Source organism: Streptomyces violens, from assembly GCF_000717745.1.
GTDB classification, from domain to species: domain Bacteria; phylum Actinomycetota; class Actinomycetes; order Streptomycetales; family Streptomycetaceae; genus Streptomyces; species Streptomyces violens.
On sequence record NZ_JOBH01000007.1, the window covers coordinates 172,060 to 287,402 of the forward strand.

The 115,343-nt window shown below is 72.0% G+C and carries 102 protein-coding genes, 1 pseudogene and 1 riboswitch (2 of these 104 only partly in view); of the genes and pseudogenes, 45 read left to right on the forward strand and 58 right to left on the reverse strand.

What is annotated here, in order from left to right; translation table 11 throughout:
• Together pknB and IF04_RS0115410 are read left to right on the forward strand one after the other, a co-directional pair.
• Positions 1–712: the end of a Stk1 family PASTA domain-containing Ser/Thr kinase gene (gene pknB / locus IF04_RS0115405; protein WP_030256607.1), read on the forward strand. The gene continues 1,280 nt to the left of window position 1, outside the view; only the last 712 of its 1,992 coding nucleotides appear in the window; the start codon falls outside the window, past its left edge; the stop codon is at positions 710–712.
• 66 nt (positions 713–778) lie between these two features.
• Positions 779–1,663, forward strand: a complete 885-nt coding sequence (locus tag IF04_RS0115410) for a deoxyribonuclease IV (protein ID WP_030256609.1) — start codon at positions 779–781, stop codon at positions 1,661–1,663.
• A gap of 27 nt (positions 1,664–1,690) precedes the next feature.
• Here IF04_RS0115410 and IF04_RS0115415 read toward each other — a convergent pair whose 3' ends face one another.
• Entirely contained in the window at positions 1,691–2,314 is a 624-nt protein-coding gene (locus tag IF04_RS0115415) for a sulfite oxidase-like oxidoreductase (protein WP_030256613.1), read from the reverse strand.
• Positions 2,315–2,469: 155 nt separating this feature from the next.
• Between IF04_RS0115415 and bfr the strand changes: the two genes are divergently transcribed.
• Positions 2,470–2,946: a bacterioferritin gene (gene bfr, locus IF04_RS0115420; protein ID WP_030256616.1), complete on the forward strand. Its 477-nt coding sequence runs from the start codon at positions 2,470–2,472 to the stop codon at positions 2,944–2,946.
• A gap of 16 nt (positions 2,947–2,962) precedes the next feature.
• On the opposite strand, the gene IF04_RS39775 is transcribed toward bfr, so the two are convergent.
• From IF04_RS39775 to IF04_RS0115435, 3 genes are all read right to left on the reverse strand, one after another.
• Positions 2,963–3,277: a (2Fe-2S)-binding protein gene (locus IF04_RS39775; RefSeq protein ID WP_425428421.1), complete on the reverse strand. Its 315-nt coding sequence runs from the start codon at positions 3,275–3,277 to the stop codon at positions 2,963–2,965.
• Between the two features lie 134 nt (positions 3,278–3,411).
• Entirely contained in the window at positions 3,412–4,761 is a 1,350-nt protein-coding gene (locus tag IF04_RS0115430; protein ID WP_030256621.1) for a class II 3-deoxy-7-phosphoheptulonate synthase, read from the reverse strand.
• A gap of 98 nt (positions 4,762–4,859) precedes the next feature.
• Positions 4,860–6,242 carry an aminotransferase-like domain-containing protein gene (locus IF04_RS0115435; RefSeq protein WP_030256623.1) on the reverse strand — a complete coding sequence of 461 codons (1,383 nt, stop codon included), beginning with the start codon at positions 6,240–6,242 and terminating at the stop codon, positions 4,860–4,862.
• Positions 6,243–6,363: 121 nt separating this feature from the next.
• On the opposite strand from IF04_RS0115435, the gene IF04_RS0115440 reads away from it, so the two are divergent.
• The 3 genes from IF04_RS0115440 (at position 6,364) to IF04_RS0115445 (ending at position 9,199) form a co-directional block, all read left to right on the forward strand.
• Positions 6,364–7,170 carry an alpha/beta fold hydrolase gene (locus tag IF04_RS0115440; protein ID WP_030256625.1) on the forward strand — a complete coding sequence of 269 codons (807 nt, stop codon included), beginning with the start codon at positions 6,364–6,366 and terminating at the stop codon, positions 7,168–7,170.
• A gap of 10 nt (positions 7,171–7,180) precedes the next feature.
• The gene (locus IF04_RS40390; RefSeq protein ID WP_223733736.1) at positions 7,181–7,237 is read left to right on the forward strand and encodes a trp operon leader peptide; all 57 of its coding nucleotides are present in this window, start codon (positions 7,181–7,183) and stop codon (positions 7,235–7,237) included.
• A gap of 105 nt (positions 7,238–7,342) precedes the next feature.
• Entirely contained in the window at positions 7,343–9,199 is a 1,857-nt protein-coding gene (locus IF04_RS0115445) for an anthranilate synthase family protein (RefSeq protein ID WP_030256627.1), read from the forward strand.
• Here IF04_RS0115445 and IF04_RS0115450 read toward each other — a convergent pair.
• The 5 genes from IF04_RS0115450 to IF04_RS0115470 form a co-directional block, all read right to left on the reverse strand.
• Positions 9,165–10,199: a 2-hydroxyacid dehydrogenase gene (locus IF04_RS0115450; protein WP_037959571.1), complete on the reverse strand. Its 1,035-nt coding sequence runs from the start codon at positions 10,197–10,199 to the stop codon at positions 9,165–9,167. The genes IF04_RS0115445 and IF04_RS0115450 overlap by 35 nt on opposite strands.
• Positions 10,200–10,282: 83 nt before the next feature.
• A complete protein-coding gene (locus IF04_RS0115455) occupies positions 10,283–11,311 on the reverse strand; it encodes a 6-phosphofructokinase (RefSeq protein ID WP_030256633.1) in 1,029 nt (342 codons plus the stop codon).
• Positions 11,312–11,481: 170 nt separating this feature from the next.
• Positions 11,482–12,153, reverse strand: a complete 672-nt coding sequence (locus IF04_RS0115460; RefSeq protein ID WP_030256637.1) for a response regulator — start codon at positions 12,151–12,153, stop codon at positions 11,482–11,484.
• Positions 12,150–13,418 carry a MacS family sensor histidine kinase gene (gene macS, locus IF04_RS0115465; RefSeq protein ID WP_037959640.1) on the reverse strand — a complete coding sequence of 423 codons (1,269 nt, stop codon included), beginning with the start codon at positions 13,416–13,418 and terminating at the stop codon, positions 12,150–12,152. The genes IF04_RS0115460 and macS overlap by 4 nt, the downstream gene beginning before the upstream one ends.
• A gap of 138 nt (positions 13,419–13,556) precedes the next feature.
• Positions 13,557–14,282 carry a lysophospholipid acyltransferase family protein gene (locus tag IF04_RS0115470; RefSeq protein ID WP_030256644.1) on the reverse strand — a complete coding sequence of 242 codons (726 nt, stop codon included), beginning with the start codon at positions 14,280–14,282 and terminating at the stop codon, positions 13,557–13,559.
• 239 nt (positions 14,283–14,521) lie between these two features.
• Here IF04_RS0115470 and IF04_RS0115475 point away from each other — a divergent pair, with 239 nt between their 5' ends.
• Together IF04_RS0115475 and IF04_RS0115480 are read left to right on the forward strand one after the other, a co-directional pair.
• Positions 14,522–15,307: an alpha/beta hydrolase gene (locus IF04_RS0115475; protein WP_030256647.1), complete on the forward strand. Its 786-nt coding sequence runs from the start codon at positions 14,522–14,524 to the stop codon at positions 15,305–15,307.
• On the forward strand, positions 15,294–16,016 hold the full coding sequence (locus IF04_RS0115480; RefSeq protein WP_030256649.1) for a hypothetical protein: 723 nt from the start codon (positions 15,294–15,296) through the stop codon (positions 16,014–16,016). Before IF04_RS0115475 ends, IF04_RS0115480 begins: the two co-directional genes overlap by 14 nt.
• A gap of 45 nt (positions 16,017–16,061) precedes the next feature.
• Here IF04_RS0115480 and IF04_RS0115485 read toward each other — a convergent pair whose 3' ends face one another.
• From IF04_RS0115485 to IF04_RS0115510, 6 genes are all read right to left on the reverse strand, one after another.
• Entirely contained in the window at positions 16,062–16,835 is a 774-nt protein-coding gene (locus tag IF04_RS0115485) for an endonuclease/exonuclease/phosphatase family protein (protein WP_030256652.1), read from the reverse strand.
• A gap of 6 nt (positions 16,836–16,841) precedes the next feature.
• Entirely contained in the window at positions 16,842–17,783 is a 942-nt protein-coding gene (locus IF04_RS0115490) for an ROK family glucokinase (protein WP_030256655.1), read from the reverse strand.
• A 111-nt stretch (positions 17,784–17,894) separates the two neighbouring features.
• Positions 17,895–18,407 (reverse strand): DUF5304 domain-containing protein, encoded by a 513-nt coding sequence (locus IF04_RS0115495; protein ID WP_030256657.1) that lies wholly within the window; start codon positions 18,405–18,407, stop codon positions 17,895–17,897.
• A 101-nt stretch (positions 18,408–18,508) separates the two neighbouring features.
• Positions 18,509–19,738, reverse strand: a complete 1,230-nt coding sequence (locus IF04_RS0115500) for an ArsA family ATPase (RefSeq protein WP_030256660.1) — start codon at positions 19,736–19,738, stop codon at positions 18,509–18,511.
• Between the two features lie 2 nt (positions 19,739–19,740).
• The gene (locus IF04_RS0115505; protein ID WP_030256663.1) at positions 19,741–20,214 is read right to left on the reverse strand and encodes an SRPBCC family protein; all 474 of its coding nucleotides are present in this window, start codon (positions 20,212–20,214) and stop codon (positions 19,741–19,743) included.
• A gap of 187 nt (positions 20,215–20,401) precedes the next feature.
• Positions 20,402–21,163, reverse strand: a complete 762-nt coding sequence (locus tag IF04_RS0115510; RefSeq protein ID WP_030256666.1) for a metallophosphoesterase family protein — start codon at positions 21,161–21,163, stop codon at positions 20,402–20,404.
• 263 nt (positions 21,164–21,426) lie between these two features.
• Here IF04_RS0115510 and IF04_RS0115515 point away from each other — a divergent pair, with 263 nt between their 5' ends.
• Entirely contained in the window at positions 21,427–23,220 is a 1,794-nt protein-coding gene (locus tag IF04_RS0115515) for an AMP-dependent synthetase/ligase (RefSeq protein WP_030256670.1), read from the forward strand.
• A 63-nt stretch (positions 23,221–23,283) separates the two neighbouring features.
• On the opposite strand, the gene IF04_RS0115520 is transcribed toward IF04_RS0115515, so the two are convergent.
• The 6 genes from IF04_RS0115520 to IF04_RS0115545 form a co-directional block, all read right to left on the reverse strand.
• Positions 23,284–24,426 (reverse strand): glycosyltransferase family 4 protein, encoded by a 1,143-nt coding sequence (locus tag IF04_RS0115520; protein WP_030256673.1) that lies wholly within the window; start codon positions 24,424–24,426, stop codon positions 23,284–23,286.
• Positions 24,427–24,470: 44 nt separating this feature from the next.
• On the reverse strand, positions 24,471–25,745 hold the full coding sequence (locus IF04_RS0115525) for a hypothetical protein (RefSeq protein WP_245654411.1): 1,275 nt from the start codon (positions 25,743–25,745) through the stop codon (positions 24,471–24,473).
• Positions 25,746–25,822: 77 nt separating this feature from the next.
• Positions 25,823–26,872 carry a C40 family peptidase gene (locus tag IF04_RS0115530; RefSeq protein ID WP_030256678.1) on the reverse strand — a complete coding sequence of 350 codons (1,050 nt, stop codon included), beginning with the start codon at positions 26,870–26,872 and terminating at the stop codon, positions 25,823–25,825.
• A 272-nt stretch (positions 26,873–27,144) separates the two neighbouring features.
• Positions 27,145–28,167 (reverse strand): C40 family peptidase, encoded by a 1,023-nt coding sequence (locus IF04_RS0115535; protein WP_030256681.1) that lies wholly within the window; start codon positions 28,165–28,167, stop codon positions 27,145–27,147.
• Between the two features lie 317 nt (positions 28,168–28,484).
• The gene (locus IF04_RS0115540) at positions 28,485–29,855 is read right to left on the reverse strand and encodes an NYN domain-containing protein (protein WP_030256683.1); all 1,371 of its coding nucleotides are present in this window, start codon (positions 29,853–29,855) and stop codon (positions 28,485–28,487) included.
• Between the two features lie 18 nt (positions 29,856–29,873).
• Complete coding sequence (locus IF04_RS0115545; protein WP_030256686.1) at positions 29,874–30,113, reverse strand: hypothetical protein; 240 nt, start codon at positions 30,111–30,113, stop codon at positions 29,874–29,876.
• A gap of 191 nt (positions 30,114–30,304) precedes the next feature.
• Here IF04_RS0115545 and IF04_RS0115550 point away from each other — a divergent pair, with 191 nt between their 5' ends.
• Both IF04_RS0115550 and IF04_RS0115555 read left to right on the forward strand, forming a co-directional pair.
• Complete coding sequence (locus tag IF04_RS0115550; RefSeq protein WP_063829483.1) at positions 30,305–31,054, forward strand: rhomboid family intramembrane serine protease; 750 nt, start codon at positions 30,305–30,307, stop codon at positions 31,052–31,054.
• Positions 31,051–31,332: an Lrp/AsnC family transcriptional regulator gene (locus tag IF04_RS0115555; protein WP_030256693.1), complete on the forward strand. Its 282-nt coding sequence runs from the start codon at positions 31,051–31,053 to the stop codon at positions 31,330–31,332. The genes IF04_RS0115550 and IF04_RS0115555 overlap by 4 nt, the downstream gene beginning before the upstream one ends.
• Positions 31,333–31,472: 140 nt before the next feature.
• Here IF04_RS0115555 and IF04_RS0115560 read toward each other — a convergent pair whose 3' ends face one another.
• The 6 genes from IF04_RS0115560 to ctaE all read right to left on the reverse strand — a co-directional run bounded on the left by IF04_RS0115560 (position 31,473) and on the right by ctaE (position 38,716).
• Positions 31,473–32,879 carry an aminotransferase class V-fold PLP-dependent enzyme gene (locus IF04_RS0115560; RefSeq protein WP_030256695.1) on the reverse strand — a complete coding sequence of 469 codons (1,407 nt, stop codon included), beginning with the start codon at positions 32,877–32,879 and terminating at the stop codon, positions 31,473–31,475.
• A gap of 206 nt (positions 32,880–33,085) precedes the next feature.
• Positions 33,086–33,202: riboswitch (SAM riboswitch) on the reverse strand.
• Between the two features lie 81 nt (positions 33,203–33,283).
• Entirely contained in the window at positions 33,284–34,348 is a 1,065-nt protein-coding gene (trpD, locus tag IF04_RS0115565; RefSeq protein ID WP_030256698.1) for an anthranilate phosphoribosyltransferase, read from the reverse strand.
• Between the two features lie 157 nt (positions 34,349–34,505).
• On the reverse strand, positions 34,506–36,146 hold the full coding sequence (gene qcrB / locus IF04_RS0115570) for a cytochrome bc1 complex cytochrome b subunit (protein WP_030256702.1): 1,641 nt from the start codon (positions 36,144–36,146) through the stop codon (positions 34,506–34,508).
• Positions 36,143–37,204, reverse strand: a complete 1,062-nt coding sequence (gene qcrA / locus IF04_RS0115575) for a cytochrome bc1 complex Rieske iron-sulfur subunit (protein WP_030256705.1) — start codon at positions 37,202–37,204, stop codon at positions 36,143–36,145. Before qcrA ends, qcrB begins: the two co-directional genes overlap by 4 nt.
• Entirely contained in the window at positions 37,201–38,010 is an 810-nt protein-coding gene (gene qcrC, locus IF04_RS0115580; protein WP_030256708.1) for a cytochrome bc1 complex diheme cytochrome c subunit, read from the reverse strand. Before qcrC ends, qcrA begins: the two co-directional genes overlap by 4 nt.
• Positions 38,011–38,095: 85 nt before the next feature.
• The gene (gene ctaE / locus IF04_RS0115585) at positions 38,096–38,716 is read right to left on the reverse strand and encodes an aa3-type cytochrome oxidase subunit III (protein WP_030256711.1); all 621 of its coding nucleotides are present in this window, start codon (positions 38,714–38,716) and stop codon (positions 38,096–38,098) included.
• Positions 38,717–39,002: 286 nt separating this feature from the next.
• Between ctaE and IF04_RS0115590 the strand changes: the two genes are divergently transcribed.
• A complete protein-coding gene (locus tag IF04_RS0115590) occupies positions 39,003–39,404 on the forward strand; it encodes a DNA-binding transcriptional response regulator (RefSeq protein WP_030256714.1) in 402 nt (133 codons plus the stop codon).
• A 91-nt stretch (positions 39,405–39,495) separates the two neighbouring features.
• Here the strand turns inward: IF04_RS0115590 and IF04_RS0115595 are convergent, their stop codons facing one another.
• The 4 genes from IF04_RS0115595 to ctaC all read right to left on the reverse strand — a co-directional run bounded on the left by IF04_RS0115595 (position 39,496) and on the right by ctaC (position 43,969).
• The gene (locus IF04_RS0115595) at positions 39,496–40,740 is read right to left on the reverse strand and encodes a L,D-transpeptidase (RefSeq protein ID WP_037959576.1); all 1,245 of its coding nucleotides are present in this window, start codon (positions 40,738–40,740) and stop codon (positions 39,496–39,498) included.
• Positions 40,741–40,881: 141 nt separating this feature from the next.
• A complete protein-coding gene (locus IF04_RS0115600) occupies positions 40,882–41,280 on the reverse strand; it encodes a cytochrome c oxidase subunit 4 (protein ID WP_030256722.1) in 399 nt (132 codons plus the stop codon).
• Entirely contained in the window at positions 41,277–43,010 is a 1,734-nt protein-coding gene (gene ctaD / locus IF04_RS0115605; protein WP_030256724.1) for an aa3-type cytochrome oxidase subunit I, read from the reverse strand. The genes IF04_RS0115600 and ctaD overlap by 4 nt, the downstream gene beginning before the upstream one ends.
• The gene (ctaC, locus tag IF04_RS0115610) at positions 43,007–43,969 is read right to left on the reverse strand and encodes an aa3-type cytochrome oxidase subunit II (protein WP_030256726.1); all 963 of its coding nucleotides are present in this window, start codon (positions 43,967–43,969) and stop codon (positions 43,007–43,009) included. Before ctaC ends, ctaD begins: the two co-directional genes overlap by 4 nt.
• Before the next feature lie 336 nt (positions 43,970–44,305).
• Here ctaC and IF04_RS0115615 point away from each other — a divergent pair, with 336 nt between their 5' ends.
• On the forward strand, positions 44,306–45,700 hold the full coding sequence (locus IF04_RS0115615; protein WP_030256728.1) for a cysteine desulfurase/sulfurtransferase TusA family protein: 1,395 nt from the start codon (positions 44,306–44,308) through the stop codon (positions 45,698–45,700).
• A gap of 10 nt (positions 45,701–45,710) precedes the next feature.
• On the opposite strand, the gene IF04_RS0115620 is transcribed toward IF04_RS0115615, so the two are convergent.
• A complete protein-coding gene (locus IF04_RS0115620) occupies positions 45,711–46,685 on the reverse strand; it encodes a carbohydrate kinase family protein (protein ID WP_030256730.1) in 975 nt (324 codons plus the stop codon).
• Between the two features lie 140 nt (positions 46,686–46,825).
• On the opposite strand from IF04_RS0115620, the gene IF04_RS0115625 reads away from it, so the two are divergent.
• Both IF04_RS0115625 and IF04_RS0115630 read left to right on the forward strand, forming a co-directional pair.
• Entirely contained in the window at positions 46,826–47,059 is a 234-nt protein-coding gene (locus tag IF04_RS0115625; RefSeq protein ID WP_030256733.1) for a hypothetical protein, read from the forward strand.
• Between the two features lie 159 nt (positions 47,060–47,218).
• On the forward strand, positions 47,219–48,835 hold the full coding sequence (locus IF04_RS0115630) for a flagellar basal body-associated FliL family protein (protein ID WP_030256735.1): 1,617 nt from the start codon (positions 47,219–47,221) through the stop codon (positions 48,833–48,835).
• Between the two features lie 102 nt (positions 48,836–48,937).
• On the opposite strand, the gene erpA is transcribed toward IF04_RS0115630, so the two are convergent.
• Entirely contained in the window at positions 48,938–49,291 is a 354-nt protein-coding gene (gene erpA / locus IF04_RS0115635) for an iron-sulfur cluster insertion protein ErpA (RefSeq protein ID WP_030256738.1), read from the reverse strand.
• 277 nt (positions 49,292–49,568) lie between these two features.
• On the opposite strand from erpA, the gene nadA reads away from it, so the two are divergent.
• The gene (nadA, locus tag IF04_RS0115640) at positions 49,569–50,777 is read left to right on the forward strand and encodes a quinolinate synthase NadA (RefSeq protein ID WP_030256740.1); all 1,209 of its coding nucleotides are present in this window, start codon (positions 49,569–49,571) and stop codon (positions 50,775–50,777) included.
• 59 nt (positions 50,778–50,836) lie between these two features.
• Here nadA and IF04_RS0115645 read toward each other — a convergent pair whose 3' ends face one another.
• The 5 genes from IF04_RS0115645 to IF04_RS0115665 all read right to left on the reverse strand — a co-directional run bounded on the left by IF04_RS0115645 (position 50,837) and on the right by IF04_RS0115665 (position 57,379).
• Positions 50,837–53,995 carry an efflux RND transporter permease subunit gene (locus tag IF04_RS0115645; protein ID WP_030256744.1) on the reverse strand — a complete coding sequence of 1,053 codons (3,159 nt, stop codon included), beginning with the start codon at positions 53,993–53,995 and terminating at the stop codon, positions 50,837–50,839.
• Positions 53,996–54,155: 160 nt separating this feature from the next.
• Positions 54,156–54,833, reverse strand: coding sequence for a response regulator (locus IF04_RS0115650; RefSeq protein WP_030256747.1), 678 nt, complete (start codon positions 54,831–54,833; stop codon positions 54,156–54,158).
• Positions 54,830–56,101, reverse strand: a complete 1,272-nt coding sequence (locus tag IF04_RS0115655; RefSeq protein WP_051831268.1) for a sensor histidine kinase — start codon at positions 56,099–56,101, stop codon at positions 54,830–54,832. Before IF04_RS0115655 ends, IF04_RS0115650 begins: the two co-directional genes overlap by 4 nt.
• 142 nt (positions 56,102–56,243) lie before the next feature.
• Entirely contained in the window at positions 56,244–56,522 is a 279-nt protein-coding gene (gene pspAA / locus IF04_RS0115660; protein WP_030256753.1) for a PspA-associated protein PspAA, read from the reverse strand.
• Between the two features lie 56 nt (positions 56,523–56,578).
• Positions 56,579–57,379 carry a PspA/IM30 family protein gene (locus IF04_RS0115665; protein WP_078600349.1) on the reverse strand — a complete coding sequence of 267 codons (801 nt, stop codon included), beginning with the start codon at positions 57,377–57,379 and terminating at the stop codon, positions 56,579–56,581.
• Positions 57,380–57,631: 252 nt separating this feature from the next.
• On the opposite strand from IF04_RS0115665, the gene IF04_RS0115670 reads away from it, so the two are divergent.
• Together IF04_RS0115670 and IF04_RS0115675 are read left to right on the forward strand one after the other, a co-directional pair.
• Positions 57,632–58,231 (forward strand): DUF3043 domain-containing protein, encoded by a 600-nt coding sequence (locus IF04_RS0115670; protein ID WP_030256761.1) that lies wholly within the window; start codon positions 57,632–57,634, stop codon positions 58,229–58,231.
• Positions 58,232–58,314: 83 nt separating this feature from the next.
• Positions 58,315–59,025, forward strand: coding sequence for a class I SAM-dependent methyltransferase (locus IF04_RS0115675; protein ID WP_245654416.1), 711 nt, complete (start codon positions 58,315–58,317; stop codon positions 59,023–59,025).
• A gap of 73 nt (positions 59,026–59,098) precedes the next feature.
• Here IF04_RS0115675 and IF04_RS0115680 read toward each other — a convergent pair whose 3' ends face one another.
• Positions 59,099–59,326, reverse strand: a complete 228-nt coding sequence (locus IF04_RS0115680) for a hypothetical protein (RefSeq protein WP_030256768.1) — start codon at positions 59,324–59,326, stop codon at positions 59,099–59,101.
• 231 nt (positions 59,327–59,557) lie between these two features.
• Here IF04_RS0115680 and IF04_RS0115685 point away from each other — a divergent pair, with 231 nt between their 5' ends.
• The 4 genes from IF04_RS0115685 to IF04_RS0115700 all read left to right on the forward strand — a co-directional run bounded on the left by IF04_RS0115685 (position 59,558) and on the right by IF04_RS0115700 (position 63,181).
• The gene (locus tag IF04_RS0115685) at positions 59,558–60,805 is read left to right on the forward strand and encodes a bifunctional adenosylcobinamide kinase/adenosylcobinamide-phosphate guanylyltransferase (protein WP_030256772.1); all 1,248 of its coding nucleotides are present in this window, start codon (positions 59,558–59,560) and stop codon (positions 60,803–60,805) included.
• A 63-nt stretch (positions 60,806–60,868) separates the two neighbouring features.
• Complete coding sequence (locus IF04_RS0115690; protein WP_051831269.1) at positions 60,869–61,282, forward strand: hypothetical protein; 414 nt, start codon at positions 60,869–60,871, stop codon at positions 61,280–61,282.
• Between the two features lie 10 nt (positions 61,283–61,292).
• Positions 61,293–62,357, forward strand: a complete 1,065-nt coding sequence (locus tag IF04_RS0115695) for a nicotinate-nucleotide--dimethylbenzimidazole phosphoribosyltransferase (protein ID WP_030256779.1) — start codon at positions 61,293–61,295, stop codon at positions 62,355–62,357.
• 2 nt (positions 62,358–62,359) lie between these two features.
• Positions 62,360–63,181 carry an adenosylcobinamide-GDP ribazoletransferase gene (locus IF04_RS0115700; RefSeq protein ID WP_030256783.1) on the forward strand — a complete coding sequence of 274 codons (822 nt, stop codon included), beginning with the start codon at positions 62,360–62,362 and terminating at the stop codon, positions 63,179–63,181.
• A gap of 31 nt (positions 63,182–63,212) precedes the next feature.
• Here the strand turns inward: IF04_RS0115700 and IF04_RS0115705 are convergent, their stop codons facing one another.
• Positions 63,213–64,040 (reverse strand): endo alpha-1,4 polygalactosaminidase, encoded by an 828-nt coding sequence (locus IF04_RS0115705; RefSeq protein ID WP_030256787.1) that lies wholly within the window; start codon positions 64,038–64,040, stop codon positions 63,213–63,215.
• Between the two features lie 316 nt (positions 64,041–64,356).
• Between IF04_RS0115705 and IF04_RS0115710 the strand changes: the two genes are divergently transcribed.
• The 6 genes from IF04_RS0115710 (at position 64,357) to IF04_RS0115735 (ending at position 74,336) form a co-directional block, all read left to right on the forward strand.
• The gene (locus IF04_RS0115710; RefSeq protein WP_030256790.1) at positions 64,357–65,886 is read left to right on the forward strand and encodes a leucyl aminopeptidase; all 1,530 of its coding nucleotides are present in this window, start codon (positions 64,357–64,359) and stop codon (positions 65,884–65,886) included.
• Between the two features lie 338 nt (positions 65,887–66,224).
• Positions 66,225–67,613, forward strand: coding sequence for a dihydrolipoyl dehydrogenase (gene lpdA, locus IF04_RS0115715; RefSeq protein ID WP_030256793.1), 1,389 nt, complete (start codon positions 66,225–66,227; stop codon positions 67,611–67,613).
• Positions 67,614–67,666: 53 nt separating this feature from the next.
• Positions 67,667–69,394, forward strand: a complete 1,728-nt coding sequence (sucB, locus tag IF04_RS0115720; protein ID WP_030256796.1) for a 2-oxoglutarate dehydrogenase, E2 component, dihydrolipoamide succinyltransferase — start codon at positions 67,667–67,669, stop codon at positions 69,392–69,394.
• A gap of 145 nt (positions 69,395–69,539) precedes the next feature.
• Positions 69,540–70,163, forward strand: a complete 624-nt coding sequence (locus IF04_RS0115725; protein WP_030256798.1) for a GntR family transcriptional regulator — start codon at positions 69,540–69,542, stop codon at positions 70,161–70,163.
• A gap of 285 nt (positions 70,164–70,448) precedes the next feature.
• Entirely contained in the window at positions 70,449–73,124 is a 2,676-nt protein-coding gene (aceE, locus tag IF04_RS0115730) for a pyruvate dehydrogenase (acetyl-transferring), homodimeric type (RefSeq protein ID WP_030256802.1), read from the forward strand.
• Positions 73,125–73,352: 228 nt separating this feature from the next.
• Positions 73,353–74,336, forward strand: coding sequence for a helix-turn-helix transcriptional regulator (locus tag IF04_RS0115735; protein ID WP_030256804.1), 984 nt, complete (start codon positions 73,353–73,355; stop codon positions 74,334–74,336).
• 7 nt (positions 74,337–74,343) lie between these two features.
• On the opposite strand, the gene IF04_RS0115740 is transcribed toward IF04_RS0115735, so the two are convergent.
• On the reverse strand, positions 74,344–75,300 hold the full coding sequence (locus IF04_RS0115740) for an SDR family oxidoreductase (protein ID WP_051831283.1): 957 nt from the start codon (positions 75,298–75,300) through the stop codon (positions 74,344–74,346).
• Positions 75,301–75,444: 144 nt separating this feature from the next.
• Between IF04_RS0115740 and IF04_RS0115745 the strand changes: the two genes are divergently transcribed.
• Positions 75,445–75,969, forward strand: a complete 525-nt coding sequence (locus IF04_RS0115745; protein ID WP_030256809.1) for a DUF4240 domain-containing protein — start codon at positions 75,445–75,447, stop codon at positions 75,967–75,969.
• Between the two features lie 74 nt (positions 75,970–76,043).
• On the opposite strand, the gene IF04_RS0115750 is transcribed toward IF04_RS0115745, so the two are convergent.
• Positions 76,044–76,556 (reverse strand): GNAT family N-acetyltransferase, encoded by a 513-nt coding sequence (locus IF04_RS0115750; protein ID WP_030256810.1) that lies wholly within the window; start codon positions 76,554–76,556, stop codon positions 76,044–76,046.
• A 38-nt stretch (positions 76,557–76,594) separates the two neighbouring features.
• Between IF04_RS0115750 and IF04_RS0115755 the strand changes: the two genes are divergently transcribed.
• Together IF04_RS0115755 and IF04_RS0115765 are read left to right on the forward strand one after the other, a co-directional pair.
• Positions 76,595–77,488: a TIGR01777 family oxidoreductase gene (locus IF04_RS0115755; protein ID WP_030256812.1), complete on the forward strand. Its 894-nt coding sequence runs from the start codon at positions 76,595–76,597 to the stop codon at positions 77,486–77,488.
• Between the two features lie 568 nt (positions 77,489–78,056).
• Positions 78,057–79,559, forward strand: coding sequence for an NAD(P)/FAD-dependent oxidoreductase (locus IF04_RS0115765; RefSeq protein WP_245654413.1), 1,503 nt, complete (start codon positions 78,057–78,059; stop codon positions 79,557–79,559).
• 88 nt (positions 79,560–79,647) lie between these two features.
• On the opposite strand, the gene IF04_RS0115770 is transcribed toward IF04_RS0115765, so the two are convergent.
• A complete protein-coding gene (locus IF04_RS0115770; protein ID WP_030256816.1) occupies positions 79,648–81,132 on the reverse strand; it encodes an NsdA family TPR-like regulatory protein in 1,485 nt (494 codons plus the stop codon).
• Between the two features lie 361 nt (positions 81,133–81,493).
• On the opposite strand from IF04_RS0115770, the gene lipB reads away from it, so the two are divergent.
• The 4 genes from lipB to IF04_RS0115790 all read left to right on the forward strand — a co-directional run bounded on the left by lipB (position 81,494) and on the right by IF04_RS0115790 (position 84,643).
• Entirely contained in the window at positions 81,494–82,276 is a 783-nt protein-coding gene (gene lipB, locus IF04_RS0115775; protein ID WP_030256819.1) for a lipoyl(octanoyl) transferase LipB, read from the forward strand.
• 137 nt (positions 82,277–82,413) lie between these two features.
• Positions 82,414–83,364, forward strand: coding sequence for a lipoyl synthase (lipA, locus tag IF04_RS0115780; RefSeq protein WP_030256822.1), 951 nt, complete (start codon positions 82,414–82,416; stop codon positions 83,362–83,364).
• 354 nt (positions 83,365–83,718) lie between these two features.
• The gene (locus tag IF04_RS0115785) at positions 83,719–83,937 is read left to right on the forward strand and encodes an SCO2195 family GlnR-regulated protein (protein WP_030256824.1); all 219 of its coding nucleotides are present in this window, start codon (positions 83,719–83,721) and stop codon (positions 83,935–83,937) included.
• A gap of 10 nt (positions 83,938–83,947) precedes the next feature.
• Complete coding sequence (locus tag IF04_RS0115790; RefSeq protein ID WP_030256826.1) at positions 83,948–84,643, forward strand: DUF4191 domain-containing protein; 696 nt, start codon at positions 83,948–83,950, stop codon at positions 84,641–84,643.
• Positions 84,644–84,766: 123 nt separating this feature from the next.
• On the opposite strand, the gene IF04_RS0115795 is transcribed toward IF04_RS0115790, so the two are convergent.
• The gene (locus tag IF04_RS0115795) at positions 84,767–85,234 is read right to left on the reverse strand and encodes an RDD family protein (RefSeq protein ID WP_030256828.1); all 468 of its coding nucleotides are present in this window, start codon (positions 85,232–85,234) and stop codon (positions 84,767–84,769) included.
• Between the two features lie 283 nt (positions 85,235–85,517).
• Here IF04_RS0115795 and glnA point away from each other — a divergent pair, with 283 nt between their 5' ends.
• The gene (glnA, locus tag IF04_RS0115800; protein WP_030256830.1) at positions 85,518–86,927 is read left to right on the forward strand and encodes a type I glutamate--ammonia ligase; all 1,410 of its coding nucleotides are present in this window, start codon (positions 85,518–85,520) and stop codon (positions 86,925–86,927) included.
• Positions 86,928–87,003: 76 nt separating this feature from the next.
• On the opposite strand, the gene IF04_RS0115805 is transcribed toward glnA, so the two are convergent.
• The 5 genes from IF04_RS0115805 to IF04_RS0115825 all read right to left on the reverse strand — a co-directional run bounded on the left by IF04_RS0115805 (position 87,004) and on the right by IF04_RS0115825 (position 92,331).
• Complete coding sequence (locus IF04_RS0115805) at positions 87,004–87,213, reverse strand: hypothetical protein (protein WP_030256833.1); 210 nt, start codon at positions 87,211–87,213, stop codon at positions 87,004–87,006.
• Between the two features lie 152 nt (positions 87,214–87,365).
• Positions 87,366–88,127, reverse strand: coding sequence for a GNAT family N-acetyltransferase (locus tag IF04_RS0115810; RefSeq protein WP_030256836.1), 762 nt, complete (start codon positions 88,125–88,127; stop codon positions 87,366–87,368).
• A gap of 539 nt (positions 88,128–88,666) precedes the next feature.
• On the reverse strand, positions 88,667–90,511 hold the full coding sequence (locus IF04_RS0115815) for a choline/carnitine O-acyltransferase (RefSeq protein WP_030256839.1): 1,845 nt from the start codon (positions 90,509–90,511) through the stop codon (positions 88,667–88,669).
• Positions 90,508–91,371: a class I SAM-dependent methyltransferase gene (locus IF04_RS0115820; RefSeq protein WP_051831270.1), complete on the reverse strand. Its 864-nt coding sequence runs from the start codon at positions 91,369–91,371 to the stop codon at positions 90,508–90,510. The genes IF04_RS0115815 and IF04_RS0115820 overlap by 4 nt, the downstream gene beginning before the upstream one ends.
• 90 nt (positions 91,372–91,461) lie before the next feature.
• A complete protein-coding gene (locus IF04_RS0115825; RefSeq protein ID WP_030256844.1) occupies positions 91,462–92,331 on the reverse strand; it encodes a HalD/BesD family halogenase in 870 nt (289 codons plus the stop codon).
• 286 nt (positions 92,332–92,617) lie between these two features.
• Between IF04_RS0115825 and glnII the strand changes: the two genes are divergently transcribed.
• Together glnII and IF04_RS0115840 are read left to right on the forward strand one after the other, a co-directional pair.
• Positions 92,618–93,649, forward strand: a complete 1,032-nt coding sequence (glnII, locus tag IF04_RS0115830) for a glutamine synthetase (protein WP_030256848.1) — start codon at positions 92,618–92,620, stop codon at positions 93,647–93,649.
• Positions 93,650–93,982: 333 nt separating this feature from the next.
• Positions 93,983–94,546 carry a winged helix-turn-helix domain-containing protein gene (locus IF04_RS0115840; protein WP_030256852.1) on the forward strand — a complete coding sequence of 188 codons (564 nt, stop codon included), beginning with the start codon at positions 93,983–93,985 and terminating at the stop codon, positions 94,544–94,546.
• A gap of 51 nt (positions 94,547–94,597) precedes the next feature.
• Here the strand turns inward: IF04_RS0115840 and IF04_RS0115845 are convergent, their stop codons facing one another.
• The 4 genes from IF04_RS0115845 to IF04_RS0115860 form a co-directional block, all read right to left on the reverse strand.
• Positions 94,598–96,031 (reverse strand): PepSY-associated TM helix domain-containing protein, encoded by a 1,434-nt coding sequence (locus IF04_RS0115845; RefSeq protein WP_030256855.1) that lies wholly within the window; start codon positions 96,029–96,031, stop codon positions 94,598–94,600.
• A gap of 82 nt (positions 96,032–96,113) precedes the next feature.
• The gene (locus tag IF04_RS0115850) at positions 96,114–96,773 is read right to left on the reverse strand and encodes a hypothetical protein (protein WP_037959586.1); all 660 of its coding nucleotides are present in this window, start codon (positions 96,771–96,773) and stop codon (positions 96,114–96,116) included.
• Positions 96,774–96,807: 34 nt separating this feature from the next.
• Complete coding sequence (locus tag IF04_RS0115855; RefSeq protein WP_245654414.1) at positions 96,808–97,656, reverse strand: lysophospholipid acyltransferase family protein; 849 nt, start codon at positions 97,654–97,656, stop codon at positions 96,808–96,810.
• On the reverse strand, positions 97,653–98,468 hold the full coding sequence (locus IF04_RS0115860) for a GNAT family N-acetyltransferase (protein WP_030256864.1): 816 nt from the start codon (positions 98,466–98,468) through the stop codon (positions 97,653–97,655). The genes IF04_RS0115855 and IF04_RS0115860 overlap by 4 nt, the downstream gene beginning before the upstream one ends.
• A 398-nt stretch (positions 98,469–98,866) precedes the next feature.
• On the opposite strand from IF04_RS0115860, the gene IF04_RS0115865 reads away from it, so the two are divergent.
• From IF04_RS0115865 to IF04_RS0115895, 7 genes are all read left to right on the forward strand, one after another.
• Positions 98,867–102,019, forward strand: a complete 3,153-nt coding sequence (locus tag IF04_RS0115865; RefSeq protein WP_030256866.1) for an alpha-N-acetylglucosaminidase — start codon at positions 98,867–98,869, stop codon at positions 102,017–102,019.
• A 135-nt stretch (positions 102,020–102,154) separates the two neighbouring features.
• Positions 102,155–102,391, forward strand: coding sequence for a DUF397 domain-containing protein (locus IF04_RS0115870; RefSeq protein ID WP_030256868.1), 237 nt, complete (start codon positions 102,155–102,157; stop codon positions 102,389–102,391).
• A gap of 54 nt (positions 102,392–102,445) precedes the next feature.
• On the forward strand, positions 102,446–104,398 hold the full coding sequence (locus IF04_RS0115875; protein ID WP_030256871.1) for a hypothetical protein: 1,953 nt from the start codon (positions 102,446–102,448) through the stop codon (positions 104,396–104,398).
• A 116-nt stretch (positions 104,399–104,514) separates the two neighbouring features.
• Positions 104,515–105,432: a metal-dependent hydrolase gene (locus IF04_RS0115880; protein WP_030256874.1), complete on the forward strand. Its 918-nt coding sequence runs from the start codon at positions 104,515–104,517 to the stop codon at positions 105,430–105,432.
• A gap of 1 nt (position 105,433) precedes the next feature.
• Positions 105,434–106,513 carry a PDR/VanB family oxidoreductase gene (locus IF04_RS0115885; RefSeq protein ID WP_030256878.1) on the forward strand — a complete coding sequence of 360 codons (1,080 nt, stop codon included), beginning with the start codon at positions 105,434–105,436 and terminating at the stop codon, positions 106,511–106,513.
• Between the two features lie 84 nt (positions 106,514–106,597).
• Entirely contained in the window at positions 106,598–107,296 is a 699-nt protein-coding gene (locus IF04_RS0115890) for a TetR/AcrR family transcriptional regulator (protein WP_030256882.1), read from the forward strand.
• 165 nt (positions 107,297–107,461) lie between these two features.
• Positions 107,462–108,376 (forward strand): PP2C family protein-serine/threonine phosphatase, encoded by a 915-nt coding sequence (locus IF04_RS0115895; protein WP_245654417.1) that lies wholly within the window; start codon positions 107,462–107,464, stop codon positions 108,374–108,376.
• 27 nt (positions 108,377–108,403) lie between these two features.
• On the opposite strand, the gene pulA is transcribed toward IF04_RS0115895, so the two are convergent.
• From pulA to IF04_RS0115920, 5 genes and pseudogenes are all read right to left on the reverse strand, one after another.
• The gene (gene pulA, locus IF04_RS0115900; RefSeq protein WP_078600369.1) at positions 108,404–111,046 is read right to left on the reverse strand and encodes a pullulanase-type alpha-1,6-glucosidase; all 2,643 of its coding nucleotides are present in this window, start codon (positions 111,044–111,046) and stop codon (positions 108,404–108,406) included.
• A gap of 29 nt (positions 111,047–111,075) precedes the next feature.
• Positions 111,076–112,455 (reverse strand): annotated as a pseudogene (locus tag IF04_RS0115905) (alpha-amylase); the annotation flags it as partial.
• Positions 112,456–112,624: 169 nt separating this feature from the next.
• Positions 112,625–113,698, reverse strand: a complete 1,074-nt coding sequence (locus IF04_RS0115910; protein ID WP_030256894.1) for a LacI family DNA-binding transcriptional regulator — start codon at positions 113,696–113,698, stop codon at positions 112,625–112,627.
• Positions 113,683–115,278 (reverse strand): glycoside hydrolase family 13 protein, encoded by a 1,596-nt coding sequence (locus IF04_RS0115915; protein WP_030256897.1) that lies wholly within the window; start codon positions 115,276–115,278, stop codon positions 113,683–113,685. Before IF04_RS0115915 ends, IF04_RS0115910 begins: the two co-directional genes overlap by 16 nt.
• Before the next feature lies 1 nt (position 115,279).
• Positions 115,280–115,343, reverse strand: the end of a protein-coding gene (locus IF04_RS0115920) for a sugar ABC transporter permease (RefSeq protein ID WP_030256901.1). 767 nt of this gene lie beyond the right edge of the window; only the last 64 of its 831 coding nucleotides appear in the window; its start codon lies off the right edge, out of view; it ends in the stop codon at positions 115,280–115,282.

Sequence of the window (115,343 nt, forward strand, 5' to 3'; positions counted from 1 at the left end):
GGCGTACAGCTCCACCGTGGAGCGCGGGCACGTGATCTCCACCGACCCGGAGAACGGGCAGCGCATCCGGGGCACCGGCACGGTCACCGTCACGCTCTCCAAGGGCCCGGACATCGTCTCGGTACCGGACCTGTCCGGCACCCCGGTCGCCGACGCCCGGCGCAAGCTGCGGGACCAGGGGCTGACCCCGGGGACCGAGCGCAGGGCGTTCAGCGACGAGGTGGCCAAGGGGTCGGTGATCCGTACGGACCCGGATGCGGGGGCCAAGCGGCGCCCCGGTACGGCCGTGGCGCTGACCGTCAGCCGGGGCAGCGCGATCGACGTGCCGGACGTGGTCGGCGACGACCGCTCGGACGCGGCGGCGGAGCTGCGGGAGGAGGGCTTCCGCGTGAAGTTCGCCGCGGAGCCGGTGTACTCGGAAGAGGACAAGGGCGCGGTCGCGCGGCAGTCCCCCGGGGCGGGCGGAACGCTGGGCAAGGGGGACACGGTGACGCTCACGCTGTCCAAGGGGCCGCAGATGGTCGAGGTGCCGGACGTCGAGGGCCAGAAGGTGGACGACGCGAAGCAGGCGCTGACCGCCGCGGGCTTCGAGGTCGAGGTGAAGAAGCCGTTCTTCTTCCCGACGGACACGGTCGGCAGCCAGTCCGTCGACGCCGGTGACACGGCCCCGAAGGGCAGCACGATCACCATCACCCTGGAGAGCAAGCTCTGAGGAGCACTGACAGCTGAGGCGTACCTGACAGCCGGGGACGCCCGGCCGCCTGGCACCCTTGAAGGTGTGAGCACTTCCCCGCAGCGCGCCCGTGAGCGCAATCCGATCGGCGGCCACGTCCCCGTGGCCGGCGGTCTCGCCAAGGTCGGCATCCCCTACGCACAGGAGATCGGCGGCGAGTCCGTCCAGGTCTTCGTCGCCAACCCGCGCGGCTGGGCCACCCCGCCCGGCAATCCGATGCAGGACGAGGCGTTCCGCACGGCCTGCGCGGAGCGTGACATCCCCGCGTACGTGCACGCGCCGTACCTGATCAACTTCGGGTCGCACAACCCGGTGACCGTCGAGAAGTCGGTGGAGTCGCTGCGGCACTCGCTGCGGCGCGGCCGGGAGATCGGGGCGCTCGGCGTGGTCGTGCACACCGGCTCGGCGACCGGCGGACGGGAGCGCGCCACGGCGCTGGCGCAGGTACGGGAGTACATGCTGCCGCTGCTGGACGAGCTGACCCACGACGACGACCCGTGGCTGCTGCTGGAGTCGACGGCCGGGCAGGGCGCCTCGCTGTGCTCGCTGGCGGAGGATCTCGGGCCGTACCTGGACGCGCTGGACCGGCACCCGCGTGCGGGGCTCTGCCTGGACACCTGCCACGCGTTCGCGGCCGGGCACGACATGGCGGCCCCCGGCGGCATGAAGGCGCTCCTGGACGAGTTGGTGGACGTCGCGGGCGAGGGCCGCCTGAAGCTGATCCACGCCAACGACTCCAAGGACGTGGCCGGAGCGCACAAGGACCGCCACGAGAACATCGGTTCCGGCCACATCGGCGCCGAGCCGTTCCGCGAGCTGTTCCGGCACCCGGCGACCGCGGGCGTACCGCTGGTGATCGAGACGCCGGGCGGCAAGGAGGGCCACGCGACGGACGTGGCGCGCCTGAAGGAGCTGCGGGACGGCGACTAGAAGGCGGGCACGGCGCGGGCCCGGGGCTCAGAGCTCCGGGCCGTCGCCCGGCTCCTCCTGGTAGGAGTAACGCTGCTCCCGCCACGGGTCACCGAGGTTGTGGTAGCCGCGCTCCTCCCAGAAGCCGCGGCGGTCCGCCGTCATGTACTCGATGCCGCGCACCCACTTGGGGCCCTTCCAGGCATAGAGGTGCGGCACGATGAGCCGTACGGGGAAGCCGTGTTCCGCGGTGAGCAGTTCGCCGTCCCGGTAGCAGGCGAACAGGCAGCGCTCGTCCGCGAAGTCCGCCAGGGGAATGTTCGAGCTGAATCCGTATTCGGCCCAGACCATCACATGGGTGACGTCCGGGGCCGGCGGTGCCAGGTCGAGCACCGTACGCGTCAACACCCCGCCCCATTCGGCACCCAGCATGCTGAACTTCGTCACGCAGTGCATATCGGCGACGACGGTGGCATACGGCAGCGAGGTGAATTCCTCGTGCGTCCAGCAGTGCTTGTCACCGTCGGCCGTGGCGCCGAACACCCGGAATTCCCAGCGCTCGGGGCGGAACTTGGGAACGGGTCCGTAGTGCGTGACCGGCCATCCGCGCTGCAGACGCTGCCCCGGAGGGAGCTGCGGAGGCTCCTCTTCGCGGCTATCCGGCTGACCCATGCCCCCATGGTGTCAGACCGGAAGGGGTGGTGATGACCAGGGCGGGACCGATTCGGGCAACTCCCACTAAGCGTGCACTTACTGGACGCTCGGCGCGCCCCGGTGCAAGGATGCCCGGCACCTGTTAGTCGACGTGTGGAAGGAGCCCCGCAGTCATGCAGGGAGACCCCGAGGTCATCGAGTTCCTCAACGAGCAGCTGACCGCCGAGCTGACCGCGATCAACCAGTACTTCCTGCACGCCAAGATGCAGGAGAACAACGGGTGGCCGAAGCTCGCCAAGTACACCCGGTCCGAGTCGTTCGACGAGATGAAGCACGCCGAGGTCCTCACCGACCGGATTCTCTTCCTGGAGGGCCTGCCCAACTATCAGCGGCTCTTCCACGTCCGCATCGGCCAGACGGTCACCGAGATGTTCCAGGCGGACCGGCAGATCGAGGCCGAGGCCATCGACCGCCTCAAGCGCGGCATCGAGGTCATGCGCAACAAGGGCGACATCACGTCGGCCAATATTTTCGAGAGCATCCTCGCCGACGAGGAGCACCACATCGACTATCTGGACACCCAGCTGGAGCTGGTGGAGAAGCTCGGGGAGCCGCTGTACATCGCGCAGCTCGTCGAGCAGCCGAGCTGACGGGCCGCGGAAGCGCTCAGGCGGCTTCGGGGTACCGGGCGGGCGGCTCGACGATCTCGGGCTCGGCCGGCTCGACGACGGACGTCCCGGACACGGCCGGTTCCGCCGGATCGGCGGCCAGCGGTGCCGCGTCCCCCTGGTCGATCAGCGTGCGGCGGGGGCAGCTGCCCCGCCCGAGGAGGGCCTGTATGCGGCGCACGCAGCCGCCGCAGTCGGTGCCGGCCTTGCAGGCGGAGGCGATCTGGCGCGGCGTGCAGGCGCCCGTCCCCGCGTGCTCACGCACCTGCTCCTCGGTGATGCCGAAGCACGAGCAGACGTACACGCGGTTCACCCCCGTACCTTTCCCGTAGCTTCGGATGATCTTGAGTGAGGTTACCCTTACCTTACCCGCCATGGCGGGCGCTTAACAACGCAGTGGGGCGCGGATCACAGGATCCGCGCCCCACTTTGCGTCTACGCGCCCGTCTACTGGTCCCGGTACATCTCCGCGACCAGGAATGCCAGGTCCAGCGACTGGCTGCGGTTCAGCCGGGGGTCGCAGGCAGTCTCGTACCGCTGGTGGAGGTCGTCGACGAAGATCTCGTCGCCGCCGCCCACACACTCCGTGACGTCGTCACCGGTGAGCTCGACGTGGATGCCGCCCGGGTGCGTGCCGAGCGCCTTGTGGACCTCGAAGAAGCCCTTGACCTCGTCCAGCACGTCGTCGAAGCGCCGGGTCTTGTGACCGGAGGCGGCCTCGTACGTGTTGCCGTGCATCGGGTCGGTGATCCACGCGACCTGCGCACCGGAAGCGGTGACCTTCTCCACCAGCGTGGGCAGCTTGTCGCGGATCTTGTCCGCGCCCATCCGGGTGATGAAGGTCAGCCGGCCCGGCTCGCGGTCCGGGTCCAGCCGGTCGATGAGCGCGAGGGCGTCCTCGGGCGTCGTCGTCGGGCCGAGCTTCACGCCGATCGGGTTGCGCACCTGCGCGGCGAACTCGATGTGCGCGTGGTCCAGCTGCCGGGTGCGCTCGCCGATCCACAGCATGTGGCCGGAAACGTCGTACAGCTTGCCGGTGCGCGAGTCCGTACGGGTCAGCGCCGTCTCGTAGTCCAGCACCAGCGCCTCGTGCGAGGCGAAGAACTCGACGGTCTTGAACTCCTCCGGGTCCACGCCGCAGGCGTTCATGAAGTTCAGCGCCCGGTCGATCTCGCGCGCCAGCGCCTCGTAGCGCTGGCCCGAGGGCGAGGACTTCACGAAGTCCTGGTTCCAGGCGTGCACCTGGCGCAGGTCGGCGTAGCCACCGGTGGTGAAGGCACGCACGAGGTTCAGCGTCGCGGCGGAGGCGTGGTACATCCGCTTCAGGCGCTGCGGGTCCGGGATCCGGGCCGCCTCGGTGAACTCGAAGCCGTTGACGGAGTCGCCGCGGTACGTCGGCAGGGTCACGCCGTCGCGGGTCTCGGTCGGCTTGGAGCGCGGCTTGCTGTACTGGCCGGCGATCCGGCCGACCTTGACGACGGGCACGGACCCGGCGTACGTGAGGACGGCGCCCATCTGGAGCAGCGTCTTGAGCTTGTTGCGGATGTGCTCGGCCGATACCGCGTCGAACGCCTCGGCGCAGTCGCCGCCCTGCAGCAGGAACGCCTCGCCACGGGCGACGGCTCCCAGGCGCTCACGCAGCTGGTCGCACTCGCCCGCGAAGACGAGCGGCGGATAGGACTCGAGCTCCGCGATCACATCGCGCAGAGCCTCTTGGTCCGGCCAGTCAGGCTGCTGCGCCGCGGGCAGGTCTCGCCAGGTGTGGCCACCGGCGTGGATTTCAGCGTTCACGGTCACCTCGTCAACATTACGGGGTTCTCGTCGGCGTCCAGTACGCCGACCGCAGTATGAGACGCGCCCCACAAAGGACACACCGCCCCCGGAGACCGCGCAGCTCACTCCGGGAATGCGTCCTCCGGGGTGCCGCGGGCCACGGCCGCCAGGGTGCTGAGCGCGTACGGCAGCAGGTCCGGCGGCGCGCCCGCCAGGGCCAGGCGTACGGCGTGCGGCGCGGGCGCCGCGCCCTGCGCGCCTTCGGGGGCGACCGCGAAGGCGGTGCCCGGGGTGACCGCGATGCCGCGCCGCGCGGCGGCCGCGAGGAAGCTCTCGGCCCGCCATCCCTCCGGCAGCTCCCACCAGGCGAAATAGGACCGCGGGTCGGCGCTGACGGCGAATCCGTCGAGGTGTCTGCGGATCAGGGCCTGGCGGTCCGCCGCGTCCCGGCGCTTGGCCCTCACGATGCGGTCCACCGTGCCGTCGGCCAGCCAGCGGGTCACGGCCTCCAGCGCGAAGCCGGTGGCGGTCCAGCCACCGGACCGCAGGGCGGACGCGACGGCGTCCCGCCGGGCGGCGGGCGGGAGCACGAGGCCCACGGTCAGCCCCGGGGCCAGCCGCTTGGAGAGGCTGTCGACGAGGACGGTCCGCTCGGGGGCCAGGGCGGCGAGCGGGGGCAGGTCCGTCTCCTGGTGCAGAAACAACCAGATCGCGTCCTCCACGGCCCACAGGTCCAGCTCGCGGAGGGTGTCGGACAGCTCGACACGGCGCGGGGCGGGCATGGTCACCCCGAGCGGGTTGTGCAGCGTGGGCTGGAGGTAGACCGCGTGCAGCGGCGCCGAGCGGTGGGCGGCCCGTACGGCCTCGGGGCGCAGCCCCTGCGCGTCCATGGCGAGCGGCACGAGCGTCACCCCGATCCGCGCCGCGATGGCCTTGACCAGCGGATAGGTGTACGCCTCGACGCCGAGGCGGCCGCCCGGCGGGACCAGCGCGGCCATCGCCCCGGCCACCGCGTGCCGCCCGTTGCCCGCGAAGAGGACCCGTTCGGGGTCGGGGGCGAAGCCCGTACAGGTGAGGAGCGCCGCGGCCGCCGTACGGGCGGGCGAGTGCCCGGCCGGGCCGATGGGCCGCAGGGCCGCGTCGAGCGCGTCCGGGCGGAGCAGCGGGGCCATCCCCTCGGCGAGCAGCGCGGCCTGCTCGGGCACGACCGGGTAGTTCAGCTCCAGGTTGACGCGGGTCCCGGCGTCCGGGGCCGCGGGCTCGGCGAGCGCGGGGCCGGGGGTGTGCTGGGCGGCCCGGACGAACGTGCCGCGGCCGACCTCGCCGACGGTCAGGCCGCGGCGGGCCAGCTCGCGGTAGACGCGGTGCGCGGTGGAGTTGGCGATGCCGTGCGTACGGGCGAAGGCGCGCTGGGTCGCCAGCCGGTCGCCGGGCCGCAGGCGCCCCGCGGCAATATCGGCGGCGACGGCGTCAGCGATACGCAGATAGTCGTCCGTGCCGGCCATAGGAATCCCCCAGATTGCACCGAGAGCAATGTTTTTATTGCACCGAGATTGTGCGGCCCATAGCATCGAGCCGTCAAGAGGCATCGATGCCTCAACGGCCATACGGGAGGGGCGAGTTGCCATGGGCATCGCGGAGCTGGAAGGCGGCGTACGGATCGCCTACGAGGACCGGGGCGAAGGTCCGCCGGTCCTCCTCGTGCACGGCCACCCCTTCGACCGGACCATGTGGGCGCCGCAGACCGCGTTCTTGGCCGGCAGCGGATTCCGCGTCATCGTTCCCGACCTGCGCGGGTACGGCGGCTCCCCGGCGACGGGCCCGCTCGACGGGCTCGCGGACTTCTCCCGCGACCTCGCCGCGCTCCTGGACCGGCTCGGCGTCGACGAGCCCGTCGTACTCGGCGGACTGTCCATGGGCGGCCAGATCGCGCTCGACTTCTGCCGCCTCTTCCCCGAGCGCGTACGGGGTCTCCTGCTCGCCGACACCTCGGCCCCGGCCGAGACCGCGGCCGGCAGGGAGTGGCGGAACGCCATGGCGGACCGGCTGCTGCGCGAGGGCCTGGCCCCGTACGCCGACGAGGTGCTCGACAAGATGATCGCGCCACAAACGATCACGAACCGCCCCGAGGTGGCCGCGCACGTCCGCCGGATGATGCGCTCCACGCCCCCCGAAGGAGCGGCCGCCGCACTACGGGGCCGGGCCGAGCGCCCCGACTACACCGCGCTGCTCCCCCGGATCACCGTCCCCGCCCTCGTCGTGGTCGGCAGCGAGGACACCTACACGCCGCTCGCCGATGCCCGGTACCTGCACGACCGCCTCCCGGACAGCGATCTCGCGGTCATCGAGGGTGCAGCGCACCTGCCGAACCTGGAGCGGCCCGGGGCCTTCGACGCCGCGCTGGAAAAGCTGCTCCGCCGCACCATCAGGTAGGGTGCGAGGCATGTTCGCGCAGACAACCATGAACTGGTGGTGGACCGCTCATCCGGCGGCCCACTGATTCGCGCGCACACCACAGACTTCGCGAAGGCCGCCCGAGGGGCGGCCTTCCGGCGTTTTCCGGGCCGTTCCTCTCCCCAGACCCTGTGTGAGAAGGACGAGGATCATGCACCTGCCCGAGCTGCTCTCCGATGACCGGCCCTTTGCCCTGCTGCGCCGCCGGACCCCCGGCCACGACCAGGACACCGTCGAGGTACTGATCGGCCCGGTCGCCGCGTACGACCGGCTCGCCGACCTCCCCGAGGGCCTGGCCCTGGTGCCGTTCCGGCAGATCCGCGAGCGCGGCTTCGACGTGCGCGACGACGGCACGCCGCTGGTCGCGCTGGTCCCCGAGGAGCGGTACGAGCTGCCGCTCGCCGACGCGCTGGCGCAGCTCCCGGACCACGCGGTGCAGGTCTCCGGCGGCGGCTTCGACGTGAGCGACGAGGAGTACGCCGGGATCGTCGGTCGGGTGCTGGACCAGGAGATCGGCCAGGGTGAAGGCGCGAACTTCGTGATCCGGCGGACGTACGAGGGCGAGATCCCGGGCTTCGGCCGGGCCGACGCGCTGGCCCTGTTCCGCCGGCTGCTGGCCACCGAGCGCGGCGCGTACTGGACGTTCGTCGTGCACACCGAGGAGCGCACGCTGGTCGGCGCGAGCCCCGAGGTGCACGTCCGGATGAGCGGCGGCACCGCCGTGATGAACCCGATCAGCGGGACCTACCGCTACCCGGCCGGCGGCCCGACCCCCGAGGACCTGCTGGAGTTCCTCGCCGACGGCAAGGAGATCGAGGAGCTCTCGATGGTCGTCGACGAGGAGCTCAAGATGATGTGCACCGTCGGCGACAAGGGCGGCGTCGTGATCGGGCCGCGCCTGAAGGAGATGGCGCACCTCGCGCACACCGAGTACGAGCTGCGTGGCCGCTCGTCGCTGGACGTGCGGGAGGTACTGAAGGAGACGATGTTCGCGGCGACCGTGACCGGGTCGCCGGTGCAGAACGCGTGCCGGGTCATCGAACGGTACGAGCCGGGCGGGCGCGGGTACTACGCGGGCGCGCTGGCGCTCATCGGGCGGGACGCAGGCGGGGCGCAGACCCTGGACTCGCCGATCCTGATCCGTACCGCCGACATCGACGCGGACGGGAAGCTGCGGGTGCCGGTCGGGGCGACGCTGGTACGCGGCTCGGACCCGGCGAGCGAGGTCGCCGAGACGCACGCCAAGGCCGCGGGTGTGCTCACCGCGCTGGGCGTACGGGAGGCACCGGCCCGCCGGGCGGATGCCACGCCGCCGCGGCTGGCCGACGACCCGCGGGTGCGGGCCGCGCTGGACGCGCGCCGGGCCGGCCTCGCGCCGTTCTGGCTACGGATGCAGACCACCGCGCCGACCGCCGCGCTGAGCGGCCACGCGCTGGTGATCGACGCCGAGGACACCTTCACCGCGATGCTGGCGCACCTGCTGCGCACCTCGGGGCTGACGGTGGAGGTACGGCGGTACGACGAGCCGGGGCTGCGGGAGGCGGCGCTCGCGCACGAGGGACCGATCGTGCTGGGCCCGGGGCCCGGCAATCCGTCCGACGCGGCCGATCCGAAGATGCGGATGCTGCGCGCGCTGGCCGCCGAGCTGGTCCGCGAACACCGGCACGGCCTGCTCGGCGTCTGCCTGGGCCACGAGCTGATCGCCGCGGTGCTCGGGCTGGAGATCGTCCGCAAGGACGTGCCGTTCCAGGGCGCGCAGGAGCGGATCGACTTCTTCGGGCGCGAGGAGACCGTCGGCTTCTACAACACCTTCACCGCGCGCTGCGACGAGGCGGCCGTCGCCGAACTGGCCATGCACCGCGTGGAGCTGAGCCGGGACCCGGAGAGCGGGGACGTGCACGCGCTGCGCGGGCCGGGCTTCGCGGGGGTGCAGTTCCACCCCGAGTCGGTACTGACCCTGGACGGCGCGGCCCTCACCTCCCAGCTGCTGGCTGCCGTTCTGGTGTGAGCTGCCCCTCCGGGGTGACGAGGAGGTTCTCCCCGGCGCGGCCGGCCAGATAGTCCTCGACATTGGCGAGTGTGGTGTCGACGATCTGGCCGACCGCGTCCTCGGTGAAGTACGCCTGATGCGAGGTGACCAGCACGTTCCCGAAGGTCATCAGGCGGGCGAGGGTGTCGTCGTGGATCACTTCGAGGGACTTGTCGAAGAAGAAGAGACCCGCCTCCTCCTCGTACACGTCCAGGCCGACGCCGCGCAGCCGCCCGGCCTTGAGGGTCCCGACCAGGGCCGCGGTGTCCACCAGGCCGCCGCGGCTGGAGTTGATCAGGATCGCGTCGTCCTTCATCGCGGCCAGCGCGGGCCCGTCGATGAGGTGCCGGGTGCTCTCCAGCAGCGGTACGTGCAGCGAGACCAGGTCGGACTCGGCGAGCAGCCGGTCGAGGCCGACGTACTCCATGCCCAGTGCGGCGCAGGCCGGGTTCTCCGCGGCGTCCCAGCCGAGCAGCCGCATCCCGAAGCCGTGCGCGATCCGGGTGAACGCCTCGCCGATCCGGCCGGTGCCGACGACGCCCGCCGTACGGCCGCGGAAGTCCCGGCCCATCAGGCCGTCCAGCCGGAAGTCGAAGTCGCGGGTGCGGTGGGCGGCCCGGACGATGCGCCGGTTGACGGCCATCGCCAGGCCCCAGGCGAACTCGGCGACGGAGTACGGCGAATAGGACGAGACCCGGCCGACGGTCAGGCCCAGGTCGGCGGCGGCCCGCAGGTCGATGTTGCTGTGCCCTGTGGAGCGCTGGGCGATCATCTTCGTGCCGCCGGCCGCCAGCTCCTGGAGCACCTCGGCGGTCAGCTCGGCGTTGACGCCGACCGTGACGATCTCGTAGCCGGCCGCGATGGGGGCGGTGTCGCGGCTGAGGAGGACGTCGAGGCAGCGGATCTGGTGGTGGCCGTCGAAGGCCCGCTCCAGCAGCGGCCGCTCGTCGGCCTGCACGCCGAACGCCAGGATTTCCACGCTTCCTCCCACTGATCCCCGTATCGGGCAGCTTGCGGCGATGGGCCGAATATACGGCCCACCGCCCGGCGGCGCGCGTCGCGTCAGCCGAAGAAGACCCCGGCCTCGGAGTACAGCTTCGGGTCGACCGTCTTCAGCTTCGCGGTGGCCTCGGCGATCGGCACCCGCACGATGTCCGTACCGCGCAGCGCGACCATCGCCCCGAAGTCGCCGTCGCGCACGGCGTCGATGGCGTGCAGCCCGAAACGGGTGGCCAGCCAGCGGTCGAAGGCGCTGGGCGTGCCGCCGCGCTGGGTGTGGCCCAGTACGGTCGTGCGCGCCTCCTTGCCCGTGCGCCGCTCGATCTCCTTGGCCAGCCACTCCCCCACGCCGGAGAGCCGGACGTGCCCGAAGGAGTCGGTGGAGTCGTCCTTCAGGACCATCTGGCCGTCCTTGGGCATGGCGCCCTCGGCGACGACCACGATCGGCGCGTACCGCACCTTGAAGCGGGACTCGACCCAGGCGCAGACCTGGTCGATGTCGAAGCGCTGCTCGGGGATGAGGATGGCGTTGGCGCCGCCGGCCAGGCCCGAGTGGAGTGCGATCCAGCCCGCGTGCCGGCCCATGACCTCCACGACCAGGACCCGCATGTGCGACTCGGCCGTGGTGTGCAGCCGGTCGATGGCCTCGGTGGCCACGCCCACGGCGGTGTCGAAGCCGAAGGTGTAGTCGGTGGCCGAGAGGTCGTTGTCGATGGTCTTGGGGACGCCGACGCAGGGCACGCCGTGCTCGGCCGAGAGCCGCGCGGCGACGCCGAGGGTGTCCTCGCCGCCGATCGTGACCAGCGCGTCGACCTCGTGCTTGGCGAGGTTCTCCTTGATCCGCCGGACGCCCTCCTCCTGCTTGAAGGGGTTGGTGCGCGAGGACCCCAGGATCGTGCCGCCGCGGGGCAGGATGCCGCGGACCGCGGGGATGTCCAGGGGGACCGTGTCACCCTCCAGCGGCCCGCGCCAGCCGTCCCGGAAGCCCACGAAGTCGTACTCGTACTCCTGGGTGCCCTTGCGTACCACCGCCCGGATGACGGCATTCAGACCGGGGCAGTCGCCGCCACCGGTAAGCACTCCTACCCGCATCGCTTCTTCCCTTCGTCCCGTGATGGACCGACGCGGGTCACGCTAATGGTGATCCAGGTCACTCAGGAGAGGGGCAAGGGGCTGATTCCGGTGATTTTCCGGGGAGTCGGTGCCGTGCCGTTCACTCGTACGAGCGGTCCGTGCCGGGGGCTCAGGGCGTACCGGGCCGCTCAGGGCGTGTCGAGGCCGCGCTCTATCGCGTACCGGACGAGCTCGACCCGATTGTGCAGCTGGAGCTTGCCGAGGGTGTTCTGGACGTGGTTCTGCACCGTGCGGTGCGAGATGACCAGGCGCTCGGCGATCTGCTTGTACGAGAGGCCCTTGGCGACGAGCCGCAGCACCTCGGTCTCGCGGTCGGTGAGCCGGGGCGCGCCCGGCTCGTCCGCGGTGGCCGGGGCCGGGTCGCTCGCCAGCCGGCGGTACTCCCCCAGCACCAGCCCGGCCAGGCCCGGGGTGAACACCGGGTCGCCGACGGCGGTGGAGCGGACCGCCTCGATCAGCTCCGCCGTGCTGGCGGACTTGACCAGATAGCCCGTCGCGCCGGACTTCACGGCCTCCAGCACGTCCGCGTGCTCGCCGCTCGCGGAGAGCACCAGGACCCGCAGCCGGGGGTTGGCGCCGACCAGCTCGCGGCAGACCTCGACGCCCGGCATCCCCGGGAGGTTGAGGTCCAGGACCAGCACGTCGGGCCCGGCCGCCTGAGCTCTGCGGACCGCCTGCGGACCGTCGCCCGCGGTCGCGACCACGTCGAACCCGGCCTCGGCCAGGTCCCTGGCCACCGCGTCCCGCCACATCGGGTGGTCGTCGACCACCATGACCTTCACGCCCTGCGGCTCGCTCATGCGCCTGCCTTCGCCCGTCGTCCGCCCTCGGGCGCCCCGCCCTTGGGAACCATCAGCTCCACCTCCGTGCCCTGGCCGGGGACCGAGATCCACTCGGCGCGGCCGCCGAGGTCCCGCAGCCGCCCCCGGATGGAGAGCGCCACCCCGAGCCGGCCCTCGCGCTCGGCGTCGGCGAGCCGGCCCTCGGGGATGCCCGGGCCGTCGTCCCGCACCGTCACCAGCACCTCCTCCGGCTCGTCCTCGACCAGGATCCACGCGTGGGCATCGGGCCCCGCGTGCACCCGTACATTGTCCAACGCGGCACTGACAGCGGCGGACAGCTCCGCCGCACGGGCAGCGGGGAGCAGCACCGGAGCACCCGGCTCGGAGAAGGTCACCCCGGCGCCCGCGTGCGGCGCGAGCAGCGCCCGCACGTCGCACGGCTCGTCGGCGAGCGCCTCCTGTCCCTCGGGCACGCAGTTGTCCCCGTACGAGGGCCCGTCCACCTCGCCGGCCCCGTACGCCGTACCTTCCGTACCTGCCGTGCCCGCCGCGTCCGGAGCCGTCGCCTGCCGCTTCGCGGGCACCAGCCCGCTGGAGACCAGCGTGCGCAGCGCGACCTCCTGTTCGCCCGCCATCCGGCCCAGCTCCGCCGCCTCGCCGCCGAGCGCGGCGCCGCGCCGCTGCACCATCGCCAGCACCTGGAGCACGCTGTCGTGGATGTCGCGGGCCAGCCGCTCGCGCTCGCGGGTGGCCGCCTCGATCTGCAGGGCGCGCGCGAGAGTGCGCTCACTGGCCCTGGCCACCTCGACGACGTAACCGATCGCCACGCTCGCGACCCACACCAGCAGCACGTTGTGAACGGTGTCGCGGGCGAACTCCTGGCGCTCCACCAGGTTGGCGACCGCCACCACCGAGGAGGCACCCGCCGCCCAGCGCCAGCCGCCCTTGATCGCGAAGCCCAGCGCCGCGCCGGCCGTCCATATCGACGGCAGCGTGGGCGCGCCGCCCACGATGCGCGCGTGCGTGTCGACGAGCGGGGTGAGCAGGATGCCGGCGACCGCGAACGCGAGGTCACCGAAGAGGAAGCGGCGGCTGCACCGCTCCGCGGAGGTCGTGCAGCGCCAGGTCAGCACCATCCATACCGTGAGCGCCGCCATGTACGCGGCGCCGCCCAACGGGTGCGCGTACTCGGTGTAGTTGAGGGAGAAGATCACCACGGCGTAGACCAGGGTGAGCACGCGGTACCCCGTCAGCGCCCGCCACAGCGGGAGTTCGACGGACATCCGCAGCACCCGCGGCTGGCGGGCACGCGCCTTGGCCCCCTCGGCCGTTTCCTCCGCCGCCGTCGTGCTCGCCGTCCCCGCCGCCACGGCCGGTATCCGGTCCTCCGCTGTCATCTGGCCCACCCCCTCGCCGGCCGGCTAAGCGCCGGACCCGGACTTCTTCGCCGCCTTCTCCGCCTCGGCCTGCTTCTTGGCGGCCTCGGCGATCTGCCGCTTGGCCGCGGTCGCGTAGATGTCGACGTACTCCTGGCCCGACAGCTTCATGATCTCGTACATGACCTCGTCGGTGACCGACCGCAGGATGAAGCGGTCGCCCTCCATGCCGTGGTACCGGCTGAAGTCCAGCGGCTTGCCGATGCGGATGCCGGGCCGGATCATCTTCGGCACGACCTTGCCGGGCGGCTGCACCTTCTCCGTGTCGATCATCGCGACCGGGATGACCGGGGCGCCCGTGGCCAGCGCGACGCGCGCGAGGCCGCCCGGCTTACCGCGGTAGAGCCGGCCGTCGGGCGAGCGGGTGCCCTCGGGGTAGATGCCGAAGAGCTCACCGCGCTCGATGACCTCGATACCGCTCTTGATCGCCGCCTCGCCGGCGCCGCGCCCGCCGGAGCGGTCCACCGGAAGCTGGCCCACGCCCTTGAAGAACGCGGCGGTCAGCTTGCCCTTCACGCCGGGCGAGGTGAAGTACTCGGCCTTGGCGATGAAGGTGACCTTCCGGTCGAGCACCGCGGGCAGGAAGAAGGAGTCCGAGAAGGACAGGTGGTTGCTCGCCAGGATCGCGGGCCCCTCGGCGGGGATGTTCTCCAGGCCCTCGACCCAGGGGCGGAACGCCAGCTTCAGCGAGTTGCCGATGGAAAACTTCATTGCGCCGTAGATCAACGCCACTCCTTCTTGGTCCGACGCAAAGACCTTAACCCGCGCGGCGGCCCGCCTCCTCACCGTGCGTGGTGCCGCGGCCGCACCCCGCACGGCACACCCTTCCCTGCGGACCTATCCGGGCGGCTGGGCTTTGCGTACCCTGCAGTTACCAGCTCTCGCCGCAGGCCGGCGCTCTTCCTTGCTTCTATTACGCACGCTTTCCCTTTACCGAACGGAGTCCTCCGGTGCCGCTCCTCCCCGGGGCCGAGCCGTTCCGCCATGAAGGCGGTCGGGTCGGCGTCCTCGTCTGTCACGGCTTCACCGGCTCCCCGCAGTCCGTCCGCCCCTGGGCCGAGTACCTCGCGGCCCGCGGCCTCACCGTCTCGCTGCCGCTGCTGCCCGGCCACGGCACCCGCTGGCAGGACCTCCAGGTCACCACCTGGCAGGACTGGTACGCGGAGGTGGACCGCGAGCTGCGCGCGCTGACCGACAAGTGCGACCAGGTCTTCGTCTGCGGCCTGTCCATGGGCGGCGCGCTGTCGCTGCGGCTGGCCGCCCGGCACGGCGACGCGATCAGCGGCGTGGCCGTCGTGAACCCGGCGAACAAGGTGCACGACGCGGCGGCCCCGCTGCTGCCGGTGCTGCGCCATCTCGTCCGTACGACCAGGGGCCTGACCAGCGACATCTGCCAGGCGAACGCGATGGAGACCGGCTACGACCGGGTACCGCTGCACGCCGCGCACTCCGTACGGCAGTTCTTCCGCCTCGTGGACGCCGAGCTGCCGCAGGTCACCCAGCCGCTGCTGGTGATGACCAGCCCGCAGGACCATGTGGTGCCGCCCGCCGACTCCGAACGCATCATGAGCCGGGTCTCGTCCAAGGACCTGCGGCAGAAGCTGCTGGAGCGCAGCTATCACGTCGCCACTCTGGACCACGACGCCGAGCAGATCTTCGAGGACACCTACGACTTCATCGCCCGCCTCGCACCGGCCGTGAAGGGGGAGGGGACGACCACCAGTGGGGGAGCGTGACCCGCGCGATCCTCTGGACGAGGACGCCGCCTGGGCAGAGATCGTGGCCTCCTACGGGGAGGAGCCGGCCTTTCCCGCGCCCGAGGACCGGCCGTCCGCGCCCGTCTCGGTGCGGCCGGAGGCCGGGGAACCGGAGCGCCCGGTGACGGACCTGGACCTGGAGAAGGGCCTGGAGAACTGGGAGAAGGGGCTGGGCCTGGAGAAGAAGCCGGAGGAAGGTCCGGACGCGGCGCGGGAGAAGACGGCCGAGGCGCCGCAGCCGGGTGCCGGTGACGAGGCGGCCGGTGACGCGCCGCCCGCCGAGCGGCCGGAGAGCGGTTCCGCCGGCCGGCCCGGGGACGCCTCCGGTGACCGGCCCGGCAGCTTCATCGTGTACGCGCCGGGCGTCGGGCCGAGCGCCGGGCCTCGCGACTGGTCGGCCGACGAGCCCTCCGACGAAGACTTCGACGAGGACGACGAGGGCCACTTCACCCCGCCCGAGCCGCCGCCGCTGCCACAGGCCGACGTGACGACCAAGTTCGCCTGGATCGCGGTGCTGGGCGGGCCGCTGCTGCTGATCCTGATGATGATCCTGCAGCAGCCGGTGACGTGGTGGATCACCACGCTGGGGATCGGCGGGTTCCTGGGCGGTTTCGCGACGCTTTTCGCCCGTATGAAGGGCGATGATGACGACGAACCCCGGCCGCCCGGGAGCGGTGCGGTCGTCTGACGGCTGTTCCGCCATCGTGGCCGGTCGCGCAGTTCCCCGCGCCCCTTACGGGGCGCTGGTCGGCACCCGAAGCGCTGCCAGTACCGGCAGGTGATCGGAGGCCGCCAAGAGGTCCGCCTCCCGTACGCCCGGCAGGTCGATCGGTACGCCGCACGCCAGGACCTCCACGCCGGAGGTCGTGAAGACGCCGTCGATGCGCTGGTGCGGATCGTGCGGCGTGGAGGTGTACTCGCCGCCCCACGGCGCGGCCTGCCAGGCGTCCGTCAGGGAGCCGGCCAGCCGCCGGAAGCTGCGGCCCTTGGGCCGGTCGTTGACGTCGCCGCCGGCCACCGCGTGCGGCGCGTCCAGCAGCGCGAGCCGCTCCAGGAGCAGCCCCGCCTGCTCGTACCGCTCCGCCGCGCTCAGGCTCAGATGCGCGCTGAGCACGCCGAGCCGCGCTCCCCCGATGCGCAGCACCGCGGTCGCGAAGCCGCGCCGGTGCAGGCCGGGGGTCTTCGGCAGCAGGACGTCCTCGGCGCGCTCCACGTGGGCGCGGAGCGAGGTGAGGATCATCGGGCCGCAGGCGGTCGCGCCGCCCGTGGCGTACACCAGCTCCGATCCCCGGGCCAGGGCCGCCGCGGCCTTCCGCCAGCGGAAGAAGCGCGGCGCCTCCTGGATGAGCGCGACGTCGGGGGCGCAGGCCCGGATGACCCTGGCGAGCGCCGCCCGGTCGTCACGCATCGAGCGGATGTTGTAGCTGAGCACCCGGACGACGGCGGAGCCGTCGGACTCGGTCACGGACTGCGGGAACCCGGCCGCGGTCTCCGGGCGCTCGGCCACCACCGCTCAGCCCTGGCGTGCCAGGTCGGCGGCGCCGACGAGCCCTGCCTTGCCGCCGAGCTGGGCGGCGAGGACCTGGGCGTGCGGGCGCCACTGGTTGCCGACCAGCCAGCGGCGGAAGGACTTGCGGATCGGGTCCAGGACCAGTTCGCCCTCGTCGGAGACGCCGCCGCCGACGATGAAGGCGGACGGGTCGAAGAGCGAGGCGAGGTCGGCCAGGCCCGCGCCGGCCCAGCGGGCCAGCTCGCGGAAGGAGTCGATGGCGACCGCGTCGCCCTGGCGCGCGGCCTCGCTGATGTGCCGGCCCTCGATGCCCTCGGAGGTGCCGTCGCCCAGGCTCAGCAGGACCTTGGCGTTCTCCGGGGTCGCGAAGGCGCGCTGCTTGGCGTACCGCAGGAGCGCGCGCCCGGAGGCGTACTGCTCCCAGCAGCCCTGGCTGCCGCAGCCGCAGAGCAGGCCGTCGGGCACGACCCGGATGTGGCCGAACTCGGCCGCGACGCCGAAGCGGCCGCGGCGCAGCTTGTTGCCGATGATGATGCCGCCGCCGAGGCCCGTGCCGAGCGTGATGCAGATGACGTCACTGTGGCCCTGGCCGGCGCCGAACTTGTACTCGCCCCAGGCCGCGGCGTTCGCGTCGTTCTCCACCACGACGGGGAGGCCGACGCGCTGCTCGACGTTGTCCTTGAGCGGCTCGTGGCGCCAGTTGATGTTCGGGGCGAAGAGCACCGTGGCGCGCTTCTCGTCGACGTACCCCGCGGCGCCGATGCCCACGGCCTCGACCTGGTGGTCGGCCCCGACGGTACGGACCGCGTCGGCGATGGCCTCGGTCAGCTCCGCGGCGGTCGGCGGGGTCGGCACCTTGCACGTCTCGAGGATCGTGCCCTCTTCGTCGACCACGCCGGCCGCGATCTTCGTGCCGCCGATGTCGACGCCGATGGTGAGTCCCATGTGTCCCTCAGTTTTCCGGTCGAACCCCGCCAACGGACAACCGTACCGGAGCCGGGGGCCCACCGGAGGCCAATGGATCACCAGGCGGACACCTGTCGGGCCGGAGGCGGCCTAGTCGAGGTCGATGCGCTCGCTGCCGCCCGCGCCGGCCGGGCCCTCGTCGTCGCGTCCGCTGCCGGGCCGCTCCGGGTCCTCCGCCTGTGGACCGCGCGCCGTGGCGTCCCGGCCGTCGGCCGCGCCCTGGGTCCAGCGCCGCTCGCCCGCCTCGACGGCGGAGCGGTAGGCGGCGAGCAGCTCGGAGCCGGCCGCCGCGAGGTGGTCGAAGACGTCGGGGTTGCGCTCGATGACCGGCTCGACGGCGGCCCTGGCCTGCCGGAGGAGGTGGTCGACCGCGCCCTTCGCGGCGACGCCGCCGACCGCGCCGGGCAGCTGGATGCCGGCGAGCTTGTCGGTGACGGCCTCGGCGAGCTTGCGCAGCTCCTCGGCGGCGCTGCCCGGCTGCCGGCCGTACTCGGCGCGGCGGCGGGCCCGCTCCGCTGCCAGGTCCTCGGCGCAGGCCTGTTCCCAGGCGTTGTGGTCCGTCCCGTGCGGGTTGTCGGCGGGGCGCTCGGTGTCATCGGTCATGACGGGCTCCTGGCGGCGGTACGTCGGAGTGCGGGTGCTTCCGACGTTACCGGAATGGCGGTACCTGTCGGCCCCGGAAGCCCGGGACCAGCACCTTCCGTTCACGGGCCGGCCGGCCCACCGCGCTCTCGGGGCCACAGCTCCGGATCGGGGGTGAAGCGGACGTGCAGCACCCCGTCGCGCAGCCCGGCGCCGGAGACGGTGCAGCGGCGCAGTGCGGAGGGGAGCGTACGGATGCGCCGGAACGGGCCGACCGTGATGATCAGTTCGTCGCCGCGGCGGACCAGGCCGAGGCTGTCCCGGGCCGCGCCGGGCAGCGGCAGCCGCCAGATCAGCAGCCCGTCCTCGGCGAGACGGTCCACCACGGACCCGGCGAGGTCGGCCCGGCTCGTACCGCCGTCCCCCGCACCGTCCCCCGCGCCGTCCGGCTCGCTGATCGGCCCGGTCAGCTCTGCCAGCTCCGCCGTCCCGCGGGGATCGCGGCCCAGGTGCGGCACCTCGTGCACCGGCACCCCGGCGAACTCCTCCCGCAGCTCCTTCAGGGCCGCCTGCTGCTGGCCGGAGAGCCCGGCCAGGAACGGGTCGGCGGAGGCTGCGGGCAGCAGCCGGTTGGCGATCACGGCGTCCAGCCGGTGGCCGAAGAGGGCGAGGCCCGCGCGGGCGGTGCGCAGGTCGGCGGCGCCGGCCGGGCCCGGCTCGACGACCAGCCGCACGCTGGTGCCCGGGTCCTCGATGACCGCCTGCACGGCGGCGAGTTCGTGCTCCCAGCGCGCGGCGGTCTCGTACACCTTCTGCGCGGGCATCGGCACCCCGGCGAGCTGGGCGAGTACCGGGCGCAGCGCGCGGGCCGCCTGCCGCTCGGCGGGCAGCAGCCGGCGCAGGCCCCGGCGGGCCTGTTCGGGCAGGGCGAGCAGCCGGACGGCCCGGTCGGCGGGCGGCAGGTCGACGACGACCAGGTCCCAGGCGCCGGCTTCGTGCGCGGCGCGCAGCGCGTGCAGCAGCGCGAAGATCTCCGCGCCGGGGAGTTCGGTGAGCTCGTCCTCGTCCAGCGGGGTGGCGCCGAGCAGGTCGAGCGCGGCCCCCGCACGCTCCTGGAAGGCCAGGAACTCGCGGCGGAAGTGGTCGGCGGTGTCGGCCCGGACCGCCCACAGGCCGGGCGCGGCCTCGGTGGGCTCGCCGGTCAACGGCGTGCCGAGGACGGCCTCGGGGACGCCGCTCTCCAGGGTGAGGAAGAGGACGCGCTGCTGCCGCCGGGCCGCCGCGAGGGCGGTGGCGGCGGCGACGGTGGTGCGGCCCGCGCCGCCGGGACCGGTGACGAGGACCGTGCGCACGCTCAGCGGCTCGCGGCCTCGTCGGAGGCGCCCGGGGCGCCGCTCTCGACGCGCTTCTTCAGGCCGGCCAGCGCGCGGTCGATGATGACCTTCTCGGCCTTGCGCTTGATCATCCCGAGCATCGGGATCTTGACGTCGACGGTGAGCTGGTACGTGACCTCGGTGTGCTTGCCGCCCTCGGCGGGCTTCAGCGTGTACGAGCCGTCCAGGGCGCGCAGCATCTGGGACTTGACGAGCGACCAGGCGACCTCGTGCTCGCCGGTCCAGGTGTAGGCGAGGGTGTGGTCGTCCTTGATGGCGCCGGCGTCCAGCACGAGCCGGACCTGCTTGGCGCGGCCCTGGTCGTCCTTCTCCAGTACCTCGGCCTCCTTGACCTCACCGGTCCATTCCGGATAGCGGTCGAAGTCGGCGATCACTCCCATCACATCGGCGGGTGCCGCCTCGATCGTGATGCTAGAGCTGGTGTGTTCGGCCATCGCCGTGACTCCTCCATGCCGATTCGTGCCGGTGCGCCGACTCGTGGGCCCGTGTCCGGACGGTGCGGACGACCGTGTCCGACCCTGCTGCTGAAGGCTACCGCGCGGCGGGGGCCGCCCCGACCCGCGGTAGGCGTGCGTGGCCCGGTACGGCACGGGTGCACGGAGCCCGACGAGGGCCCGCGGGTCACCACTCCAGCGCGAACGGCGTCCCGGTGGCATTGAAATGCCCGACATTGATGCATTCCGTCCGGCCGATCCGCATCCGCCGGGACAGTGGCTGGTGGACGTGGCCGAAGAGGGAGTAGCGCGGGCGGGTGCGGCGGATGGCGTCGAGGAGGGCGCGGCTGCCGCGTTCGAAGCGGCGGGCGACGGTGTCGTAGCAGAGGTCGGGGACGTCGGGCGGGATGTGGGTGCACAGCACGTCCACCTCGCCGACCGCCTCGACCTTCGCGGCGTACTCCTCGTCGCTGATCTCGAAGGGCGTGTTCATAGCGGTCCGCAGGCCGCCGCCGACGAAGCCGAAGACCCGGCCGCCGATCTCCACCCGCTGGCCGTCCAGGACGGTGGTGCCGGGACCGGCGAACTCCGGCCAAAGACCGGGCAGATCGACATTGCCGTAGGTGGCGTACGTCGGAGTGGGGAACGCGGCGAACATTTCGGCGTACTGCTTGCGTACCGCGCTCTCGATGGCGGCGTTCTTGTCCCGCCCGGCCCACAGCCGTCTGCCCAGCTCGCGCGCCTCTTCGAAGCGGCGGGCCGTGCGCAGTTCGACGAGCCGGTCGGCGTTCTCGGTACCGAAGAGGTCGGGGAAGATGCCGCGTGAGTGGTCCGCGTAGTCGAGGAAGAGGACCAGGTCGCCGAGGCAGACCAGGGCGTCGGCCCCGTCCCCCGCGGTGGCGAGGTCCCGGCTGTTGCCGTGTACGTCACTGACCACATGTACGCGCATACGGCTCAGATTAAGCCCCGGGGCCTGGCGCCGGGAGACCCCGCCGACCTGCGGTTACTTCCGAGTCACCAAATGCCTGGACTACGCTTCGCGAGAGCCGTCCGGATGTGTGTGACGCATAAAACATCTGGGCGGGACCCCCTATCCCCGAAGGCATACCGATGGGTAACGTCCGGGCAGTCCAATCCCCTTTGCCTGATCATGGACCGCAGCCGGCCTGACGCACCGCGTGGTGACGCCGGCGCCACCGAGGAGCAGCAGTCTTGCGCGAGTTCAGCCTTCCGGCCCTGTACGAGGTCCCCGCGGACGGCAACCTGACGGATCTCATCCGCCGGAATGCCGCGCAGCACCCCGATGTCGCGGTCATCGGCCGCAAGGTCGCCGGCCAGTGGCAGGACGTCACCGCCGCCGCGTTCCTCGCCGAGGTGCGCGCCGTGGCCAAGGGCCTGATCGCCTCCGGTATCGGTCCCGGCGACCGCATCGGCCTGATGTCCCGCACCCGCTACGAGTGGACGCTGCTGGACTTCGCCATCTGGAGCGCGGGCGCGGTCACCGTCCCCGTCTACGAGACCAGCTCCCCCGAGCAGATCCAGTGGATTCTGGGCGACTCCGGCGCGGTGGCCTGCCTGGTGGAGACCCCCGCGCACGAGGCCGCGGTGGAGTCCGTGCGCGACCGGCTCCCGGCGCTCGCCAACATCTGGCAGATCGAGCGGGACGCGATAGCCCGGCTGCACGCCGCGGGCGACGGGATGCCGGACGAGGAGGTGGATGCGCGCAGCGCCCTCGCCGACGCCGACTCCCCCGCCACGATCGTCTACACCTCCGGCACGACGGGCCGCCCCAAGGGCTGCGTCCTCAGCCACCGCGCGTTCTTCGCCGAGTGCGGCAACGTCGTCGAGCGGCTGCGCCCCCTCTTCCGTACCGGCGACTCCTCCGTCCTCCTCTTCCTCCCGGTCGCGCACGTCTTCGGGCGACTGGTCGAGGTCGCCTCGGTCATGGCCCCCATCAAGCTCGGCCATGTCGCGGACATCAAGCACCTCACCGACGAACTGGCCGCGTTCAAGCCGACGATGGTGCTCGGCGTCCCGCGCGTCTTCGAGAAGGTCTACAACACCGCGCGGGCGAAGGCGCAGGCCGACGGCAAGGGCAAGATCTTCGACAAGGCCGCGGACACCGCGATCGCCTACAGCCGCGCGCTGGACACCCCGGCCGGCCCGTCGATGAGCCTGAAGCTGAAGTACAAGGTCTTCGACCGGTTGGTCTACGGCAAGCTGCGCGCCGTGCTCGGCGGCCGCGCCACGCACGCGATCTCCGGCGGCGCGCCGCTGGGCGAGCGGCTCGGCCACTTCTACCGCGGCATCGGCTTCACGGTCCTGGAGGGTTACGGCCTGACCGAGTCCTGCGCCGCCACCGCCTTCAACCCCTGGGACCGGCAGAAGATCGGCACGGTCGGCCAGCCGCTCCCCGGCTCCGTCGTCCGCATCGCCGACGACGGTGAGGTCCTGCTGCACGGCGAGCACCTCTTCACCACGTACTGGAACAACGAACAGGCCACCGCGGACGCGCTGTCCGACGGCTGGTTCCACACCGGCGACATCGGCACCCTGGACGAGGACGGCTACCTCGCCATCACCGGGCGCAAGAAGGAGATCCTGGTGACGGCCGGCGGCAAGAACGTCGCCCCCGCCGTCATCGAGGACCGCATCCGGGCGCACTCGCTGGTCGCCGAGTGCATGGTCGTCGGCGACGGCCGGCCCTTCGTCGGCGCGCTGGTCACCCTGGACGAGGAGTTCCTGCCGCGCTGGGCCACCGAGCACGGCAAGGTGGGCAAGAGCGCCGCCGAACTGGCCGAGGACCCGGAGCTGCTGGCCGCGGTCCAGCGCGCGGTGGACGACGGCAACGCGGCGGTCTCGCGCGCCGAGTCGGTACGCAAGTTCCGCGTCCTGCCGACCCAGTTCACCGAGGAGTCGGGGCATGTCACCCCGTCCCTGAAGCTCAAGCGCAATGTGGTCGCGAAGGACTTCGCCGAGGACATCGAGGCGTTGTACCGGGGCTGATGCCGTAGAGGTACGACAGGTGGCCGGTCCGGGACTCCGGGCCGGCCACCTTGTCGTCAGGTGCTACAGCAGCTCCTTCAGGCGCTCCGCCAGCAGGTCCCAGCGCCACTTCTCCTCGACCCAGGCGCGGCCGCGCTCGCCCATGCGGCGGCGCAGGTCCGGGTCCTGGAGGAGGGGAATGATGCGGTCGGCGGCAGCGGCCGGGGAGCCGCCCGGCACCACCCAGCCGGTCTCGCCGTCCAGCACCGCGTCCGGGGCTCCGCCGGAGTCGCCCGCCACGACCGGCAGTCCGGTGGCGGACGCCTCCAGGTAGACGATGCCCAGGCCCTCCACGTCCAGGCCGCCGCGCCGGGTGCGGCAGGGCATCGCGAAGACGTCGCCCGCGCCGTAGTGCGCGGGCAGCTCCTCCCAGGGGACGGCGCCGGTGAAGTACACGTCGTCGGCGACGCCGCGGGTCTCCGCGAGGGCGCGCAGGTCCTTCTCGTACGGGCCGCCGCCGACGATCAGCAGGGCCGCGTCCGGCACCGCCTCGCGGATCCGGGGCAGAGCCTCGATCAGGGTGTCCTGGCCCTTGCGCGGCACGAGCCGGGACACGCACACCACGACCGGGCGGCCGGCGAGCCCCAGGCGGGCCCGTACCTGATAGCCGCCGGAGCCGGGGTGGAAGGTCTCCTCGTCCACGCCGGGCGGCAGTTGGACCATCCGCCCGGCGGCCGCGGGGGTCAGCGCCCGCGCGATCCGGGAGCGGGTGTACTCGCCCAGGTACGTGATCGTGTCCGTGCCCTCGCCGATCCGCCGCAGCAGCTCCCGCGAGCCCGGGAGCTGTGCCCAGCCCGCCTCGTGGCCGTGCGTGGTGGCCACGATCCGGCGCGCGCCCGCCTTGCGCAGCGCGGGCGCCATCAGGCCGAGCGGGGCCGCGGCGCCGAACCACACCGACGTACAGCCGTGTTCGCGCAGCAGGGCCGCTGCGCGGCGGGTGACGCGGGGGGTGGGCAGCAGCATCGTGGTGCGGTCCCGGACGACGGGGTACGGCTGCTCGGCGTCGAACGCCGCCGTCGCCGCGAGGCCGTCCGCGCTGCGCTTCCAGGTCGACGCGTAGACGACGACCTGCTCCGGGTCGAGGCGGAGGGCCATGCTGTGCAGGAATGCCTGGATTCCGCCGGGGCGGGGCGGGAAGTCGTTGGTGACGATCAGGGTCTTGTCCATCGAGATGGACAGTACCGGGTGCGGTCGGTGACCCAGCGACGCGATTACCCGAGTTCTTGGTTCACGTACGTGCGCCACTTCGCCGTGAACTCCGCCGTGGAGAGGTCCAGCTCCTTGCGCAGTGTGCGGTCCAGGCCGCTCGCGCCCTCCGGGGCCGTCGCCATCGCCCGGTAGAACGATGTCAGGCGGGATTCGCCCCACGTGTCGGCGATCAGGCGGCAGGCCAGCCAGGCGCCCTCGTACGCGCGGTTCAGGCGGTCGGCGCCCGCGTCGAAGGTGAAGTCCGCGGCGGTCGGCAGCCGCTCCGGCAGGCGGCCCGCGGCCACCGCGCGGGTCAGTTCGGGCGCGGCGGCGCGCGGCGTGCGCTGCGCCGTGCGGTACGCGGTCCAGTCGGCGAAGCCCTCGGAGAGCCACAGCGGGGTGGCCGCCGTCGTCACGGCGCGGGTGGCGACATGGGCCGTCTCGTGGGTGAGGACGATCATCCGGCCCAGGGAGCTCAGCTGCCCGTACGCCTGCGGGTTCACGATCACCCGGTCCGCCGGCGCCCGGTTCGACGCGCCCGCCTCCCCCGTGGTGACGGCCGCGATCCCGGTGTACGCGGAGTCGTCCGAGGAGCCCAGCAGCTCGGCCATCCGGCGTACCGAGTCCGGCGCCTCGACCACCACCTTGCGCGACCAGCGGCCCGGCCAGGCGTCCGCGACGGCCGGCACCGCGGCGTCCGTGCGCCGGGCCAGCTCGCGCAGCCGCGCGGCCGGCTGCCCGGTGCCCAGCACCAGGCTGCGCTCGCCGCGTACGAGACGGACCCGGCCCTGGTCCCAGAGCTGACGCGCCGTCCGCTTCCCGTTCAGCGCGCCGTCGGTGTCCGAGGTGATCCGCCAGTGGCCGTCGCGGCGGGTGAGGGTGAGGTACTGGACGGCCGTGACGGGCGCGGTGTCGTACCCGGCGAGGCGGTAGCGCAGCCGGACCTCGGCGGCGACGCGGGGGCCGCTGTCCGCCGCGGCGGGCAGCGGGAAGGCGCCGGTGCGCACGAGGCGGTAGCGCCAGTCGGCGAGCGGCACGCCGCGCAGGTTCCCGAACATCTCCCGCTGCCGGTCCCGGAAGCCGTCCGCCGCCGGGTCCACCGAAGCCAGGAAGGCGCCTTCGTCGTGGTCGCGGACGGCGGCGGCGCGGGCGTCCAGCACCCGCTGCACGGCTGTACGGTCGGTCACTTCGCGGGCGGGGCCCCCGCAGCCCGTGAGCACCGCGAGCAGCAGGGCCAGACAGGCCGCCGCCCAGGTCACCGCCGTGTGCCGCCGGTACGGCCGCCGCTTTTCCGCCACCCGCCGAATCGTACGCGTGAGCGGATACCGGTGGGCAACATTCGGACGCCCGGCAGCCGCTTCCGGCGGGACCGGTCTCAGACGCGGGTCACCCCGGACACCGGCATCATGCCGACCGGGTCGTAGCGCACCTGCGCGCCCGGGTGCGGCGCGTGCACGACCTGCCCGTTGCCCACGTACATCCCGACATGGCTGGCGTCGGAGCGGTAGATCACGAGGTCGCCGGGGCGGGCCTGGGACAGCGGGACCTGACGGCCGGCGTTCCGCTGCGCCTGCGAGGTACGCGGCAGGGAGACCCCGGCCCGGGCGTACGCCCACTGCATCAGCCCGGAGCAGTCGAAGGACCGCGGGCCCGACGCGCCCCATACGTACGGAGCGCCGACCGCCGACCGGGCGGCGGACACCGCGAGCCCGGACCGGCCGGCGAGCCCCGAGAGTTCGGTGAGCTCCGGGAGCGCGCCGTCGCGGGCGCCGCGCGAGGCGCGGGTGTACGCCGCCCGGTCGCGCGCGGGCAGCGAGGCGAGCAACCGCCGGGCCGCGCCGAGCTTGCGTTCGACGGCCTCCTTGTGGCGGGCGACGGCGCGCCGGGCCTCCTCCAGCCGGGCCAGCCGGCCGGCGGCCTCCCGGCGCTGCCGCTGCAGTACCCGCTCGGCGTCCACCAGCCGGTTCAGCCGCCCGGCCTGGGCGGTGCCGAGCCGGTTCAGGGTCTGCGCCTTGTCGAGGTAGTCGGCGGGGCGCGCGGAGAGCATCAGGGCGAGCGAGGGATCCACGCCGCCGGACCGGTACTGGGCGGCGGCCATCGCGCCGAGCCGGTCGTGCAGCCGGTTGACCCGTTCCTGGGCGCGGGCCGCGCGGTCCTGAAGGACGGTCACCTGGTCGCGCAGCTCGGTGGTGCGTTCCTTGGCGCCGTTGTACCGCTCGGTGGCCCGTTCCGCCCGGGCGTAGAGCGCGTCGACGCGCTCTGTGAGCTTCGCGTGGCTCGCGGTCCGGCCGGTGCCGGTACCGGGGTCGGCGGTCGCGGGGACCGCGGTCAGCGCGGCGGCGGTGGCCGCGGCGGCGGCCGACATCAGGGTGATCCGTGCCGGGCCCTGCGGGCCGGCCGGTGAGGAACGGCGGTGGGACGCCACGTGAGGCCGCACTCCCTTCCCGTGCAGCCCCTGCCGCCCGGGGCGGGCGGTCGTATCCGGCGACTGCGAGGGCAGACAGTAATCGGGCCGGTACACCCCGGCCAAAGACCTCCGAACCCGCACAAAAATCCGCCTCGCCGGTGACTGCGCAGGTCACCGGCGAGGCGGTAAGTCAGGGGTGGCTGTCGCAATTCCCCCGATCGGGCGGTACGTTCGGACGTTTTCCGGCGTGTCGGGCCGGTCGTCGTCACGCAGCGTCAGCCGCGTACACGTCAGACGCGGACGCCGTACATGAAGGGCATGTTGTCCATCGGCTCGAAGCGCACCGCGGCACCGGGCTTGGGTGCGTGCAGCACCTGGTCGTTGCCCGCGTACAGGCCGATGTGGTGCAGGTCGTCGTAGAACATGACCAGGTCGCCGGGCTTGAGCTGGTCGCGGCCGATCTGGGTGCCGGCGGTCGCCTGCTCCTGCGAGGTGCGCGGCAGCGACTGCCCCGCCTGCTGGTACGCCCACTGGGTCAGGCCCGAGCAGTCGAACGAGGACGGGCCGGTGGCGCCCCAGACGTAGGGCGAGCCTATCTTCGTCTTCGCGGCGTTGAGGGCCGCGGCGGCCCGCTGCGAGCTCGGCACCGCGGTGCCGAGGTCGACCCGGCTGTTGGCGCGGTTCGCGCGCTCCTCCTTGGCCTCGAGCGCCTCGCGCTCCTTGGCGGTGAGGCTGTTGAGCAGCTCCTGCGCCTTGGCGAGCTTGCCCTGGATCTCGTCCTTCTTGTCACCCAGCGCCTTGCGGGTGTCGGAGAGGTCCTTGATCTTGCCGGCGGCCTCTTCGCGCTGCTGCGACAGGGTGCGCTGCTTGTCCGCGATGACCTTGAGCTGCGACGCCTGCTTGCCGCTCAACTGGTCGAGGGTGGACGCCTTCTCGAGGTAGGTGTCCGGGTCACCGGAGAGGAAGAGCTGTACCGAGGGGTCGATGCTGCCGCTGCGGTACTGGCCCGACGCGACGGAACCGATGCCCTTGCGGAGCTTGTTCAGCTCCTCCTGGCCACGGGCGACCTTGTCCTGGAGGCGGTCGACCTCCTTCTGCAGCTTCTGCTGGTCCTCCTTGGCACCGTTGTACTTCTCGGTGGCCTGCTCCGCCTGCTCGTAGAGCTTGTCGACCTCGGACTTGACTTCTTCCTTGGTCGGCTTCGGCGCGGCCTGGGCGGCCTGGGAGGACAGGGCAACCGCAGCGGCGGCGGTCGCGGTGAACACGGTGACGCGCGTGCGGCTCGGCTGCTTGGGTCGACGGTGGGACGCCACGGGGGCGAGCTCCTTCTTCCTTCAGCCGCCTACCGGGTGGTGGGGGGAACTGGGGTCCCCGGCTCCGCGTGAACGCCGCGGACTCGGCGGTTCCTTCACTGTTCATCCCGGTTGGATGATCAACTGCATGAAGGCTCGGGGCCTGACCTTAGTAACCGAGTTGTGATCGCTTCAAATCTTCACGGGAAAAAACTTGGCCACATCCGCATCCTTTACCAATATGGCACCGCCCGTAGCAGGTAATTGACGCTCCGAGACCGCCGGAAGGGCCGCGGAGTGTTCTATCCCACACCTTCCGCACCGCGGCCGACGCCCGTTCAGGTACGGGCAAGTCGCTTGAGAAGAAGGGCCGATGCCACCGGGCGGGCTCCCGCCTTCGCCACGCCGTCGGCCACTTCGCGGTCGGTGGAGACCACGACCACGGGGCGGCCGGGCGGTTCGGCACGTACGAGCTGACGAATCAACTCATCGGCCGTTACGCCCGGTTTGCTGAAAAGAACCCTTACGCCCCGCGGTGGGGCGAGCAGTACCGGCGCGGCCAGTTCGGCGCCGTCGAAGACACACGTCATCTCGGCGCCGGTCTGCGCGGCCAGTACGGCCAGCCCGCCCAGCAGCCGGAGCCGCTGCTTGTCCAACGGCATCGTCGGATAGCCGGTCTTGGTGACGTTGTAGCCGTCCACCACGAGGTGCGCCTGCGGCAGCGCCAGGAGCTGGTCCAGCAGCGCCGGGTCCGTTTCGGACAGGGCGCGCGCCGCGACGTCCTTCGGGGTCATCCGGCCCGGCTCGACCGCGTCGACCGTGTCGGCGGGATGGACGTTGGCGGGCGGCAGCGCCAGTTCGCGGCGGAGCCCCTGGGCCGCGTCCAGGACGGTGTCCAGAAGCAGCCGCAGGCGCATGTCCTCGACACTGCGCCCCTCCCGCGCGGCGCGGCGCCCCGCTTCGAGCGCCGATTCCGCCTCCGCGACCCGGGCTTTGAGCCGGCGCATTTCGCTGTCGGTGGTCGCCTTGTCCGTGGCCGCCGCGGAGCGCAGCGACTCGGTCTCGGTCTCCGCCTTGCGCGCCGCGGCCTGCGCGCGCTTCACGTCGCTGAGCGCGCTGCGCAGCTTGCGCTGCAGCACGTCGTTCTCCTTGCGCGCCGCTTCGAGGTCGCCTCTCGCCCGGTCGGCCTCGGCTCGGGACGCCGCCCGCGCCTCGGCCAGCTCCTCCCGCAGCCGGGCGAGCTCCCGCTCGGCCTCCTCGCCGGCCCGCTGTTCGTCCGCGCGCCGGACCTCCTCGCCCGCGGCGGCGACCAGCTTGGCCCAGCCCGGCGGGCGCAGAACGTACGCCGCCGCCGCGACGTCCTGCGGGTCGGCGGCGGCGGGTGGAGTGCCCTGCTGCAGGGCCTCGGCCAGTTCGGCCTGCGTCTCGCGCAGCCGGGCCGCGATCCGCTGCCGGAAGACCGGATCGCTCTCCAGCGCCGCGGCCATCGCGTTACCCGCGAACTTCACCCGCCGGGATGGCGTAAAACGGGCGTACTGCCGCAGCGGTGGCGGGAGTTCGGCGACCGTCAGGCCGCCGAAGGACTCCGCGGTGAGCGCCACGACACGGCGCCGCACGCCCTCGGGCAGGGGACGGTCGAGCACTTCGTCGGCCGCACCGGCCTCCGGGTCGCGCTCTTCCCCCTCGTGCCCTTCTGGACGCTCCACCACTGCTGCACCGCTCCGATCTCAGGCGTCCGCGCCGGGGCGGTCCACCAGCTCGATCTGGTCGACCGCGTTGCACCAGCGGCAGCGGACGGACTCGATGCTCTCACTGAGCACCTCCCGCTCCTCCACCTTGGGCTCGCCGGCCAGGTCGAGGTGGACGTACTCCACCACCTTGGACTGGCGGGTCACGTCGAAACGCGTGAGGTTGCCGCACAGGGTGCAGCGCCACCGGGTTTCGGCCGTCGGCAGGGGAACAGCCATTGTGTCGTCCTCTTTCGTCAAGCGTGGTGCGGTTGTGCGGGCTCTCGCGGTGCGCCGTCGAACTGCGGAGGTACGGAAAGTACTGCCCGTAACCCTACGGCCTGGTGGACGCCGGGTCCCGTCCGCGCCCGGGTGCCGGAACACGGCGAGGCACTCTGTCCCCTTTGTGGCTATTACGGCATGATCACTTCATGTCGGCCTCGTTCCCGTCCCCGCGGACCGTGTTCTCCCGGATGACCAACATCCTGATCGGCATCTGCTGCGTGGTGTTCGTCATCGGCCCGGCCTCGGGGCTGAACGGGATACACGGCACGGGCGAATCGCTCCTGCAGGCGCAGAGCGCGTACTTCGCCCGTTGGGGCGTCATCCCGCGCGACCTGTGGAGCGGCGACCCGCAGGCCCTGGTCACCCCGCTCACCGCGCTCTTCGTGCACGGCAGCTGGCTGCACCTGCTGGGCAACATGCTCTTCCTCTATGTCTTCGGGGGCATGGCCGAGGCCAGGATGGGCCGGCTGCACTTCTTGGTCTTCTACGTCCTGACCGGTTACGTGGCCCTGATGGGCTACGCGGCGGCGCACGCCGAGTCGGGCCAGACCCTGGTCGGCGCGTCCGGATCGATCTCCGGCGTGCTCGGCGCCTTCCTCTACCTCTTTCCCCGCGCGCGGGTGACCAGCCTCTTCCCGTTCCTCTTCTTCCTGCCGCTGCGCTTCCCCGCCTGGGCGGTGCTGCTCTTCTGGTTCGTCCTGCAGTGGCTGGCGGCCCAGCGCGCGGTCAACGGCCCCGGCGTCGCCTACCTGGCCCATGTCGTCGGCTTTGTACTGGGCTTCCTGTACGCCTGGGTCCGCTACCACGTACCGGACGCTCCACCGCAGGCCGCGCCGGGGCTCCCCGGTAGGGTGGAGCCCACAGAACGGCCGACCGAGGGAGAGAGCCAACCGTGATCACTTCGATCGTGCTCATCAAGACCAGCGTGGACCGGATCCCGGAGATCGCGGAGAAGATCGCGACGATCGAGGGCGTCAGCGAGGTCTACTCGGTCACCGGCGCGCACGACCTGATCGCGATGGTCCGCGTCCGCGAACACGACGACCTCGCGGACGTCATCCCCGGCCGCATCAGCAAGGTCCCCGGCGTCGCCTCCACGGAGACCCACATCGCGTTCCGCACGTACTCCCAGCACGACTTGGAGGCGGCGTTCGCGATTGGCCTGGAGTCGTAATTTCGCCGCAGCCGCGATCCCGGGCAGCAAAATCACGCACACCGGCAAAATCAAGCCCGTCCGGCGATTGAGGACAAACGACCACCGGCCGGCGCCGGTCCCACTACGGGAACCCACACCGGCCGGTGAAACCCGCGGCGTCAGCCGCGATCCGGCACGCAGCGCCCTTCCTCGGTCCGGTAGGACCACTTCGCACCGGACCGCACAAGCTCCGTCACAGCGGTGACGAACCGCTCCACATGCTCATCCGGCGTGCCAGCGCCAAAGCTCACCCGGATCGCGTTCAGCGACCGCTCCCCCGGCCGGGCGTCCGGCGCGCCGCACTCCCCCGGGTCCTGCGGGTCGCTGCCCAGCAGGGTGCGCACCAGCGGGTGGGCGCAGAACAGCCCGTCCCGTACGCCGATGCCGTACTCCGCCGAGAGCGCGGCCGCGAAGTGCGAGCTGTTCCAGCCCTCCACGACGAACGACAGCACGCCCACCCGCGGCGCGTCGTCGCCGAAGAGCGACAGCACCTTCACCTCGGGCACCTCGACGAGCCCGGCCCGCACCTTCGCGATCAGCTCCTGCTCCCGCGCGACCAGGTTGTCGAACCCGGCCTCGGTCAGCGCCTTGCACGCGGAGGCGATCGAGTACACCCCGATCACGTTCGGCGAACCGGCCTCGTGGCGGGCCGCCGTGGTGTGCCACTCCACCTGCACGCCACCGTCCTCGCGCCGCGCGACCTTGCGGCTCGCGCCGCCGCCGGCCAGGTACGGCTCGGCGTCCTGCAGCCAATCGGCGCGCCCGGCCAGCACGCCGGACCCGAAGGGCGCGTACAGCTTGTGGCCGGAGAAGGCCACCCAGTCCACGTCCAGGTCGGCGATGTCCACGGGGTGGTGCGGGGCGAGCTGCGCTGCGTCCAGCACGATGCGCGCGCCGTGCGCGTGCGCCGCGGCGGCCAGCTCGCGCACCGGCCAGAGCTCACCGGTCACGTTGGACGCGCCGGTCACGCACACCAGCGCCGGGCCGTAGGGCTCGCGCTCGGCGAGCGCCTTCTCCAGCGTGTCGACGGCCTGCTGCGGGGTCCGCGGGGCGTTCAGGTACGTCACCTCGACGTCCGCCCGCTGCTCCCAGGGCAGCAGCGACGCGTGGTGCTCGGTCTCGAAGACGAACACCCGGGTGTGCGCGGGGAGGACGCCGGCCAGCAGGTTGAGCGAGTCGGTCGTGGACCGGGTGAAGACCACCTGGTCCGTCTCGCGGCAGCCGAGGAACTCCGCGACCGTCTGCCGGCTGTTCTCGAAGAGGTCGGTGGAGAGCTGGGAGAGGTACCCGGCGCCGCGGTGCACGCTCCCGTAGTACGGCGCGTACGCGGCCACGTCGTCCCACACCCGCTGCAGGGCCGGGGCGCTGGCGGCGTAGTCCAGTGCGGCGTAGCCGACCTCGCCACCCGTGACGAGCGGGACGCACACGTCACGGCCGAGGACGGGGAGCGGCGCGACGGCGGTGCAGGCGGGGTCGGCGTCGGCGGAGTCGGCAGTGGCGAGGGTGGTTTCAGGGCGCACGGACATGGCGGAGTCTCCCGGAGGCATACGAGGCGTTCGAGACGCACGGAGTAGGCGAATGACACGCACGGGGCGTGGAAGGACCCGCGGGCGCACGGAACCTCGTACAGAGGGGCGCCACAGGCGGGGTGTTCGGAAAAGGGGCCGACCGGCCCTATCGCATTCGCTGCATCACGGAAGAGCTCCCTCGATAACCAGGATCCCTGGCGAGGGATCCGCGCTTGCCGCTGGCCTTGCTGCCTGCGGCCTGGTCATCACCCGGGGCACCCCGCCACGGACGGAGGGTTGCCGGACAGCAAGCCGGGGCCTAATCGCTGTCACTCGTGACCTGCCGAGAATCATGCCACATGATCACTGCACCGCAAGGGGTGTCCGGGATGCGGACACCCCTCGCGCCGCGGACCGTGGTGCTACGCGTTCGACGCGGCCACCCACCGGTCCAGTACACGCTGCGCCGCGCCCGAGTCGATCGACTCGGCCGCCTTCGCCATCCCCGCCGCGATCTGCTCGTTCAGTGGCGCGTCCGTCGGGTCCAGCGCGACCAGCGCCGCGGCGGAGTTGAGCAGGACCGCGTCGCGTACCGGACCGGTCTCGCCGGCCAGCAGGCGGCGGGCGACGTCCGCGTTGTACGAGGCGTCCGCGCCGCGCAGCGCCTCCACCGGCACCAGCTCGATGCCGACGTCGCGCGGGTCGAAGGGCACCTCGCGCACGGTGCCGTCCTTGACCACCCACACCGTGGAGGTGGCCGTGGTCGTCAGCTCGTCGAGGCCGTCGTCGCCGCGGAAGACCAGCGCGGAGGAGCCGCGCTCGGCGAGCACGCCGGCCAGGATGGGCGCCATCCGGGCGTCGGCGACACCGGTGGCCTGGGCCGCGACCTTGGCCGGGTTGGTGAGCGGGCCGAGTACGTTGAAGGTCGTGCGGATGCCCAGCTGGCTGCGGGCGGGCGCGACGTGCCGCAGCGAGGGGTGGAACTTCACCGCGAAGCAGAACGTGATGCCCGCCTCCTCGGCGACCTCCACCACCCGGCGCGGCGTCAGGTCCAGGTTCACGCCGAGCTTCTCCAGGACGTCGGAGGCGCCGCTGGCGGAGGACGCGGCGCGGTTGCCGTGCTTGACGACCTTCGTGCCCGTGCCGGCCACCACGATCGAGGACATGGTGGAGATGTTCACGGTCTTGGCGCCGTCGCCGCCGGTGCCGACGATGTCCACGCTGCGGCCCGGCACCTCGATGAGGTTGGCGTGCTCGTACATCGCGCGGACCAGCCCGGAGATCTCCGCGACCGTCTCGCCCTTGGCGCGCAGCGCCACCGCGAAGCCGGCGATCTGCGCGTCGCTGGCCTCGCCGCGCATGATCCGGTCCATCGCCCACTCGGTGGAGTCGGCGGAGAGGTCACGGCCTTCGAGGAGGGCGTTCAGTACGCCCGGCCAGGTGCGGGCCGCCACGCTGCCGCCGCCATCCGGGGTCACAACGTTCATGGTCCACGCTCCTGGGTGAGTAAAAATCTTCACAGCGAGCCTATCGGGCCCGCGGGTACGCCGGAGGGCCCCGTCCGGTGCTCGGACAGGGCCCTCTGGGTGGCGTTCTTTGCTACGTGCTCGGGTTCACGGTGTCGGTACCGCTCCCCCGCGGAGATCAGTGGTGGCCATGGCCGCTGGTGATCTCCTCGTACTCCTCCACCGTCGGCTTCGGAATGTAGTTGTCCTCGCCGTAGAAGCCCTTGGAGAGCTTGGCGCGCAGCTTCTGCGAGCGCTTGATCTTGCGCTTGACGCCGTTCTCGTCGACCTCGGGGCCGATCTCCAGCGGCTTCGGCTGCTCGTGCTGGGTGAGCGCGTGCATCTGCTCCTGCGTGAGGGGCTCGTGCACCTCGATGAACTCACCGTGCGGCAGCCGCTTGATGATGCCGGACTCGCGTCCGTGCAGCACCTTGTCGCGGTCGCGCCGCTGCAGACCCATGCAGATCCGCTTGGTGACGATGAAGCCCAGCACCGGGCCCACGAAGAACGCGATCCGGATGAACCAGGTGATCGAGTTGATCGACAGGTGGAAGTGGGTGGCCCACAGGTCGTTGCCACCACCGACCAGCATCACCAGGTACGCGATCAACCAGGCCACACCGAAGCCGGTACGGGTCGGCGCGTTGCGCGGGCGGTCCAGCAGGTGGTGCTCACGCTTGTCGCCGGTGACCCAGGACTCGACGAACGGGTAGACCGCGATGGCCGCCAGGACCAGCGGGAAGATGATGATCGGGATCAGCACACCGAAGTTGATGGTGTAGTGACCGGCGATCGTCCACTCCCAGCCGGGCATGACACGGACCAGACCCTCGGCGAAGCCCATGTACCAGTCGGGCTGGGCGCCGGTGGACACCTGGTCCGGACGGTACGGGCCGATGGCCCACACCGGGTTGATGCTCGCGATCGCGGCGATCACCGAGATCACACCGAAGACCAGGAAGAAGAAGCCTCCGGCCTTGGCCATGTAGACCGGCAGCAGCGGCATGCCGACCACGTTCTTCTCGGTCTTGCCGGCACCCGGGAACTGCGTGTGCTTGTGGTAGAAGACCAGGATCAGGTGCGCCACCAGCAGGCCGAGCATGATGCCCGGCAGCAGCAGGACGTGCACCGTGAAGAACCGCGGAATGATGTCGTGGCCGGGGAACTCCCCGCCGAAGATGAACATCTGCAGGTACGAGCCGACCAGCGGCATCGCCAGGATGACACCCTCGATGAAGCGGACACCGGTGCCGGAGAGCAGGTCGTCCGGCAGCGAGTAGCCGGTGAAGCCGGTGAACATACCGAGCACCAGCAGCAGGAAGCCGAACAGCCAGTTGACCTCGCGCGGCTTGCGGAAGGCGCCGGTGAAGAACACCCGCATCATGTGGACCATCATGCCGGCGAGGAACACCAGCGCGGCCCAGTGGTGGATCTGCCGGATCAGCAGGCCGCCGCGGACGTCGAAGCTGATGTCCAGCGTCGACTCGAAGGCCTGCGTCATCCGGATGCCGTGCATGGGCACGTAGGAGCCGTGGTAGACGACCTCGGCCATGCTCGGGTGGAAGAACAGCGTCAGGTAGACGCCGGTCAGGATGATGATGATGAAGCTGTAGAGGCAGATCTCACCGAGCATGAAGGACCAGTGGTCCGGGAAGATCTTGCGCATGTTGGACTTGGCGAGGCTGTAGATGCCCAGCCGGCCGTCCGCCCAGTCGGCGATCCGCTCGCCCCGCGGCGCCTGGCCGCGGCGCGCGTTGGTCGCGCTCGTCTCGTTACTCATCCGCGCTCCCAGAAGCTCGGGCCGACGGGCTCCGCGAAGTCGCTGACGGCTTCGAGGTAGCCGTCCTTCACCGTGATGTTCAGCTGCGGCAGGGCGTGGCCGGCCGGACCGAAGATCACGCGGCCACCGTCGGAAAGGTCGAAGGTGGACTGGTGGCAGGGGCAGAGCACGTGGTGCGTCTGCTGCTCGTACAGGGAGATCGGGCAACCGACGTGGGTGCAGATCTTCGAGTACGCCACGATGCCCTCGTGCGACCACTCAAGTTCCTGCTTGTCCTTGATGTTCTGCGGCTGGATCCGCACGAGCATCAGGGCGTCCTTGGCGATCTTCGAGTTGAACTCGTGATCGTCCTCCTCCAGGCCCTCGGGCTTGGCGAAGGTCAGCGAGCCGACCGCGATGTCCTCGGGACGCAGCGGGAGGTTGGTGGCCTGGTTGACCAGGCGGATGCCCTTCTTCCAGCCCGTGGTCCGGAGCTTCTTCTCCGGCAGCGGACCGAGGTCGCGCAGCAGCACCACACCGGAGAGCGGCACCAGGGCCAGCGCGCCGAACATGGTGTTGCGGATCAGCTTGCGGCGGCCCATGCCGGACTCCGCGGCGCCTTCCCGGAAGTCGGCCATGACCTTGGCCTTGACCTCGGGCTCGGCCTCGATCGGGTGCCGCTCCTGCGCCACCTCGACGTCCGACATCAGCGTGCGGGCCCAGTGGACCGCGCCGGCGCCGATGCAGAACAGCGCCACGCCCAGCGTCAGGCCCAGCGCGAAGTTCAGCGCGCTGATGTGGCCGAGCGGCCAGACGTAGATGATCTTGTCGACCGGGAAGATCACGTACGAGGCGATGAAGCCGATCGTCGCGAGCATGGACAGCGTGAAGAGCAGGGCCACGGTGCGCTCGGAGCGCTTGGCCGCCTTCTCGTCGATGTCCTGGATGCGGTGCTCGTGGGGGGGCAGGCCCGGGTCGGCGAAGGGGTTCTCCTTCGTCGCCACGTCACCGTGAGCGCCGTCGCGCCCACTGGGAAGGTTTTCTTCTGGCACGTCTGCGTGTCGTCCAGTCTCACTCATGACTTCTTGGCCTTCGCTGTCCGGGCTGCGACCCAGATGGCGACCGCGACCAGTGCGCCCAGGCCGAAGATGTAACCGAAGAGGCCCTCACTGACCGGGCCGAGACCACCGAGGTCCATGCCACCGGGGCTCGCGGTCTTGTCGCCGTTGACCTCACCGAGGTAAGCGACGATGTCCTTCTTGTTGGACTGCGAGAGGGTGCCGTCACCGAACGAAGGCATGTTCTGCGGGCCGGTCTCCATGGCCTCGTAGATGTGCTTCGGGTCCACACCGTCAAGCGCCGGTGCGAACTTTCCGTTGGTCAGGGCACCGCCCTTACCGGTGAAGTTGTGGCACTGCGCGCAGTTCGTACGGAACAGCTCACCGCCCTTGGCGATGTCCGCTCCGTCCTTGCTGTACTGCTCCTTGCCGGGCACGGCGGGACCGGCACCGAGCGACGCGACGTACGCCGCGAGCTGGTCGATCTCGGCCTGGCTGTAGATGTTCTTCTTCCGCGGCACCTGGGCGCCGGGCTGCTGCGCCGGCATCCGGCCGGTGCCGACCTGGAAGTCGACGGCGGCAGCGCCCACGCCGACCAGGCTCGGGCCGTCGGAGGTGCCCTGACCGCCGGTGCCGTGGCAGCTTGCGCAGCCCACGGCGAAGAGCTTCTTGCCCTCCTTGATGGCAAGAGACTGGGCGGTGTCATCGGCCTGAGCCTTGTCCGCCGGCGCGAACGCGGCGTACAGCCCCCCAGTGACCGCCAGCGCGAAGAGTAGGACGACGAGCGCCGCCAGCGGATGGCGCCGTCGTGCGGAGAGCTTTTTCACGGATTACCCCGGTGTCAGGATCTTCTGCGTCGATGCTTCTGGTCTGTGTCTGTCTGAACTGCGGGTCCGGTCGGGACCGGACTACCTACTTGATCAGGTAGATCGTGGCGAAGAGGCCGATCCAGACGACATCGACGAAGTGCCAGTAGTAGGACACGACGATGGCCGCGGTGGCCTGTTCGTGGGTGAACCTCTTGGCCGCGTACGTCCTGCCCAGGACCAGCAGGAAGGCGATCAGACCGCCTGTCACGTGCAGTCCGTGGAAGCCGGTGGTCAGGTAGAACACCGAGCCGTACGGTCCGGACGAGAGCGAGAGGCCCTCGTGCTTGACCAGCTCCGTGTACTCGAAGACCTGACCGCCGATGAAGATCGCACCCATGATGAAGGTGACCACGAACCAGGCCCGGAGCTTCTTGACGTCGCCGCGCTCGGCCGCAAAAACACCGAGCTGGCACGTCAGAGAGCTGAGCACCAGGATCGTGGTGTTCGTCGCGGAGAACGGAAGATTCAGCGCATCGGCGGATTCCTTCCAATACTCGGCTCCGGTCACCGATCGGAGGGTGAAGTACATCGCGAAGAGGGCCGCGAAGAACATCAGCTCGGAACTCAGCCAGATGATGGTTCCGACGCTGGTGAGGTTCGGCCGATTGACCGACGGGTGCGCGTGCCCGGTTTCTACTGCTGTTGCTGTCGCCACGACCGACATTATGTCGGTCGCTTATCTTGCGCTCACTCCGGGGGGTGCCGTTCGGTGTGTCAAGGGGGTGTGCGCTGCTCATACGGTCCAGTGGAGGCATCCCCCGAAGGGGGGAAGCACGCCTTCCGCACACCCGTGGCACCCCCGCTCCGACCAGTCCTGACGGGCCGTCGGGCGCAGCATTGATCCGTACGAACCCTCCTGCGCGGACCCTTCCGGGCAGTAGCATCCGCTGAACGGGACCGGCCCCAGTGGTGCTCCCGTCGACGGTGCTCCCCAAAAGCGTGGAGGAACGATGCAGGCGACTGCCACGGTGCTGGTCTACAGCGACGACGCGGGCACCCGCGAGCAGGTGCGCCTCGCGGCCGGCCGGCGACCCGCCGCCGATGTGCCGCAGGTGGAGATTGTGGAGTGCGCGACACTCCCGGCCGTCCTCACGGCCCTGGAGCAGGGCGGCATCGACGTCTGTGTGCTGGACGGCGAGACCGCCCCGGCGGGCGGCATGGGCGTGTGCCGGCAGATCAAGGACGAGATCTTCAACTGCCCGCCGGTGCTGCTGCTGATGGGCCGCCCGCAGGACTCCTGGCTCGCGACCTGGAGCCGGGCCGACGCCGCGGTGACCCACCCGGTCGACCCGGTGGCGTTCGCCGACGCGCTGGCGGGGCTGCTGCGCCGCCGCCTGCTCGCGCAGACCTGAGCACGGCCGCTCGCGGCCACTGAGGACGTACAGCGCCCCGTCCGGGGAGGAATGGCCCGGACGGGGCGCTGTGTGCCGTTCTGCGGGCCGCTCAGACCCGCGGGCGCAGTCGGGCAGCGTCGGCGGGCGCCGCGGCGTCCTCGTCGCTCCCGGCGCCGCTCACGCCGTCGCCCAGGGCGCTGCCGGCGAGCCACTTCTCCCAGGACAGGTTCCAGTCGCCGAACCCGTTGTCGAACGGGACCATCTTGTCGCCCTTGCTGTTGACCACCTGGACGATGTCGCCGACCCGCACGCGGCCGAAGAACCAGCGCGCGTCCCCGGTCGACATGCCGGTACAGCCGTGGCTGACGTTGGCCGCGCCCTGTGAACCCACGGACCAGGGCGCCGCGTGCACGTACTCGCCGCTCCACGTGACCCTGGTGGCCCAGCGGACCGGCAGGTCGTACGCCTCCGAACTGCCGCGGGCGATGCCCACGGTGGTGCTGCGCATCCGGACGAACGACTCCTTGCCCAGCACGGTCTTGATGCCGTTGCGGGTCTCGAAGCCGGCCTTGCCGGTGGTGACGGGCAGCGTCTTGATCACCCTGCCGTTGCGCCGGACCGTCATCCGGTGCGCGGCGGCGTCGGTGACCGCCTCGACCCGGTCGCCGGTACGGATGCGCACGGGCTTGCCGGGCCCGCCGTACAGGCCCTTGGCGACCTTCAGGCCCTGCAGGTTGCTGTACGCCTCGACGGAGGCGTGCGCGGGCCAGTAGGAGCGCGGGCGGTAGTGCAGCGTCCGGTCGTCGACCCAGTGCCAGGAACCCACCACGCGCGGGCTGCTGTCGACCTTCAGGGCGCCCTCCACGAGGGCCTTGGCGCGCGCGCCGTGCACCGGGCGGCTGAGCTCCGCGGTGAGCGGCTGGCCGACGCCGTACGTGCCGCTGTCGGGCCCGAAGGTGACCCGCAGCCGCCGGTCGCCGCCGCCCTCCGTCGCCATCCGCAGGACCTTGCGGCCCGGCTTGCCGTCGCTGTCCTCGGTACTGACGCGCACGGTGTAGCGGGTGCCGGCGGCGAGCGGCACGGTGCTGCGCCAGCGGGTGCCGTCGGCGGTCAGCCGGCCGCGGATGTGGCGCCCCGCGGTGTCCGTGGCGGTGACGTCCGTGATCCGCGCCTCATCGCCCGTGGTGGTGACTTCCAGTGGCCGGTCGGGGTCGGCCTTCCGCTCGCCCGCCGGGGCGTTGGCCGCGATCTGGCCGGCCGCGTCGTAGGGCTGGGCGGCGAGCGGATCCGAGGTGGCCCCGCCGCACCCGGTGACCCCCGCCACCAGGGGCAGCAGGAGGGCTGAGCTGAGCACCGTCCGGGATCGTGGCATATGGCTCATAGGCCCAAAATAGGAAGAGACACGCCGGTACGGCGCGTTCAAGGACTGCAAATGGGTCGGGCCCGGCCACTCCTTGGAGTGACCGGGCCCGACCCGTCGGTACGAGAACGGCGCTTACTGCGTGCGGTTCTCGCCCCGGTAGTACTCGAACACCCAGCCGAACAGACCGACGAGGATGATCGGTGCGGAGAAGTACAGCAGCCACCAGCCGAAGACGACGCCCAGGAAGGCGAACGCGCCGCCGATGCCCAGGGAGAGCGGCTGCCAGCTGTGCGGGCTGAAGAAGCCCACCTCACCGGCGTCGTCCGCCACGTCGGCGTCCTTGCGGTCCTGCGCTCCGGTGTCGACACGCCGGGCCGTGAAGGCCAGGTAGTAGCCGATCATGATGCACAGGCCGAACGACAGGAACAGCGCGGTGGTGCCTACCGGCTCCTTCGACCAGACGCCATAGACGATCGCCATGGCGAGGACGAAGACGGAGAGCCAGATGAACATCTTGCCCTGGATCTTCACTTGCCGGCCTCCTTCGTGCCGCCCATGAGCGCCGTGTCCTTCTGACCGTCGTTCTCGAGCACGTCGATCGCGGCGATCTCAGGGTGGTGCAGGTCGAACGCCGGGGATTCGGAACGAATGCGCGGCAGCGTGAGGAAGTTGTGCCGCGGCGGCGGGCAGGAGGTCGCCCACTCCAGCGAGCGGCCGAAGCCCCACGGGTCGTCGACCTCGACCTTCTTGCCGTACTTCGCCGTCTTCCAGACGTTGTAGAAGAACGGCAGGATCGACAGGCCCAGCAGGAAGGAGCTGATCGTCGAGATCGTGTTCAGGGCCGTGAAGCCGTCGGCCTCCAGGTAGTCGGCGTAACGGCGGGGCATACCCTCGGCGCCCAGCCAGTGCTGGACCAGGAAGGTGCCGTGGAAGCCGATGAACAGCGTCCAGAACGTGATCTTGCCGAGCCGCTCGTCCAGCATCTTGCCGGTGAACTTCGGCCACCAGAAGTGGAAGCCGGCGAACATCGCGAAGACGACCGTACCGAAGACGACGTAGTGGAAGTGCGCCACGACGAAGTACGAGTCGGAGATGTGGAAGTCCAGCGGCGGCGAGGCCAGGATGACGCCGGTCAGACCACCGAAGGTGAAGGTGATCAGGAAGCCGACCGCCCACAGCATCGGAGTCTCGAAGGACAGCGAGCCCTTCCACATCGTGCCGATCCAGTTGAAGAACTTCACACCGGTCGGAACCGCGATGAGGAACGTCATGAAGGAGAAGAACGGCAGCAATACACCGCCCGTGACGTACATGTGGTGCGCCCACACCGTCACGGAAAGACCCGCGATCGAAATCGTCGCCGCGATCAGACCGATGTAACCGAACATCGGCTTCCGGGAGAAGACCGGAATGACCTCGGAAATGATGCCGAAGAACGGCAGCGCGATGATGTACACCTCTGGATGGCCGAAGAACCAGAAGAGGTGCTGCCAGAGCAGTGCGCCACCATTTGCCGCATCGAACACATGCGCACCGAACTTACGGTCCGCCTCCAGGGCGAACAGCGCGGCGGCCAGCACCGGGAAGGCCAGCAGGACCAGCACACCGGTCAGCAGGACGTTCCAGGTGAAGATCGGCATGCGGAACATCGTCATGCCAGGAGCGCGCATGCAGATGATCGTGGTGATGAAGTTGACCGAGCCGAGGATCGTGCCGAAGCCGGAGAAGGCCAGACCCATGATCCACATGTCGGCGCCGACGCCCGGCGAACGGACCGCGTCCGACAGCGGGGAGTAGGCGAACCAGCCGAAGTCGGCCGCACCCTGCGGGGTGAGGAAGCCGGCCACCGCGATCAGCGAGCCGAAGAGGTAGAGCCAGTAGGCGAACATGTTCAGCCGCGGGAACGCCACGTCGGGCGCGCCGATCTGCAGCGGCATGATCCAGTTGGCGAACCCGGCGAACAGGGGCGTCGCGAACATCAGCAGCATGATCGTGCCGTGCATCGTGAACGCCTGGTTGAACTGCTCGTTCGACATGATCTGCGTGCCGGGACGGGCCAGCTCGGCGCGCATGAAGAGCGCCATCAGGCCGCCGATGCAGAAGAAGGCGAACGACGTCACCAGATAGAGCGTGCCGATCGTCTTGTGGTCGGTGGTCGTCAGCCACTTCACCACGACGTTGCCGGGTTGCTTCCTGCGTACGGGTGGTGCTGCCGGAGCCGATGCGGCGGCGGCACCCTGAGGTTCGTTGAGGATGCTCACTTGTTCTTGGTCTCCGCGTTCCTGGCGTGATCGGTCTGCTCGATACCGGCCGGCAGGTAACCGTTCTGGCCCTTCTTCGCCAGGTCCTTCAGGTGCTCCTGATACCGCTCGGGAGACACGACCTTGACGTTGAAGAGCATCCGGGAGTGGTCAACGCCGCAGAGCTCGGCGCACTTGCCCATGAAGGTGCCCTCCTTGTTCGGAGTCACCTCGAAGACATTGGTGTGACCCGGGATGACGTCCTGCTTCATCAGGAACGGCACCACCCAGAAGGAGTGGATGACATCACGCGAGGTCAGGATGAACTGGACGGTCTCACCCTTCGGCAGCCACAGCGTGGGGCCGGGGTTGCCGTTCTGCGGGTTGCGGTCGCCCGGCGTGCCCTGGTCGTAGACGCCCTCGGCACCCGCGGGAGCCGACTTCTTCCACTTGTCCGGGATCGCGGAGAGTTCCTTGGAGTTGACCGCCGAGTTGGACTTGTTGCCGTCGACGTCCTCCATGTAGTTGAACGCCCAGCTCCACTGGAAGCCCACCACGTTCACGACGTGGTCCGGCTTCTTGGAAGTCTTGAGGAGTTCGTTCTCATCGCGCGCGGTGAAGTAGAACAGCACCGCGATGATGATGAACGGGACGATGGTGTACAACGCCTCGATCGGCATGTTGTACCGGGTCTGTGCGGGGACCTCCACCTTGGTCCGGCTGCGGCGGTGGAAGATCCAGCTCCAGATGATCAGGCCCCACACCAGCACGCCCGTTGCGAGGGCGGCGGCCCAGGAGCCCTGCCAAAGGGAGAGGATCCGCGGCGCCTCGTCCGTGACGGGCGTTGGCATGCCGAGGCGGGGGAAGTCCTTGTATGTGCAACCGGTCGCGGTCGCCAGGACCAGGCCCGCAGCCAGCACCTGCGGCAGCTTCCGCCGCATCGGGCGCCGCGACGAGCGGTCGGAGCCGTTGGGACTCACGTAGCGCCTTCCCGAGAGTCTCGCCCGCAGAACCGGCTGCGGCCGTCTCAGCTGGTCGGTCGCCGGCCCGTCACGGGCAGGGGTTTGGATGTTTATGCGGACCAAACCCTACTGGACGCTATTTGGCGTCGCGCGGGGAGGGTGCCCAACGCGGCGCGTTGCCCCTCGAAGGGGTGGCCATCGCCTCCCACTGCGCGCCCGCGGCAGCCGGATTCCCCGCTTCCTCCCGGCATCTGACGCCGCGCCCGGCGGCTCCCTCCCGGCGTCTTCCCGACGCCTTCCCGGTGTCCGACGCCGCGCCCGGCCCGGGGGACCGCACGCGTTAGCGTTTCGCCCGTGCCCTACTTCGATGCCGCGTCCTCCGCTCCCCTGCACCCCGTCGCCCGCGAGGCGCTGCACGCCGCGCTCGACGAGGGCTGGGCCGATCCGGCCCGGCTGTACCGGGAGGGGCGGCGCGCCCGGCTGCTGCTGGACGCCGCGCGCGAGACCGCGGGGGAGGCGGTCGGCTGCCGCCCCGACGAACTGGTCTTCACTCCTTCGGGCACCCGTGCGGTGCACACGGGCCTCGCCGGCGCGCTGGCCGGCCGGCGGCGTGTCGGCGGCCGGCTGGTCCACTCCGCCGTCGAGCACTCCTCCGTACTGCACGCGGCGGAGACGCACGAGGCCGCGGGCGGCAGCGTGGCCGTGGTGGGCTGCGACCGTACGGGCCGGGTCGACCCGGCGGAGTTCGCCGCCGCGCTCACCCCGGACACCGCGCTGGCCGCCCTGCAGTCCGCCAACCACGAGGTGGGCACCGAACAGCCGGTGGCCGAGGCGGCGGAGGCGTGCCGCGAGGCGGGCGTGCCGCTGCTGGTGGACGCCGCCCAGTCGCTCGCCTGGGGCCCGGTGCCGGGCGCCTGGTCGCTGCTGGCGGGCAGCGCGCACAAGTGGGGCGGCCCGGCCGGGGTGGGGCTGCTGGCGGTGCGCAAGGGCACCCGCTTCGCGCACCAGGGACCGGCCGACGAGCGCGAGTCGGGGCGCGCGCCCGGCTTCGAGAACATCCCGGCGGTGGTGGCCGCCGCCGCGTCGCTGCGCGCGGTACGCGCGGAGGCGGCGGCCGAGGCGGCCCGGCTGCGCGGCCTGGTGGACCGGATCCGCTCCCGGGTTCCGGAGCTGGTGCCGGACGTGGCGGTGGTCGGCGACCCGGAGCGGCGGCTGCCGCACCTGGTGACCTTCTCGTGTCTCTATGTCGACGGGGAGACGCTGCTGCACGCCCTGGACCGGGCGGGGTTCTCCGTCTCCTCCGGCTCCTCGTGCACCTCCAGCACGCTCACCCCCAGCCACGTCCTGAAGGCGATGGGCGTGCTCTCGGAGGGCAACGTCCGGGTGTCGCTGCCGGCCGGGACCTCCGCCGCCGACGTGGAGCGCTTCCTGGAGGTGCTGCCGGGCGCGGTCGCCGCCGTACGGGAACAGCTCGGCGCGCCCACGGAGCGGCCCGCGCACGCGCCCGAGGGCACGTCCGGCGAGCTCGTCGTGGACGCGCTCGGCGCCCGCTGCCCGGTCCCGGTGATCGAGCTGGCGAAGGCGATCACGGAGGTACCGGTCGGCGGCACGGTGACGGTGCTGTCCGACGACGAGGTGGCGGCGCTGGACATCCCGGCGTGGTGCTGGACGCAGGGCCAGGAGTACCTGGGCGAGGCGCCGGAGCCCCCGGAGCGCGGCGCCGCCTACGTGGTGCGGCGCCGCGCCTGACCGGGTCGGCTCAGTTCAGGTACTGCTGGATCTCGGCGGCGGCCTCGTGGCCGTACGCCTTGGTGAAGCGGTCCAGGAAGTGGCTGCGGCGCAGCTCGTACTCCTGGGTGCCGACCGTCTCGATGACGAGGGTGGCCAGCATGCAGCCGACCTGCGCGGCGCGCTCCAGGCCGACGCCCCAGGCGAGGCCGGAGAGGAAGCCGGCGCGGAAGGCGTCGCCGACGCCGGTCGGGTCGGCCTTGGCGTTCTCCTCGGGCACGCCGACCTCGATGGCGGGCTCGCCCGTGCGCTCGATGCGGACGCCGCTGGCCCCGAGGGTGGTGACGCGGGTGCCGACCTTGCCGAGGATCTCGTCGGCGGTCCAGCCGGTCTTGGACTCGATGAGGCCCTTCTCGTACTCGTTGGAGAAGAGGTAGGCCGCGCCGTCCATGAGGGTGCGGATGTCGTCGCCGTCCATGCGGGCGATCTGCTGCGAGAAGTCGGCCGCGAAGGGGATGGACCGGGAGCGGCACTCCTCGGTGTGCCGGATCATCGCCTCCGGGTCGTCGGCGCCGATCAGGACCAGGTCCAGACCGCCCACGCGCTCGGCGACGTGCTGCAGCTCGATGAGACGGGCCTCGCTCATCGCGCCGGTGTAGAAGGAGCCGATCTGGTTGTGGTCGGCGTCGGTGGTGCACACGAAGCGGGCGGTGTGCAGCACCTCGGAGATGCGTACGGAGGCGGTGTCGACGCCGTGCCGGTCCAGCCAGGCGCGGTACTCGCCGAAGTCGTTGCCGGCGGCGCCGACCAGGATCGGCTTGGTGCCGAGCTGGCCCATGCCGAAGCAGATGTTCGCGGCGACGCCGCCGCGCCGCACGTCGAGCTGGTCGACGAGGAAGGAGAGGGAGACCGTGTGGAGCTGGTCGGCGACCAGCTGGTCGGCGAAGCGTCCGGGGAAGGTCATCAGATGGTCGGTGGCGATGGAGCCGGTGACTGCGATACGCACGGCGGTTCGCTCCTGCGGGAGGCGTGGGGCGGTGACGGACGTGACCCAACGCTACCCGTTCGGGACTGCCGCTCCGACCTGGCGAAACTACCCAATAGTAGGTCTTCTTCCCCGGGGCGAAGGGTGCGTACGGTGCGCGTATGACCCAGCATGTGAAGCCCGTCACAGCAGTTCACCCCGTCGGCCGTCGCCCGGACGGTGGCGAGCACGACTCGATGGAGCAACTGCGCGGCGACTGCGCCCGCATGGCGCCGCACTGGAAGCCGGACGGACTGCCGGCCGGTCCGCGCCGCCCGGCCGCCGAGCTGCGCGGGATCACGGTCCCCGCCGCCTCTGCGAAACTGCTGGAAGGGATGTCCGAGTACGGCGACTGAGTACGGCGACTGAGTACGGCGATCCATACCTCCGCTGCTCTTCCACCGGTCTTCCACGGGCCGCGGGCGGAACCGCCCGCGGCCCGGCTCCGTCCAATCGGCGTCCCCCTCACGGAGGATGGCGCATCAGTTGTTCAGCGGAGCCGAAGGAGCGATGCGGTGAGCACCGAGGACACTCCCCCTGCCACTGGCGGCGGGAACCCCACCGATAACCCCACCGCCCCGGGGCGGCGCGGGCGCAGGCCCCTGGTGGTCGCCTCGATGGCCGCGGCCGTGCTGCTGGCCGGCGGCGGCGCGGCGTACTGGGCATCGGGCGCTTCCGGCCAGGACGGCGAAAGCGGCACGGGCGCGGCGGCCGATCCGCCGCCGCTGGCACTGGAGGGGTACGGCCAGTCCCAGTCGCGGGACGGGATCGCGCCGGGCGAGCCGAACCCGCAGGGCGCGGGGTACCGCGCGGTCGCCGGGCTGCCGGACGGCCCGGCCGACGCGCCCGTGTACCGGCCGCAGGGCCCGATCAGCAAGGACGCGGTGGCGCGGCTGGCCAAGGCGCTGGACGTGGCGGGCCAGGTCCGCTCCGAGGGCAGTACGTGGAAGGTCGGCGGCCAGGACAAGGACTCCCGCGGGCCCGTGCTGCAGGTGGCCAAGGCCGGCACCGGCTCGTGGACGTTCGCGCAGTACGGCACGCCGGGCGGGGTGAACTGCGCGCTGCCCGCGACGCCCAAGGGCGAGGAGGCGGACGCGAAGACCGGCCACTCCTCCGACGGGCCCGGCTGCCCCTCGTACCGCGGCCGGGACGCCACGACCGAGGACGACGGCAGCGGCAAGGGCGCGGTCTCCCAGGAGAAGGCCAAGCAGGCGGTGGAGCCGGTGCTCGCGGCGCTGGGGCAGCAGGACGCGAAGCTGAACGCCGGCGGGCTGTCCGGCGCGGTGCGCATCGTCTCCGCGAACCCGGTGATCGGCGGCCTGCCGACGTACGGCTGGCAGAGCGATCTGCAGGTCGGCGCCGACGGCCGGGTGGTCGGCGGCAGCGGCCAGCTCGCGCGGCCGCTCAAGGGCGACACGTATCCGGTGCTGAGCGCGGAGAAGACGCTCACGCACCTGAACGGCGGGGCGGCCGGCGCCGGCGCCGCCGAGGGCAAGGGCAAGGACGCCGAGTGCGCCACGCCGCTGCCGGACAAGGACGGTAAGGCCGGGAAGGGCGACGGCAAGGCGGACGGGAAGGGTGTCGCGCCGTGCGAGCCGGCGCCCGGGAAGCCCGCGCCCGCCGACGTGACCGGCGCCCGCTTCGGCCTGTCGGTGCAGTTCGTGAACGGCAGCCAGGCGCTGGTGCCGTCGTGGATGTACGAGGTGCGGCAGCCCGGTTCGACCAGCGGCAAGGACGCCCGCACCACGGTCGCGCATCCGGCTGTCGACCCGAAGTACGTGGTGGACCGGGACGCCGGGGACGCCGCGACGCAGCGGCCCGCGCACCCGCCGCAGGGCGGCAAGGAGGGCAAGAAGGGCGCGATGGGCCTGGAGTCGTACTCGGTGGCGGACGACGGCAAGAAGCTGACGCTGCACTTCTGGGGTGGGGTGTGCAGCGACTACTCCGCGAGCGCCGACCAGTCGGGTACGGCCGTGACCGCGCAGGTCACCGGCAAGGAGAAGAAGCCGGGCGGGGTCTGCGTGAAGGTCGCCAAGCAGTTCACCAAGACGGTGACGCTGGACTCCCCGCTGGACGGGCGGGAGGTCATCGACGCCTCCAGTGGCGAAACGGTGCCGCAGACGCGGAAGTGACGGCGGTCCGCAGCCGCCGGCAGGGCGGTCAATGACGAAGGCGGCGTTCCCCGAGGGGAACGCCGCCTTCGTCTGTGCCTCCGTGTGCCGGAGCCCGTCGGCTCAGCTGAAGGAGTCGCCGCAGGCGCAGGAGCCGGTGGCGTTGGGGTTGTCGATCGTGAAGCCCTGCTTCTCGATGGTGTCGACGAAGTCGATGGAGGCGCCACCCAGGTACGGGGCGCTCATCCGGTCGGTCACGACCTTCACGCCGTCGAAGTCCTTCACGACGTCGCCGTCGAGCGAGCGCTCGTCGAAGAAGAGCTGGTAGCGCAGGCCGGAACAGCCACCGGGCTGGACAGCCACGCGCAGCGCGAGGTCCTCGCGGCCCTCCTGCTCCAGCAGGCTCTTCACCTTCGACGCGGCCGCGTCGGACAGGATGATGCCGTCGCTGACGGTGGTCTCGTCCTGAACGCTCATCTACATCTCTCCCGGGTTGTACGGACCCCTTGCCCTCGGCAGTAACCGACGGGGCCCCGGATTCATTCCGGGCGGGCTCGAAGTTCTGGCGGAATTCTCCGCCCCTCCTCATGCTCGCACACCCCATCCGGAAGGTCAGCGGTTGTCGGAGTGCGGCCGGCCGGGTGATGCGTCACATCGACACAATGCCCATCGTCAAACTGACGTGAAGCGGCTATGATAGATAACGTCATTTCGACGAAAAGTCGAAAAGGTTCTCCGTAACAACGAAGAGAGGGTGCGTGTCGTGACCACCGCCCAGCCCCGTCAGGACCTCGACGTGCAGCCCACGCCGCTCGCACTGCTGCTTCTCGGCCGCGAGGCCGACCCCAAGAGCGAGCGCGGCGTCGAGTGCCCGGGCGACCTGCCCGCCCCCTCCGACCCCGACCTCGTCGAGCGCGCCCGCGCCGCGAAGGCGAAGCTCGGGGAGAAGGTCTTCGTCCTCGGGCACCACTACCAGCGCGACGAGGTCATCGAGTTCGCCGACGTCACCGGCGACTCCTTCAAGCTCGCGCGCGACGCCGCGGCCCGCCCGGACGCGGAGTACATCGTCTTCTGCGGCGTGCACTTCATGGCCGAGTCCGCCGACATCCTCACGGGCGACGACCAGAAGGTCGTCCTCCCGGACCTGGCGGCCGGCTGCTCGATGGCCGACATGGCCAGCGCCGAGCAGGTCGCGGAGTGCTGGGACGTGCTGACCGAGGCCGGCATCGCCGAGCAGGTCGTGCCCGTCTCGTACATGAACTCCTCCGCCGACATCAAGGCGTTCACCGGCAAGCACGGCGGCACGATCTGCACCTCGTCCAACGCCAAGCGGGCGCTGGACTGGGCGTTCGAGCAGGGGGAGCCCCAGCAAACCAAGGTGCTCTTCCTGCCGGACCAGCACCTGGGCCGCAACACCGCCGTCCGCGACATGGGCATGTCCCTGGACGACTGCGTGGTCTACAACCCGCACAAGCCGAACGGCGGGCTCACCGTCGAGCAGCTGCGCGCGGCGAAGATGATCCTCTGGCGCGGCCACTGCTCCGTCCACGGCCGCTTCTCGCTGGAGTCGGTCGAGGACGTACGGGCGCGGATACCGGGCGTGAACGTGCTGGTGCACCCGGAGTGCAAGCACGAGGTCGTGGCCGCGGCGGACTACGTCGGCTCGACGGAGTACATCATCAAGGCCCTGGAGGCGGCGCCCGCCGGGTCGAAGTGGGCGATCGGTACGGAGCTGAACCTGGTCCGCCGCCTGGCGAACCGTTTCGCTCCCGAGGGCAAGGAGATCGTCTTCCTCGACAAGACGGTCTGCTTCTGCTCGACGATGAACCGCATCGACCTCCCGCACCTGGTCTGGGCCCTGGAGTCCCTGGCGGACGGCAAGGTCGTCAACCGGATCGAGGTCGACAAGGAGACCGAGGACTTCGCGAAGCTGGCGCTGGAGCGGATGTTGGCGCTGCCGTAACCGTCACGCACGTGGGGCCCGTACCGGGATTCGGTACGGGCCCCACGTGCTGGTACGGATCAAACGCCCGCCGGCTCCGGCGTACGGTCCTCCTCCGGCGAAGGTGCGGCCTTCTTGGCCGCCTTCTTCGCCGCCCGCTTCTCCCTCCGCAGCTCCACCATCGCGTACAGCGTCGGGACGAGCAGCAGCGTGAGGAGGGTGGACGTGATCAGGCCGCCGATCACGACCACCGCCAGCGGCTGGGAGATGAAGCCGCCGTCGCCGGTGACCGAGAGGGCCATCGGGAGGAGGGCCATGATCGTGGCGAGGGCCGTCATCAGGATGGGACGGAGCCGGTGGCGGCCGCCCTCGATGACCGCCTCGACCACGCCGTAGCCCCGGTCCCGGTACTGGTTGATCAGGTCGATCAGCACGATCGCGTTGGTGACCACGATGCCGATGAGCATCAGCATGCCGATCATCGCGGGGACGCCCATCGGAGTACCGGTCGCGACCAGCAGCCCGATCGCGCCGGTCGCCGCGAACGGGATCGACACCAGCAGGATCAGCGGCTGGATCAGCGACCGGAAGGTCGCGACCAGCAGCATGAAGACGATCGCGATGGCCGCGAGCATCGCCAGGCCGAGCGAGCTGAACGCCTCGTCCTGATCGGCGGAGACGCCGCCGATCTCGGCCGTGGCGCCCTTGGGCAGGTCCAGGTCCGTCAGCTCGGACTGGAGCTGGGCGGTGACCGCGCCGGTGTTGTCACCGGTCGGCTTGGCCGTGACGGTCGCGGACCGGGCGCCGTCGATGCGGGTCATCTGCACCGGGCCCGGCACGGTCTTCACCTCGGCGATGTCGCCGAGCCGCACCACGCCCGACGGGCCGGGCAGCGCCAGCTTCTTCAGCTCGGCCTCGGTCGTGGCCGGGTGCGCCGACTTCACGACGACGTCCCGCTCGGCGTCGTCCAGCAGCGCCGTGCCGCTGGTGGTGCCGCGTACCGCCTGGGCGACGGCTTGGCCGAGGGTGGCCTGGGAGTAACCGGCGGCCGCCGCCTTGCTGTTGGCAGTGACGGAGATCCGCGGCACGCTCTGCGCCAGGTCGCTGGTGACGTCGGTGACGTCGTCCAGGCCCGCGACCTTCTTGCGTACCTGTTCGGCGGCGTCCTTCAGTACGTCGGCGTCGGCGGCCTTCACGACCACGCTGAGGTCCTGGTTGCCGAACGCCTGGCCGGCGGAGACGGTGGTGTCGCCGATGGCGGGACCGAGCTTCTTCAGACCGGCGCGGATGTCCGCCACGACCCGGTCGGAGTCATCGGCACTGGCCAGCTTGACCTGGTACGACGCCTGGTTGGCGGACGAGCCGCCGCCGAAGGCCGCCATCATGCCCGACGAGCCGACGGTGACCTGGTAGTCCTGCACGCCGTCGGTGTCCGCGAGTACCATCTCGACCCGCTTCGCCTGCTTGTCGGCGGCGGTCAGGCTGGTGCCGGGCTCCAGTTCCTGCTGGATGGAGAGGGTGTCCTGGTCGCCCTGGTCGAAGAAGTTGGTCTTGAGCAGCGGGGCCATGCCGAACGTGCCGATGAGGATGACGACGGCGATGACCAGGCTGGTGATCCGGCGCCGGGTCGCGAAGCGCAGCACCGGTACGTACAGCCGCTGCAGCGCGCTGCGGCTCTCCTTCTCCTCGGCCTCCTTGCGCAGCGCCTCCGGGTCGCCGCCCTCGGCGGCCTTCGGGGCGCGCAGGAACCAGTACGAGAGGACGGGGACCACCGTCAGGGAGACCAGCAGCGAGGCCAGCAGGGCCACGGTGACGGTGATCGAGAAGTCGCCGAAGAGGGCGCCCACCATGCCGCCGACCACGCCGATCGGCAGGAAGACCGCGACGGTGGTGAGGGTGGAGGAGGTGATCGCGCCGGAGACCTCGCGGACGGCGGTGAGGATGGCGTGCTTGCGCTCCTCGCCGTAGCCCAGGTGCCGCTTGATGTTCTCCAGTACGACGATGGAGTCGTCCACGACCCGGCCGATGGCGATGGTCAGCGCGCCCAGCGTCAGCATGTTCAGCGACAGGTCGCGGGTCCACAGCACGATCAGCGTGATGACGACGGACAGCGGGATGGAGACCGCGGTCACCAGCGTCGAGCGCAGGCTCAGCAGGAACACCAGGATCACGATCACGGCCATGACCAGGCCGAGCAGGCCCTCGGTGGTGAGGGACTCGATGGACTTGGAGACCTGCGGGCCCTGGTCGGAGACGACCGTGACGTCCGCGTCCTTGCCGAGGTCCGCGCGGATCTGCGGGAGCTTGTCCTTGACCGCGTCGGAGATGGCGACGGCGCTGCCGTCCTGGTCCATGGTGATCTGGACGGCGAGGCTCGGCTCGCCGTTCGTGCGGGTCAGGGAGGTCGGGGTGGCCGACTCCTGCTTCACGGTGGCGATGTCACCGATGCGTACCGGAGCGCCGGCCCCGGCCTTGCCCGCCGCGGCACCGGCCACCGCCGGCGAGACGGTGAGGTCCTTGATCTGCTGGAGCGAGGTGTAGCCGCTGCCGACCTGGACGGTGCGGCTCTTGCCGCCCTCGGAGAAGGAGCCGGCCGGTACGGAAGCGCCGCCCGCCTCCAGGGCCTGGCCGAGCGCCGCCGGAGTGAGCCCCGCCTTGGCGAGCTTCGCGTCGTCCGGGGTGACGGCGACGACGCGGTCGCGGACGCCGCTCACGGTGACCTGGCCGACGCCGTCGATGTCCTTCAGGGACGGGACGACGCTGCGGTCCAGACGGTCGGCGAGCGCCTGCTGGTCCTGGCCCGCGGAGGAGACGGCCAGCACGGTGGTCGGCAGGTCGTCGGTGCCACCGGACACGACCTGCGGGTCGACGTCCTCGGGCAGCTTGGCGCGGGCCCGGTTGACGGCCTGCTGGACGTCGGCGACCAGCGCCTTGGTGTCGTTGCCGTAGTCGAACTCGGCCATCACCACGGCCGAGCCCTCACTGGCCGTGGAGGTGACGCCGGTGATGCCGTCGACCGCCTGGATGCCGTCTTCGAGGGGCTCGACGACCTGCTTCTCGACGACGTCGGGCGAGGCACCCTGGTACGGCGCCACGACGGACACCATGGGCATGTCGATGGACGGCAGCAGCTGCTGCTTGAGCTGTGGGATCGCGATGGCCCCGAAGACGATCGCCACGATCGACATCAGTGCTATCAGGCCCCGTTGTGCGAGGCTGAGTCGGGACAGCCTGAACATGGGTGGGGTCTCTCTCTTTTGTTCTGAACGCTTCTCGGCAACGGGCCATGGCGGGCCCGCTTACACCATCCGGCACAAGAAGCGCTGTTTCCCTAGCACCCAGGTCCATTTCCGGGGCGGGGGCGTACCGCGTCCGTAGTACGCCCCGCTCCACCCGCTGCTACACCCGCGGGCGGACGAGTCCCGATTCGTACGCCATGACGACGAGCTGCGCCCGGTCGCGGGCGCCCAGCTTGGCCATCGCACGGTTCACATGCGTCTTGACCGTCAGCGGGCTGACGGTCAGCCGCCCGGCGATCTCGTCGTTGGACAGCCCGCCCGCGACCAGTACCAGTACCTCGCGCTCCCGGCCGGTCAGCGACGCCAGCCGCTCGGCGTCCGGCCCCGCGCCGCCGTCCTCGCCGCTCCCCTGTGCCAGGAACCTCGCGATCAGTCCCTTGGTGGCCACCGGTGAGAGCAGCGCCTCGCCGGCCGCCGCGACGCGGATGGCGCTCAGCAGCTCGTCCGGCTCGGCGCCCTTGCCGAGGAAGCCGCTGGCGCCCGCCCGCAGCGCCTGGATCACATAGTCGTCGACCTCGAAGGTCGTCAGGATCACCACGCGTACGCCGGCCAGCTCCGGGTCCTCGCTGATCATGCGGGTGGCGGCCAGCCCGTCCACGCCGGGCATCCGGATGTCCATCAGGACCACGTCGGGCGCGGCCGACCGGGCCAGCTCGTACGCCTCGGCGCCGTCCGACGCCTCGCCCACCACCCGCATCCCGGGCTCGGAGTCCACCAGCACCTTGAACGCGCTGCGCAGCAGCGCCTGGTCGTCGGCGAGCAGCACCTTGATCGTCATGTTGTCTCCCCCGTGCGCGCGGGCTGCAGCGGCAGCCGCACCCGTACCTTGAAACCGCCTGCCGGGCGCGGCCCGGTCTCCACCGTGCCGCGCAGCGCCGCGACCCGTTCCCGCATCCCGATCAGGCCGTGCCCGCCGCCGTCCGCGCGCGCTTCGGCGTTCCCGGGGGACTCGGCGGGCCGCCCGCCGCCGTCGTCCAGCACCGTCAGCGTCAGCGCCTCGGCAGACCGGACGATCCGTACCGTGGCCCGCGCCCCCTCCCCCGCGTGCTTGTGCACATTGGTCAGCGCCTCCTGGACGATGCGGTACGCGGTGAGGTCGACCGAGGCGGGCAGGCCCTCGGGGCTGCCGGGCGGCAGCTCCAGCTCGACGGGCAGGCCCGCGCGCATGAACCCGTCGATGAGCTGGTCCAGGACGCCGAGGCCCGGGGCCGGTTCGGTGGGCGCCTGCGGGTCGTCGGACTGGCGCAGCAGGCCGACCGTGGCGCGCAGCTCGTCCAGCGCGGACCGGGACGCCTCCCGGACGTGCGCGAGAGCCTGTTTGGCCTGGTCGGGGCGGCTGTCCATGACGTGCGACGCGACGCCCGCCTGGACGTTGACCAGCGCGATGTGGTGCGCGACGACGTCGTGCAGCTCGCGGGCGATGCGCATGCGTTCCTCGGCGACCCGGCGCCCGGCCTCCTCCTCGCGGGTGCGTTCGGCCCGCTCGGCCCGCTCCTCGATGGCGGCCACGAAGGCGCGGCGGCTGCGGACGGCGTCACCGGCCGCGGCCGCCATGCCCGTCCACGCGAAGATCGCCAGATTCTCCTGGGCGTACCAGGGCCGGGTACTGGTGAGCATCGCGGCGGCGGTGAGCACCAGGACGGTCAGCGCGCCGATCCGCCAGGTGGTGGGGCGGTCGGTGCGCGCGGCGAGGGTGAAGACGGCGATGACCGAGGCGGCGGCGACCGGGGCGCGCGGTTCGCTGGTGGCGGTGACCAGCTCGGCCAGCGTCATGGCGCAGGTGAAGGCGAGGACGCTGCGCGGGTAGCGGCGGCGCAGTACCAGTGCGGCGCAGGCGAGCGCGGCGAGGAGGACCGTCACCGGCTCCAGCGGGTGGGCGCCGAAGCGGGGCCCGTACCGGCCGTGCGGACCGGCCGCCGCGCCGATCAGGATCACCGCGAAGACGGCCACCGCCAGGACCGCGTCGAGCACGACGGGGTGTGCGCGGAGCCGGGCGAGCAGCGCGGGCCCGGGCAGCGGGCCCTGTCCGGTGGCGAGGGGAGTCACGGGAGGAAACGGTAGCGCCCCGGCCGACGGGCGCTCCCCGCCGAGGCGGGGAGCGGACCGGTGACCGGGGCGCGTACCTGCTGGAAGAAGCCGGGCGGTCACCGTCCCCGGTGTGCGGGGACGGTCCGCCGGAGCGGGCTGGTCAGCCCGGGATGAGGCCGTCGTCGCTGAGCATCTCGCGGACCTCTTCGAGGGTGGCGTCGGGGCCGGGGAGGATCAGCTCCGAGGGCTCCAGGGAGTCGTCGGGCAGCGGGTCGCCCAGCCGGCGTACGGCGTCGAGGAGCGCGCCCAGCGTCCGCCGGAAGCCGTCCGTGTCGCCGCTCTCCATCTCGGCGAGCAGCTCGTCATCGAGCTTGTTGAGCTCGATGAAGTGGCTGTCCGCCACCTTTACCTGCCCCTCGCCCATGATCCGTACGATCACGACGGTCTCCTCTGGTCCGGTCCGGCGATCCCGATGAGGCTATCCGCGCCCGCCGGTCACTGCTTGTCGAAACGCGTCTGGTCCTGCTGCTGCGACGGCTGGGCCTGGCCGTCCTGGCCGCCCTCGATGGCCTGCTGGCCGCCGGAGGTACCCCCGGCCAGCTCGGCCTTCATGCGCTGCAGCTCCAGCTCGACGTCGCCGCCGCCGGAGATCCGGTCCAGCTCGGCGGTGAGGTCGTCCTTGGCCATGCCGGTCGGGTCGTCCAGCGCGCCGGATGCCAGCAGCTCGTCGATGGCCCCGGCCCTGGCCTGCATCTGCGCGGTCCGGTCCTCGGCGCGCTGCACGGCCATGCCGACGTCGCCCATCTCCTCGGAGATGCCGGAGACGGCCTCGCCGATCCGGGTCTGCGCCTGGGCCGCGGTGTAGGTGGCCTTGATGGTCTCCTTCTTCGTACGGAAGGCGTCCACCTTGGCCTGGAGGCGCTGGGCCGCGAGGGTGAGCTTCTCCTCCTCGCCCTGCAGCGTCTGGTGCTGCGTCTCCAGGTCGGTGACCTGCTGCTGCAGGGCCTGCCGGCGGGAGAGCGCCTCTCGGGCCAGGTCCTCACGGCCGAGCGCGAGGGCCTTGCGGCCCTGGTCCTCCAGCTTGGACGACTGGCCCTGGAGCTGGTTGAGCTGGAGCTCCAGGCGCTTGCGGGAGGTCGCGACGTCGGCGACCCCGCGCCGGACCTTCTGGAGCAGCTCCAGCTGCTTCTGGTAGGAGTAGTCGAGGGTTTCGCGCGGATCCTCGGCCCGGTCAAGGGCCTTGTTGGCCTTCGCGCGGAAGATCATCCCCATCCGCTTCATGACACCATCGCTCATGGGCCTCGAGCGCCCCCTTCTGACCGAGTTTCTTCGGGCTTCGGCTCCAGCACATCTACAGACCCCACAGTACGGGCCCCGGTTCCATTACCGCACTGGTTGGACCCGGATGTGCTCCTCCTGCAGGACGATCAGGTATCTCCCTTTCTCCGGCCCAGGGAGTAGACCTGGTACGGGTACCCGGGCTGCCGTTGCCGGATCGTTCCCCTCGGACTCTGGCCCTCCGAGAGCGACCGCGTACCCTTGGGTTCTGTGTTCCGAAGCCGTTCGAAGGATGAGCAGGCCGCGACCGCCAAGGTGACCGCGGACCAGCCCCAGCAGCCACGCGACCCGCAGGCCCCCAAGGGCCGCCCGACGCCGAAGCGCAGTCAGGCGCAGAATCAGCGCCGTACTCGCGCGCAGTCGGCACCGGCCAACCGCAAGGAGGCCGTCAAGGCCCAGCGGGAGGCCCGCCGCGCCGACATGGCCAGGCAGCGCGAAGCGCTGGCCAAGGGCGATGAGCGGTACCTCCCCGTCCGGGACAAGGGCCCGGTGCGCCGATTCGCGCGCGACTACGTCGACTCGCGCTGGTGCGTCGCGGAGTTCTTCCTGCCGGTGGCAGTGATCATCCTGGTGCTGACCATGGTCCGGGTGCCGCAGATCCAGAGCATCGCGCTCATCCTGTGGCTGGTCGTCATCCTGCTGATCGTGCTGGACTCGATCGCCGTCTGGATCGGTCTGACCAAGCGCCTCAAGGAGAAGTTCCCGAACGAGAACCTCAGGGGCGTCAAGCCCTACGCCCTGATGCGCACCCTCCAGATGCGCCGCCTGCGCCTCCCCAAGCCGCAGGTCAAGCGGGGAGAACGACCCTGAACACGGCTTCCTCCGGCTTTGCCGGAGGGGCCGGCCCCTGGCTGGACGAGCTCGGGGGCATCCGGAACACCGTCCGGCAGGAGCTGGTGGCCCGGCAGCTCGAGGAGCAGGTCACCGCGCGCTTCCCGGTGGGTCAGCGGCTGCGCGTCCTGGACGTCGGCCTCGGCCAGGGCACCCAGGCGCTCCGCCTGGCCCGCGCGGGCCACAAGGTCACCGGGCTGGAGTCCGACCCGACGATGCTGGCCGCGGTCCGCGCGTCGCTGGCCGGCGAGCCGGCGGGCATACAGGAGCGGGTCCGGCTGATCGAGGGCGACGGCCGGGACACCGGCGCGCACTTCCCCGCCGGCACCTTCGACGTGGTGCTCTGCCACGGCGTCCTGATGTACGTCGAGGACCCCGACCCGATGCTGGCCGGGCTGGCCCGGGTACTGGCGCCCGGCGGCCTGCTCTCCGTCCTGGTGCGCAACGCCGACGCGCTCGCGCTGCGCCCGGGGCTGTCCGGCGACTGGGACACGGCCATGACCGCGTTCGACTCGCCCCGGTACAAGAACCGGCTCGGCCTCACGGTGCGCGCCGACCGGCTCGACGCGCTCACCGACACCCTCGCCGGGATCGGTGCCCCGCTGCACGCCTGGTACGGCGTGCGGCTCTTCACCGACCTCGCGGCCGACGACGCGGTGCCGCCGCCCGCCGAGGAGCTGACCCGGCTGCTGGCCGCCGAGGAACGGGCCGGGCGCACCGATCCGTACCGTGCGGTGGCGGCCCTGCTGCACCTGTGCGGCGTGCGGGGCTGATCCGCGGACGCAAGGACGTGAAAGGGGCGGCGGGCCATCGGGCCCGCCGCCCCTCACTCGTGCCGGGAGCCGCTCAGCCCTCCGCCGCCTCGCCGCCCTCGTCGGCGTGCAGGCTCATCGGGCCGTAGACCTTCACGCCGTCCTCGAACAGGGTCACCTGGTCCACGTCGCGGTCCAGGAGCGTCTTCCACTCCTCGCCGATCCAGGACTCCGCGTCCCCCTGCGTGGAGAAGTCCTCCGGCGCCTCCCCCGCCGGGGCCTCCGTACCGTCGGCCTTCTCGAACCGCCACGTCCACGCCATGTCCGCCTCCTGGTCCCACCGGGTACGTGCTTGCTCGTGCTGGTGCCGTGCTGGTGCCGTGCAGTGGTCATGCCCTGTGCCGCCGCTCAGGTGTGATGCCCTGTGCCGCCGCCCGGTGACATGTCCCGTGCGAGTACTTCTCGTACTTCTCAATACTGATCAGCAGCCTAACGGCCGTGTCGAGACGTCCCCCCGCGCGCCCGCGAGCCGGGGACAGGAGAAAATCGGCGAGTGGAACTGACACTGCTCGGCACCGGGGCCCCCGAGGGCCTGCCCCGCCCCGGCTGCCCCTGCGCCTCCTGTGCCGCCGCCACGGGCGACGCGGCGCGGGCGGCCACCGCGCTGCTCCTGGACGGCGCGCTGCTCCTCGACCTGACCCCGGGGGCCGCGTTCGCCGCGGCCCGCGCCGGTCAGTCGCTGACCGGCGTGCGCCAAGTGCTCCTGACGCACCCGCACGAGGGACCCGCCTTCGAGGTGCCCACCGGGGTGCCGCAGCCGGGCCGGGTCGCGGACGGGCGGGAGCTGGCGCTGCTGGACGGGCACCGGGTACGCGCGGTGGCGGTGGACGTGCCGGGCACCGGCTACGAGATCGGCGGCACCTACGGCGAGCGGCTGCTGTACCTGCCGCCGGGCGCCGCGCCCGCCGGGGCCGCCGAGGGCAAGGGGCCGTACGAGATGGTCGTACTGGACGTACTGGGGCGCCCCGACGCGCTGGCCCGGCTGCGGGCGAACGGCGCGGTGGACGCGGCGACCGACGTGATCGCCGTGCACATCGACCACGACACGCCGCCCGGCGAGGAACTGCACCGGCGGCTCGCCGCGGTGGGCGCGCGTGCGGTGCCCGACGGCACGTCGCTGCTGGTCGGCGAGTACCACGCGGTGCCCGACCTGCCGCGCCGGACGCTGGTGCTGGGCGGCGCGCGCAGCGGCAAGTCCGTCGAGGCCGAGCGGCGGCTCGCCGCCTTCCCCGATGTGCTGTACGTCGCGACCGGCGGGCTGCGGGACGGCGACACGGAGTGGGCGGCCCGGGTCAGCGCGCACCGCGAGCGCCGCCCGTCCTCCTGGCGCACCGCCGAGACCTGCGACCTGGTACCGCTGCTGGCGGGCGAGGAGGAGAGCGGCTCCGGCTCCGGCTCCGGCTCCGGGGAGAAGACCGCCGACTCCCCGCTGCTGATCGACTGCCTGTCCCTGTGGCTGACGCACGCCATGGACGAGGTGGGCGCCTGGGACGACGAGACCTGGGCGAACGGCGGCGAACAGGCCCTGCACGCGCGGGTGGCCGAGCTGGTGGCCGCGGTGCGCGCCACCCGCAGGCCGCTGGTGGCGGTCAGCAACGAGGTCGGCTCCGGAGTGGTCCCCGCGACCCCGGCGGGCCGCCGCTTCCGGGACGAACTGGGCCGTCTGAACGCCTCGTTCGCCGCCGAGTGCGAGCACGTACTGCTGGTCGTCGCGGGGCAGGCCATTACGCTGCGCGGGTGACGCGCACGGGCGGCCGCCCGTGTCCCGCTTGCCGGACGGCCTTCCGTACCGTCACCTGACGGCATGGAACCGTTCGACGAGGCGGTGCGCCGCTATCTGCGGGACCGTCCGCAGGCCACGGTCGTGGCGCTCGGCGAGGGCCTGGACACCGGCTTCTGGCGGGTGGACAACGGGCAGTTGCGCTGGCTGACCGTCGAGGAGCCGGCGACCGCCGCCCTGCGCCGGATGCTGCTGCCGGACGGCCCCCGGTGGCGCACCCTCACCGGCCGGGTCACCGGGCCCCACTGGCCGGCCGCCGTCGCCCGCCCCGCGCTCGGCGTCCTGGTCCTCGTCTTCGGGCCGCCGCCCGCCGCGGGGGCGCTACGCGAGCTGCGTGCCCTGTGCGCGCGCCGGCTGCCGGGCGCGGCGCTGCTGCTGGAGGCCCCGCACCGGCGGCGGTACCGGCCGTCCGCGCACCGACGGTGGCGTTGCCGGTAACCTGCGCCGAATGAGCGCCCTGAACCTCGATGACTTCGCGAACCTGATCGAGCGCCCCGACGGCGGCCTGCGCCGGGACGCCGAGGAGCGGCGTGAGCACCGCCTCGTGCAGCCCGCCGCGCTGGGCCGCCTCGACGAGCTGGGCGACTGGCTGGCCGCCGTGCAGCAGCAGGTTCCGGTCCGGCCCCTCGACCGGGTCCGTACGGTCCTGTTCGCGGGCGATCACGGGGTGGCCGAACTGGGCGTCTCGGGCCGCCCCGCGGGCAGCGCGACGGAGCTGGTGCGCGGGGTGCTGGACGGGACGAGCCCGGCGGCGGTACTGGCACGGCGGTTCGACGCCCCGCCGCGCGTGGTCGACATGGCCCTGGACTGCGACCCCGGCGAGCTGCCCGAGGACGTCACCCGGCACCGCGTGCGGCGCGGCTCCGGGCGGATCGACGTCGAGGACGCGCTGACCGCGGAGGAGGCCGAGCAGGCGTTCCGCGCGGGCATGGCGATCGCCGACGAGGAGGCGGACGCCGGTACGGACCTGGTCGTGCTCGGCGACCTGAGCGTGGGCGGCACCACGGCGGCCGGCGCCCTGATCGCCGCGCTGTGCGGCACCGACGCCTCGGTGGTCACCGGGCGCGGCGGCGCGGGCATCGACGACCTGGCCTGGATGCGCAAGTGCGCGGCGATCCGCGACGCGCTGCGCCGGGCCCGTCCGGTGCTGGGCGACCAGCTCGCGCTGCTGGCCACCACGGCCGGCGCCGATCTGACCGCGGCCACCGGCTTCCTGCTGCAGAGCGCGGTGCGCCGGACGCCGGTGATCCTGGACGGCGTGGTCTCCGCGGCCTGCGCGCTGGTGGCGCAGCGGATCGCGTTCCGCGCACCGGACTGGTGGGTGGCCGGCCAGGCCGGCGGCGAACCGGCACAGGCCAAGGCCCTGGACCGCATCGCCCTGACCCCACTGCTCGACCACGGCGTCACAGCAGGCGAGGGCACGGGCGCACTCCTGGCACTGCCCCTGGTCCAGGCCGCGGCGTCGCTGGCGGCGGAACTCCCGGTACGGGCCGAGGAGTCGACGGAGGAGTGAGTGTGAGCGACACCCCCACCGCGCCCCCTACCGGCTCCCCGACCCCCGCAGACGCACTGCGTTTCGCCTTCGGCACCCTGACCGTGCTCCCAGTACCGCTGACCCGCTGGGACCGCGAGACGGCCCGCGGCGGCATGCTCTGCGCACCGCTCGCCGGGCTGGTCGTCGGACTCTGTGCGGCAGCACTCGGCGCGGGACTGCTCCTGCTCGGCGGCGGGCCCCTGCTCGCCGCCGTCGGCACGGTCGCGGTGCCCGCCGCGCTCACCCGCGGCCTGCATCTGGACGGGCTCGCGGACACCGCCGACGGGCTGGGCAGCGGCAAGCCCGCGGACGACGCGCTGCGCATCATGAAGCAGTCCGACATCGGCCCGTTCGGCGTGATCGTGCTCCTCCTGGCGCTGCTCGCGCAGGTCGCGGCGCTCCAGGAGCTGTACGCGGCCGGCTGGGCGGCCGGCGCGGTCGCGGCCGTGGCCGGTGCGGTCACGGCCCGCCTCGCCCTCACCCTCGCCTCCCGGACGGGCGTCCCGGCGGCCCGCCCGGAGGGGCTGGGCGCGGCGGTGGCGGGGACGGTGCCCGTCGGCCGCGCTGCGGTCGCCGTACTGGCCGCCCTGGCCGTACTGGCCGGTCTCGGGGCATACGAAGGCGCGTACGGAGGCGCGTACGGCGCCCTGCACGCGGCCGTCGCGCTCCTCCTCGGCCTCGCCGCCGGCGAGGCACTGCTGCGGCACTGCGTGCGGCGCTTCGGCGGCGTGACAGGCGACGTCTTCGGCGGGCTGGCCGAGACGGCCGGGCTGATGACCATCGTGGTACTGGCCCTCGGCTGAGGCCGCGCTGAGCCCCCCGCTCACCGCCGGATCAGCAGGTCTGCCGCCAGGCCGTCAGATCCATGTCCTTCCGCAGCGAGCTGAGCCGCAGCTTCCGGGACGTCGCGCAGAAGCGCTCCGGCGGCAGCTCGTACTCCACGTGGAAGACGGCCTTGCCCGCGCGGATGAACGGCGTGAGCCGCTCGCACTCGTCGTACTCCGCGCACTGCTCGTTGACCGCGAAGTCGAAGTCGTCCACCAGCTCCGGGATCTGATCGAGGTCGTTCTTCAGGCCGACCGCCATGCCGCGCTCGTGCGCGAGGCGGGCCACCATGCGGTTGAACCTCAGCTGGTGGGCGGCGGTCAGCGGGAAGCCGGAGCGGTTCGCGTAACCGTCCACGTTGTCCGGCTCGATGGCGTCGAAGCCCTTGTCGCGACACATGTCGAACCGCTTGGCCAGCAGCGGCTCCAGCACGTCCAGCCGCCGGATGTCCAGCCACCGCTCGCCCTCCCAGCCGTTGGACCGGCCGATGACGGAGCGCGGGAAGTCGCCGGCGTCCGGGCGCCAGTCCTCCCAGGCGCCGACGCTGAGGTAGCAGATCACCTTGCGGTCGCGGCGGTGCAGCTCGGCGACGGTGGCCGCACTGTGGTCGAAGCCCTCGATGTCGTAGACGGGCGCCGCCACGTCCTTGTCGAGGCGGCCGCTGAGCTGCCACTGCCAGTCCGTACCGGGCTTCGGCTGCCAGCGCGCGCCCCGCGCCCGGTCCGTACCGTCCCCGCCGCCGTCCCCGGGCGGAGCCGTCGTACAGGCCGTGGCGAGCGCCAGCAGCAGCGCGACCAGTCCGAGCAGTAGGGGCGGCTGGCTGAACGGCCGTCTCATGTACCGGCTCTCCTGTTCTGCGACGGGCGCGGTGCTGCGCCCCGCCTTCAGGGACGGTGATCACCGATGGGTGGTTGCCCGGCCGGGGAGACATCCGGCGGCCCAGCCTCCGGATAAATCCGCCATACCACCCCGTAGTCACTCAAGTACCGGGAAAATCAAGGGAGTTCGCTTCGCGGGGCGGCAAATCTGCCGGTCGGCCGGGGGAACGGGTATGGCATCGGGCGGGACCGGGCGGGGCACCCGAGCGTAGGCTCGGCGCCAGCAGCGCCACGAGCGCCCATGGATCCCCGGACGGAACAGGACCTTCAATACCGTGACTGCACTGACCCTCAGTACTTCATCCGCCGCGACGCTGCGCGCGGACGCCGTTGTCGTCGGCCTCGCCAAGGGTGCCAAGGGCCCCGTCGTGGCGCCCGGCGCCGAGGCCGTCGAGACGGCCTTCGACGGCAGGCTGGCCGACGTCCTGGAGACCCTGGGCGCGAGCGGCGCCGAGGGCGAGGTGACCAAGGTTCCGGGTGGTGCCGGGCTCAAGGCGCCGGTCGTGCTGGCGGTCGGTCTGGGCGAGGCCCCGGCCGAGGGCGAGGGTTACGACCACGAGGCACTGCGCCGCGCCGCCGGCGCCGCCTCGCGCGCGCTGGCCGGCACCAAGAAGGCCGCCTTCGCGCTGCCCGTCGAGGATGCCGACGCGGTCGCCGCGGTCTCCGAGGGCGCGCTGCTCGGCGCGTACAGCTTCACCGCCTACCGCAGCAACAACGGCGACGCCAAGAAGGGTGCGGACAAGTCCGCGCCGCTGGCCGACATCGCCGTCCTGGGTGCCAAGCCGCGCGACAAGGCCCACAAGGCCGCCGCCGAGCGAGCCCAGGCGCTGGCCGCGGAGATCAACCGCGCCCGCGACCTGATCAACACCCCCTCCAACGGCCTCACCCCCAAGACCTTCGCCGCCGAGGCGCAGGCCGCGGGCAAGGAGTACGGCCTCAAGGTCGAGGTGCTGGACGAGAAGGCGCTCAAGAAGGGCGGCTACGGCGGCCTCATGGGCGTCGGCCAGGGCTCGGAGAACCCGCCCCGGCTCGTGAAGATCAGCCACACCCACGCCAAGGCGAAGAAGTCCCTGGCGCTGGTCGGCAAGGGCATCACCTACGACTCGGGCGGCATCTCCCTGAAGCCGGCCGGCCACAACGAGACGATGAAGTGCGACATGAGCGGCGCCGCCGCCGTGCTCTCCGCGGTCGTCACCGCGGCGCGCCTGAACCTCCCGGTCAACGTCACCGGCTGGCTCGCGCTCGCCGAGAACATGCCGTCGGGCTCGGCCACCCGCCCCGGCGACGTGCTGACCATGTACAGCGGCAAGACCGTCGAGGTGCTGAACACCGACGCCGAGGGCCGTCTCGTCCTGGCCGACGCGATCACCCGCGCCTCCGAGGAGACCCCGGACGCCATCGTCGACGTCGCGACGCTGACCGGCGCCATGGTGCTGGCGCTGGGCAACCGCACCTTCGGCATCATGGCCAACGACGACGCCTTCCGCACCTCGATCCACGAGATCGCAACCGAGGTCGGCGAGCAGTCCTGGCCCATGCCGATGCCCGCCGAGCTGCGCAAGGGCATGGACTCCCCGGTCGCCGACATCGCCAACATGGGCGAGCGGATGGGCGGCGGCCTGGTCGCAGGCCTCTTCCTCCAGGAGTTCGTCGGCGAGGGCATCACCTGGGCGCACCTGGACATCGCGGGCCCGGCCTTCCACGAGGGCGCGCCCTACGGCTACACCCCCAAGGGCGGCACCGGCTCCGCTGTCCGCACCCTGGTCCGGCTCGCCGAGCGCACCGCCGAGGGCGACCTGCTCTGACAGCCTGCACCCAGGCTCTGACCAGGCTCTGACCTGCTGCGGACGCAGCGCACCGACACGGCCCCGGGCTCCGCGCGCGGGGCCGTTCGTGCGGGCGCGGACAGGTGTTCGCTCTCGACGAAATCCGTAGGTCCGTACGCCTGCGTAACCCGTGCGGGCAGCCGATCGGCGGGCCCCGGGCCCGGCCCGCCGTCCCGCCCGTGTTCAACAAGTGCGAAGATGGGGCTCGGCAGGACAGGGCCCCCCTTACCCAGGGCCGAAGTACTAGCGGCCGAACAACAGCCGCCGTCCGGTCATCGGAGACCGGCTCCGGCGTACCCATGCATGGAGGACGTGACGTGGCGAACGACGCCAGCACCGTTTTCGACCTAGTGATTCTCGGAGGCGGTAGCGGCGGCTACGCGGCTGCCCTGCGCGGTGCGCAGCTCGGCCTGGACGTCGCCCTGATCGAGAAGAACAAGCTCGGCGGCACCTGCCTGCACAACGGCTGCATCCCCACGAAGGCGCTGCTGCACGCCGGTGAGATCGCGGACCAGGCCCGTGAGGCCGCCCAGTTCGGTGTCAAGACCTCGTTCGAGGGCATCGACATCGCCGGGGTCCACAAGTACAAGGACGAGGTCATCTCGGGCCTGTACAAGGGTCTGCAGGGTCTGGTCGCCTCCCGCAAGGTGACCTACATCGAGGGTGAGGGCCGGCTGTCCTCCCCCACGTCCGTCGACGTGAACGGCCAGACCGTCCAGGGCCGCCACATCCTGCTGGCGACCGGCTCCGTGCCGAAGTCGCTGCCGGGTCTGGAGATCGACGGCAACCGCATCATCTCCTCGGACCACGCGCTGACACTGGACCGCGTGCCGGAGTCCGCGATCATCCTGGGCGGCGGCGTCATCGGCGTCGAGTTCGCCTCGGCGTGGAAGTCCTTCGGCACCGACGTCACCGTGATCGAGGGCCTCAAGCACCTCGTCCCGGTCGAGGACGAGAACAGCTCCAAGCTGCTGGAGCGCGCCTTCCGCAAGCGGGGCATCAAGTTCAACCTCGGCACCTTCTTCGAGAAGGCCGAGTACACCGAGAACGGCGTCAAGGTCACCCTTGCCGACGGCAAGACCTTCGAGGCGGAGGTGCTGCTGGTCGCGATCGGCCGCGGCCCCGTCTCCCAGGGTCTCGGTTACGAGGAGGCCGGGGTCGCCATGGACCGCGGCTACGTCCTCGTCGACGAGTACATGCGGACGAACGTGGAGACGATCTCCGCCGTCGGTGACCTCGTCCCCACGCTCCAGCTCGCGCACGTCGGCTTCGCGGAGGGCATCCTGGTTGCGGAGCGACTGGCCGGTCTGAAGACCGTGCCGATCGACTACGACGGCGTGCCGCGCGTGACGTACTGCCACCCGGAGGTCGCCTCGGTCGGTATCACCGAGGCGAAGGCCAAGGAGCTGTACGGCGCCGACAAGGTCGTCGCTCTGAAGTACAACCTCGCGGGCAACGGCAAGAGCAAGATCCTCAAGACCGCGGGCGAGATCAAGCTCGTCCAGGTCAAGGACGGTGCCGTGGTCGGCGTCCACATGGTCGGTGACCGTATGGGCGAGCAGGTCGGCGAGGCCCAGCTGGTCTACAACTGGGAGGCTCTGCCGGCCGAGGTTGCGCAGCTCATCCACGCGCACCCCACGCAGAACGAGGCGCTCGGCGAGGCCCACCTGGCCCTGGCCGGCAAGCCCCTCCACTCCCACGACTGACCCCCAGTCCGGGCGCGACCACATCCCGCAATTCGTTAGGAGCAACTGAAACCATGGCGGTTTCCGTAACCCTTCCGGCGCTCGGCGAGAGCGTCACCGAGGGCACCGTCACCCGCTGGCTCAAGGCCGAGGGTGAGCGCGTCGAGGCCGACGAGCCCCTGCTCGAGGTGTCGACCGACAAGGTCGACACCGAGATCCCCGCCCCCGCGGCCGGCGTCCTGGCGTCCATCAAGGTCGCCGAGGACGAGACCGTCGAGGTCGGCGCCGAGCTGGCCATCATCGACGACGGCTCCGGCGCGCCTGCCGAGGCTCCGGCCCCGGCCGCCGCTGAGGCCCCCGCCGCGCAGCCCGAGCCCGAGGCCGCCCCGGCCCCGGCCGCCGAGGCCCCCGCGGCTCCGGCCGCTGGCTCCGCCGAGGGCACCGACGTCGTCCTGCCCGCGCTGGGCGAGTCGGTCACCGAGGGCACCGTCACCCGGTGGCTGAAGGAGGTCGGCGAGTCCGTCGAGGCCGACGAGCCGCTGCTCGAGGTCTCCACCGACAAGGTCGACACCGAGATCCCGGCCCCGGCCTCCGGCACCCTGCTGGAGATCGTGGTGGGCGAGGACGAGACCGCCGAGGTCGGCGCCAAGCTCGCCGTCATCGGTGCTGCCGGTGCCGCCCCCGCGGCCGCTCCGGCCGCTGCCCCGGCCGCCCCGGCCGCCGAGCCCACCCCGGCTCCGGCTCCGGCCGCCCCGGCTGCTGAGAAGCCCGCCCCGGCCCCGGCTGCTCCGGCCCCGGCTCCGGCCCCGGCCCCGGCTCCGGCCCCCGCCGCGCAGCCCGCCCCGGTCACCCCGGCGGCCCCCGCCGGTGAGCCCGACGGCGCCTACGTCACCCCCCTGGTCCGCAAGCTGGCCCAGGAGAACGGCGTGGACCTCGGCTCGGTCAAGGGCACCGGCGTCGGTGGCCGCATCCGCAAGCAGGACGTCATCGCCGCCGCCGAGGCCGCGAAGACCGCTGCTCCGGCTGCCGCCGCCGCTCCGGCCGCCGCGTCCAAGGCTCCGGCCCTGGAGGCGTCGCCGCTGCGTGGCCAGACCGTCAAGATGCCGCGGATGCGCAAGGTCATCGGCGACAACATGATGAAGGCCCTGCACGGCCAGGCGCAGCTGACCTCCGTGGTCGAGGTGGACATCACCAAGATCATGCGGATGCGCGAGAAGGCCAAGGCCGGCTTCGCCGCCCGTGAGGGCGTCAAGCTGTCCCCGATGCCGTTCTTCGTCAAGGCCGCTGTCCAGGCGCTGAAGGCCCACCCGGTCATCAACGCCCGGATCAACGAGGACGAGGGCACCATCTCGTACTTCGACTCCGAGAACGTCGGAATCGCGGTGGACAACGAGAAGGGCCTGATGACCCCGGTCATCAAGGGCGCCGGCGACCTGAACATCGCGGGCATCGCCAAGAAGACCGCCGAGCTGGCCGGCAAGGTCCGCGAGAGCAAGATCAGCCCGGACGACCTGTCCGGCGCGTCCTTCACGATCAGCAACACCGGCTCGCGCGGTGCGCTGTTCGACACGGTCATCGTGCCGCCGAACCAGGTCGCCATCCTGGGCATCGGCGCCACCGTCAAGCGTCCGGTGGTCGTGGACCACCCGGAGCTGGGCGAGACCATCGCGGTGCGCAACATGACGTACCTGTCGCTCTCCTACGACCACCGTCTGGTGGACGGCGCGGACGCCGCCCGCTACCTGACCACGGTCAAGCAGATCCTGGAGGCCGCCGAGTTCGAGACCGAGATCGGTCTCTGATCCCGCACGGCCCTCAGCAGGTGTGACGAAGGGGACGGCCCCGGTTCGTACGAACCGGGGCCGTCCCCCGTTGCGTCCCCGCAGATAATGAACCGTTGGCCTGCCCGTCCCGTGCGCCGGCCCGTCCGCCGCTAAGGAGCACCGCATGACCCCACCCGTCGTCCACTCGCTGCGCGAGCAGATCCGCGAGCACATCCTCGAGGGGATCGTCAGCGGCCGCTGGCAGCCGGGCGAGCGGATCGTCGAGCGGCGCATCGCGGTGGAGCTGGAGGTCAGTCAGACGCCCGTACGCGAGGCGCTGCGCGAGCTGGAGAGCCTGCGGCTGATCGAGTCGGCACCGAACAAGGGCGTACGCGTACGGAATCTGACCGCGGCCGACCTGAAGGAGAGCTACCCGGTCCGGGCGGGGCTGGAGCAGGTCGCGGGGGAGCTCGCGGCCGGCCGGCTGGCGGACGACACGACCGCCCTGGAGCGCGAGGTCGCGGCGCTCACCACGGCCGACGCGGCGGGGGACGGCGAGGCACAGGTACGGCACACCGTGGCGTTCCACCGCGAGATCATCCGGGCCGCACGGAACGATGTCCTGCTGCACACTTGGGAGTCGCTGGGCGTGGAGGTGTGGACGACGCTGTCGATCCGCTGGTTCTCGCCCGACCCGCGTTCGCACGCGCAGGACCACCAGGATCTGGTCGACGCGTTCCGGCGGCGCGACCCGAAGATCGGCGAAATCCTCAAGGCACACGTCCTGAGCTGCGCACCTCGCGTCTGAGGGGTTCGGAAGGATCTTGCGGGAGGGGGCGAAAGGATCTCGACGGAGGTCCCGGAGGATCTTGACGGCGTGCGACGAGCAGTAGCGGAGTGAGCCTCCGCGGGCTCATTTGAGGCTGGCACGCGGTGCCCAAATGCGCGGCACCCCGTGCCGACCTGCGGTTTTTCCGCCCGGAAGCGTTGATCGATCATCGATCAGGGGCGTATCGTCCTCCCTCGGGGCGCGACACCCTGCCTGCCAGCAAAACCTCGCACCTCCCTCCCTCCGTCCGGAAAGGGGCCACCCATGCCCGATCCCGTACGTTCTCCGTACAGCCAGCTCGACCAGCTCCCGGACAGGGATCCGCAGGAGACGGCCGAGTGGCGCGAGTCCGTCGACGCCGTCACCAAGGCAGCGGGCCCGCAGCGCGCGGACTACCTGATGCGCCGCGCCCTGGAGCACACCGCGCGCAACGAAGGCAGCGCGCTCCCCCCGCTCCTGGAGAGCGACTACGTCAACACCATCCCCACCGCCGACGAGCCGGACTTCCCCGGTGACGAGGCGATGGAAGCCCGGATCACCGCCTGGAACCGCTGGAACGCCGCCGCCATGGTGACCCGCGGCTCGCGGTTCGGCGTCGGCGGCCACATCGCGACCTTCGCGTCCGCGGCCTGGCTGTACGAGACCGGCTTCAACCACTTCTTCCGCGGCAAGGAAGGCGACGGCTCCGGCGACCAGCTCTACATCCAGGGCCACGCCTCGCCCGGCATCTACGCCCGCGCCTTCCTCGACGGCCGCCTCGACGAGCAGCAGCTCGACAACTTCCGCCAGGAGGCCGGCGGCAACGGCCTCCCGTCCTACCCGCACCCGCGGCGCCTGCCCTGGCTCTGGGAGTTCCCGACCGTTTCCATGGGCCTCGGCCCGCTGTCGGCGATCTACCAGGCCCGCTTCAACCGCTACCTCCAGGGCCGCGGCATCAAGGACACCGCCAACTCGCACGTCTGGGCCTTCCTGGGCGACGGCGAGATGGACGAGCCCGAGTCGACCGCCGCCCTCGCGCTGGCCGGCCGTGAGGGCCTGGACAACCTGACCTTCGTCATCAACTGCAACCTGCAGCGCCTCGACGGTCCGGTGCGCGCCAACTTCAAGATCGTTCAGGAGCTGGAGGCGCAGTTCCGCGCCGCCGGCTGGAACGTCGTCAAATCCCTGTGGGGCTCCGCCTGGGACGAGCTCTTCCAGCTCGACACCACGGGTGCGCTGGTCCGCCGGCTGCGCCAGGTGCCGGACGCGCAGTTCCAGACGTACGCCACCCGCGACGTCGCCTACATCCGCGACCACTTCTTCGGCGCCGAGCCGGCCCTCGTCGAAATGGCGAAGCTGCTGACCGACGCGAAGATCGCCGAGTGCTTCCACACCGCCCGCGGTGGCCACGAGGCCCGCAAGGTGTACGCGGCGTACAAGGCGGCCGTCGAGTTCAAGGGCGCGCCGACCGTCATCCTCGCGCAGACCGTCAAGGGCTACACCCTGGGCGCCGGCTTCGAGTCCAAGAACGCCAACCACCAGATGAAGAAGCTGTCGGGCAAGGAGTTCCGCGCCATGCGGGACCTGCTCGACCTGCCCATCCCGGACGCCAAGCTGGACGAGGAGCTGGTGCCGTACGGCCACCCGGGCGCCGACTCCCCCGAGGTCCGCTACCTCCAGGAGCGCCGCGCGGCGCTCGGCGGTCCGGCCCCGGCCCGCCGCGTCCACGCCTCCGCCGCCCTGCCCCAGCCCGAGGAGCGTGCCTTCAAGGCGCTGTACAAGGGCTCCGGCAAGCAGGAGATGGCCACCACGATGGCCTTCGTCCGGCTGGTCAAGGACCTGATGCGGGACAAGCAGACCGGCAAGCGCTGGGTGCCGATCGTCCCGGACGAGGCCCGTACCTTCGGCATGGAGTCGCTCTTCCCGTCGGCGGGCATCTACTCGCCCAAGGGCCAGACGTACGAGCCGGTCGACCGCGACCAGCTGATGTACTACAAGGAGGCCACCGACGGCCAGATCCTCAACGAGGGGATCACCGAGGCCGGCGCGATGGCCGACTTCATCGCCGCCGCGACGTCGTACGCGACGCACGGCGAGCCGATGATCCCGTTCTACATCTTCTACTCGATGTTCGGCTGGCAGCGCACCGCCGACCAGATGTGGCAGCTCGCCGACCAGCTCGGCAAGGGCTTCATCGTGGGTGCCACGGCCGGCCGTACGACGCTGACCGGTGAGGGCCTCCAGCACGCCGACGGCCACTCGCACCTGACCGCGTCCACGAACCCGGCGTCGCTCAACTACGACCCGGCCTTCGCCTACGAGATCGCGGTGATCGTCAAGGACGGTCTGCGCCGGATGTACGGCGAGAACCCCGAGGACATCTTCTACTACCTCACCGTCTACAACGAGCCCAAGCAGCAGCCGGCCATGCCGGAGGGCGTCGAAGAGGGCATCGTCAAGGGCCTGTACCGCTTCAAGGAGGCGGAGGGCGCCACCGGCAAGGCCCCCCGCACCCAGCTGCTGGCCTCCGGCACCGCCATCCACTGGGCCCTGGAGGCGCAGCGGATACTCGCCGAGGAGTGGGACGTGGCCGCCGACGTGTGGTCCGCCACCTCCTGGGGCGAGCTGCGCCGCGACGCGCTGGAGTGCGACGCCGCGCGCCTGAAGGGCGAGGACCGCGTGCCGTACGTGACGCGTGCGCTGGCCGGTGCCGAGGGCCCGGTCGTCGCGGTCAGCGACTGGATGCGGGCCGTGCCCGACCAGATCGCCCCCTGGGTCGAGCAGGACTGGGTCTCCATCGGCACGGACGGCTTCGGCCTCTCCGACACCCGTGAGGCCGCCCGCCGCCACTTCGGCGTCGACCCGCAGTCCGTCGTCGTCCAGGTCCTCGCGGCGCTCTCCCGGCGCGGCGAGGTCAAGGCGGAGACGGTCAAGGAGGCCGCCGAGAAGTACGGCCTGTGAGCCGTGCCTGATGTACGGCTTGCGGGCCGTGCCTGAAGCAACATCGGGGCCGTAGCGCTCCGGTGGGCGTCGGGGCCGTGAGGGAGCCCCGGCGCCACCCCTCCCGCGTACGGGCCGCGCGCCCGTACGCCCCACCACTCCCGTGCGGAGGCAATCCACCCGCGCCCGGACCTCCGCACGGGAACCTTTCTCCATCTCGTTGTCAGTGCCGCGCGGCATCATGAACTCATGCGTGCCGCCCGGCTGATCAAGATGGTCCTGCTGCTCCAGTCCCGGCCCTCGATGACGGGGGCCGAGCTGGCGCGCGAGCTGGAGGTCTCCGAGCGCACGGTCGCCCGGGACGTCCTCTCCCTGTCCGAGGCCGGCATCCCCGTCTACGCGGACCGCGGCCGGACCGGCGGCTACCGCCTCATCGGCGGGTACCGCACCCGCCTCACCGGCCTCGGCCGCAGCGAGGCCGAGGCCCTCTTCCTCTCCGGAGTGCCGTCCGCGCTGCGCGAGCTGGGCCTGGCCGACGCCGCCTCCGCCGCCCGACTGAAGGTCTCCGCGGCGCTCCTCCCCGAGCTGCGCGACGCGGCGACGGGCGCCGCGCAGCGCTTTCATCTGGACGCGCCTGGGTGGTACCAGGCGCCGAGCACCCCTGAACTGCTGCCCGCCATCGCCGAGGCCCTCTGGGACGACCGCGTGCTGACCGCCCGGTACTCCCGCAAGGACACCGAGGTCGAACGCGTACTGGAGCCGTACGGGCTGGTCCTGAAGGCAGGGGTCTGGTACCTCGCGGCGCGTGCGGGCGACGGCGACGGGGCCGGCGGCGGCCATCGGGTCTACCGCGTGGAGCGCTTCACCGCCGTCGCCGCGACCGAGGACCGCTTCGTCCGCGACCCCGACTTCGACCTGCCCGCGTTCTGGGCGGAGCGCGCCGCTCAGTTCGCCCGCTCGATCCTGCGCGAGGAGGTGACCGTACGGCTCACGCCCGCGGGCGCGCGGTGGCTCCCGCATGTGACGGACCGTACGGCGGCCGCGGAAGCCATAGCGGCGGCCGGGGCCCCCGACGACCAGGGGCGGATCACCGTCACCCTCGCCGTCGAGACCCTCGACGTCGCCTACGGCCAGCTGCTCGGACTCGGCCCGGAGGCGGAGCTGCTCGGGCCGCCGGAGCTGCGCGAACGGTTCGCGGCGGCGGCACGGCGGCTGGCCGGCCTCTACGAGTAGCCGCGGGTCACCGGTACCCGGTCACATCCGCCGGCTTCTCCGGCCCCTGCACCTCCTTCATGTACCGCCAGGCGTCCGGCGCCGAGCCGTCCACGTCCGTGAAGCCGTACACCTTCGCCAGCCCGCCGCTGGACAGCGACTGTCCGTTCCACCGCGCCACGTCCGGATCGGTGGCCAGCGCCGCCAGCGCGCGCCCCACGAAGACGGGCGTCTCGGAGATCGCGAAGTGCGGGTTCTGGGCGCAGCCGTCCCGCCAGTTCTCCTCCGTCACCTTGAAGTACGTGTCGAGCATCGCCTCCGAGCGCAGCCACCCCGGCGTGAGGCAGACCGCCGTACAGCCGTACTCCGCCAGCTCCTCCCCCAGGTCCCGCGCGATCCGGATCGGCGCGCTCTTGGCGAGGTCGTAGTAGAGCGGCTTGCGGTACTCACGGTTCGACTCGGCCGTGCCGTCCGTCACCTCCACGAGCAGCCCGCCGCGCCGCCGGATCAGCAGCGGCAGCGCGTACCGGCTGGTGATCAGGTGGCTCTCGATGCCCAGCCGCAGCACCCGCAGCCCCTTGTCGAGATCGTGCTCCCACGCCTTCTTGTCCCACTCGACGTGCCGGTCACCGCCCCAGAGGTCGTTGACCAGCACGTCCAGCCGCCCGTGGTCCCGTTCGATCCGCTCCACCAGCGCGCGCACCTGATCCGGCTCCAGGTGATCGACCCGTACCGCGATCCCAGTGCCTCCCGCGGCGGTCACCCGCTCCGCCGTCCCCTCGATCGTCTCGGTCGCCCGGCCCACCTCGCTGACGTGGTCCCGCGTCGTCCGTCCCGTGACGTAGACGACCGCGCCGGCCCGGCCCAGCTCCACCGCCATCGCCCGCCCCGCGCCCCGCGTGGCCCCGGCGACCAGCGCCACCTTCCCCGCCAGCGCCCGCTCTCCCCGGTGCCCATCGCTGTTCGTACCGCTCTGCTGCTGCATGTCCGTCTCCATACCGCGACCCTCACACCCAAACCCGTCACCTCCTGTCCGCTTTTCCGGTGAATTCCGTGTCGGTAACGACCCGGACGGATGCCCGCGCTCCGCGTGCGCGGCCGGGCGGCAAGCTGGATGCTGGACCCTGTGATGGACGAGACGGAGTTCTGGGAGCTCATCGACGACTCCCGCGAGGCGGCCGAGGACGACCCCGAGGAACAGGCCGATCTGCTGATCGAGCGGCTGATGCGGCTCGATCCCGACGCCGTGATCGACTTCGCCCGGCACTTCGAGGCGCGCTACAACCGCGCGTACACCTGGGACCTGTGGGCCGCCGCCGCGATCCTGCTGGACGGCGCGAGCGACGACGCCTTCGACTACTTCCGCTGCTGGCTGATCGGGCAAGGCCGGGAGGTCTTCGAGGGCGCGCTGCACGATCCCGACCGGCTGGCCGACCTCCTCCCGGACTTCGACGAGGAGGAGGACGGCGACGCGGAGGACCTGGGGTACGCGGCGGACGAGGCGTACGAACGCCTCACCGGCATCGTGATGCCCGACCTCGGCCTCGCCCCCGCACCCCGCGAACCACTCGGCACCGTCATCGACTTCGAGGACGACGCGGCCCTGGAGGAACGCTTCCCCGCCCTGTGGGAACGCTTCCGGGGCGAGTCTTAGGGGGAAGGCCGGCGGCAGGGCGTACGGGTAAGGCCGCCGGCAGGTCGTACGGGTAAGGCCGCCGGCAGGGCGCCTCAGCCCGTGGTGGCTGCGGCCCCGTCCAGCCACCGCCCCATCAGCACGTCATCCACGTACTGCCCCTCCAACCGGAACTCCCCCGGCAGTACGCCCTCCACCCGGAACCCCGCCGACTCGTACAGCCGCCGGGCCGGCGCGTTGTGCCCCAGCACCCGCAGCGTCATCCGCTGCGCGCCCTCCGCCACCGCCCGGCCGATCGCCGCGTCGAGCAGCGCGCGGGCCACCCCGCGGCCGCGCGCCCACTCGTCCACGGCCAGCCCCTGTATCTGCCGCACATGGGCGTTGGAGGCCAACGGGATCGGCCGTACCAGGCGCAGGTACCCGGCCGTCCGGCCGTCCGCCTCCGCCACCAGGAAGTCGTCCGGCACGTGCCAGGCGTCGAAGAACGGGTCGTACGGCGGCTCCGGGCGCGGCTGGACGGAGTGCAGCGGCGACCAGGTCCGCCTGTCCAGCGCCCCCAGCGCCGCCTCGTCGGCGGGCACGGCAGTACGTACGATCGGCTCGGGCATGCCGGTCACTGTCCCACGCGTGTGCCGTCACGGGCAGTATGGGGACCATGCGGATCGCGATCACCGGCTCGACCGGTCTCATCGGCACGGCTCTCCTGCGGTCACTGCGCGCGGACGGCCACGAGGTGCTGCGCCTCGTCCGGCACGCGCCACGCGCCGCCGACGAAGTGGCCTGGGATCCCGAACGGCAGACCGTCGACGCCGCGTCGCTCGCCGGCTGCGACTCCGTGGTCCACCTAGCGGGCGCCGGCATCGGCGACCACCGCTGGACGCCCGCCTACAAGAAGCGGATCCGCGACAGCAGGGTGCTCGGCACCGCCGCGATCGCCGAGGCCCTCGCCTCCCTCGACACCCCGCCGCGCTCCTTCGTCTGCGGCAGCGCGATCGGTTACTACGGCGACACCGGCGAGCGCCGCGTGGACGAAACCGCCCCGCCCGGCGACGACTTCCTCGCCAAGGTCTGCGTCGACTGGGAGGCGGCCGCCGACCCGGCCGTCGAAGCCGGTATCCGTACCACCTTCCCGCGCACCGGCCTGGTCGTCTCGCGCACGGGCGGCGCCTGGGGCCGGCTCTTCCCGCTGTTCAGGGCCGGACTCGGCGGCCGCCTCGGCGACGGCAGCCAGTACTGGTCGTACATCTCCCTACACGACCACATCCGCGCCCTGCGCCACCTCATCGACGACGAGACGCTGTCGGGCCCGGTGAACCTCACGGCCCCCGAGCCGGTCACCAACCGCGCGGCAACGGCCGCCATGGGAAAGGCCCTCCACCGCCCCACCCTCCTCACCGTCCCCGCACCGGCCCTCCGCCTGGCCCTGGGCGACCTCGCCACCAACACCCTCCAAAGCCAACGCGTCCTCCCCACCCGCCTCCTGAACAACGGCTTCACCTTCACCCACCCAACAATCCTGTCGGCGATCGCTGCCGCGTAGCCCGCCTGCGCAGAGCAGGGCCTCCACGTCCCCTGCGGCGCCACACCCCCTGACTCAGCCCTTCGAATCAGCCGTCGCCTGCTGTTGCGTTCGAACACGGCTGTTCCCGCGCGACACCTTGACGCAGACCAACGTCGGAGCCACCGACAACATCCTGAAGCGCCCCCTCGGCCTCGGCACGGTCGACCGCATCTACTCCACCGTCACCCTGGAGATCACCTCGGCGTGAGCCCCCATCGTCTGCGGACGCGGCGCTCTCGTCCCGGCCCCGCCCCGGACGCTGGCCCCCGGGGGCACGGTGGAAGGGGCCGAGGGAGCCGAGGCGGGGCGAGGCTGGGTAGGGGCGAAGCCGGCGGACAGGATCGAGGCCCGAGCCGGGGCGGGGCGGGGTCAGGGGCGGGGGTGTCCCCACCCCCCTTTGCCGGCGGCATGCCTTCTGTGGCTTGCCAGTGGCATGGCCGGTCCGTGACCCCCTGTGCGCCCTCTCGTTCGAATGTGTGGGTATCAGCGGTGCGTGCGAAGGGCATGAGACGTGGGCCGAAACCCCGGCCGACCCAGGGAGGGACCCGTGCCGCGCACCCCCGCTTCCCGAACCCCCTCGTCCGAGCCAGCACCCCCGGCGGACACCGTGGACGTCGTCATCATCGGTGGTGGCGTGGCCGGTCTGGCCGCCGCGCACCACCTCACCCGCGCCGGCGCCACCGTCGCCGTCCTGGAGGCCGCCGACCGCGTCGGTGGCCGCGCCACTACCGAGGAGCTGGACGGCTTCCGACTGGACCGGGGCAGTCAGCTCCTGGTCAGCTCCTATCCCGAGCTGAGCAGAACCCCCGCGCTCGGCGACCTCACGCTGCGGCCCTTCGCGCCCGGTATATGTCTGCACAACGGGCGCCGCGCGCAGCGCATCGGTGCTGTCCGGAGCACAAGGGTCGCACTGGCCACAGCGCGCGCCCTTTCGCGCGCCTCTGCACGCCCCTCCCCGCGCACCGGCGTCCGTATCCCCTCGCTCCCCGGTCCCCGCCTGCCATCGCCCGGCGGACCGCTGGGCCCGTCGCCCCGTCTCCCCTCGCTCGCGACCTCCCGGCTCCCCGGTCTCGGCACCTCGCGGCTTCCCGGCCTCGCGACCGCCCGCTTCCCCGGCCTCGGTACCTCACGTCTTCCCGCGCTGCGCGTCCCCCAGGGCACGCAACGGGCTTCCCGCAGCGCCTCGGGTCCGGGACGCGACCAGCCGGTCCATGACGTCCTCTCGCCCCGCGCCGCCGCGCTGCGTCCGTTGCTGACCGCTCTGCTCGGCGATCCCACGCTGCAGGGCTCCAGCCTCGGCGCCGCCCTCACCCTGCGCGCCTTCGCCACCGGGCGGTTGTGTCTGCCGGCGGGAGGTGCGGCGAGCGTCCCCGAGCTGCTCGCCGCCTCGCTGCCGCCGGGCACCGTGCGCACGTCCGTCCGTGCCGTCTCCGTCTCCACCACGCTCGTCACCACCTCCGATCAGCGTCAACTCCGGTGCCGAGCAGCGCTCGTGGCCACGGGGGCGCGCGACGCCGCTGAGCTGTTGCCGGGGCTCCGGGTCCCCGACTTTCATCCTGTGACCATGTTGCACCACACCGCCGACACCGCCCTGAGTTATCCACAGGCACAGGACGCGGCGCTGTTCCTGCCGACCGAGGGGCCGGTGGCGTACAGCTATGTGGCGAGCGCGGTCGACCCCTCGCGCACCCCGCCCGGCAAGTCGCTGATCACCACCGCCGTGCTCGGCTCCGCCGCCACGCTGCCCGCCGGCGCGCTCGACAAGACCGTCCGCCCACAGCTGGAGCGGCTGTACGGGACCGGCACCGACGGCTGGCGGCTGCTGGCCGCGCATCATGATCCGTACGCCGTGCCGGCCATGCCCGCGCCGCACGATCCGCTGCGTTCCGTACGCGTCCTGGCCGGGCTGTACGTCTGCGGGGACCACCGCGACACCGGCACGGTCCAGGGCGCGCTGCGCTCGGGTCGCCGGGCAGCGCGCGCCCTGCTGAGCGACTTCGGCATCCCGGCGCCCGACGACTCCCCCCGCGCCCTCTCCGACGCGGCCTGAGCCCGTCGGCGGACAGACCCCACGCCGCGGGGCCGAGGCGTCACACACTCGCCCCGGCCCCGCCGCCCCACTCCGTACCGCCCGCGTCTCACCCCAGCGCGGTCACCTTGTCGCGGTACCCGCGTACGGGGGCGGCGTCCCGGTACGGCTCCAGCCTGCGTTCGAAGTCCCGTACGTACTCATGCACTCGTACGGACCGCATCTCCGCCGCCTGTACCGCCGCCTCCGCGCCCAGCGTGCACGCCTGCTCCAGTTCGCCCAGGCCCAGCCGGGCGCTCGCCAGCACCAGGCGGCAGAGCAGCCGGCTGCGGGCGTAGCCCGCGCCGCGCAGCTGCAGCGAGCGTTCGGCGTGCTGGGCGGCCGCGCGGTACTGCTGCAGATCGCGGTGGCAGTGCCCGAATTCGTCCGCGAGCTGGGCTTCGTCGAAGCAGCGCGCCCAGTGCGGGACCTCGTCCCCGGGGCGCGCGGCCTCCAGTGCCCGTTCGGCGCGGGCCAGGGACGCGGTGCAGGCGCGTACCTCGCCCAGTACCGCGTGCCCGCGTGCCTCGGCCGCGTGCAGCAGCGCCTGGACCAGCGGCGGGGGGCCGCTGCCGATGCCCTGCTGGGCCACCCGCGCCAGCTGGACGGCCTCCCGGCCGTGCCCGAGGTACACCGCCTGCCGGCTCATCGTGATCAGGACGTAGCTGCCGTACGCGCGGTCTCCGGCGGCCTGGGCGAGCCGCAGCGCCTGGACGAAGTAGCGCTGTGCGAGGCCGTGCGCGGTGATGTCGTACGAGGTCCAGCCGGCCAGCCGGGTCAGGTCGGCGACGGCCGAGAAGAGCCGCCGCCCGATGGTCTCGCTGTACGCGCCGCGCAGCATGGGCTCGGCCTCGTGTTCCAGGTAGCGCACCAGTGCCTGGCGCGCGTGTCCGCCGCCGTACGCGTGGTCCAGCGTCCGGAAGAGCTCGCCGACCGACCGCAGTGCCGCGATGTCGCCGCCCGACACCCGGTAGCCGTGCGCGGGGTCCGGGCGCTCGGGGCGGCGCTGGCGGGGTACTCCTGTACGCAGCTGTGGGGGCACCCGGGGGCCGGGCGGCTCGGGGCCCGGTTCGCCCCGCGCGACCCGTTCGTCGGCGCGTCCGATGAGCCAGTCGCGGCTGGGCACCACCAGGCCGGCCGGGGTGAACGCGATCTTCCGCAGTTCGGCGTGGCTGCCGGAGTCCTTGCGCCACAGTCCGCTGACGATGTCGACGGCCTCGCCGGGGCTCGCGGCGAATTCGAGCCCCGCGTATACGGGCGCGCAGGCGTCCAGACCCAGGTCCTGCGCCGAGAGCCGGCGTCCGAGGCGGCGGGTGAAGACCTCGGCGATCAGTGCGGGGGTGGTGCCGCGTGGCTGCTGGCCGCGCAGCCATCTGGTCACCGATGTCTTGTCGTAGCGCAGGTCGAGCCCGTGTTCCAGCCCCAGCTGGTCCACCCGGCGGGCCAGACCGGCATTGGAGAATCCCGCCTCCGCGATCAGCGAGGCGAGTCTGCGATTGGGTGTGCGTTGCGGCGATCCCTCAAGCTGTGGGCCTGGGTCGGGTCGTTCCGTCATCAGCTTTACGGTCTCCTGCCTTCCGGGCCGCGCCGCCCGGGCCCGGTCGACACCGTCCGGCGCTTTCGCCCTCCTGGAACGGCGTGAATGTAGCGGCCCAAGGAGGAGTTCCGGCCAGGTTCTCTCCGCGTTCATCCGATCGTGTGAGCACAGCGTCGTGGGCCGACGCGGCCTCACCGAGCCCCACCGGAAGTCCTGTCCCGTACGTCCACTCCGTACCGTCCGTCACACCTGCACCACCCAGGGACGCAGCGGCCGCCACCGGCCCCTCGTACGGCCCCGTACCCGGCCGCCCTCGGGCGTTTCCAGGCACGGCCGTACAGTGGTGACGGGCGCGATGGATGCAATAAGAGGAGCCGCCATGAGTGAGCTGCGCTTTGTCCGGATGGGCTTCGGCGCCGACGCCGTGGAGTACACGACGGCGTGGCAGGAGCAGCGCCGGGTGCACGCCGCCCGGTTCGCCGACGAGGTCCCGGACACCTGTCTGCTGCTGGAGCACCCGCCCGTGTATACGGCGGGCCGGCGTACGGCCGACAGTGAGCGCCCCCTGGACGGCACCCCCGTCATCGACGTGGACCGCGGCGGGAAGATCACCTGGCACGGTCCGGGGCAGCTGGTCGGTTACCCGATCCAGAAGCTGCCGCGGCCGGTCGACGTGGTGGCGCACGTGCGCCGCCTGGAGGAGGCCCTGATCGGGGTGGCCGCCGAGTTCGGCGTGGAGACCTCCCGGGTCGAGGGCCGCAGCGGTGTGTGGGTGCTGGGCGATCCGATCGAGCAGCGGGCGGCCCTGGGCGGCCTGAACCTGGACTTCGATCCGCGCGTCAACGACGAGCTGTTCGACCCCCGGCTGAATGGCCCGGAGTACGCCCCGTCCAACGCCGGGCAGCGCCGCGAGGACCGCAAGCTCGCCGCGATCGGTATCCGGGTGGCGAAGGGTGTGACGATGCACGGCTTCGCGCTGAACGTGAATCCGGACAACACCGAATTCGACAAGATCGTCCCGTGCGGCATCCGCGACGCGGGCGTGACCTCGCTCTCGAACGAGCTGGGCCGCGAGGTCACCATCGACGAGGTGCTACCGGTCGCCGAGAAGCATCTGCGCGACGTCCTGGAGAACGCCGAGCTGCTGCCCCGCGCCGTCTGACCCGGCCCGCCGGCGTCCTCCACGAGAGGGCCCCGGCGGAATGCAGCCCGGCAGTAGCGGGTTGCGCAGCACGTAAAGACGTGCGAATAACGGGCGTACCCTGGGTACGCCGAAGAAACGAAGCTTAGGGAGCCGGAGTGTCCGCTGTCGCACCCGACGGACGCAAGATGCTGCGCCTGGAGGTCCGGAACAGCCAGACCCCCATCGAGCGCAAGCCCGAGTGGATCAAGACCCGGGCGAAAATGGGCCCCGAGTACAACCACCTGCAGGGCCTGGTGAAGAGCGAGGGCCTGCACACGGTCTGCCAGGAGGCGGGCTGTCCCAACATCTTCGAGTGCTGGGAGGACCGCGAGGCGACCTTCCTCATCGGCGGTGACCAGTGCACGCGCCGCTGCGACTTCTGCCAGATCGACACCGGCAAGCCGCAGGAGCTGGACCGCGACGAGCCGCGCCGGGTGGCCGAATCCGTACAGACCATGGGTCTGCGGTACGCCACGATCACCGGTGTCGCGCGCGACGACCTGGACGACGGCGGGGCCTGGCTGTACGCCGAGACCGTCCGGCAGATCCACGGCCTGATGCCCGACACGGGTGTCGAGCTGCTGATCCCGGACTTCAACGCGGAGCCCGACCAGCTGGCCGAGGTCTTCTCCTCGCGCCCCGAGGTGCTGGCCCACAACGTGGAGACGGTGCCGCGGATCTTCAAGCGGATCCGCCCCGGTTTCCGGTACGAGCGTTCCCTGAAGGTCATCACGGAGGCCCGCAAGGACGGCCTGGTGACCAAGTCGAACCTGATCCTGGGCATGGGCGAGACCCGTGAGGAGATCAGCGAGGCGCTGCAGGACCTGTACGACGCGGGCTGCGAGCTGATCACGATCACCCAGTACCTGCGTCCGACGGTGCGGCACCACCCGGTGGACCGCTGGGTGAAGCCGCAGGAGTTCGTCGAGCTCAAGGAGGAGGCGGAGGAGATCGGCTACGCGGGCGTCATGTCCGGGCCGCTGGTCCGCTCCTCGTACCGGGCCGGCCGCCTCTACCAGCAGGCGATGGACAAGCGCGCGGCGGACGCGGAGCGCCCGGCCGTGTGATCGCTCGCCGGAAGGCGGTGTGATCACCATCGGGAAGCGCCCGCATGGTGGACGGGTGGCCGTCGTGCCGCGTCGATCACCGTCGGGCGCCACCCGTCCGCACGATCAACTAAAAATTCTTTGCATTCGCGAGCGGCCTCTCCCGGCCCCGACGATGTGAATCCCGGCACACGCCGGACGGCGCGGCCCGTACTTCTCCCAGGCGGGAGCGGTGCGGGCCGCGCCGACGATTCATGGGCGTTTGACCGTACGGTCATCCGTTGGTAACACCTATCCGTGAAGCTTTCCGTGACGATGGATGCACGCACCGCTCACACTCCCGTTGTTCCCACCACCCCGAAGGGGACTCACGCCATGCAGGCCGCGCCCGTCCGCGCCACCGCCGCACTGCCGATCCCGTCCGTCACCGGCGCCCTGCGCGCCATGGAGTCGCTGCTGATGCGCAATGGTCAGCGCACCGCCCGCCGGAACGCCTGGACCGCGGTCCTCGAGGACCGCCGCCGCGCCGAGGACCGGAGGGCCGCCCAGCATGTACTGGAGGCCGCGGCGACCCGGAGCACCTCGGCCACGTAAACTTCCGTACATGGCGAGGAAGGAAAACGCAGACACTGCGAACCAGGGGCGGCTCAAGCAGATCGCCCTGACCTACAAGATGACCCGTCGGGTCGACTCCAAGGTCGGTCTTGTCGTCGCGGGCGTGGGCATCGTCGTATTCGGCGTTCTCCTTGCCATCGGCTTCCTGATCGGCCACCCCGTGTACGCCGGCATTCTGGGCTTCCTGCTGGCCTTCCTGGCGATGGCGATCATCTTCGGCCGGCGCGCCGAGAAGGCCGCCTTCGGCCAGATGGAGGGCCAGCCGGGTGCGGCGGCCGCCGTGCTGGAGAACATCGGCCGCGGCTGGTCGGTGACCCCTGCGGTCGCGATGAACCGCAACCAGGACGTCGTGCACCGCGCGGTCGGCAAGCCCGGCATCGTGCTCGTCGGCGAGGGCAATCCGAACCGCCTCCGTGGCCTGCTGGCCGCGGAGAAGAAGCGGATGGCCCGGACGGTCTCCGACGCGCCGGTCCACGACTTCGTGGTCGGTGACGACGAGGGCCAGATCCCGCTGAAGAAGCTGCGTACGACGCTGCTGAAGCTGCCGCGCACGCTGACCGGCCCCCAGGTGACGGCCACCAACGACCGGCTGAAGGCGCTCGGCGACCTGATGAGCAACATGCCGGTGCCGAAGGGGCCGATGCCCAAGGGCGCGCGGATGCCGAAGGGCGGCCGGATGCGCTGACGGCTTCGCCGTCCGTCCGACGACGACACGACGAGCGGCCCGGGACCACCAGGTCCCGGGCCGCTCGTCGTGTGCGGGCGCGTACGCGCCTCGGAGCTGTGCCCGCGGGCGCGTGTACGTGCCTCAGATCCGTACCTGGACGGCGCGCGCCAGGCGGTCGTGCAGGCCGCGGCCGTCGCGGTCCCAGATCGCGGCGGGGATGACGATCATCAGCGCGACCGTACGGACCAGTACCCGGGGCAGCGACAGCCGGCCGCCGCCCTCGGAGACGACCCGCAGGCCGAGCAGCCGCTTCCCGGGAGTGAAGCCGACCGTACCGACGGTCAGCAGGCTCAGGACCAGGAAGACCAGCAGCGCCCAGTTGCTCGCCGCGTTCGCCTTGCCGCCGCTGAGCAGCCCGTACGCGACGAGCATGCACAGCGCCCAGTCGATGAGGAGGGCCGCGATCCGGCGGCCCGGGCGGGCGACCGAGCCGGAGCCGTGCTCCGGCAGTCCCAGCTGCTGCCCCCGGTAACCGAAGTCGACGCCCATGTCCTCGGCCGCCGCGCGGGGCCCGGAGAGCCACGATCCCATTGCTTGCCTGTTGTCCACCCGTCCACGGTACTGCGACCGCATACATTTCCCGCGGGCCGGGGCGCCGGAACCGGGTGTGCGGCCGCCACCACGCCGTACGGGGTGCGGGGCCGTCCCGGCACCCGGCCGGGGCGCCACGACGGGCCACAGGCACCGCGCGCCGGTTAACCTGGGCGAAACAAATGGGTCATGCTTGGGAAATCCCGCCTACCTATGGTCGGGCGAGCGCGCCACCGCACATGGTCGCGATCCGAGGAGCAACCCCGAGCCGCCGACCGGTGACCGGGCTAGGAGGAGTTGGATGTTCCAGAACGCCGACGAGGCCAAGAAGTTCATCGCGGACGAGGACGTCAAGTTCGTCGACGTCCGATTCTGCGACCTGCCCGGTGTCATGCAGCACTTCACGGTACCGGCGGAGGCGTTCGACCCGACCGAGGAGCTCGCCTTCGACGGCTCCTCGATCCGTGGTTTCCAGGCCATCCACGAGTCCGACATGGCGCTGCGCGCGGACCTGTCCACGGCGCGTGTCGACCCGTTCCGCCGGGACAAGACCCTCAACGTCAACTTCTTCATCCACGACCCGATCACCGGCGAGCAGTACAGCCGTGACCCGCGGAACGTGGCGAAGAAGGCCGAGGCGTACCTCGCCTCCACCGGCATCGCCGACACCGCGTTCTTCGGCCCCGAGGCCGAGTTCTACGTCTTCGACAACGTCCGCTTCCAGACGTCGGCGAACGAGAGCTTCTACCACATCGACTCCGAGGCCGGCGCCTGGAACACCGGTGCGGTGGAGAACAACCGCGGCTACAAGGTCCGCTACAAGGGCGGTTACTTCCCGGCCCCGCCGGTCGACCACTTCGCCGACCTGCGCGCCGAGATCTCCCTGGAGCTGGACCGGGCCGGCCTGAAGGTCGAGCGCCAGCACCACGAGGTCGGCACGGCCGGCCAGGCGGAGATCAACTACAAGTTCAACACGCTGCTCGCCGCGGCCGACGACCTGATGCTCTTCAAGTACATCGTGAAGAACGTCGCCTGGCGCAACAACAAGACCGCGACCTTCATGCCGAAGCCGATCTTCGGTGACAACGGTTCCGGCATGCACGTCCACCAGTCCCTGTGGTCCGGCGGCGAGCCGCTCTTCTACGACGAGCAGGGCTACGCGGGCCTCTCGGACACCGCCCGCTACTACATCGGCGGCATCCTCAAGCACGCCCCGTCGCTGCTGGCCTTCACCAACCCGACGGTGAACTCCTACCACCGCCTGGTCCCCGGCTTCGAGGCCCCGGTCAACATGGTGTACTCGCAGCGCAACCGTTCGGCCGCGATGCGTATCCCGATCACCGGCTCGAACCCGAAGGCCAAGCGCGTCGAGTTCCGCGCCCCGGACCCGTCCTCCAACCCGTACCTGGCCTTCTCGGCCCTCCTCCTCGCGGGCCTGGACGGCGTGAAGAACAAGATCGAGCCGGCCGAGCCGATCGACAAGGACCTGTACGAGCTCGCTCCCGAGGAGCACGCGAACGTCCAGCAGGTCCCGACCTCCCTCCCCGCGGTCCTCGACGCCCTCGAGGCGGACAACGAGTACCTCCAGCAGGGCGGCGTCTTCACCTCGGACCTGATCGAGACCTGGATCGACTACAAGCGCACCAACGAAATCGCCCCGATCCAGCTCCGCCCGCACCCGCACGAGTTCGAGCTGTACTTCGACATCTAAGAAGCACTGCTCAACGAGCACCGCTCTTGCACCGAGGGCCGTCACCCCGTTCACGGGGTGACGGCCCTCGCGGCGTTCAGGAGGCGGCTTGTGAGACGCCGCGCGTGAGTTCGCCGAGGAAGTCCAGGATTCCCTGGCCGAGAGGGGTCGTGGCGATGAGGACTCCGAACGCCACAGCGGCGAACACCACCAGGACCTGATCGATTCGCTTTCTGGGCGCTGGGGGGCGGCGCATCACCAGGAAGAGGATGACAGCAAGTAAGAGCGCCAGGTCGATGGTCAGCAATTGCCGGACCTCCCGTCAGCCGCACGTCAGGGCACGACTGCCCACCGCGGCGAGCTACTTGCTCGGCGTGGCGGACATATACCCCGCTCCCCCGGTATAGCCCGAAACGGGAGATTCCGCGCCTGTGCTGCTGGGAGAGGCCGGTCGTGCGGTCAGTGCGCCGGGATGCGCGCCGAGACGCAGGGGTCCTCGTTGCGGTAGCCGAGGCGGGTGTAGAGGCGGTCGGCGGGGGTGTTGTCGGCCAGTTGCCAGAGGGTGCAGAAGCCGTGGTGGTGGACGGCGTGGCGGGTGAGCCAGGAGGTGAGGGCCGCGCCGAGGCCCTGACCGCGCTGTGCCGCGTCGGTCGCGACGGAGGCCATCAGCGGGGCGCCGCTGTCGCGGAGGCTGCTCAGGGCGCCGCAGGCGACGAGCCGGCCGTCGGGGTCGCGGATGCCGGCCCACAGGCTGACGTCGGCGGAGCCGGGGCCGGTGGAGTGGGCGGGGCTGTGCTCGGTGAGGAAGGCGTGGATTTCGGCGTGGTGGGACTCGTCGAGGACGATCACGCGGTCCTCGCCGCGTTGCACCGGGGGCTCGTCCAGGGTCCAGCGGAAGATCCACTCGACGATGTCCCTCACCGGGAGGTGGCGGCCGACCAGGGTCTCGGTGCCGCGGGGGCCCGTGAACTCCCGTACCCGGTCGGGCAGGGCCAGGGCCGCGCGCAGGACGAGGCCGGCGGCGGCTTCCGGTTCGCCGACGGACCACACATGACCGCGGGCGTCGTCGAGCCAGGCGGCGGCGCCGTCAGCGGTCCAGCTGATCCGGTCGGCCGGGCGCGGCCGGGCGGCGCCGAAGCGCAGCAGGGCGGCGCCGGCCTGGCGCTCCAGTCCCTGGTGGAACAGGTCGGCGGCTCGGGGTGCGTGAGTCGTTGCCTGCATTGCTCTCTGGGTGGGGAGTACGGATGTCGGGAGAACATCAGTAGGGCATGGACATGGACAGGAGGAGAACGGGACTTTTCGGGCACGCGAGAAGCACGGCTCGGAAGGTCCGTTTGAGTTGGGGGGACCCCGGCGACGGCTGCGCACACGCGCGCCCGGTCGACCGGGGCGGACCACTGTGACACACCGACCCGGGGCCGGGGCAAATTCGGGGGCGCGAGGGTGGCAACGTCACAGCAGCCCCACGACCCGGTCGTCACCGGGCAAGTGGGATCAGCGGCGAACGCGCGGGACGCGACGCATACCCACCGTGGTGGTGACGCGGAAGAGCGGTGATGTGAGTATCACGGTCTCCGGGGCCGACGCGGAGCAGGTCCGCCGGGCGTTGGCGAGTCTGGACGCGGAGAACGGGAGAGACGCGGCACCGGAGGCGAACGGAGACGGTCCGCGGTCCGTGACGCCTCGGGAGCAGTGAGAGCGCGGAACGGAGCGGCCGCCGCCCCGGATTCGGGTCGGCGGCCGCTCCGTATCGAGGGGTATTACTCCGTGGCCAGCAGTTCCCGGAGTTCCGCGACCGCGGTGCGGAGGTGGTCCGCGAAGGCGTGCATCTGGTCGGCGACCGCGCGTGGGGTGCTCAGGTAGAGGTTGAAGCGGTCGGGGAGGAGGACGTAGGCGATGCCGATGCAGCGGCTGCTCGTGGAGCCGAAGCCGAAGTACTGGATGTGTTCGGACGGCGCCGAGCTGGTGCTCAGGTAGTCGTCGCGCATGGTCAGCCAGCCCGGGGAGCGGTAGAGCGCCGGCTGTTCGGTCACGCCCAGGTCCGCGCCGCGGCGGCGCTGGATCAGCTCCAGCTCCCACAGGTGCTGCTCGGGCGCGTCGCCCGCCTGGCATTCCTTGGCGCGGGTGACATGGGCCGCCGCGGCGGTGCGGAAGGCGGCGCGGCGGGCCTCGGCGTCGGCCGCCGGGTCCTCCATGGCGGCCACGAATGCCTGGATCTCGGGGGTGACGACGCGCATGGCCTCCGTGCGGCCGCGGCGCCACTGGCGGGTGGCGATCGACTCGTACGTGGCGCCGAGCCGGCCCTTCGCGCGCTGGTGGGCGAGCTGGTAGGCGAGCTGCACGAAGGCGTCGGGCGAGGTGCGGAGGGCCTTGGCCGCGGTACTGCCGAAGTCCTCGAAGGACACCGTCTGGGTGGCGGTGTCCGCGCCGTACTGCGCGAAGGACTCGGCGGCCGCGCGGGCCCTGGCCTGGAGGGCGTCGTCCAGCGCGAAGACGACCGGGGCGATCTCGGGGCGGCCCTGGGAGCGGGCGCCGGAGAGCCGGGAGTGCTCCCCGGCGGGGGTGCCGAGGAGCGTGTCGACGAAGCTGAGGATGGTCGTGCCGTCCAGGCCGCAGTGCTCGACGTTGATACCGGCCCGGCCGTCGGCGAAGACGACGAAGGTCACCGCCTTGTCGAACCAGCGGTTGCCGCGGTCCCCGTGGAGCAGCTCGTCGCAGGTCTCCTGGGTGTCGGCGGGCGCGAAGTCCTCCAGGGAGACGCAGAAGAGAGCCGTTTCGACGTCGTCGAGGGCTGCCGCGTTGCCGGGGTGGTAGGCGAGGAGGTCGTCGCGGGCTGCCGCCCATTCGGCGCGGGCCATGGTGGTGAGGTGGCCCACGGACGTGCCCGGTGCCGCCGGCTCCGCGCCCGCCTTCACGACGGCGGCCAGCCCGGCCTCCAGGTCGGCGAGGCTGTGCGGGGTGCCGTCGGTGCCGAGTACGTCCATCTTGTACATCGCGCCCCGGAAGAAGACGACGATGTGGCGGGCGTCGGACGGGCCGGGCCACTCCTCGGAGTAGGGGTGGCGGACCGTGTCCAGCTCCGCGCCGGGGATGCGGGTGGTGGAGAAGAGGTACTTGTTCTGCTCCATGGTCTGCGGCGCCCCGCGCAGCACCACGGGCGGGATCTTCTCCTCGTCGAGCTGCTTCTTGTAGGCGACGGCCGCGGCGATCAGCCCGGCCGCCCGCTCCGCCTGCGGCTGCCCGGTGTCCTTGAAGAGGAAGAAGAAGTTGGCGTTGAGGGCGATGCGGTCCCGGCGGCCGAGGTAGCGGTAGGGCCAGAAGGTGTCGAGCCAGCTGTGCACGCCGGGCGTGCGGTCGTACCCCGCCAGCGCCGCCTGCAGGATCGGGCCCGGGCCGTCCGGGCGGCGGAAGGCGGCCACCTCCGCCTCGGTCGCCGCCCGCTCCTCGGGGGTCAGCAGCGGCCCGCACCAGGCGAGGAACCGCTCGCAGCTCTCCTCCAGCGAGGGCAGCGGCACCCGCGGCAGGGTGCCCTCGTGGGCGAAGGTGGGGGTGGTGGGGGCGGCGGTGGCCGAGGGGGCGGTGGCCGTGCCCTGACTGGGGTTCAAAGCTGCTCTCGATTCGGGTCGTGAGGATCATGGGACCGGAGGCGTCCTGCCGGGCCGTACGGCCGGGAGACGTAGAGCTGTGCGTACAGCCAGCCTTCCGCTTCCAGGCCGGTGGCATCCACTCCGGCTGCCGACATCGTGTCCAGGACGAGCGCCTGTTCCTCGGGGGAGGCGAAGCGGCGCTGTTTGTGCATCCCGTCGACGCGGGTGGTCTCGTAGCCCAGGCCCGCCAGCGCCCGCTCGACCGGGTCGAACGGGAACATCCGCAGCACGAAGTGGGCCATCCAGGGCCGGTGGGCGCCCTGCGCGCGGACGACGCGGGTGAGGGTGCGTTCGGTGACGTAGCCGATGCAGCCGGTGGAGAACACCAGGTCGGCGCCGGACAGCAGGTCGCGCTGGCCCGGTGTGGGGTCGTGGTTCTCCAGGTCGGCGTGGACGGTGCCGTCGAGGAAGCCGGCCTCGCGCGCGTAGGACAGCGCGTTCTCGGAGGCGTCGAGGCCGACGAAGCGAGTGGGCTGCGCGGGCCGGCGGGCGCGGGACAGCTCCCGGTCCCGGGCCAGCAGCTCCTCGCGCGTGAGCCCGGCGGCCGCGTCGCCGCCGTAACGGGCGTACAGCTCGTCCATGGCGATGTCGTACTTCAGCAGCGCGGCGTTGATGCCGTACGAACAGCCGATGTCGACGACCTTGGGCACCGCGACCCGCCGGTCCTCGCGGTACTCCTTGAGGAGCTTGGCGAAATACGGCTTGGCGAGCTGCGGTACGCAGTAGTCGAGCGTGCGCAGCACGGTGAAGTACGCGCGCGGGTCGGGCTGCGTGTAGATGTGGTCGAGCGAGACTTTTCCGGTCGTGTCGAAGCGCACGGGGTTGCTCCTCCGTGGATCGCGAATGGGAAAACGTCCTGCAATGTGCTGCGGGGCGCCCCCGTCACAGGGAGGATGCCCCGCGACGGCTCAGTCCAGCAGCCCGTCCCCCCGCACGGCGCGGCCCTCGGCCGCCAGGTGCTCGGGCAGCACCCGGCCGAAGAGCTGGCGGGTGCGGGCCACGCTGCCGATGACGCCGGGGCGCTCGCTGTACGCGAAGATCGCCGAGTGGCGGGCCGTGCCGCCCCCGACGGGGCTGACGCGGTGCAGGGAGTAGCGGCCCTTGAAGAGCTGGAGGTCGCCGGTGTGCAGCGGGAGGCGGCGGATCAGCCGCGCGCCGCGCCCGGCCAGGACGTCCCGTACGTCGTCGAAGTGCTCGTCCTTCGCCGACCGGATGTTCGGGCAGTACTCAAAGGTGCCGCCGGTCTCGGGCTCCTGGGTGAGCATGGAGACGGTGAACTCGTTGGTGTCGAAGTGCCAGGGGTGTTCCCGGCCGGGCTCGACGACGTTGAGGACGAGGCCGGCGAGCGGGTCGGCGAGCTCGTACAGCTCCGCGAGGCCGAAGCAGCGGGCGAGGAAGGTGCGGAACGCGCCGTGGGCGTAGAGCCGGCTGATCAGGGCATCGGCCGGGATGCGGTCGCGGGGGACGAAGGCGTTGCCGCGCTCGAAGGTGGTGCGGCCGGGGTGGTCGGCGGGCAGGTCCGGGTGCACGGCGGTGTTGTAGACGTTGACCGTCTCGACGTCGAAGTAGGCGCGGGGCGCGAGGGCGGCGCACTCCTCGCGCAGCAGGTCGCGCAGGGCCGGGCGGATGAAGTCCCGCAGGACGGTGCAGCCGGTCGTGGCCAGCTCGTGGCGGGCGCGGGCGGTCAGGGCGAGGCCCTCGGCGCCGTCCGGATCCGCCAGGGGATAGCGGGCCGTATCGACCATCTGGTCGAGCGTCGTGGCTTCGAGTGTGCTCATGCGATCCTCTCCACGCGTGCGGGTGGGCGTGCCAACTGTACGGAGGAGTAACGCAGTTGAACGTGTCACAGTGTCGCAATGTTGTCTGTGACACGTCACACGGCGCGTTCACGCATACTGACCGGCCATTTCGAGCCGGTCCGGGCCGGGGGCCGCATGGCGTGCGTCACAGCGGGCCCGAGTAACACGGGGTTCACATTCGAGCAATGGACGGGAAACGGCCCGTTGCGAGGGTGCGTGAGTACGCCCGCACGCGTATTCGTACTAAACCGCAGGAAGGGCCCCCGTGACCATCAAGGCCGAGTACATCTGGATCGACGGCACGCAGCCGACCGCCAAGCTCCGCTCGAAGACCAAGATCCTCTCCGGGCCCCGTGAGCTGGCCGAGCTGCCCGTGTGGGGCTTTGACGGTTCCAGCACCAACCAGGCCGAGGGCCACTCCTCCGACCTCGTGCTGCAGCCCGTCTTCTCCTGCCCGGACCCGATTCGCGGCGGCGAGCACATCCTCGTGCTGTGCGAGGTGCTCAACACCGACATGACGCCGCACTCCTCCAACACCCGTGCGCTGCTGCGCCCGGTCGCGGAGAAGTTCGCGGACCAGGAGCCGATCTTCGGCATCGAGCAGGAGTACACCTTCCTCAAGGGCAGCCGCCCGCTCGGCTTCCCCGAGGGCGGCGGCTTCCCCGCCCCGCAGGGCGGCTACTACTGCGGCGTCGGCGCCGAGGAGATCTTCGGCCGCGAGATCGTCGAGAAGCACCTCGACCACTGCCTCGCCGCGGGTCTCGGCATCTCCGGCATCAACGCCGAGGTCATGCCGGGCCAGTGGGAGTTCCAGGTCGGCGCGCTGCCGGCGCTGGAGGTCTCCGACCACATGTGGATCGCGCGCTGGCTGCTCTACCGCACCGCCGAGGACTACGGCATCACCGCGACCCTGGACGCCAAGCCGGCCAAGGGCGACTGGAACGGCGCGGGCGCGCACACCAACTTCTCCACCAAGGCGATGCGCGAGGGCTACGACGCGATCATCACCGCGTGCGAGTCGCTGGGCCAGGACGGCAAGCCGCTGGAGCACGTGAAGCAGTACGGCACCGGCATCGAGGACCGCCTGACCGGCGCCCACGAGACCGCGCCGTGGGACCAGTACAGCTACGGCGCGTCCGACCGCGGCGCCTCGGTCCGCATCCCGTGGCAGGTCGAGCGGGACAAGAAGGGCTACATCGAGGACCGCCGCCCGAACGCGAACGTCGACCCCTACGTGGTCACCCGCCTGATGGTGGACACCTGCTGCACCGCCCTGGAGAAGGCCCTCCAGGTCTGACAGGCCCGACCGCCGATGGTCAATTCGCAAGAAGGGCGCCCCGCTTCAAGCGGGGCGCCCTTTGCGTACGGCGGTGGGGCGCCCTTTGCGTATGACGGGCGCACGAAGGACAGATCACGCCGCGTCTGGTTGAATAGGGGCATGGCCAGCCTCACCGAAACCTCGACGGGTCGCACCGACCTCGAGCCGTTCTGGCCGTCCCGGCAGGATCACCTCTTCGACCGTCTGTGTTGCCGCGCGCACTGAGCGCGGGCCCGCAAAGCACCCAGACAGCAGCCCTGCCCGCGCGCACGACGTCCCCCGACGCCCCACTGCGCGAAAGAGCTGACCTCGATGACGTACGTACGATCCCTTTCTGCCACCGCCCCGACGGCCACCGTTCCCGCTCCGCCCCGGCTGCGCGCCGTGGCCCCCGACGAAGTACCGCCGGTCGCCGACCTTTTGGGCGCCGACGCCACCTGGCTGCCGGCACCTCAGCACACCCTTCCCGAGCTGCCGGGCCGGCCCCCGATGGTCGGCTACCTCGTGCTCGTACCGGCCACCGCCACCCCTCGCCCTGAGCCCGAGCCGGCGCCCGCGGCGCCCGCGGCCCCCGCTGCCGGCTTCGGTGAGGGCGGCGTACGGGTCGACCCGGAGCGCCGCACCGTGCACGTCCATGACCGTCAACTGGACCTGACGTTCCTGGAGTTCGAGCTGCTGGCGCACCTGGTGGCGCATCCGCAGCGGGTGCACACCCGCGATCAGCTCGTGACGACGGTGTGGGGTTACGGGCATGTCGGCGACGGCCGCACGGTCGACGTCCACATCGCCCGCCTGCGCCGCAAGCTGGGCGCCGCGCACCGCTCGTCGATCGTGACGGTCCGGCGCGTGGGCTACAAGTACGTACCGGTCTCCTGACCGTACGGCCGTGGGGCCCGGCCGGCGTGGCCGGGCCCCACGGCCTTCACCTCAGGCCGCCCGCGCGCGGCGCCGGGCGAGCATCCCGATCCCCGCGTCGAGCACCAGGAACGCCAGCAGCGGAACCCCGAACAGCGGCAGGAACCAGCCCACCGCCGCCGTCACCGCCACCAGCGGGAACAGCACCGGCAGCGGGACCTGCCGCCAGGCGCCGCGCGGGTGGGCGCGCGGAGCGCGGGACCGACGCGGCCTGCGCTGCCACCACATCCGGTAACCCCACACGATCACCAGGATCAGCGCGACCATCAGGGCGGCCAGGGCGACCTGGTTGGCGAGGCCGAACAGCACGCCCATGTGCACGTCGATCCCCCACCGGGTGAGCTTGGCGAGCAGGGGATAGTCGGCGAAGTCGAGCCGGTCGGTGACCTGCCCGCTCGCCGGGTCGACCGCGATCGAGTCCAGATGCGCGGGCCACTGCTTGTCGGTCTGCTGGACGACGTACGCGGGCGCCGCGGCGGTCGGTACCCGGATCTCGACCGGGCCGGTCAGGCCCTCCTGCTGCTGTGCCGTACGCACGGTGGTGTCCAGGCCCTTGACGGCCGCGGCGGCGGACCCGTCGTGTCCCGCGTGTCCGGTGTGCTTGTCGTGGCCGCCGTGCCCGGCGTGCTCCCCGTGGGACATGCCCGGCATGTTCGCCGGCATCCCTGGCACCTCGGTCGACACCGCCGGAGTGGCGCCGCCCAGCGCGTCCTGGAGCCGCCCGATGTTCTCCCCCGCGTACGCCGACCAGGTCAGCCCGGTCGCCGACAGCGCGAGCAGCCCCGCGGCCGACCACAGGCCGACCGTCCCGTGCCGGGACAGCGTCCGCCGCCGCCCCGTCGTGCCCCGCAGCCGGCGCGCGGAGCGCCGCCGCCCGAGCCACAGCAGCACCCCGCCGAGCACAACCACCCACAGCCAGCTGGCGGCCAGTTCGCTGTAGAGCCGCCCCGGTTCGCCGAGCAGCAGGTCGCGGTGGAGGTGGTCGATGGTGGCGCGCAGCGGCAGCGCGCCGGAGCTGCCGTAACTCTCCAGCGCGCCACGCACCTTGCCGGTGTACGGGTCGACGAAGACGGCCAGCGATTCGCTCTCCCCCAGGCCCGGCGCGTCGAGGATCACGCGCGTCGTGGCACCGGGTTCGGCGGACGGCCGGACCGCGGTCAGGGTGCCTTCGGGGTGCGCCCGCAGGGCGGCGTCCACCTGCCGGGAGAGCGGGAGTTGGGTACCACCGGAGTCGGTGCGGAGTTCGTGCGCGTACACGATCTTCTCCGCCTGGAGGGAACCGGCGTACAGCAGGCCCGTCACGGCGGCGACGAGCAGGAACGGGGCGATCAGCAGCCCCGCGTAGAAGTGCAGCCGCAGCACGAGGGGGCGCAGGGCGGGCCATCCGGTACGCCGGGGCGGCGGCACGGCGGCCTCCCGCGTGCGGGCAGGGTCGAGTACAGACATGGTGATTTCTTCACCTTTCAGCGGCGAACAAGAGAAATGTCCGCGCCATGGCCGTGTCCCCGGCCCGGGGTCGAGTGCAAGCTCAGCAGGGCAGGGGCGGGCCGTTGGGCGCGGTGGTACGGAGCACCGCGCCCGGGGGTGGGCCGCGCCGGCTGACGGCGTCGGCGATCAGTTCCCAGCGGGGCACGCGGGGCCGGGTACGTTCCGGCGTCCGTGCCTTCCGTACTGGCTCGGGGGCCCGGCACACCGCGACGACCAGGCGCAACGCCCGGAAGGCCAGGGCCGCCACGCACCGCAGCAGTTGGAAGAACGCGGCCTCGCCGCGCCGCAGCCACAGTGCGCACAGCAGGGCGGCGAGGAGGTGCGCGGCGGTCATGCCGGGCGTCATACCGTGCATGACATGCATGCCGCCCGTGCCGTGCACGCCGGTCATGCCGTCCATGTGGGCTGCATTGCCCATATGCGCCATATGCGACGAATCGGCCCCCTGTGCCGCGGCGAACGCGAGGTGCAGGGCCGCCTGCACCGTCAGCACGCCGCCGGTGATGGCCGGCAGGCCGCGCTGTCGGCCGGCGGCGAGCCAGGCCGCGGCGCCGACGGCGGCGAGGGCCGCGGCCAGTACGCCCGGCGGGATGGCGGCGCCGGACATGGCCGCGTGCCCGGCCGCCGCGAGGACCACGCACACGGCCGCGAAGAGCGCGGCGCGCACGGCGCGGAACGGCGGGCGGGCATCGGGGGTCACAGGCGGCAATCCTGTCACCTGGCGGTACGGCGCCTCAGGCGGGTACGGCCTGCTCCCGGCGGTGCCGTCCCAGTACCACCGCCTCGGCCGCCGCCGCCAGCTCCCGCCGGTCCCGCCCGTCCGGTGCCAGCGGCGGATGCACCGTGACCCGGGCCGTGAGGGCGCTCGCCGTGAGGACGCGGCGCAAGGAGGACGCCAGGTCCTCCTCGCCTACGAAGGCGGGCACCGTGGAGGGCGCGCCGTGCTGGAGGTACCGGACGGTGACCGGGCGGACCGGCGCGCCCGCGTCGATCGCCGCCTGGAACGTCGCCCGGCGGAAGCCGCCCTCGGTCGCCGAACACCACGTCGTGGCCTGCGGGTAGACCACCACCGAGCGGCCGGAGCGGAGCTCCGCCGCGAGGTCGGCGACGGCCTGCGGAAGGCCGCGCGGGCTGCTGCGGTCGATGAAGCGGGTGCCGGCGCGCCGGGCGAGCGGGCCCATCACGGGCCAGCCGCCGACCTCCTGCTTGGCGAGCATGGTGACCGGCTCGACGGCGAGCAGCGCCAGGATGTCCAGCCAGGAGATGTGGTTGACCACGACGAGCGTGCCGGGGCCGCCGGTCCGCTCGCCCCTCACCCGCAGCAGCGGGCCGTCGTGGACCAGGGCGACATCCAGCGCGCCCAGTGCGGCGCGGGCGTGCCGCCGCAGCCGCCCTGGTTCGGCGAGCCGGTCGCGGTCGGCGGCAGCGCGCAGCAGTACGTGGGTGAAGGACGCGGCGCGGCGCGCCGTCCCGGCGAGCGGCGCCCGGGGCGCGGCGTGGTCGATACAGCCGGACGTGCAGGTGGAGAGCACGTCCCAGATGCCCGTCCGCGCGGTGCCGGGGGCCGCGGCCCGGGCGCTCACCGCTGGTCGCCCAGGAAGAACCGCCGGTACCGCTCGCCGAGCCGGTCCATGTCCAGGACGACGAAGAAGTCGGCCACGTCGAACTCGGGGTCGTGCGCGGGCGCCCCGCAGATCCAGGCGCCGACCCGGAGGTAGCCGCGGAGCAGGGGCGGCAGCTGGGCCCGGTCGCCTGCGCCGGGGGCCGCGGCCGCGGCCGTGTCCGGCAGCCAGGGCCGGTGCGGCCGGACCCGCAGCTCTTCGGGCGCGGCGTGCTTGGTGCGGCCCAGCTCCCACGCCGCCCGCGCGCACTGCCCGCCGTCGGCGAGCGGTACGGACGCGCAGCCGGCGAGGTACCGGTGGCCGGAGAGCAGGGTGTAGCGGGCGAGCGCGGCCCACATCTGGTTGATGACCGCGCCGGTGCGGTGGGCGGGATGGACGCAGGAGCGGCCGGCCTCGATGAGCGAGGGGCGCAGCGCGTGCAGACCGGACAGATCGAATTCGCCGTCCGAATACAGCCGTTCGCTGCGGCCGGGCGGCAGCAGCCGGTAGGTTCCGACGACCTCGCCGGTCGCGGTCTCGGTGACGATCAGGTGGTCCACGAGGTCGTCGTAGTCGTCGATGTCGTGGCCGGGCAGCGGGGAGTGCAGCGTGGCGCCCATCTCCTCGCCGAAGACCTGGTGGCGCAGCCGCTGGGCGGCGCGGATCTGCTCGGTCGAGTCGGCGACGGAGGTGGTGTACGCGGCGGGGGCGTCGGGAGTGGGCGCGTCCGGGGCGGGCCGGGCGTGCGGAAAGGCGGTCGTCGCAGGAGGAGTCGACGTGGGCATGACAGACATGACAGCTCCGTCCGGGTGAGCGGGAAACCGCACCGGCCGTCGCGGGGACGGCACCGGCCGGCGGGCACGGCGGTCGTGACACAGTGGCGGCGAGAGGCCCGGGGAGACCCCGGCCGCCCAGCCGACTTTTCCCCCGCCCGGCGCCCCGTCGCGTGAAGCCCAGAAGGAGCGCGGGTAAGAAACCGCCGAACACTGGCCCCCGATGGGCCCGGGTCACGCTCGGCACAGCAGCCACGACAACGGTCGAAAACGCGCCGAAACCCCTCTCACTCCACCGGCCCACAGCCGCGACATTCGGCGCGTTCTGGTCGTATCAACATCCTTGGAGATGGGCTGACGGCCCGTTAGCGTGACCCCTCGCACGTAACCGTTGATACTGCCGAGCAGTGGGGGCATGCGTGAGCCACGTCACTAGACGCAACGTGTTGGGTACCGCGGGCGCCCTTGGTGTCACGGTCGCGGTCGGCGGGCATACCCCCGCCATGGCCGCCTCCGCCGTACCGGGGCCGGCGCGCCCCGCGGGCCCGACGAGCCGCAAACCCACCGCTGCTCCCTTCGACACCGCACCTGCGCGCGCCGCGCTCCAGCGCCTCCTCCCCGAACACGCCGACCAGTTCCACCTCGTTTCGCTGAAGCGGGCCGCGGGCACCGCCGAGCGGTTCCTCGTGGCCGGCGCTCCCGGCCGCATCGAGGTCACGGGCACCAGCCCGGCCGCGATCCTGACCGGCGTCAACTGGTACCTGAAGTACACCTGCCAGGCGCACATCTCCTGGGCCGGCGAGCAGCTGAACCTCCCCGCGAAGCTCCCCGCGCCCAAGCGCCCGCTGGAGCGCTCCACCGCTCTCGCCCACCGCTTCGCGCTCAACGACACGCACGACGGGTACACCGCGCCGTACGCCGACTGGGCGCACTGGGAGCGCACGATCGACGTCCTGGCGCTGCACGGCGTGAACGAGGTCCTCGTCACGGCGGGCTCGGAGGCCGTGTACCACCGCGTGCTGCAGGACTTCGGGTACACCGACGCCGAGGCGCGGGCCTGGCTGCCGGCGCCGACGCACCAGCCGTGGTGGCTGCTGCAGAACATGAGCGGCTACGGCGGACCGGTCAGCAAGGAGCTGCTCGCCAAGCGGACCGCGCTGGGCAAGCGGATCGCCGACCGGCTGCGGTCACTGGGGATGCACCCGGTGCTGCCGGGCTACTTCGGCACCGTCCCGGACGGCTTCGTGCGACGCAATCCCGGCGCCCGGGTCGTCCCGCAGGGCAACTGGGCGGGCCTGAAGCGCCCCGACTGGCTCGACCCGCGGACCAAGGTCTTCGAGAAGGTGGCGGCGTCCTTCTACCGCCACCAGAAGGCGCTCTTCGGGACCGTCAAGCACTTCAAGATGGACCTGCTGCACGAGGGCGGCAACCCGGGGAACGTCCCGGTGCCGGCCGCGGCGAAGGCCGTGGAGCGGGCGATGCTGGCCGCCCACAAGGACGCCGTCTGGGTGATTCTCGGCTGGCAGGAGAACCCGCGGCGGGACCTGCTGGACGCCGTCGACCACAAGCACATGCTGATCGTGGACGGCCTCTCGGACCTGGAGACGGTCAAGGACCGGGAGAAGGACTGGGGCGACGTGCCGTACGCGTTCGGCACGATCCCGAACTTCGGCGGCCGGACGACCATAGGGGCCAAGACCCACATGTGGGCCGAACGGTTCACCAAGTGGCGGGACAAAAAGGGCAGCAAGCTGGTCGGCACGGCGTACATGGCCGAGGCCGCCGAGCGGGACCCGGCCGCGTTCGAGCTCTTCAGCGAGCTGGCGTGGCGGGACGAGGCGGTGGACCGCGCGGCGTGGTTCGACGGGTACGCGGACGCGCGGTACGGCGGCCGGGACGCCAAGGCCCGGGCAGCCTTCGCGGCGCTACGGGAGAGCACGTACGAGATCAGCAGCAAGGACGGGCGGCCGCACGACTCGATCTTCGCCGCGCGCCCCTCGCTGACCGCCCGCTCCGGCACGTACTACGCCACGCACACGCCCGCGTTCTCCTCCGCCCGGCTCGACGCCGCGTTCGCGGCGCTGCTGGCGGTCCGGCCCGCGCTGCGCGACAGCGACGCGTACCGCCTGGACCTGACCGACCTGGCCCGGCAGGCACTGGCGAATCGTTCCTGGCAGCTGATCCCGCAGCTCCAGGAGGCGTACCAGCGCAAGGACCTGGCCGCCTTCCGCAACCTCGCCAAGCTCTGGCTCCAGCTCATGCGACTCAGCGAGGACATGACCGGTGCGCATCGGCACTTCCTCCTCGGCCCGTGGCTGGACGCCGCCAAGCGCATGGCGACCGGCGACAGGGAGGCGGCGCAGCTGGAGCGCACCGCGCGGGTGCTGATCACCACGTGGGCGGACCGGCCCACCGCGGACGGCGGGCGGCTCGCCAACTACGCCAACCGCGACTGGCACGGCCTGATCGGCGACTTCCATCTCCCGCAGTGGCAGCGGTACTTGGACGAACTGGAGGACGCCCTCGCCGGGAACCGGAAGCCGAAGGCGTTCGACTGGTACGCCATAGAGGAACCGTGGACGCGGGAGCGCAAGAACTACCCGCTGCGGCCCACCACCGACGCCTACCGCACCGCCGAGAAGGTGCACGACGTGCTCGCCAAGGCGCCGTACCAGGGGCGGGTCGTCGTCACCGCCGAGCCGGCCGCCATGGCGCCGGGCGGCGCGACCACCGTCACCGCGACCCTGCACAACGTCAGCGGGCTGCGGGACACCGGCCGGGTGGACTTCGCGCTGAGCGGCGTGGACGCCGAGGACCGCGGCCCCGTCTCGCTGCCGTCAATACCGGCCGGCGGCAAGGGAGACGTCGACTGGCGGGTCGCGGCCCCCGCCGAGCCCCTGACGTCGCCGCTGAAGCCGATGCCGTACGAACTGACGGTGAGCTACGGGCCGCAGGGCGAGACGGCGGTCTCGACGGTGCGCACGGGGTCGCTCTTCGTGGCCGGGCCGCTGGATGAGGGCTTGCGCACGGTCACCACGAACGAGGCGGTTTTCGGTCAGCTCGACGGGCGGTTCGCCATCGACGGGGCGGGCGCCGACCTGTGGAAGGCCACCGCCGAGTTCGGCGCCGTCTACCGTCCGGGCGCACTGCGCGCGGGCGGCTCGGTGACGGTGAAGGTGACCGAGCAGACGGTCACCGGCCCGTGGGCGCGCGCCGGGATCGCCGTCCGCAACAGCCTGGCGGAGGCGGCCTCGGCGGGGTTCGTGAACCTCTCCGTCACCCCGGACAACGGTGTCGCGCTGTCCTACGACACCAACGGGGACGGCATGCTGGACCGGTACGAGCGGGTCACGGGCGTCAAGGCGCCGGTGACGCTGCGGCTTTCCCGGGAGGCGGGCGGCGCGTTCAAGGGCGAGTACTCCACGGACGACGGTGCCACCTGGCGCACCGTCGCCACCGCCACCGTGCCCGGCGCTGCCGCCGCGCAGGACGCGGGGCTGCACATGTCGGCGGCCAACGGCGGCTCGGGCGCCCGCGGCAGGGTGGAGTTCGGCGACTGGCGCACGGACTGACGCGCCAACGGCAGTACGGCGGCGGCCCCGGACGGCGAAAGCACCGTCCGGGGTCGTTCGTTCGCTCCCCGTAGCAGGTCCGCGCGGCGTACGCTGACCTCCGTACCGACCGGGCTATCGCGAGGAGAGCACCGCATGAGCGCCGCAGCCGAGAAGGAGTGGCTCTACGCCCTCGACATCTCCGACGCCGTCTGGCAGCGCGCCCCCGGCGACGCCGAGGAGGCCGTGGAGATCGCGTTCCTGGAGCGCGGCGCGGTCGCGATGCGCAATTCCACCGACCCCGACGTGGTGCTGCGGTACACCGAGGGCGAGTGGCGCGCGTTCGTACTGGGCGCCCGGGACGGCGAGTTCGACCTCGACCGGCAGCGCTGAGCGCACGCCCGGTGGTCAAAGTGACCATCCCATGAATCACTCGTTCTACGGAACGTGGAACAGCAGCAGGCAATAACCCCGCCACCGAACCGGACCTCCCCGCTCGGCGTCATCGACGTCGAGCAGGCAGAAGTCGCGCTCGTGGAGCACTACCCCCGGCTGGTGCGGCTGGCCTATCTGGTACTGCCGCCCTGGCTCGGCCGGAACCGCCGGGTGCTGACCGCGCACGCCATCACCCAGCGGGCGCTGCCCCGGGGCCGCACCGCCGTCGCCGAGAGCGCGCCGCCCGCGCCGGACCCCGCGTACGCCTTCGTACGGCAGCGGGTGCTGCGCGCGGCGCTCGCCGCGGGCCGCCCGGCGCTGCGCCTCGGCCCCTGGCGAGTGCCGCTGCCCCACCTCCCGCCGCCGCTCCCCCAGGTCTGGGGGCTGCGGCTCTTCCCGCGCTCCGGCGGCGCCGACGAACTGGCCCTGGACCAGACTCTGTCGGCACTGTCGGCCCCGGCCCGCGCGGCGTACGCGCTGCGCGGCCTGGAGGGGCTGGGCGACCGCGAGGTGCGGCGGACGCTGGCGGCCGCGGGCGTGGCGGAGCCACGGGATGCGCTGGCCGAGGCGGACGGCGCCGCGGCCCCGGCGGGCAGCCGGGACGGCTCGCTGCTGGACTCCGCCGAGTTCGACCCCTGCTCGCTGCAGGCCCGGCCGACGGATCTGATCCGGCGGCGGCAGCATGTGCGCGTCGTGCTGGCGGCGGTCGTCGCGGCGGCGGTGTGCGGGGCGCTGCTCGCGCTGCCGGGCGACGGCTGGGGCCGGGACGGCGCCGCGGCGCCCCCGTACGCGCGCAACGCCGCGGCCGAACAAGCCCTGGATCCAGGCGAGTTGACCCGCGCGCCCGGTGACGCCTGGCGGACCGCGGTCCGTACGGACTTTTCGGCCTGGCCGGCGCGCGGCGGCCGGACGCACGATACGGCCCTGCTGCGCCGCGCGCTGGCGGCCTGGGCCCGCCCCGGCCCCGGGGTGCAGGTCTCCGCGACGCCCGGCACGCCGTCCGGGCCCGCCGCCGGTCCCGCGCAGCTGCTGTTCGCGGGCGTGGTGGACCGGGCGGCCGTGGTGCTGCTGTACGACGGGCTGCGGGTGGTGCGGTACGCGGAGGCGGCGGACGGCGCGGGCGGCGGCGCGGCGCTGGACTTCGCGCGCACGGACGGCGCCGACACGGCGGGGTCGGCGGCGCTGGTGGTCAGCCGCACGGACGGCAACGTCCGCTATCTGACGGCCCCTTGGGTGGACAAGGTCGCGCTCGCGGACCTCACCGGAGGCCCCGAGGAGCGGGCGGCCGCGCTGCGCCGCACGGCGGACGGCGTGACGGATCCGGCGCCCGCGCCCGCGCGCGGCGCCTCCTGCGCCCGCTGGCCCGCGCTGCGGATGGCCGGGCACCTCTACACCGACCTGGGCGAGCTGACTCCGGCGCGACTGACGTACGGCGCGCCGGGCCGCGCGGGCGACCCGGCGGGGGACGCGGCGCTGACGGCCTGGGCGCGCACGGCCTGCCAGTTGACGGCCGTGCGGTCGCTGGGCGTGCGGAGCGTGAACGCCTGGGAGTACGCGCGCCAGCGGCTTCCGGAGCGGGGCGGGACGGCGGCGTGGCTGTGCACGCGGGCCGAGACCTGGCGGGGGCCCGGGAGCCGGACGATGGCGCAGTTCCAGGCGCCGGTGGCGGACGGCGCGTCCGGGGCGCGGCGCTATCCACCGGGTGCGGTGGCGGCCCGGACGGAGGACGGCCGGGCCTGCGGGCCGCGGTCGCCGCACGCGCTTGCCGGGGTGCTGTGGAAGTCGGCGGCCGGGCACTGGTGGCTGGTGGCGGCGGGCAGCGCGGAGCTGCGCAAGGTGACGGCGGGCGGCGGGGTGACCGGCCGCGCGAAGGGCCGGCTGCTGGCGGTGCGCGCCGAGGCGGGCGAGCGGGCCCGGCTCTCGGCCCGGCTGCCGGACGGCGGCCGGTTCACGGCACTGCACTGAGCGCGAGGGTCACGTAATGGGGGTACGGGCACACGCCCGTGCCCCCATCGGCGTCCCGCGGGAAACCTCGTGCAAGGGTCTGTCGCTCTCTCCTTACCCCCCAGTACATTGACGCCATGTCTAACAAGGCCCCGTTGCGGCCCGAGCCGGTCGCGTCCGAACACATACCGCTGAAGGCCCGCAACGTCGCTTTCGACTGGGCCGACACCCCGCTGCACTGGATCCCCGGCGACCCGTCCACCACGCACACGATCAACGTGCTGCATCTGCTGCTGCCGGCCGGCGAGCGCTGGTTCGTGCACGTCTACAAGCAGGTGCTGCCGTACATCCGGGACGAGCGGCTGCGCGCCGACGTCATCGGCTTCATCGGCCAGGAGGCCATGCACTCCCAGGCGCACGACGACGTGCTGCCGCACCTCAAGAAGCAGGGCCTGGACCCCACGCCGTACACCGCGCAGGTCGACTGGTTCTTCGAGAAGCTGCTCGGCGACCGCACCCTGCCGCCGGGCCGCGCGCGCCACTGGTGGCTGCTGGAGCGGGTCGCGCTGATCGCCGCGATCGAGCACTACACGGCGTTCCTCGGGGACTGGGTGCTCAACGCCGAGGAGCTGGACGCCAGGGGCGCCGACGCCACCATGCTGGACCTGCTGCGCTGGCACGGCGCCGAGGAGGTCGAGCACCGCTCGGTCGCCTTCGACCTCTTCATGCACCTCGACGGCGGTTACCGGCGCCGCGCCCGCACGTGGGCCACCGCCTTCGCCGCACTGGTCTTCCTGTGGCAGCGCGGCGTGCGCTTCTTCATGGCGAACGACCCGATGCTGCTGGACGGCAAGGCGTCGTTCAAGGAGTTCTTCCGGGCCGGGCGGCAGGGCGTACTGCCCACCACCGGCGCCGTGGCCCGCACGATCCCGCAGTACCTGCACCGCACGTACCACCCCTCGCAGTACGGCAGCACCTCGCAGGCCGCCGCCTATCTCGCCGCCTCCCCCGCCGCGACCGCCGCGGAAGCCCGCACCGCCCCCGGAGCCGCCTGACATGACCGCCGTCTTCCGCTCCCGCCGCGTCCGCGCCCTCGTGGTGGCCACCGGCGCCGCGCTGCTGGTGAACCGCGCTCTGCGCCGCCGGGTCAAGGAATCCCCGCTGTGGCCGATGCCGGCCCTGGAGGAGCCGATCTCGGGCACCGGGCGCCCCGGCCGCCGCGAACTGCTGGTCATCGAGCGCGCCGAGGAGGCCGAGGGCGTCGTACGGCTGTGCCTGGAGGGCGAGCGGCTGCCGGGCTGGGAGCCGGGCGCGCACATCGACCTCGTGCTGCCCTCGGGCGCGGTGCGCCAGTACTCGCTCTGCGGTGACCCCGCCGACAGCGGTACGTACACGATCGCCACCCGGATCATCGAGGACGGCCGGGGCGGCTCGCGCGAGGTGCACGAGCAGCTGCACGAGGGCACGGTCGTGGAGGTGCGCGGGCCGCGCAACCGCTTCCGGCTGGCGGAGTGCCACGCGTACCTCTTCATCGCGGGCGGCATCGGGATCACGCCGATCCTGCCGATGGTCCGCCGGGCCGAGCGGGAGGGCTTGCCGTGGCGGCTGCTGTACTGCGGGCGGTCGCGCGCTTCGATGCCGTTCCTGGACGGGATCGAGAAGCTGGCGGGGGCGGGCGGGGACCGGGTGAGCGTCGTCGCCGAGGACGAGGACGGCCGGCCGGACCTGGCCGCCGCGCTCGCCGGCGCGCCGCCGCACTCCGCCGTCTACTGCTGCGGCCCGCAGCCCCTGATGGACGCGGTCGCCGAGCTGCTGCCCGAGGGGCTGGACCTGCACACCGAGGCGTTCGCGCCGGCGGCCGGCACGGCGGGCGGTGCCTTCGAGGTGGAGCTGCGGCGCACCGGCGGTACGGTCGCGGTGGCCGGGGACCAGAGCATCCTGCGCGCCGTCCGCGAGCAGGCCCTGCCGAACCTCCCGTACAGCTGTGAGCAGGGCTTCTGCGGCACCTGTCTGCAGACGGTGGTCGAGGGCGACATCGACCACCGCGACGAGCTGCTGACCGACGCCGAGCGCCACGACCAGATACTGATCTGCGTCTCGCGCTGCCACGGGGAGCGGCTGGTGCTGGATCTGTGACGCGGGCTCCCGCCGGGGCTGAAGCGGTACGGCCCTGGTGGCGGTGGCATACCGCTGCCGCACCCCGGTCGTTAGGGTGTTCGCATGACGACCGGGGTACGCCGCAGGATGGGCGTCGAGGAACGCCGTGACCAACTGATCTCCGTGGCTCTGGGCCTGTTCAGCCACCGCGCCCCGGAGGATGTGTCCATCGATGAGATAGCCGAGGCCGCCGGTATTTCGCGGCCGCTGGTCTACCACTACTTCCCCGGCAAGCAGAGCCTGTACGAAGCGGCGCTCGGCCGGGCCGCCGACGAGCTGGCCGCGCGCTTCGTCGAGCCGCACGAAGGCCCGCTGGGCTCCCGCCTGCTGCGGGTCATGGGCCGCTTCTTCGACTTCGTCGACGAACACGGTCCCGGCTTCTCCGCGCTGATGCGCGGCGGCCCGGCGGTCGGGTCCAGCCGCACCAGCGCGATGATCAACGGCGTACGGCAGTCCGCCTACGAGCAGATCGTCGCCCACCTGGGCCTGGTCACCCCGGCCCCGCGCATGGAGCTGGTGATCCGCTCCTGGATCTCGCTGGCCGAGTCCACCGCGCTGCAGTGGCTGGACGGCAAGCGCATCCCGCGCGCCGAGCTGGAGCGGCAGCTGGTGCACGACTTCGCCGCGCTGGCGGCGGTGAGCGCCGCGTACGACGAGGAGACGGCACAGACGCTGCGGGCGATCCTCGCCGCCGAGCCGATCGACGGCCCGTTCGCGGAGCTGGCGGCCCGGCTCTTCGCGCTGGTACCGGGTGACGCCTGACCGCTGAGCTCCGTTAACGATCGTTTTCGCGTCACCACCGGGCACTTCCCGACGCCGCGCGATCGTCTGCGACCCCGCTTGTGACATCCGCTTCCGCACGGCTCGGCGACGGTGCCAGAGTGGCCGTCCCAGCGCCGGTCGTGGGAGGGACGTGGGTTGACCGCGATGGAGTTCATCGGCGCACTGCTCGAGTACGGCAGCGGCTTCCTCACCGGCCTGGTCTGCGGCGTACTCGCGCTGCGCCGATCGCGCACAACGCCTCCGACGCCCCACGCGCACGACGATCACGACGCCCACGACACGCGCGGCGCCGCGCTGGCAGCGATAGCGCACGCGGCCCAGCGGGCGCTCCTGGAACCTCTCTCCGGTGAACTGAACGGCGTCGCTCTCGCCGGCCGCTACCGCCCCGCCACGGAGAACGCCGTCATCGGCGGCGACCTGCTCAACGTGGCGAACTCCCCGTACGGCCCGCGGGTGCTGATCGGTGACGTGCGCGGCCACGACCTGGAGGCGGCGCGGCTCGCGACGCTCACGATCGGCTGCTTCCGCGAACACGCCTCCACCATGCCCGACCTGGCCCAGCTCACCAGGACGCTGGACGCCCGGCTCGCGCCCGAGCTGGACTCCGAGGGGTTCGTCACGGCCTTGCTGGCCGAGTTCGCGCCGGGCGAGGTACGGCTGGTCAACTGCGGCCACCCGGCCCCGCTGCGGATCGGCGCGCGGCTGGAGCAGCTGGCCCCGGACGAGCCGGGGCCGCCGCTCGGGCTGCAGCCGGTCCCGCGTCCGCAGCGCGTCCGGCTGGGCGCCAATGAGCGGCTGCTGCTCTACACCGACGGACTCATCGAGGCGCTGGACCCGGGTGGTGACCCCTTTCCGCTGGACGAACGGGTCCGCGAGGCGCTGACCCGTCCCACGCTGGACGACGCGGTCGAGGCGCTGCAGAGCCTCCTCACGGCGCACACGGCGGCGCCGCTCCGGGACGACCTGGCGCTGATGCTGTGCCAGCCGGGCGTCCCGGCCCTCGTGCCGTCCGTCCCCGCGGCGCGCAAGCCGGGGGAACGGACGAACGAGCCGTCCTGACGGCCGGGCGACCGGGCGGCCGCCGGATCAGCCGCGGGTGAAGACCGCGACCGTACGGCCCGGGACGGTGAAGGTTCCGGCCCCCTTCTCGTAGGACGAGGTCCGTACGACCGGGTCGGCGCCGCGGGCCTGGACCGGGTGCAGCACGTACGGCTGCCCGGCCATGTCCCGTACGGTCTGCGTCTGCCGCTCCGGCGTGGCGTTGAGGACCACGACCAGCTTGCCGAGCCGCATGGTGACCACACCGGGCGTCTCGTCGCGGCCGGACAGCGGGAAGGACAGCGCCCGCTGCACCTGCTCCGTGGTGGCCAGGCCGAAGTCCGGCTCGGTGGTGCGGATGCGGGTGAGGTCCCGGTACGCGGCCGACGCGCCGGTGATCTCCGCGCAGCCGGGGCGCAGCGCGGGGTCGGCGAGCAGCGGCCGCGCGTACGGCCACTTGTCCTTGTTGTCGGCGGCGGGCGGCAGGCCGCGCCCGAAGCCGTTGCCGTCGGCGCAGTTCCAGTGCAGCGCGTTGAACCAGTCGCCGCTGTCGTAGGAGTTGCGGTCCAGCGACTTGGAGCGGAGCAGGTCGGTGCCGGCCTGGGAGAGCGCCGGGCCCTGCGAGAGGGTGGCGGTGGCCAGCGCGAGGACCTGCATACGGGCGCGGTCGGCGGGCTTCGTGCGCTGCGGGAGCTTGTAGGCGAGCGCGTCGTAGAGGGTCTCGTTGTCGTGCGCGTCGGCGTAGGCCAGCGCGTCGCCGGGCGCGGCCGCGTATCCGGCGGGCGCGCCGTTGTAGTCGACCTCGGAGCCCTTGACGCGGCGGCCCTTGCTGTCGGTGAAGGTGTACTCGGCGAGGCCGCCGGTCAGGCCGACCTTGATCAGATCCTGGTAGTGCAGCAGCCGGGCCTTCTGCTCGTCCCGGTTTCCGTTGGCGGGCGAGTCGTTGGAGTCGGTGAACAGGCCGGAGGCGAAGCCCTGGACGCGCGGGTCGGCGTCGAAGGGGCCGCCGCCGCGCACCGCGTCGCGCGCCCGGTCGTCGAACGTGGCGATGCCGGTCCCGGCCATGTTCTTCTGCGTGGCCTGGACGAAGCGGGCGTCGTTCGCGACCTCGCCGAAGTTCCAGCCCTCGCCGTAGAGGACGATCGCCTTGCCGTCCACGCCGTCCTTCGCGGGCGTCAGGGCGTCCAGGGCCTTGCGCACGGCGAGGATGTTGGCCTTGGGGTGATGCCCCATCAGGTCGAACCGGAAGCCGTCGACCTTGTAACTCTTCGCCCAGGTGATGAGCGAGTCGACGACGAGCTTCCCCATCATGGTGTGCTCGGGCGCGGTGTTGGCGCAGCAGGTGGAGGTGCCGACGGTGCCGTCGTCCAGCAGCCGGTGATAGTAGCCGGGGACGATGCGGTCCAGTACGGACCGGGGGTCCTGGCCACTCGCGAGGGTGTGGTTGTAGACGACGTCCATGACGGTGCGCAGCCCGGCCCCGTTCAGGCCCTGCACCATGCGGCGGAACTCCAGGGTGCGTGCCGTGCCGTCCGGGTCGGAGGCGTACGAGCCCTCGGGCACGGTGTAGTGCACCGGGTCGTAGCCCCAGTTGTACGCGTCCTTCGCGGCGGTCTTCGCGACGCACTCCTGCTGTTTCTCGGAGTCCGGCGGGTAGGACGCGAGGTCGCAGTCCGGTGTGGCCTGCCGGTCGGGGCGCTCGGGGACGGACCCGAAGTCGAAGGCGGGCAGCAGATGGACGTGGCTGGTGCCGGCGCGGGCGAGGGCACGCAGGTGCTTCATGCCGTCGGAGCCGCGGTCGGTGAAGGCGAGGTACTTCCCGGGGTGCTTCGAGGTGCGGTCCGCGATCGAGAAGTCGCGGACGTGCAGCTCCTGGATGCGGGCGTCGCGCAGCGGTACGGCGGCGGGCTTCTCGATCCGGTCCCAGCCCTTGGGGGCCAGCTTCGGGTCGGCCAGGTCGGTGACGAGGCTGCGCTCGGAGTCAGCGGTGAGGCCCGTGGCGTAAGGGTCGGTGACCTTGTTGGTGACGGTCTGCCCGGCGGCGGGCGCGAAGACGGTGACGGCGTAGCGGTACGGCTTGCCGGTCCAGCCTCGGGCGCCGGTCACCGACCACACGCCGGTCCGGTCGTCGCGGGTCATCGGCACACTGCGGCCGTCGAGTTCGAGGGCGACGGTGCGCGCGGTGGGTGCCCAGACGGAGAGGGTGGGGCGGCCGCGGTCGAAGACCGGGCCGAGCCGGGCCCTGGAGGCGGCGCCGTACAGGTCGTCCAGCACGCCGGGTATCTGCACGCCGGTGGCCTCGCGCAGGGTGCCGTCGGCGGCCCGGCGGGTGGCGACGAGCCGGTCGCGCAGCGCGGTGGCGGCCTGCGCCTGGTCGCGCGGGTCGACGGTGAAGGCCGGAAAGCCCTTCAGGTGCGGGTACTTGGCTCGCTCGTCGGGCGTCAGAGTGCCGGGCGCGAGGCGCAGCCGCCGGTCGCCGTCGGGGCCGGATTCGAGCTGGAGGGTGCCGCCGGCCGCGTCGGGCGCGCCCTTCCAGACGACGGTGTCCCGGTCGATCCACTGGGCCTCGGCCTTGGCGGGGTAGGGCGGCGGGGCCGCCTGTGCGGGCGCGGCGCCGGGCAGGGCGGCGGCCGCCGCGGCGCAGAGCGCCGCGGCGAGCGCGGTGACGGTTCGGCGGAGGGTGCCGGTCACGGAGGTGGTCTCCTTCACGGTGTTCAGCCGCAGGTGCGGGCGCCGGTGTGCAGCGCGAGGGCGGTGTTCGGAGCGAGGGTGGCGGTGAACCGGCCCGACCCGTCGACCGTGACAGCCCGCCCGCTCTGCACGTCGCAGTAGTTCCCGGCGGGCAGCGCGCTCTGGAACGTACGGCTCAGGCTCGACGGCTCGTGGTTGATCGCGACGTACGCCTTGTCGCCGCGCCCGAAGGCGATGGCGTCGTTGCCGTTGTCCCACCAGTTGGTGACGGCGGTCCCGTGCGCGGTGTTGCGGAAGGCCACCATGGCCTTGATCTCGGGCCACTTGTGCTGGCACTTCCAGCCGTCCTGCCAGCAGGCGTTGACCGTGCCCCCGTTGGGCGGCCCGGCGTCGTGGTCGGTGAATTCATAGCCGGAGTGCACGTCCGGGGAGCCGTACGGCCAGGCCAGCATGTAGACATTGGCGAGGGTGTAGTCCGCGCCGTTCTTGTAGCTGAGCGTGGAGCCGTTGCGCTCGGTGTCCCAGTTGTCGACGAAGACGCCGGACTTGCCGCTCGCCATGTACCCCCAGCCCTCGCCGAAGTTCTTCAGGTACGCGAGCCTCTCGTTCTGGAAGACCCGCTTGAGGTCGCGGCCGTAGCGGAACTCCTGCACGTCCCCGTTGCCGAGGTACTCGCTCGGCGAGACGGCCTCACCGTCCCCGTGGATCGCCTCCTGCTTCCAGTACACGCCCGGGTTGCTCAACTGGCCCTTGATGGCGGCCAGATCCTCGGCGGGCATGTGCTTGGCGGCGTCGATACGGAAGCCGTCCACGCCGAGGGAGAGCAGGTCGTTGAGGTACTGCGCGATGCGTGTACGGACGTACGGCTCGCCGGTGTCCAGGTCGGCCAGGCCCACCAGCTCGCAGTGCTGCACGTTGAAGCGGTCCCGGTAGTTGCTGATCTGGGCGGTGCAGTCGTCCATGTCCTGCGGCTGGTAGATCCCGGGGTAGGTGTACTTGCTGTACGAGGAGCCGCCGGTGCCGGTGCCGGACCCGGCCGACATGTGGTTGATGACGGCGTCCGCGACGACCTTCACGCCGGCCGCGTGGCAGGCGTCGATCATGTTCTTGAAGGCGGTGCCGTCGCCGAGCCGGCCGGCGATCCTGTAGCTGACGGGCTGGTACGAGGTCCACCACTGGCCGCCCTGGATGTGCTCCGTGGCGGGCGAGACCTCGACGTATCCGTATCCGGCCGGGCCGAGGGTGTCCTTGCACTCCCGGGCGACCGAGTCGTAGCGCCACTCGAAGAGTTCGGCGGTGACGTCCTTGGTGCCGGGCGGTGCGGCCTCGGCGGGGGTGCCGAGGGCCGCCGCGGTGAGCGCGAGGGCGGCTGCCGTACAGCCGCGGGCCAGGGATCTGCGAAGGGGCATGGTTCCTCCTGAGGGGGAGACGAGAGCCTTGCCCGGCAACGCGCCGTGCCCGTAAGGCTGTTGCAGTTGTAGCCGCCGCAATCCGTTGTTGCAAGACCTTTCGCAAGCCATTGCAACGGTGTTAACTTCACCGGGCAACATCCCGGTCCGGCCGGCCGGAGGCCACCCGCTAGGCGGGGGGCCTCACGCGCCCGGCCGGCCGGACCGGTCCTCCCGGCACCGGCCCCGTCGACCCCCGTACGACCAGCTCCGGCTGGAAGACGAACTCCGTGCGCTGTACGGGGTTCCCCTGGATCTCCTCGATCAGCGCGCCGACCGCCGCGGTCGCCATCGCCTGCACGGGCTGCCGCACGGTGGTCAGCGGCGGGTCGGCGAACGCGATGAGCTGCGAGTCGTCGAAGCCGACAACCGAGAGCTGTCCCGGCACGGCGAGGCCGCGCTGCCGGGCGGCCCGTACGACGCCCAGCGCCATCAGATCGCTGCCGCACACCACACCCGTACAGCCCGCGTCCAGCAGCGCGGCGGCCGCGGCGTGCCCGCCCTCGACGCTGAACAGCGTGTGCTGCACGAGCCGTTCGGCCTCCCCCGGTGCCGGGCCGAACAGCTCCTCCATGGCCGCGATGAACCCCTCCGCCTTGCGCCGGGACGGCACGTACCGGGACGGGCCGACGGCCAGCCCGATACGGGTGTGCCCCAGCGCGGCGAGGTGGGTGACCGCCATCCGGGCGGCCGCCCGGTCGTCGGGCGAGACGAACGAGGCGTGGATGTCCGCGTTGTAGCCGTTGATCAGGACGTACGGCACGCCGCGCGTGGTGAGGCGGGTGTAGCGGGCCGGGTCGGCGCCGGTGTCCGCGTGCAGCCCGGACAGGAACACGATCCCGGTGACGCCCCGCGCCTCCAACTGCTCGACCAGCTCGTCCTCGGTCGCGCCGCCCGGCATCTGCGTACAGAGCACGGGCGTATAGCCGTGCCCGGCCAGCGCCTGCTCGATGATCTGCGCGAACGCCGGGAAGATCGGGTTGGTCAGCTCCGGGATGACCAGCCCGACCAGGCCCGCGCTGCGCCGCCGCAGCCGCACCGGACGCTCGTACCCGAGCACGTCCAGTGCGGCCAGCACCCGCTGCCGGGTGGCGCCGGCCACCCCGGTCCTCCCGTTGAGCACCCGGCTCACGGTGGCCTCGCTGACATCGGCCTGCGCGGCGATGTCAGCGAGCCTGGGGGGCAGCGTCACTCGGTCCACCACACGGCCGTGTCCGCGGCCAGCTCGTAGGTGCCGGGGCGTCCCGGAATCTCCTGCGGCAGCGCGCCGCTGGACAGCAGCGGCCGCCCGGGGACGGTCAGGCGCACGGCCTCCGCCGTGGTGTTCACCGCGCAGGTGAAGCCGCCCGCGCGGCGGAAGTGCAGTACGCCCTCGGGTGCGGGGCGCCACTCCACCGCGTCGCCCGCGCCGAGCCCGGGGTGCTCCCGGCGGACGGCGAGCGCCGTGCGGTACAGCTCCAGCGTGGAGTCCGGATCGCCGGTCTGCGCCGCGACGCTCAGGGACGCCCACTCGTCGGGCTGCGGCAGCCAGCTGCCACCGGTCCCGAAGCCGTACGGCGCTTCCGTACCGGACCACGGGAGCGGCACCCGGCAGCCGTCCCGCAGCCCCTCCTGCCCGTTCTCCTTGAAGAAGGAGGGGTCTTGGCGGACCTCGTCGGGCAGGTCGGTGACCTCGGGCAGGCCGAGCTCCTCGCCCTGGTAGACGTACGCGGAGCCGGGCAGCGCGAGCATCAGCAGCGCGGCGGCGCGGGCGCGGGGCAGGCCGCCGCCGAGCCGGGTGCGATGGCGTACGACGTCGTGGTTGGAGAGCACCCAGGTCGTGGGCGCGCCCACCGGGCGCATGGCGTCCAGCGAGGAGTCGATGACCTCACGCAGCTCGGCCGCGTCCCAGCCGGCGTTCAGGTAGTGGAAGTTGAACGCCTGGTGCAGCTCGTCGGGGCGCAGATAGAGGGCGGTGCGGTCGGCGCTGGGCGTCCATGCCTCGGCGACGGCGATGCGCTCCCCCGCGTACTCGTCGAGGACCTTCCGCCAGGAGCGGTAGATCGCGTGCACACCGTCCTGGTCGAAGAAGGGCAGCTCCTGGTTGCCGAGCAGCTTGAGCTGTTCGGCGTGGCCCATGTCGGGCAGCCCGGCGGCCTTGACCAGGCCGTGCGCGACGTCCACCCGGAAGCCGTCGACGCCCAGGTCCAGCCAGAAGCGCAGGATGGAGCGGAACTCGTCCTGGACGGCGGGGTGTTCCCAGTTGAAGTCGGGCTGCTGGGGGGCGAAGAGATGGAGGTACCACTCGCCGTCCGGGAGCCGGGTCCAGGCGGGGCCGCCGAAGATGGACTCCCAGTCGTTGGGCGGCTCCTCGCCGTTCTCGCCGCGGCCCTTGCGGAAGTGGAAGCGCTCGCGCAGGGTCGAGCCCGGTCCCTCGGCCACCGCGCGCTTGAACCATTCGTGCTGGTCGGAGCAGTGGTTGGGCACCACGTCGACGATGGTGCGCAGGCCCAGCTCGCGGGCGTCGCGGAGCAGCGCCTCGGCGTCCGGCAGGTCGCCGAACATCGGGTCGATGGCCCGGTAGTCGGCCACGTCGTAACCGGCGTCGGCCTGCGGCGACGCGTAGAAGGGGCTGAGCCAGACGGCGTCGACGCCCAGGTCCTTGAGGTACGGCAGCCGCTCGCGGATGCCGGCCAGGTCGCCCATCCCGTCACCGTTGCCGTCGGCGAAACTGCGCGGGTACACCTGGTAGATCACCGCGTGGCGCCACCACTCGGTGGCAGGGGTGGTGGAGTTCTGGTTCATGTCATCCCTTGGTCGTGCCGGCGGTCAGGCCGGATACGAGATGGCGCTGGGCGAAGGCGAAGACG

Coding starts and splice junctions, on each gene's coding strand:
- IF04_RS0115415 (WP_030256613.1), bottom strand. CDS start 2,314: ATGGGTCAGCCGGATAGCCGCGAAGAGGAGCCTCCGCAGCTCCCTCCG.
- bfr (WP_030256616.1), top strand. CDS start 2,470: ATGCAGGGAGACCCCGAGGTCATCGAGTTCCTCAACGAGCAGCTGACC.
- IF04_RS0115435 (WP_030256623.1), bottom strand. CDS start 6,242: ATGGCCGGCACGGACGACTATCTGCGTATCGCTGACGCCGTCGCCGCC.
- IF04_RS0115440 (WP_030256625.1), top strand. CDS start 6,364: ATGGGCATCGCGGAGCTGGAAGGCGGCGTACGGATCGCCTACGAGGAC.
- IF04_RS0115445 (WP_030256627.1), top strand. CDS start 7,343: ATGCACCTGCCCGAGCTGCTCTCCGATGACCGGCCCTTTGCCCTGCTG.
- IF04_RS0115455 (WP_030256633.1), bottom strand. CDS start 11,311: ATGCGGGTAGGAGTGCTTACCGGTGGCGGCGACTGCCCCGGTCTGAAT.
- IF04_RS0115460 (WP_030256637.1), bottom strand. CDS start 12,153: ATGAGCGAGCCGCAGGGCGTGAAGGTCATGGTGGTCGACGACCACCCG.
- macS (WP_037959640.1), bottom strand. CDS start 13,418: ATGTCCGTCGAACTCCCGCTGTGGCGGGCGCTGACGGGGTACCGCGTG.
- IF04_RS0115470 (WP_030256644.1), bottom strand. CDS start 14,282: ATGAAGTTTTCCATCGGCAACTCGCTGAAGCTGGCGTTCCGCCCCTGG.
- IF04_RS0115490 (WP_030256655.1), bottom strand. CDS start 17,783: ATGGGACTCACCATCGGCGTCGACATCGGCGGCACGAAGATCGCGGCC.
- IF04_RS0115495 (WP_030256657.1), bottom strand. CDS start 18,407: ATGACCGATGACACCGAGCGCCCCGCCGACAACCCGCACGGGACGGAC.
- IF04_RS0115505 (WP_030256663.1), bottom strand. CDS start 20,214: ATGGCCGAACACACCAGCTCTAGCATCACGATCGAGGCGGCACCCGCC.
- IF04_RS0115510 (WP_030256666.1), bottom strand. CDS start 21,163: ATGCGCGTACATGTGGTCAGTGACGTACACGGCAACAGCCGGGACCTC.
- IF04_RS0115520 (WP_030256673.1), bottom strand. CDS start 24,426: ATGGACAAGACCCTGATCGTCACCAACGACTTCCCGCCCCGCCCCGGC.
- IF04_RS0115545 (WP_030256686.1), bottom strand. CDS start 30,113: ATGGCTGTTCCCCTGCCGACGGCCGAAACCCGGTGGCGCTGCACCCTG.
- IF04_RS0115550 (WP_063829483.1), top strand. CDS start 30,305: ATGTCGGCCTCGTTCCCGTCCCCGCGGACCGTGTTCTCCCGGATGACC.
- IF04_RS0115560 (WP_030256695.1), bottom strand. CDS start 32,879: ATGTCCGTGCGCCCTGAAACCACCCTCGCCACTGCCGACTCCGCCGAC.
- trpD (WP_030256698.1), bottom strand. CDS start 34,348: ATGAACGTTGTGACCCCGGATGGCGGCGGCAGCGTGGCGGCCCGCACC.
- qcrB (WP_030256702.1), bottom strand. CDS start 36,146: ATGAGTAACGAGACGAGCGCGACCAACGCGCGCCGCGGCCAGGCGCCG.
- qcrA (WP_030256705.1), bottom strand. CDS start 37,204: ATGAGTGAGACTGGACGACACGCAGACGTGCCAGAAGAAAACCTTCCC.
- ctaE (WP_030256711.1), bottom strand. CDS start 38,716: ATGTCGGTCGTGGCGACAGCAACAGCAGTAGAAACCGGGCACGCGCAC.
- IF04_RS0115590 (WP_030256714.1), top strand. CDS start 39,003: ATGCAGGCGACTGCCACGGTGCTGGTCTACAGCGACGACGCGGGCACC.
- IF04_RS0115625 (WP_030256733.1), top strand. CDS start 46,826: ATGACCCAGCATGTGAAGCCCGTCACAGCAGTTCACCCCGTCGGCCGT.
- erpA (WP_030256738.1), bottom strand. CDS start 49,291: ATGAGCGTTCAGGACGAGACCACCGTCAGCGACGGCATCATCCTGTCC.
- IF04_RS0115645 (WP_030256744.1), bottom strand. CDS start 53,995: ATGTTCAGGCTGTCCCGACTCAGCCTCGCACAACGGGGCCTGATAGCA.
- IF04_RS0115650 (WP_030256747.1), bottom strand. CDS start 54,833: ATGACGATCAAGGTGCTGCTCGCCGACGACCAGGCGCTGCTGCGCAGC.
- IF04_RS0115665 (WP_078600349.1), bottom strand. CDS start 57,379: ATGAGCGATGGTGTCATGAAGCGGATGGGGATGATCTTCCGCGCGAAG.
- IF04_RS0115680 (WP_030256768.1), bottom strand. CDS start 59,326: ATGGCGTGGACGTGGCGGTTCGAGAAGGCCGACGGTACGGAGGCCCCG.
- IF04_RS0115690 (WP_051831269.1), top strand. CDS start 60,869: ATGGAACCGTTCGACGAGGCGGTGCGCCGCTATCTGCGGGACCGTCCG.
- IF04_RS0115695 (WP_030256779.1), top strand. CDS start 61,293: ATGAGCGCCCTGAACCTCGATGACTTCGCGAACCTGATCGAGCGCCCC.
- IF04_RS0115705 (WP_030256787.1), bottom strand. CDS start 64,040: ATGAGACGGCCGTTCAGCCAGCCGCCCCTACTGCTCGGACTGGTCGCG.
- sucB (WP_030256796.1), top strand. CDS start 67,667: ATGGCGGTTTCCGTAACCCTTCCGGCGCTCGGCGAGAGCGTCACCGAG.
- IF04_RS0115725 (WP_030256798.1), top strand. CDS start 69,540: ATGACCCCACCCGTCGTCCACTCGCTGCGCGAGCAGATCCGCGAGCAC.
- aceE (WP_030256802.1), top strand. CDS start 70,449: ATGCCCGATCCCGTACGTTCTCCGTACAGCCAGCTCGACCAGCTCCCG.
- IF04_RS0115735 (WP_030256804.1), top strand. CDS start 73,353: ATGCGTGCCGCCCGGCTGATCAAGATGGTCCTGCTGCTCCAGTCCCGG.
- IF04_RS0115740 (WP_051831283.1), bottom strand. CDS start 75,300: ATGCAGCAGCAGAGCGGTACGAACAGCGATGGGCACCGGGGAGAGCGG.
- IF04_RS0115745 (WP_030256809.1), top strand. CDS start 75,445: ATGGACGAGACGGAGTTCTGGGAGCTCATCGACGACTCCCGCGAGGCG.
- IF04_RS0115750 (WP_030256810.1), bottom strand. CDS start 76,556: ATGCCCGAGCCGATCGTACGTACTGCCGTGCCCGCCGACGAGGCGGCG.
- IF04_RS0115755 (WP_030256812.1), top strand. CDS start 76,595: ATGGGGACCATGCGGATCGCGATCACCGGCTCGACCGGTCTCATCGGC.
- IF04_RS0115770 (WP_030256816.1), bottom strand. CDS start 81,132: ATGACGGAACGACCCGACCCAGGCCCACAGCTTGAGGGATCGCCGCAA.
- lipB (WP_030256819.1), top strand. CDS start 81,494: ATGAGTGAGCTGCGCTTTGTCCGGATGGGCTTCGGCGCCGACGCCGTG.
- IF04_RS0115785 (WP_030256824.1), top strand. CDS start 83,719: ATGCAGGCCGCGCCCGTCCGCGCCACCGCCGCACTGCCGATCCCGTCC.
- IF04_RS0115790 (WP_030256826.1), top strand. CDS start 83,948: ATGGCGAGGAAGGAAAACGCAGACACTGCGAACCAGGGGCGGCTCAAG.
- glnA (WP_030256830.1), top strand. CDS start 85,518: ATGTTCCAGAACGCCGACGAGGCCAAGAAGTTCATCGCGGACGAGGAC.
- IF04_RS0115810 (WP_030256836.1), bottom strand. CDS start 88,127: ATGCAGGCAACGACTCACGCACCCCGAGCCGCCGACCTGTTCCACCAG.
- IF04_RS0115825 (WP_030256844.1), bottom strand. CDS start 92,331: ATGAGCACACTCGAAGCCACGACGCTCGACCAGATGGTCGATACGGCC.
- IF04_RS0115840 (WP_030256852.1), top strand. CDS start 93,983: ATGACGTACGTACGATCCCTTTCTGCCACCGCCCCGACGGCCACCGTT.
- IF04_RS0115845 (WP_030256855.1), bottom strand. CDS start 96,031: ATGTCTGTACTCGACCCTGCCCGCACGCGGGAGGCCGCCGTGCCGCCG.
- IF04_RS0115860 (WP_030256864.1), bottom strand. CDS start 98,468: ATGTCTGTCATGCCCACGTCGACTCCTCCTGCGACGACCGCCTTTCCG.
- IF04_RS0115870 (WP_030256868.1), top strand. CDS start 102,155: ATGAGCGCCGCAGCCGAGAAGGAGTGGCTCTACGCCCTCGACATCTCC.
- IF04_RS0115880 (WP_030256874.1), top strand. CDS start 104,515: ATGTCTAACAAGGCCCCGTTGCGGCCCGAGCCGGTCGCGTCCGAACAC.
- IF04_RS0115885 (WP_030256878.1), top strand. CDS start 105,434: ATGACCGCCGTCTTCCGCTCCCGCCGCGTCCGCGCCCTCGTGGTGGCC.
- IF04_RS0115890 (WP_030256882.1), top strand. CDS start 106,598: ATGACGACCGGGGTACGCCGCAGGATGGGCGTCGAGGAACGCCGTGAC.
- IF04_RS0115895 (WP_245654417.1), top strand. CDS start 107,462: ATGGAGTTCATCGGCGCACTGCTCGAGTACGGCAGCGGCTTCCTCACC.
- IF04_RS0115915 (WP_030256897.1), bottom strand. CDS start 115,278: ATGAACCAGAACTCCACCACCCCTGCCACCGAGTGGTGGCGCCACGCG.